98 protein-coding genes and 1 pseudogene (1 of these 99 cut by a window edge) are annotated in these 114,985 nt (G+C 68.1%); 49 read left to right on the plus strand and 50 right to left on the minus strand.

What is annotated here, in order from left to right; all coding sequences use genetic code 11:
* Positions 1–154: 154 nt before the first annotated feature.
* The 6 genes from FPV16_RS09195 to FPV16_RS09220 all read left to right on the plus strand — a co-directional run bounded on the left by FPV16_RS09195 (position 155) and on the right by FPV16_RS09220 (position 9,719).
* Complete coding sequence (locus FPV16_RS09195) at positions 155–2,695, plus strand: cellulose biosynthesis cyclic di-GMP-binding regulatory protein BcsB (RefSeq protein WP_227437907.1); 2,541 nt, start codon at positions 155–157, stop codon at positions 2,693–2,695.
* A complete protein-coding gene (locus FPV16_RS09200) occupies positions 2,692–3,873 on the plus strand; it encodes a glycosyl hydrolase family 8 (protein WP_227437908.1) in 1,182 nt (393 codons plus the stop codon). Before FPV16_RS09195 ends, FPV16_RS09200 begins: the two co-directional genes overlap by 4 nt.
* A complete protein-coding gene (locus FPV16_RS09205; RefSeq protein WP_227437909.1) occupies positions 3,858–5,894 on the plus strand; it encodes a hypothetical protein in 2,037 nt (678 codons plus the stop codon). Before FPV16_RS09200 ends, FPV16_RS09205 begins: the two co-directional genes overlap by 16 nt.
* A gap of 65 nt (positions 5,895–5,959) precedes the next feature.
* The gene (bcsN, locus tag FPV16_RS09210; protein ID WP_227437910.1) at positions 5,960–6,895 is read left to right on the plus strand and encodes a cellulose biosynthesis protein BcsN; all 936 of its coding nucleotides are present in this window, start codon (positions 5,960–5,962) and stop codon (positions 6,893–6,895) included.
* A gap of 1,103 nt (positions 6,896–7,998) precedes the next feature.
* Positions 7,999–9,042, plus strand: a complete 1,044-nt coding sequence (locus FPV16_RS09215) for an LLM class flavin-dependent oxidoreductase (protein WP_227437911.1) — start codon at positions 7,999–8,001, stop codon at positions 9,040–9,042.
* A 119-nt stretch (positions 9,043–9,161) separates the two neighbouring features.
* Complete coding sequence (locus FPV16_RS09220) at positions 9,162–9,719, plus strand: TetR/AcrR family transcriptional regulator (protein ID WP_227437912.1); 558 nt, start codon at positions 9,162–9,164, stop codon at positions 9,717–9,719.
* 11 nt (positions 9,720–9,730) lie between these two features.
* Here FPV16_RS09220 and FPV16_RS09225 read toward each other — a convergent pair whose 3' ends face one another.
* Complete coding sequence (locus FPV16_RS09225) at positions 9,731–10,894, minus strand: dimethylmenaquinone methyltransferase (protein ID WP_227437913.1); 1,164 nt, start codon at positions 10,892–10,894, stop codon at positions 9,731–9,733.
* A 480-nt stretch (positions 10,895–11,374) separates the two neighbouring features.
* Between FPV16_RS09225 and FPV16_RS09230 the strand changes: the two genes are divergently transcribed.
* Entirely contained in the window at positions 11,375–11,680 is a 306-nt protein-coding gene (locus tag FPV16_RS09230; protein ID WP_227437914.1) for a NepR family anti-sigma factor, read from the plus strand.
* Complete coding sequence (locus FPV16_RS09235) at positions 11,680–12,255, plus strand: sigma-70 family RNA polymerase sigma factor (RefSeq protein WP_227438002.1); 576 nt, start codon at positions 11,680–11,682, stop codon at positions 12,253–12,255. Before FPV16_RS09230 ends, FPV16_RS09235 begins: the two co-directional genes overlap by 1 nt.
* 57 nt (positions 12,256–12,312) lie before the next feature.
* Here the strand turns inward: FPV16_RS09235 and FPV16_RS09240 are convergent, their stop codons facing one another.
* The 3 genes from FPV16_RS09240 to argH all read right to left on the minus strand — a co-directional run bounded on the left by FPV16_RS09240 (position 12,313) and on the right by argH (position 15,073).
* Positions 12,313–12,978 carry an invasion associated locus b family protein gene (locus FPV16_RS09240; RefSeq protein ID WP_227437915.1) on the minus strand — a complete coding sequence of 222 codons (666 nt, stop codon included), beginning with the start codon at positions 12,976–12,978 and terminating at the stop codon, positions 12,313–12,315.
* Positions 12,979–13,185: 207 nt separating this feature from the next.
* On the minus strand, positions 13,186–13,527 hold the full coding sequence (locus FPV16_RS09245) for a hypothetical protein (protein WP_227437916.1): 342 nt from the start codon (positions 13,525–13,527) through the stop codon (positions 13,186–13,188).
* 148 nt (positions 13,528–13,675) lie between these two features.
* On the minus strand, positions 13,676–15,073 hold the full coding sequence (argH, locus tag FPV16_RS09250) for an argininosuccinate lyase (protein WP_227437917.1): 1,398 nt from the start codon (positions 15,071–15,073) through the stop codon (positions 13,676–13,678).
* A gap of 54 nt (positions 15,074–15,127) precedes the next feature.
* Here argH and tlpA point away from each other — a divergent pair, with 54 nt between their 5' ends.
* The 3 genes from tlpA (at position 15,128) to FPV16_RS09265 (ending at position 17,717) form a co-directional block, all read left to right on the plus strand.
* Positions 15,128–15,769 (plus strand): thiol:disulfide interchange protein TlpA, encoded by a 642-nt coding sequence (tlpA, locus tag FPV16_RS09255; RefSeq protein WP_227438003.1) that lies wholly within the window; start codon positions 15,128–15,130, stop codon positions 15,767–15,769.
* A gap of 43 nt (positions 15,770–15,812) precedes the next feature.
* Complete coding sequence (locus FPV16_RS09260; RefSeq protein WP_227437918.1) at positions 15,813–16,997, plus strand: YncE family protein; 1,185 nt, start codon at positions 15,813–15,815, stop codon at positions 16,995–16,997.
* Positions 16,998–17,486: 489 nt separating this feature from the next.
* Entirely contained in the window at positions 17,487–17,717 is a 231-nt protein-coding gene (locus FPV16_RS09265; protein ID WP_227437919.1) for a hypothetical protein, read from the plus strand.
* 10 nt (positions 17,718–17,727) lie between these two features.
* Here FPV16_RS09265 and murJ read toward each other — a convergent pair whose 3' ends face one another.
* Both murJ and FPV16_RS09275 read right to left on the minus strand, forming a co-directional pair.
* Entirely contained in the window at positions 17,728–19,257 is a 1,530-nt protein-coding gene (gene murJ / locus FPV16_RS09270; RefSeq protein ID WP_227437920.1) for a murein biosynthesis integral membrane protein MurJ, read from the minus strand.
* A gap of 174 nt (positions 19,258–19,431) precedes the next feature.
* Positions 19,432–20,031 carry a superoxide dismutase gene (locus FPV16_RS09275; protein ID WP_227437921.1) on the minus strand — a complete coding sequence of 200 codons (600 nt, stop codon included), beginning with the start codon at positions 20,029–20,031 and terminating at the stop codon, positions 19,432–19,434.
* A gap of 236 nt (positions 20,032–20,267) precedes the next feature.
* Between FPV16_RS09275 and FPV16_RS09280 the strand changes: the two genes are divergently transcribed.
* A complete protein-coding gene (locus FPV16_RS09280; protein WP_227437922.1) occupies positions 20,268–21,212 on the plus strand; it encodes a hypothetical protein in 945 nt (314 codons plus the stop codon).
* A 7-nt stretch (positions 21,213–21,219) separates the two neighbouring features.
* Here the strand turns inward: FPV16_RS09280 and FPV16_RS09285 are convergent, their stop codons facing one another.
* The 7 genes from FPV16_RS09285 to FPV16_RS09315 all read right to left on the minus strand — a co-directional run bounded on the left by FPV16_RS09285 (position 21,220) and on the right by FPV16_RS09315 (position 29,947).
* The gene (locus tag FPV16_RS09285) at positions 21,220–22,950 is read right to left on the minus strand and encodes an HWE histidine kinase domain-containing protein (protein WP_227437923.1); all 1,731 of its coding nucleotides are present in this window, start codon (positions 22,948–22,950) and stop codon (positions 21,220–21,222) included.
* A gap of 181 nt (positions 22,951–23,131) precedes the next feature.
* Positions 23,132–23,869 carry a tRNA (guanine(46)-N(7))-methyltransferase TrmB gene (gene trmB / locus FPV16_RS09290; protein ID WP_227437924.1) on the minus strand — a complete coding sequence of 246 codons (738 nt, stop codon included), beginning with the start codon at positions 23,867–23,869 and terminating at the stop codon, positions 23,132–23,134.
* Between the two features lie 3 nt (positions 23,870–23,872).
* Complete coding sequence (gene metK / locus FPV16_RS09295) at positions 23,873–25,051, minus strand: methionine adenosyltransferase (protein WP_227437925.1); 1,179 nt, start codon at positions 25,049–25,051, stop codon at positions 23,873–23,875.
* Positions 25,052–25,189: 138 nt separating this feature from the next.
* On the minus strand, positions 25,190–25,612 hold the full coding sequence (locus FPV16_RS09300) for a helix-turn-helix domain-containing protein (protein ID WP_227437926.1): 423 nt from the start codon (positions 25,610–25,612) through the stop codon (positions 25,190–25,192).
* A gap of 596 nt (positions 25,613–26,208) precedes the next feature.
* Positions 26,209–27,393 (minus strand): GNAT family N-acetyltransferase, encoded by a 1,185-nt coding sequence (locus FPV16_RS09305; protein WP_227437927.1) that lies wholly within the window; start codon positions 27,391–27,393, stop codon positions 26,209–26,211.
* A gap of 103 nt (positions 27,394–27,496) precedes the next feature.
* On the minus strand, positions 27,497–28,789 hold the full coding sequence (locus tag FPV16_RS09310) for a hypothetical protein (RefSeq protein WP_227437928.1): 1,293 nt from the start codon (positions 28,787–28,789) through the stop codon (positions 27,497–27,499).
* 6 nt (positions 28,790–28,795) lie between these two features.
* A complete protein-coding gene (locus tag FPV16_RS09315; protein ID WP_227437929.1) occupies positions 28,796–29,947 on the minus strand; it encodes a glycosyltransferase in 1,152 nt (383 codons plus the stop codon).
* A 167-nt stretch (positions 29,948–30,114) separates the two neighbouring features.
* On the opposite strand from FPV16_RS09315, the gene FPV16_RS09320 reads away from it, so the two are divergent.
* Positions 30,115–31,374, plus strand: a complete 1,260-nt coding sequence (locus FPV16_RS09320; protein WP_227437930.1) for a DUF1972 domain-containing protein — start codon at positions 30,115–30,117, stop codon at positions 31,372–31,374.
* 41 nt (positions 31,375–31,415) lie between these two features.
* Entirely contained in the window at positions 31,416–32,627 is a 1,212-nt protein-coding gene (locus FPV16_RS09325; RefSeq protein WP_227438004.1) for a glycoside hydrolase family 5 protein, read from the plus strand.
* On the opposite strand, the gene FPV16_RS09330 is transcribed toward FPV16_RS09325, so the two are convergent.
* Both FPV16_RS09330 and FPV16_RS09335 read right to left on the minus strand, forming a co-directional pair.
* Positions 32,587–33,822, minus strand: a complete 1,236-nt coding sequence (locus FPV16_RS09330) for a VpsF family polysaccharide biosynthesis protein (RefSeq protein WP_227437931.1) — start codon at positions 33,820–33,822, stop codon at positions 32,587–32,589. The two genes, FPV16_RS09325 and FPV16_RS09330, sit on opposite strands and share 41 nt — an antisense overlap.
* A gap of 76 nt (positions 33,823–33,898) precedes the next feature.
* Entirely contained in the window at positions 33,899–36,019 is a 2,121-nt protein-coding gene (locus tag FPV16_RS09335) for a GumC family protein (RefSeq protein WP_227437932.1), read from the minus strand.
* 297 nt (positions 36,020–36,316) lie between these two features.
* Between FPV16_RS09335 and FPV16_RS09340 the strand changes: the two genes are divergently transcribed.
* Positions 36,317–37,828, plus strand: a complete 1,512-nt coding sequence (locus FPV16_RS09340) for a formyl transferase (protein ID WP_227437933.1) — start codon at positions 36,317–36,319, stop codon at positions 37,826–37,828.
* Between the two features lie 6 nt (positions 37,829–37,834).
* On the opposite strand, the gene FPV16_RS09345 is transcribed toward FPV16_RS09340, so the two are convergent.
* The 3 genes from FPV16_RS09345 to FPV16_RS09355 form a co-directional block, all read right to left on the minus strand.
* Positions 37,835–39,022, minus strand: a complete 1,188-nt coding sequence (locus FPV16_RS09345; protein WP_227437934.1) for an FAD-dependent oxidoreductase — start codon at positions 39,020–39,022, stop codon at positions 37,835–37,837.
* 208 nt (positions 39,023–39,230) lie between these two features.
* Positions 39,231–40,631 (minus strand): sensor histidine kinase, encoded by a 1,401-nt coding sequence (locus tag FPV16_RS09350; protein WP_227437935.1) that lies wholly within the window; start codon positions 40,629–40,631, stop codon positions 39,231–39,233.
* A complete protein-coding gene (locus FPV16_RS09355; RefSeq protein WP_227437936.1) occupies positions 40,628–41,296 on the minus strand; it encodes a response regulator transcription factor in 669 nt (222 codons plus the stop codon). Before FPV16_RS09355 ends, FPV16_RS09350 begins: the two co-directional genes overlap by 4 nt.
* A 163-nt stretch (positions 41,297–41,459) precedes the next feature.
* On the opposite strand from FPV16_RS09355, the gene FPV16_RS09360 reads away from it, so the two are divergent.
* The 9 genes and pseudogenes from FPV16_RS09360 (at position 41,460) to FPV16_RS09405 (ending at position 50,676) form a co-directional block, all read left to right on the plus strand.
* A complete protein-coding gene (locus tag FPV16_RS09360) occupies positions 41,460–42,116 on the plus strand; it encodes a DNA-binding protein (RefSeq protein ID WP_227437937.1) in 657 nt (218 codons plus the stop codon).
* A gap of 74 nt (positions 42,117–42,190) precedes the next feature.
* A complete protein-coding gene (locus tag FPV16_RS09365) occupies positions 42,191–42,613 on the plus strand; it encodes a hypothetical protein (protein WP_227437938.1) in 423 nt (140 codons plus the stop codon).
* A gap of 206 nt (positions 42,614–42,819) precedes the next feature.
* Positions 42,820–44,118: an MFS transporter gene (locus FPV16_RS09370; protein WP_227437939.1), complete on the plus strand. Its 1,299-nt coding sequence runs from the start codon at positions 42,820–42,822 to the stop codon at positions 44,116–44,118.
* Between the two features lie 101 nt (positions 44,119–44,219).
* Entirely contained in the window at positions 44,220–45,347 is a 1,128-nt protein-coding gene (locus FPV16_RS09375; RefSeq protein WP_227437940.1) for a metallophosphoesterase, read from the plus strand.
* Positions 45,348–45,390: 43 nt separating this feature from the next.
* Complete coding sequence (locus FPV16_RS09380; RefSeq protein WP_227437941.1) at positions 45,391–46,659, plus strand: arsenic transporter; 1,269 nt, start codon at positions 45,391–45,393, stop codon at positions 46,657–46,659.
* A 47-nt stretch (positions 46,660–46,706) separates the two neighbouring features.
* Positions 46,707–47,640: pseudogene (locus tag FPV16_RS26270) on the plus strand (DMT family transporter).
* A gap of 307 nt (positions 47,641–47,947) precedes the next feature.
* On the plus strand, positions 47,948–48,178 hold the full coding sequence (locus tag FPV16_RS09395; RefSeq protein WP_027171025.1) for a hypothetical protein: 231 nt from the start codon (positions 47,948–47,950) through the stop codon (positions 48,176–48,178).
* A gap of 29 nt (positions 48,179–48,207) precedes the next feature.
* Complete coding sequence (locus tag FPV16_RS09400; RefSeq protein WP_207412983.1) at positions 48,208–48,462, plus strand: BrnA antitoxin family protein; 255 nt, start codon at positions 48,208–48,210, stop codon at positions 48,460–48,462.
* A gap of 774 nt (positions 48,463–49,236) precedes the next feature.
* Positions 49,237–50,676 (plus strand): TIGR03808 family TAT-translocated repetitive protein, encoded by a 1,440-nt coding sequence (locus FPV16_RS09405; RefSeq protein ID WP_227437943.1) that lies wholly within the window; start codon positions 49,237–49,239, stop codon positions 50,674–50,676.
* Between the two features lie 31 nt (positions 50,677–50,707).
* Here FPV16_RS09405 and FPV16_RS09410 read toward each other — a convergent pair whose 3' ends face one another.
* Positions 50,708–52,900: a transglycosylase domain-containing protein gene (locus FPV16_RS09410; RefSeq protein ID WP_227437944.1), complete on the minus strand. Its 2,193-nt coding sequence runs from the start codon at positions 52,898–52,900 to the stop codon at positions 50,708–50,710.
* 426 nt (positions 52,901–53,326) lie between these two features.
* Here FPV16_RS09410 and FPV16_RS09415 point away from each other — a divergent pair, with 426 nt between their 5' ends.
* Positions 53,327–54,265 carry a pirin family protein gene (locus FPV16_RS09415; RefSeq protein WP_227437945.1) on the plus strand — a complete coding sequence of 313 codons (939 nt, stop codon included), beginning with the start codon at positions 53,327–53,329 and terminating at the stop codon, positions 54,263–54,265.
* 69 nt (positions 54,266–54,334) lie between these two features.
* On the plus strand, positions 54,335–56,086 hold the full coding sequence (locus FPV16_RS09420; protein WP_227437946.1) for a monovalent cation:proton antiporter-2 (CPA2) family protein: 1,752 nt from the start codon (positions 54,335–54,337) through the stop codon (positions 56,084–56,086).
* 20 nt (positions 56,087–56,106) lie between these two features.
* Here the strand turns inward: FPV16_RS09420 and mnhG are convergent, their stop codons facing one another.
* The 10 genes from mnhG to gntA all read right to left on the minus strand — a co-directional run bounded on the left by mnhG (position 56,107) and on the right by gntA (position 65,025).
* Positions 56,107–56,448, minus strand: a complete 342-nt coding sequence (gene mnhG, locus FPV16_RS09425; RefSeq protein WP_227437947.1) for a monovalent cation/H(+) antiporter subunit G — start codon at positions 56,446–56,448, stop codon at positions 56,107–56,109.
* Positions 56,445–56,729: a K+/H+ antiporter subunit F gene (locus tag FPV16_RS09430; RefSeq protein WP_027171019.1), complete on the minus strand. Its 285-nt coding sequence runs from the start codon at positions 56,727–56,729 to the stop codon at positions 56,445–56,447. The genes mnhG and FPV16_RS09430 overlap by 4 nt, the downstream gene beginning before the upstream one ends.
* Before the next feature lie 27 nt (positions 56,730–56,756).
* Positions 56,757–57,248 carry a Na+/H+ antiporter subunit E gene (locus FPV16_RS09435; protein ID WP_227437948.1) on the minus strand — a complete coding sequence of 164 codons (492 nt, stop codon included), beginning with the start codon at positions 57,246–57,248 and terminating at the stop codon, positions 56,757–56,759.
* Positions 57,245–58,852, minus strand: a complete 1,608-nt coding sequence (locus tag FPV16_RS09440) for a monovalent cation/H+ antiporter subunit D (RefSeq protein WP_227437949.1) — start codon at positions 58,850–58,852, stop codon at positions 57,245–57,247. The genes FPV16_RS09435 and FPV16_RS09440 overlap by 4 nt, the downstream gene beginning before the upstream one ends.
* Entirely contained in the window at positions 58,849–59,217 is a 369-nt protein-coding gene (locus FPV16_RS09445; RefSeq protein WP_027171016.1) for a Na+/H+ antiporter subunit C, read from the minus strand. Before FPV16_RS09445 ends, FPV16_RS09440 begins: the two co-directional genes overlap by 4 nt.
* A complete protein-coding gene (locus FPV16_RS09450; RefSeq protein ID WP_227437950.1) occupies positions 59,217–62,147 on the minus strand; it encodes a monovalent cation/H+ antiporter subunit A in 2,931 nt (976 codons plus the stop codon). The genes FPV16_RS09445 and FPV16_RS09450 overlap by 1 nt, the downstream gene beginning before the upstream one ends.
* A 196-nt stretch (positions 62,148–62,343) precedes the next feature.
* A complete protein-coding gene (locus tag FPV16_RS09455; protein WP_227437951.1) occupies positions 62,344–62,907 on the minus strand; it encodes a DNA-3-methyladenine glycosylase in 564 nt (187 codons plus the stop codon).
* Positions 62,904–63,623, minus strand: a complete 720-nt coding sequence (rnhA, locus tag FPV16_RS09460) for a ribonuclease HI (RefSeq protein ID WP_227437952.1) — start codon at positions 63,621–63,623, stop codon at positions 62,904–62,906. The genes FPV16_RS09455 and rnhA overlap by 4 nt, the downstream gene beginning before the upstream one ends.
* Before the next feature lie 51 nt (positions 63,624–63,674).
* Positions 63,675–64,322, minus strand: coding sequence for a DUF1989 domain-containing protein (locus FPV16_RS09465; protein ID WP_227437953.1), 648 nt, complete (start codon positions 64,320–64,322; stop codon positions 63,675–63,677).
* Positions 64,303–65,025 carry a guanitoxin biosynthesis heme-dependent pre-guanitoxin N-hydroxylase GntA gene (gene gntA, locus FPV16_RS09470; RefSeq protein ID WP_227437954.1) on the minus strand — a complete coding sequence of 241 codons (723 nt, stop codon included), beginning with the start codon at positions 65,023–65,025 and terminating at the stop codon, positions 64,303–64,305. The genes FPV16_RS09465 and gntA overlap by 20 nt, the downstream gene beginning before the upstream one ends.
* Positions 65,026–65,561: 536 nt before the next feature.
* Between gntA and FPV16_RS09475 the strand changes: the two genes are divergently transcribed.
* Together FPV16_RS09475 and FPV16_RS09480 are read left to right on the plus strand one after the other, a co-directional pair.
* Positions 65,562–66,206, plus strand: a complete 645-nt coding sequence (locus tag FPV16_RS09475; protein WP_227437955.1) for a flavodoxin family protein — start codon at positions 65,562–65,564, stop codon at positions 66,204–66,206.
* 7 nt (positions 66,207–66,213) lie between these two features.
* Positions 66,214–67,083, plus strand: coding sequence for a sigma-70 family RNA polymerase sigma factor (locus FPV16_RS09480; RefSeq protein WP_227437956.1), 870 nt, complete (start codon positions 66,214–66,216; stop codon positions 67,081–67,083).
* Positions 67,084–67,312: 229 nt separating this feature from the next.
* Here FPV16_RS09480 and FPV16_RS09485 read toward each other — a convergent pair whose 3' ends face one another.
* Positions 67,313–68,773 (minus strand): PLP-dependent aminotransferase family protein, encoded by a 1,461-nt coding sequence (locus FPV16_RS09485; RefSeq protein WP_227437957.1) that lies wholly within the window; start codon positions 68,771–68,773, stop codon positions 67,313–67,315.
* Between the two features lie 355 nt (positions 68,774–69,128).
* Here FPV16_RS09485 and FPV16_RS09490 point away from each other — a divergent pair, with 355 nt between their 5' ends.
* The 8 genes from FPV16_RS09490 to FPV16_RS09525 all read left to right on the plus strand — a co-directional run bounded on the left by FPV16_RS09490 (position 69,129) and on the right by FPV16_RS09525 (position 76,166).
* The gene (locus FPV16_RS09490) at positions 69,129–69,611 is read left to right on the plus strand and encodes an MSMEG_0572/Sll0783 family nitrogen starvation response protein (RefSeq protein WP_018041839.1); all 483 of its coding nucleotides are present in this window, start codon (positions 69,129–69,131) and stop codon (positions 69,609–69,611) included.
* A 127-nt stretch (positions 69,612–69,738) separates the two neighbouring features.
* The gene (locus tag FPV16_RS09495; RefSeq protein WP_227438005.1) at positions 69,739–70,830 is read left to right on the plus strand and encodes a Nit6803 family nitrilase; all 1,092 of its coding nucleotides are present in this window, start codon (positions 69,739–69,741) and stop codon (positions 70,828–70,830) included.
* On the plus strand, positions 70,775–71,863 hold the full coding sequence (locus tag FPV16_RS09500; RefSeq protein WP_227438006.1) for an MSMEG_0568 family radical SAM protein: 1,089 nt from the start codon (positions 70,775–70,777) through the stop codon (positions 71,861–71,863). The genes FPV16_RS09495 and FPV16_RS09500 overlap by 56 nt, the downstream gene beginning before the upstream one ends.
* An 8-nt stretch (positions 71,864–71,871) precedes the next feature.
* Positions 71,872–72,417, plus strand: coding sequence for an MSMEG_0567/Sll0786 family nitrogen starvation N-acetyltransferase (locus FPV16_RS09505; protein WP_227437958.1), 546 nt, complete (start codon positions 71,872–71,874; stop codon positions 72,415–72,417).
* A 2-nt stretch (positions 72,418–72,419) separates the two neighbouring features.
* Entirely contained in the window at positions 72,420–73,394 is a 975-nt protein-coding gene (locus FPV16_RS09510) for a sll0787 family AIR synthase-like protein (RefSeq protein ID WP_227437959.1), read from the plus strand.
* A gap of 5 nt (positions 73,395–73,399) precedes the next feature.
* Positions 73,400–74,578, plus strand: coding sequence for an MSMEG_0565 family glycosyltransferase (locus FPV16_RS09515; protein ID WP_227437960.1), 1,179 nt, complete (start codon positions 73,400–73,402; stop codon positions 74,576–74,578).
* On the plus strand, positions 74,571–74,858 hold the full coding sequence (locus FPV16_RS09520; protein WP_227437961.1) for an MSMEG_0570 family nitrogen starvation response protein: 288 nt from the start codon (positions 74,571–74,573) through the stop codon (positions 74,856–74,858). Before FPV16_RS09515 ends, FPV16_RS09520 begins: the two co-directional genes overlap by 8 nt.
* A 24-nt stretch (positions 74,859–74,882) precedes the next feature.
* Positions 74,883–76,166, plus strand: a complete 1,284-nt coding sequence (locus FPV16_RS09525) for an MSMEG_0569 family flavin-dependent oxidoreductase (RefSeq protein ID WP_227437962.1) — start codon at positions 74,883–74,885, stop codon at positions 76,164–76,166.
* An 85-nt stretch (positions 76,167–76,251) separates the two neighbouring features.
* Here FPV16_RS09525 and FPV16_RS09530 read toward each other — a convergent pair whose 3' ends face one another.
* From FPV16_RS09530 to FPV16_RS09545, 4 genes are all read right to left on the minus strand, one after another.
* The gene (locus FPV16_RS09530) at positions 76,252–78,507 is read right to left on the minus strand and encodes a xanthine dehydrogenase family protein molybdopterin-binding subunit (RefSeq protein WP_227437963.1); all 2,256 of its coding nucleotides are present in this window, start codon (positions 78,505–78,507) and stop codon (positions 76,252–76,254) included.
* A gap of 14 nt (positions 78,508–78,521) precedes the next feature.
* Positions 78,522–79,535: an FAD binding domain-containing protein gene (locus FPV16_RS09535; RefSeq protein WP_227437964.1), complete on the minus strand. Its 1,014-nt coding sequence runs from the start codon at positions 79,533–79,535 to the stop codon at positions 78,522–78,524.
* Positions 79,532–80,050 carry a (2Fe-2S)-binding protein gene (locus FPV16_RS09540; protein WP_227437965.1) on the minus strand — a complete coding sequence of 173 codons (519 nt, stop codon included), beginning with the start codon at positions 80,048–80,050 and terminating at the stop codon, positions 79,532–79,534. The genes FPV16_RS09535 and FPV16_RS09540 overlap by 4 nt, the downstream gene beginning before the upstream one ends.
* Before the next feature lie 258 nt (positions 80,051–80,308).
* Positions 80,309–81,274, minus strand: a complete 966-nt coding sequence (locus FPV16_RS09545; RefSeq protein WP_227437966.1) for a GlxA family transcriptional regulator — start codon at positions 81,272–81,274, stop codon at positions 80,309–80,311.
* A gap of 118 nt (positions 81,275–81,392) precedes the next feature.
* Here FPV16_RS09545 and FPV16_RS09550 point away from each other — a divergent pair, with 118 nt between their 5' ends.
* Both FPV16_RS09550 and FPV16_RS09555 read left to right on the plus strand, forming a co-directional pair.
* Positions 81,393–82,070, plus strand: coding sequence for an HD domain-containing protein (locus FPV16_RS09550; protein WP_227437967.1), 678 nt, complete (start codon positions 81,393–81,395; stop codon positions 82,068–82,070).
* A gap of 301 nt (positions 82,071–82,371) precedes the next feature.
* Positions 82,372–83,757, plus strand: a complete 1,386-nt coding sequence (locus tag FPV16_RS09555) for a dipeptidase (protein ID WP_227437968.1) — start codon at positions 82,372–82,374, stop codon at positions 83,755–83,757.
* Between the two features lie 286 nt (positions 83,758–84,043).
* Here FPV16_RS09555 and FPV16_RS09560 read toward each other — a convergent pair whose 3' ends face one another.
* The 6 genes from FPV16_RS09560 to FPV16_RS09585 form a co-directional block, all read right to left on the minus strand.
* Positions 84,044–84,724 (minus strand): AAA family ATPase, encoded by a 681-nt coding sequence (locus FPV16_RS09560; protein WP_227437969.1) that lies wholly within the window; start codon positions 84,722–84,724, stop codon positions 84,044–84,046.
* Positions 84,725–84,951: 227 nt separating this feature from the next.
* Entirely contained in the window at positions 84,952–85,359 is a 408-nt protein-coding gene (locus FPV16_RS09565) for a DoxX family protein (protein WP_227437970.1), read from the minus strand.
* Between the two features lie 168 nt (positions 85,360–85,527).
* Positions 85,528–86,016, minus strand: a complete 489-nt coding sequence (gene cynS / locus FPV16_RS09570) for a cyanase (protein ID WP_056248285.1) — start codon at positions 86,014–86,016, stop codon at positions 85,528–85,530.
* A gap of 46 nt (positions 86,017–86,062) precedes the next feature.
* Positions 86,063–87,025, minus strand: coding sequence for an ABC transporter ATP-binding protein (locus tag FPV16_RS09575; RefSeq protein WP_227437971.1), 963 nt, complete (start codon positions 87,023–87,025; stop codon positions 86,063–86,065).
* Positions 87,026–87,034: 9 nt separating this feature from the next.
* The gene (ntrB, locus tag FPV16_RS09580; RefSeq protein ID WP_227437972.1) at positions 87,035–87,874 is read right to left on the minus strand and encodes a nitrate ABC transporter permease; all 840 of its coding nucleotides are present in this window, start codon (positions 87,872–87,874) and stop codon (positions 87,035–87,037) included.
* A gap of 3 nt (positions 87,875–87,877) precedes the next feature.
* Positions 87,878–89,239, minus strand: a complete 1,362-nt coding sequence (locus FPV16_RS09585) for a CmpA/NrtA family ABC transporter substrate-binding protein (RefSeq protein ID WP_227437973.1) — start codon at positions 89,237–89,239, stop codon at positions 87,878–87,880.
* A 160-nt stretch (positions 89,240–89,399) separates the two neighbouring features.
* Between FPV16_RS09585 and FPV16_RS09590 the strand changes: the two genes are divergently transcribed.
* Together FPV16_RS09590 and FPV16_RS09595 are read left to right on the plus strand one after the other, a co-directional pair.
* A complete protein-coding gene (locus FPV16_RS09590; protein ID WP_227437974.1) occupies positions 89,400–91,316 on the plus strand; it encodes a sigma 54-interacting transcriptional regulator in 1,917 nt (638 codons plus the stop codon).
* A gap of 138 nt (positions 91,317–91,454) precedes the next feature.
* Entirely contained in the window at positions 91,455–92,033 is a 579-nt protein-coding gene (locus tag FPV16_RS09595) for a PilZ domain-containing protein (RefSeq protein WP_227437975.1), read from the plus strand.
* An 8-nt stretch (positions 92,034–92,041) separates the two neighbouring features.
* Here the strand turns inward: FPV16_RS09595 and FPV16_RS09600 are convergent, their stop codons facing one another.
* Entirely contained in the window at positions 92,042–92,968 is a 927-nt protein-coding gene (locus tag FPV16_RS09600; protein WP_227437976.1) for a LysR family transcriptional regulator, read from the minus strand.
* 129 nt (positions 92,969–93,097) lie between these two features.
* Between FPV16_RS09600 and FPV16_RS09605 the strand changes: the two genes are divergently transcribed.
* Together FPV16_RS09605 and FPV16_RS09610 are read left to right on the plus strand one after the other, a co-directional pair.
* Entirely contained in the window at positions 93,098–94,030 is a 933-nt protein-coding gene (locus FPV16_RS09605; RefSeq protein WP_227437977.1) for a ring-cleaving dioxygenase, read from the plus strand.
* A 56-nt stretch (positions 94,031–94,086) separates the two neighbouring features.
* The gene (locus FPV16_RS09610) at positions 94,087–94,734 is read left to right on the plus strand and encodes an alpha/beta hydrolase (RefSeq protein WP_227437978.1); all 648 of its coding nucleotides are present in this window, start codon (positions 94,087–94,089) and stop codon (positions 94,732–94,734) included.
* Here FPV16_RS09610 and FPV16_RS09615 read toward each other — a convergent pair.
* Together FPV16_RS09615 and FPV16_RS09620 are read right to left on the minus strand one after the other, a co-directional pair.
* Positions 94,674–95,921: a glycosyltransferase family 4 protein gene (locus tag FPV16_RS09615; RefSeq protein WP_227437979.1), complete on the minus strand. Its 1,248-nt coding sequence runs from the start codon at positions 95,919–95,921 to the stop codon at positions 94,674–94,676. The two genes, FPV16_RS09610 and FPV16_RS09615, sit on opposite strands and share 61 nt — an antisense overlap.
* A 23-nt stretch (positions 95,922–95,944) precedes the next feature.
* Positions 95,945–96,718 (minus strand): class I SAM-dependent methyltransferase, encoded by a 774-nt coding sequence (locus tag FPV16_RS09620; RefSeq protein WP_227437980.1) that lies wholly within the window; start codon positions 96,716–96,718, stop codon positions 95,945–95,947.
* A 368-nt stretch (positions 96,719–97,086) separates the two neighbouring features.
* On the opposite strand from FPV16_RS09620, the gene FPV16_RS09625 reads away from it, so the two are divergent.
* Positions 97,087–98,178: an adenylate/guanylate cyclase domain-containing protein gene (locus tag FPV16_RS09625; protein WP_227437981.1), complete on the plus strand. Its 1,092-nt coding sequence runs from the start codon at positions 97,087–97,089 to the stop codon at positions 98,176–98,178.
* Positions 98,175–98,657: a YaiI/YqxD family protein gene (locus FPV16_RS09630; protein WP_227437982.1), complete on the plus strand. Its 483-nt coding sequence runs from the start codon at positions 98,175–98,177 to the stop codon at positions 98,655–98,657. Before FPV16_RS09625 ends, FPV16_RS09630 begins: the two co-directional genes overlap by 4 nt.
* A gap of 45 nt (positions 98,658–98,702) precedes the next feature.
* Here FPV16_RS09630 and FPV16_RS09635 read toward each other — a convergent pair whose 3' ends face one another.
* Both FPV16_RS09635 and FPV16_RS09640 read right to left on the minus strand, forming a co-directional pair.
* Positions 98,703–99,761, minus strand: a complete 1,059-nt coding sequence (locus FPV16_RS09635) for an HD-GYP domain-containing protein (protein WP_227437983.1) — start codon at positions 99,759–99,761, stop codon at positions 98,703–98,705.
* A gap of 125 nt (positions 99,762–99,886) precedes the next feature.
* Positions 99,887–101,218 carry a flavin monoamine oxidase family protein gene (locus FPV16_RS09640; protein WP_227437984.1) on the minus strand — a complete coding sequence of 444 codons (1,332 nt, stop codon included), beginning with the start codon at positions 101,216–101,218 and terminating at the stop codon, positions 99,887–99,889.
* Positions 101,219–101,487: 269 nt separating this feature from the next.
* Between FPV16_RS09640 and FPV16_RS09645 the strand changes: the two genes are divergently transcribed.
* The gene (locus FPV16_RS09645) at positions 101,488–102,204 is read left to right on the plus strand and encodes a sulfate transporter family protein (protein WP_227437985.1); all 717 of its coding nucleotides are present in this window, start codon (positions 101,488–101,490) and stop codon (positions 102,202–102,204) included.
* Between the two features lie 97 nt (positions 102,205–102,301).
* Here the strand turns inward: FPV16_RS09645 and FPV16_RS09650 are convergent, their stop codons facing one another.
* Positions 102,302–103,519: an MFS transporter gene (locus FPV16_RS09650; protein WP_227437986.1), complete on the minus strand. Its 1,218-nt coding sequence runs from the start codon at positions 103,517–103,519 to the stop codon at positions 102,302–102,304.
* Positions 103,520–103,627: 108 nt separating this feature from the next.
* On the opposite strand from FPV16_RS09650, the gene FPV16_RS09655 reads away from it, so the two are divergent.
* On the plus strand, positions 103,628–103,990 hold the full coding sequence (locus FPV16_RS09655) for an ArsR/SmtB family transcription factor (RefSeq protein WP_227437987.1): 363 nt from the start codon (positions 103,628–103,630) through the stop codon (positions 103,988–103,990).
* A gap of 448 nt (positions 103,991–104,438) precedes the next feature.
* On the opposite strand, the gene FPV16_RS09660 is transcribed toward FPV16_RS09655, so the two are convergent.
* On the minus strand, positions 104,439–105,596 hold the full coding sequence (locus FPV16_RS09660) for a complex I NDUFA9 subunit family protein (protein WP_227437988.1): 1,158 nt from the start codon (positions 105,594–105,596) through the stop codon (positions 104,439–104,441).
* Between the two features lie 539 nt (positions 105,597–106,135).
* Between FPV16_RS09660 and sfnG the strand changes: the two genes are divergently transcribed.
* From sfnG to gltX, 3 genes are all read left to right on the plus strand, one after another.
* The gene (sfnG, locus tag FPV16_RS09665; protein ID WP_227437989.1) at positions 106,136–107,245 is read left to right on the plus strand and encodes a dimethylsulfone monooxygenase SfnG; all 1,110 of its coding nucleotides are present in this window, start codon (positions 106,136–106,138) and stop codon (positions 107,243–107,245) included.
* 304 nt (positions 107,246–107,549) lie between these two features.
* A complete protein-coding gene (locus tag FPV16_RS09675; protein ID WP_227437990.1) occupies positions 107,550–108,800 on the plus strand; it encodes an SfnB family sulfur acquisition oxidoreductase in 1,251 nt (416 codons plus the stop codon).
* A gap of 74 nt (positions 108,801–108,874) precedes the next feature.
* Complete coding sequence (gene gltX, locus FPV16_RS09680; protein WP_227437991.1) at positions 108,875–110,221, plus strand: glutamate--tRNA ligase; 1,347 nt, start codon at positions 108,875–108,877, stop codon at positions 110,219–110,221.
* A 156-nt stretch (positions 110,222–110,377) separates the two neighbouring features.
* Here the strand turns inward: gltX and FPV16_RS09685 are convergent, their stop codons facing one another.
* From FPV16_RS09685 to FPV16_RS09695, 3 genes are all read right to left on the minus strand, one after another.
* Positions 110,378–112,075, minus strand: coding sequence for a methyl-accepting chemotaxis protein (locus FPV16_RS09685; RefSeq protein WP_227437992.1), 1,698 nt, complete (start codon positions 112,073–112,075; stop codon positions 110,378–110,380).
* A 450-nt stretch (positions 112,076–112,525) separates the two neighbouring features.
* Entirely contained in the window at positions 112,526–113,797 is a 1,272-nt protein-coding gene (locus FPV16_RS09690; RefSeq protein WP_227437993.1) for a hemolysin family protein, read from the minus strand.
* Between the two features lie 155 nt (positions 113,798–113,952).
* Positions 113,953–114,985, minus strand: the 3' portion of a protein-coding gene (locus FPV16_RS09695) for an MFS transporter (RefSeq protein WP_227437994.1). It continues 197 nt past the right edge of the window; 1,033 of the gene's 1,230 nt are visible here — the last part of the coding sequence; its start codon lies beyond the right edge, outside the window; it ends in the stop codon at positions 113,953–113,955.

The raw sequence follows: 114,985 nt of genomic DNA on the forward strand, positions 1-114,985 counted from the left end.
GTCAGGGAGCGAGCCGCATTCCCGGCAGCGAGGCCGCCACGGACTGGGTCCGGCTGATGCTGGAATTCGAGAACGACCGCCTTCTCGAAGGATCCGGAAAACCGGCGAACCGTGGGGCCAACGATCCATTGGTGCGGACGTGAGGGAGATCGCCATGCAGTCCGTCCGCGTCCTCGCCTGCCTCACTGCCCTCGGTCTCGTCGTGCCGACGCCGGCGAGCCAGGCCCAGAGCTTTCTCGGATCGGGGCCGACCGAGCGTTTCTCGGTTCCTCCCGTCGGCGATGCCATGCGCCGGCCCGATGCCCCACCGCCGCCGCCGCCCCGCGCCAGCGCCCCGCCGGAGGAGGCCCGGCGTGACGCGCCCGCCGCCAGGATCGCCCCGGCGCGGCGTCTGGCGGCCACCACCGACGGGTTCCGGATGGAGGGCGAGGAGGCGACGCTGCGCTTCCCCGTCTATCTGACGGAAGCGCAGACGCGGGGCCGCCCGCGCCTGCGCATCTCCTACCTGTCGGCGATCTCGGTGGCACCGGAAGCCTCGGAACTGAGCGTGAGCGTCAACGGCGCGGTGGTCGGCCGCACCAGCATCCAGGCGCCGGGCGCGGTGAAGGTGGTGGAGTTCGAGGTCCCCGAGGGGAGCCTCAAGCTCGGCTACAATTCCGTCTCCCTGCAGGCGAGCCAGCGCCACCGGGTCGATTGCTCGCTCAACGCCACCTACGAACTCTGGACGCAGATCGACCCGTCGCGCTCCGGGCTCGTGATCGCGCCGGTCGCGGCCGCCAGCCTCGAACTCAAGGATCTTCCCGCCCTCGAACCCGACGACAGCGGTGCCCTGCCGGTCCGGGTGGTGGCGAACGACAAGCCGAACCTGCCCCGTCTCGAGCGCATGATCCACGCCGTGGAAGCGGTGGGCCTCATCGGCCGCATCGCTCGCCCCGTGGTCGAGTTCGGCCCGCCCATGACCGGCCGGGCCGGCCTCAACCTCATCGTCGGGACGGCGGCGGAACTGCGGGAGATGCCCGATCTCGAATCGATCGGCGCCACCGGCGGGCCGAGGCTGGTGGTCCTGCCGCCGCGCCCGGACCGGGCGCCGACCCTCGTCGTCAGCGGCACTAGCTATGCCGAGATCGAGGAGGCCATCGCATCCCTGGCGCGGGGAGGCGAAGTCTACGGCACCCCCGCCGGCCTGAAGGCCGCGTCCCTGGCGCGCGGCACGGTCATGGAGGGGGACGAGACGGTCTCGCTGCAGAGCCTCGGCGTCTCGACCCGCGAATTCTCGGGGCGGCTCCTGCGCACCGCCTTCGACGTCTACCTGCCGGCGGATTTCCTGCCCGCCGACTACGGCAAGGTCATGCTGGATCTGGCAGGCGCCTACGCGTCCGGCCTGACCTCGGAAGCCCGCATCCTCGTGGATCTCAACGGCAGCAATGCCGCCAGCGTGCCCCTGGCCCAGACCCGTGGCGAGGTGTTCGAAAACAACACGATCCCGCTGCCCCTCGCGAGATGGCGTCCGGGCCTCAACCGGGTCGCGATCATGGCCCAGGTTCCCACCCCGGCGGACGAGACCTGCGGACTCAACGCCACGGATTCGAAGCGGGAGCGCTTCCTGATCCTCGACCGCGCGAGCCTGTCGATCCCCACTCTGGCGCGTGCGGCCAGGATCCCGGACCTTGCCGCGACGACGAGCGGAGCCCTGGCCTTCGTCAAGTCCGAGCGGCGCCCGCGCCTCGTCCTGCCGACCCTCGATAAGGACACGGTGGCCGCCGCCGCGACCCTCGCCGCCAGGCTGGCGGGCGCCGCCGGGCGGATGATCGATTTCGAGCTCGCCGGTGACCTGCAGGGCGGCTCCTCCGGGCCGACCCTGGTCGTCGGCCCAGTGCGCTCCCTGTCTCCCTCGACCCTGTCGGGGCTCGGCCTCGACCCGGAGCAGATCAAGTCGATCTGGCAGGCGCGGGCGGAGACGGCGCGGGCGCCCGGTCAATCGGGCTCGGTGCCGGCGCCGACTCTGGACCGGCTTCGCCGCAACCTGCCGCCGCGCTGCAGCCTGCCCGAACTGATCCTGCGCGCGGCGCCGGTCTCGATCCCCTCCGCGGCCCCTCCCGCCGAGACGCGGCGCACCCCCCAGGCCAGGCTGTCGGACGGTGATCTCGTGACCAAGTGGGACGAGACCCTGCGCACGCGCCATCCCATCCTCGAGGCGGCGGACGGCATGGTCGAGCGGGCCGGCGCCTTGGTCGGCACCCTCGTCGGCGATCCCCGCGCGTTGTTCAGCGCGGCGCCATCGACGCCGGCCACCGTCACCGTCCCCCCCGGCGCCAGCCTGCTCATGGCCCAGGGCTTTCCCTCGAAGGCGGCGGTGCAGAGCGGCTTCGACGGGTCGGTGACGGTGGTCACCGCCCCCAACGCCCTCCTGCTCAAGGCCTCGACGGCCTGCCTCGTGGATCCCGAGGTCTGGTCGCGGATCGACGGGCGCTTCGCGTTCCTCGATGCGTCCGACGGCTCCCTCGAGACGGTGGGGCCACGGAACGTCGATCTCATCGAGACGAAGACCCGCTCCCTCTCTAACATCCGCCTCGTCACCGCCGGCTGGCTCTCGATGAACCCGGCGATCTACGTGGCTCTCACCCTCGGCCTCGCCCTGGTCCTCGGCCTGGCGACGACATCGCTGGTGCGCAATATCGGCCGGAAGAACGGATGACCCGCACCATGCTTCCCATCCTCGGCCTGGTGCTCGGCGCCGCTCTGGCCGCCGCGGGCCCCTGGATCGGTCCCGCGAGGGCGCAGGACGGCGCCTCGCCGGTCCCGCCCGCCACCGCGATCCCCGGCGCCCCCAGCGCGAAAGGCGATGCCATGCCCGGAGCCTCCAGGGCGACGGCCCTCGTCGACTCCCTGAAGAACCCCGATGTCTGGCGCTCCTACCGGTCCCGCTTCATCACCGAGGCCGGCCGGGTGGTGGACACCGCCAACGGCATGATCAGCCACAGCGAAGGGCAGGGCTACGGCATGCTCCTCGCCGTGGCCGCCAATGACCGGGTCACTTTCGAACGGCTGTGGGGATGGACCCGCGCCAACCTGATGGTCCGCTCCGACGAGCTGATGGCCTGGCGCTGGGAGCCCGGCAAACGGCCGGCCGTGGCCGATCTGAACAATGCCTCCGATGGCGATGTCCTCGTCGCCTGGGCGCTCACGGAGGCGGCCGAGGCCTGGGACGAGCCCTCGTACCGGGTGGCCGCGCGGCGCATGGCCGTGGAGGTGGCGCGCAAGACCATCCTGTTCAAGGATAAGAATGGGGCCCTGCTGTTGCCGGCGGTCTCCGGCTTCTCCGCCGCGGAGCGCGCGGACGGGCCGCTGATCAACCTCTCCTACTGGGTGTTCCCGGCCTTCGCCCGTCTCCCCATCGTGGCCCCCGAATTCGACTGGACGGCCCTGACCGCCAGCGGCCTCAACCTGATCCGCCGCTCCCGCTTCGGCACGGCGAAACTGCCAACCGAGTGGATTTCCCTCAAAGGAGAAGAACCGCGTCCGGCGGACGGCTTCCCGCCGCTGTTTTCTTACAACGCCATCCGCATCCCGCTCTACATGGTCTGGGCGGGGGTCGGGCGCCCGGCCGATTACGAGCCTTTCGTCGCCCTCTGGTCGGGGCCCGACCGCGAGCGTCTGCCCATCGTCGATACCGCCGACGGCCGGACGGTCGAGTCCTTGAGCGAGAGCGGCTACACTGCTCTCTCGGCGCTGCTCCTGTGCGACCGGAAGGGCACGCCTCTGCCCGACGGGTTCGGACGGCCACAGGCCGGCGAGAACTATTACCCGACGACGCTGCACCTCCTGTCGATGGTGGCACTGCAGATGAGGAACCTGTCATGTCCGGCACGGTGATCCGCGTGAGGGAACGGCCGGCCACCGCCTCTGCGACGGGGCGCGCGCGACGGCTGGCGCTGCTGTGCGGCGCCTCTCTCGCCGGTTTGTGTCTCGTCACTCCGGTGGCGGCGCAGACCGAGAACCCGGACGAGGCGGCGCGGGCGCCCGCGATCATCGCCGCGCCCGGCAGTTCCGGCGCCGCCGGCATGGTCGACGAGAGCGCTCTGCGCTACTACGCATCGCAGAAGCAGACGGCACGGATGAAGGCCGAGGCCGCCCGGCTGAAACAGCTCTATCCCGGCTGGGTCGAGCCCACCGACCTCGACACCCTTCAGCCGAGCCCGCCGGAAGAGGCGCCGCTCTGGGACCTGTTCACCGCCGGGCGTTTCGACGACCTCGATGCGGCGATCGCGGCCCGGCGCGCGGCGGACCCGAACTGGCGCCCGTCCGACGAACTGTCGCGCAAGCTCCTGCGGGCCAGCTTCCGCAGCCGCCTGAAGGCCCTGACCTCCGCGCGCAAGACGGCGGACATCGTGGCCCTCTACCGGGCCGACCCCTCCGCCCTCGATCCCAGCGACGTGGAGAGCTACTGGACGACGGCGGAGGCCCTGGCCTCCGAGGGGGGCACCGCCGAGGCCTTGGCCCTCTACAAGTCCGTGCTCGACACCAGCAACGACACCGGCGTGCGTCTCGCGACCATCCAGAAGGCGATGTCGACCCTGCCGATGGCCATGGCGGAGAAGCTCGTCGCCATGGGGCGCAGCGATGCCGAGGGAGGTTCCGAGTTCAAGGCGATTGCCAACGACATCACCCGCGCCCGCATCGTCGCCGATCTCCACGGCGCTCCGGCCCAGGAGCCGAGCCCGGCGGACATGGCCGCGTTCCAGACCTATGCCCGCGCCTCCGGCGATTCGAGCCAGACCGGATTGCTCGGCTGGTACACCTACAACCACCGTCAGTTCCGGGCGGCCCTCGACTGGTTCAAGCTCGCGATCAGCCGTGGCGGCGATGCCATGATCGCCCACGGCCTCGCCCATACCCTGCGCGAACTCGGGATGCTGCGCGAGGCCGAAGAGGTCGCCTATGCGTGGCGGGACAAGTATGTCGGCAACAGCATCCTGTTCATCGACCTGATGGGCCGCAAGCTTACCCAGGCCAATCCGAGCTTCATCGACCTCGACCGGATCAACCGCTACGCCAAGGTGACCCTGGCCACGGCATCGGGGGAGGGGGCCGAGGCGCTGGGCTGGTACGCCTACAATTCCTGCCAGTTCGAGGCCGCCCTGGAGTGGTTTCAGCACGCGGTGGCCTGGCTCCCGAGCGAATCCGCCGTGACCGGCTACGCCCTGTCGCTGCAGCGCCTCAAGCGGAAGCCTGACTACCTGACCCTCGTCAACCGCTATGACGGCCTGTTCCCGAAGGTGGTGGACCTGCTGTTCCGCGAGGGACCGGCCGGACCGCCCCTGGCTTGCGCGGCCACCGCGGACGCCTCCCCGCCCCAGGGCGCGCGCCCGGCACCGGGCGCTGCTCCCGCCTCCGCCCCGGCCCCGGCTGCCCGGAACACCGCCGCCTATGGCCGGGTGCCCAAACCGGATTCGTCGGGGGACGGCCAGGCCAAGCCCCTGCCGGTCCAGCGCAGCGAGTTCCCCCTCGCTGTGCCGGCGGAGAATCCCCTGCGCTACGCTCCCCCGTCCCTGGCGCGGGTGGTCGCCGATCGGCAGGACGGGGCCTTCTTGGCCGAGCCGCCCGCATCGAAGACCATGCCGCTGGTGGCGCGCCGGGTCTCCGGAGCGGGGCCGATGCCCTATGAGAGCTATGGCTTCAACCTGATGCCGGGCTATGACGGTTCCGAGCGGCCCTCCACCCTGTCGGAGCCGGGCGAGGGCACCCTATGGCGAGCGCAGCAGGCCGCGCGAACCCGTGCCCCTCAGGAACGGGCGGCGTCGGAGACGGACCGCTTCACCTTGCCGAATTCGCAGGCCGTCAACCGCGGCTACGATAACCCCGACACCGCGCCGAGCTCGATGCAACGTCCATGATCCGCTCCAATCGGTCCGCAGCCGCCCCGCGATCCGGCGTTTTCGCCGCCATGATCTTGCTGCCGTTGGCATTCACGACGCAGGCGGCCCAGGCGGAGTCCGTGGTCGAGATCCCCGGCGCGGGCCGCGTCGCGGATGTGGCGCAGACCGCGTTTCGCGATGGCTACGCCCAGCGCGTCACCTATGCCGGGGGGGCGCGCAACTACGCCGAGATCAGCGTTCGCAACGGCACCGATACGGGCGCTCGCTTCGGCCCGACCCTCTCCATGGGAAAGCCGACCCGTCTCGGTATCGCCGCGGAACTCCTGGCGCGATTCCCCGGGGAAAGCATGCGCGTCTCCACCGTGCCGAAGCGGAACGCCTACGGCCCCGTCGGCCTCGCGGTGGGCAGCAACTGCCTCTACGCTTGGCAATGGATCGACCTCGGTCCACGCTCCGGTGGGCGATCGGCTCCCGACAGCCTGTTCGGCGGCAGTACCGAGCGCGCGGCCTCCCTCCGGGTCAGCCTGTGCCGGACGGCCACCGCGACCCTGGCGGATCTCGTCTCCGGCATCGAACGCATGCACCTCTCCATCGGCGCCGGACGTGATGGCGGCGGCGCGCGCGTGTCGACGCGTCCAGCACCGAAGACGCGGCGCGAGCGGCCCTCGGCCCAGGCCGCGAAGGGGGTCGAGAAACCGGCGAAGGCGGATCCGCAGCCCCCGGGATCCATGGAGCGGCCGAGCGCGCGAACCCAGAAGGCCGAGGACAACCGGCGCGCGCCACTCTCGCCGAGCCTGGAGCGCAGCGTCCCGACTGTTCCACAGCCCGCCGCCGGCACCGCCACCGTGCCCCTGCCGGCCGGTCCCGCCTCCGGGGCACCGCGGTACATTACTGATACCGCGCCTGCCCTCGCGCCTACGGTTCCCGTCGCCGCACCCAAACCTGCGCCCAGAAGCGTGGAGACGGAAGACCGTCTGTCCCCCGACCTGCCTCTGCGAGCCTATCGTCCGCCGCCGTAATAGTCATTGCGGCCCTCGGATTGTTCCGCGCCCCGTATCCACGGGCAATGCCATCCCGACGACCTCTCGCTGCGTGATATCGGCGGGCCTGAACCGATGGTTCTCCATTCGAAGTGCGCGCGAATACATTTTTGGCAGATCGCTTCGTCCTGGTAATGGCGTTCGGTCGGCCGCTTGCTGTGCCGGTCGTGTTTATAGTGATAAAGTGAGTATTAAATATTTGTGCTATATGTTTGTTTATGAACAAATGATCGCGTGTAACCGGTAAAGGTCTCGTGGTGCCGGTGGTGATCCGATGATAAGAGTGGTGAATTAGCTTCATTCTGAGGGGTCGCTATACACCTTCACAGTGCATAATGTTTGTATTCAACCTCGCCGCGCAGCATCGCCGGACCTTTAAAAGGTTATGGAATGGTATATGAATTGCTGACATTTAGTCGGTAATTTAGCGTCGGGGCGATATTGGCCATGCAGCATTTTGACAAGGGACATTTGCCCGAGCCGGGCCGTCATTATGTCGATCACTTGGCCAACCAGCTCGTCTTGATCTGTCGAATCGTCATGGAAGCCGTTTTGATCGGAGCAATAGTGTTTGGAATTCTGTCTTTTGTTTGAGTGAAGCCCGATTATTGATATATATTATTATAATGCGATGATTTTTCATTGCTGTAAGAGATGTGATACTTGTCCGCATGTTGATCGCATTCTGATTGATCGTTGGGCGACTGTTGTACTTCTTGTGAAGAGCAGGAGGCGTCGCTGGCCCGCGGGCGAGGGCTGGGGAAACATTCGTCCGCAAAAGCACTGAAATTCAAAAAACTGTTTCCTTGCGAACTCGCAACTCATCTCGCTAAGACATGGCACATCCACGTGATCCCTCAATCGACGGGTTGATGATCCGCAGTCGAGACCAAGCTTTTGTCCTGGCCTGAGCTGGGTGTCGTTCCGCGCCGGACTGCTTTTCCCGATCTGGAGACGATGATGACCGACGTCACGCCGCGCGCCGGGCCGCGCGCCGATTGGCCGCCGCCGGTCCACGCCTTCGTCCGCTGGTGCGACCGGCGTTCAACGACCTCGCCGGTCGAACGGGTGAGGCGAGGCCGATGAGTGACGCACCCCGCTTCGGGATCTGGGCGGCCGTCCACGGCTCGCGCGCGTCCCACCACGATCCGGACGAGCCGGACGATGCCAGCTGGACCCGCAACCGGGCCCTGGTGCTGGAGGCCGAGGCGCTCGGCTTCGACGCGGTCCTGGTGGCCCAGCACACGGCGAACCCTTACGACGACGAGCGCGACCAGCTGGAAGCCTGGACGGCCTCCGCTGCGCTCGCCGCCCTGACCCGTCGCATCGAGATCATCGCGGCGATCAAGCCAGGGCTCTACCATCCGGTCGTGCTCGCCAAGATGGCCTTGCAGATCGAGCATGTGAGCGAGGGCCGCTTCGCCCTCAACCTCGTGAATGCCTGGAACAAGGCCGAGTTCGAGCGGGCGGGCCTGCCCTTCCCGGCCCATGACGAACGCTACGCCTATGGCCAGGAATGGATCGGCCTCGTCGACCGCCTGATGCGCGGCGAGCGCGTCACCCATGCGGGCCGGCATTTCCAGGTCGAGGATTACCAGTTGCGCCCGACTGGGACCTTCCGACCGCGGCCGACGATCTATCTCGGCGGCGAATCCGAGCCGGCCCGCGCCCTGGCGGCGGAGCGGGCGGATGTGTGGTTTATCAACGGACAGCCCCTCGACGACGTCAAAGCCCTGATCGCGGACGTCGCGCGCCGGCCCGCCGCCAACGCGCCGCTGCGCTACGGCCTCTCGGCCTTCGTGATCGCCCGCGGGACGGATGCCGAGGCGCAGGCCGAGCATACCCGGCTCCTGGCCCTGGCCCGGCGCGACGAGGGGCTACGGAATGCCACGAGAGCCCGGACCGACGCGGCGAGCGTGATGTTCGCCAAGACCGATGCGGCGGCGACCCACCATGTTGGAACCAATGGCGGCACGGCGGCCGGGCTCGTGGGCAGCTACGAGACCGTCGCCGCGCGCATCCGCGCCTTCCATGACGCCGGCATCGACCTGTTCATGCTGCAGTTCCAGCCGTTCGAGGCCGAGATGCGGCGCTTCGCCGAGCAGATCCTGCCCCGCGTGCGGTAAGTCCGGGGGACGGCGGGTGAGGTCGACTCTCATCGTCCGCCCCGGGGGGGTGTCACGATGTCTCTTTTGCATGAGGCCGATCATCTATATATCGGGAGGTCAAGCAGGAGGATCTCACGATGCCGAAGGTGTCACAGGCGCAGGCCAAGCTGAACCGGGAGCGGGTCGTCGAGGTCGCCGCTGCTCTGTTCCGCGAGCGCGGACTGCACGGCGTCGGCGTCGCCGATATTATGGCCTCGGCGGGTCTGACGCATGGCGGCTTCTACGGCCAGTTCGCCAGCAAGGAGGCGCTGGCGGTCGAGGCGTTCGACCTCGCCGCCAACCAGAACTGGCGCCCCGACGATCTCGACGGGTGGATGGCCCAATACCTGACCCTCGGGCACGTTCGAAATCCAGGCGTCGGCTGTCCGCTGGCGGCGCTGGTCAATGACGTGTCGCGCGAAGCACCCGGTTCTCCGCTGCGGGTGCGGTTCCTCCACGGTGCCCGCGACCTGATCGAGCGCATGACCGGCCTGCTTCCCACGGCCCTGGCGAAGCGGCGGCGGCAGCGAGCGCTGGCGAGCCTGTCGCTCATGATCGGAGCTGTCGCCCTGGCCCGCGCCATCGACGACGACGAGCTCAGCGAGGACGTGCTGGCGGCGGCCCGCGGCGTCCTCACCACGGGCAAGGTCGGCTGACGAGGCGCGGTTCAGCCCTTCCAGGCCTTGAGCGCCGCGAAGGGGCTGGAAGCCGGATCGGGCTGCGGCGGGTTGAGCACCGGCTCGACCTGGGAGACGGCATCGGCCAGGGAGAAGGCTGATCCGGCATTCAGCTTGCCGCCGGCCGCATCCTTGTGGCCGCCGCCGCGGAACTTGCGGGCACCGTCCAGCGCCGTCTCGTTGTTCGAGCGGAACGACAGCGAGCCCGTGCGCTGGACATTGACCACGCGGGTCGCCCTGCCCCCCTCCATCACGAGGTCGGAGACGCGCTGGAACATGCCGGAATCGAGGCCGAAGGACAGCATCGTCCCATCCGAGAGCCGGTGGAACAGGGCATCCGACCGGGCCAGCGCCCGGGCCATCCGCATGCGGGTGGAGAGGGCTGGGTCGTCCTGGGGCTCGTCGACCAGGAGCGCATCCACGAGACGCCGCCGGGTCGCGGCGATCTCGGCCTCGACGCGGGCCGGCGATGCGCCCTCGCGCAACAGGGCGGAGACCGCCTGCAGCAACGCGCTGATGAAGCGGTCATGCCAGGGATGGCCCACGGGGATCAGGGTCGCGACGTTGTCCCAGAAGATCTCGTCCAGGGCGAGGCCGCCCCGGAAGGTCGGGCGCTCCTTCTTCCACAGGTCGAGGGCGTCGACGGCGGCCACCAGGGTCTCGAGTTCCTCGGTCGTCTCGCCCTCCACCTCACGCGAGGCGTAGAGTTCGCGATGCTCGTAGGCGAGGCGGGTGGCGCAGCGGTCCTCGTCGATGAGGACGACCACGTTCGGGTCGGAGAGTTCGACCTTGGTGAGGCCGGGTCTCTCCGGCACGAGCGCAAGGGTGAGGCCCTGCTCGCGCAGCTGATCGAGGGACGAGGCATGGTGGTCGAGCACGATCAGCCGGTGCCGCGTAGCCTCGTCGCGACGCAGGTTCATGGCCGCGAACCGGGTGATGAACGTGACGGCGACGGCCTCCAGGCCGAGATCCGTCATGATCAGGCATTCGGGCGCCTGGGCGCGCGAGAGCCGCTTCAGTTCCGCATCGACCACCGGGCCGACATCGGCATAGCGCGGGATATGGACGATCCGCGACACGTCGAGGAAGGCACCGACGATGGTCGAGGCTCCGTAGCCGTCGAGGTCGTGGTGGGTCAGCTGGGTGACGGTCAAGATTCGTCCTCGTGGCTCGGGTCGTCTCCTCGCCTTATGGGGCAGACGGACGGCCTCGGCGAGCCATACCACCGGCGATCGGGTGAAATTCCCCGGCGGCAGGTTACGCCGCGCGACGCGGTCTCTGCGTTTCCTGCCGGGTGAGCGCCTGTCTGGCTTGGCAAGCGGCTGGAGCATGCAGGCGCGGACTTCGCGGGCTTTCGCGCTCACGCTTCGAGGACAACGCGATCCAGCCAGTTGTCCTCTTCACATTACACGCAGGGGGTACCGTCTTCGTTCAGCCGCTGTCCAGCTTCGCAAATGTAATGTCGATCAACGGCTCAGCTTGTCCGCGCATGACATGTGAAAAGAACCTCGATCGACGATGCGATTTCGAGGAGCGACGCTGCTTTTGCAAGCTTAAAGGTTTCTGAATACATTTTTCAGAACGCGTTAAAGCGCTCGTCACTAGGACCGAAACCGACATAACGGTGGAGAGCCATGACGATCGACGCCAGCGATATCCACAGCCCTTTCGAGGTGCTGGACGCGGGGAAGCGGGTCTCCGGCTCCCACGCCGCCGGCGGCGAAGCCTCGTCTCCCGAAACGGGAGACTTGGTCTGCCCCGCCGCGACCGGGGGACGAGCCGGCATGGACCGAGTCGGCATGGACACGGAGTCCCGCCGCCGGATCGGCCGGAACCTCCGCCTTCTCTACGGCGACGTCCTCAATCTGCCGCTGCCCGACCGGTTCGAGGCCCTCCTCACCGAACTCTCGGCCAAGCCTGCTTCGCGGGAGACCTCATGATGACCAGCTTCCTCCATCCTGTCGGAACGCCCGCCGGCGCCGATTCCGAGATGCGCGATCTGCTGCTCGGCGCGATCCCGGCCCTCAGGGCTTTCGCCTATTCGCTGACCTACGATCTCGACCGCAGCGACGACCTAGTTCAGGACACGCTGGTGCGGGCCTGGACCAAGGCGGACAGCTTCGCTCGCGGCACGAACCTTACGGCGTGGCTGTTCACCATCCTGCGCAATCTGTTCTATTCCGAGCAGCGCAAGCGGAAGCGCGAGGTCGAGGATGCCGACGGGGCCCATGCGGCGCGGCTGACCAGCCTGCCCGAGCAGGAGATCCGGGTGGAGATGCGCGAGTTCCAGGCCGCCCTCGACCTCCTGCCGCTCAGCCAGCGCGAGGCCCTCGTTCTCGTGGGCGCGCAGAGCTTCACCTACGAGGAGGCCGCCGAGATCTGCGGCGTCGCCGTGGGGACGATGAAGAGCCGTGTCAGCCGCGCCCGTGGCCGGCTGATCGAGACCCTGGGCATGAACGGCACCGAGGATATCGGGGCCGATGCGCTCACGCGGGCGGCGCTGGGCGGCCCCTGACGCCGTCGCTTCGGCTTCACCTGAAGGCGACCGCTCCGGATCGCGGAGTGGTCGCCTTTACTTGCACTCCTCGCGGGCGCGCTTCATCGCGTCACCGAATCCCGCCAGCGCGTAGTCGTCGCTGGTGGAGGTGCCGCGCATGGACACCGTCTTGACCTGGACCTTGGCCAGCTTGGCCATCTCGCCCACGAGGCGGGCCTCCTCGGATGGGTTCTGCAGCCAGGCGTTCTCGTCCTTCACCACCAAGCCGTATTGCGAGCTGCCGAGGCTCAGGGTCGGATCGGAGGCGGCGGTGGCGTTGGCCTTCGCCTGGCTGGCGGCGGGCTTGGGCGGGAAGCCGAACATCACCGCGACCTCGTTCTGGACGTTGTCGCCCTTGCGGATGGTCACGAACAGGTAGGCGGTATCGCGCTTGAGGGTTTTCGGCGTGCGGGCCTGGGGCTGGGCGATGGCATAGCAGGTGCGCGACTTGCCCTGTCCGTTGGCGAAGACGTTCCAGTCCCCGAAGATCGCCACCGGAGTCGCCTGCTGCATGCCCGGAGCGCTCACCGCCTTCCTCTTCTCCCGTCCGCGTCCCCGGGATTTCGCCGGAGCCTCGGTCTCGGCGACGGCCTCCTGCTGCGCCATGGCCGGCGAGGGGCCGGCGAGATGGGCTGGGCTGAGGATCGGCAGGACAGCCGCCGTGGCGCTGACGACGAGAAGGCGGCGGAGGGGATGCAGCATCGTGTTCAGGTTCTCGAATACGAAAGAAAGGCCGCCGGCAGCGCGCGCGGCGGACCTGCGTCGTCAGCGGCGGACCAGCGGCGTTCGTCGTGGTATCGACACATGCCGTAAAATTGTGCGGAATTGCGGCGGGATCCCATCATGCGCATCCCGTCGAGCCGGATCGAGCATCGGGTCCGCTCGATGAGCCCCGCATGCCCGGACGGTTCAGGCCGGGTGCGCCTCCGGTCCGAAGGTTGATCCGGCGAGGATGGCACCCATCGCCACCTCTACCTGCGGCGGCTCGGCGATTGCCACGCCAGCCGTCGACAGATCGGCGATGGAGGCGGCCACATGCGGTGCGGTGGCGGTGGCTTCCATCACGTCACGGACGGGCAGGGCGCGGGGCTTCGGGTCGTTGTAAGGCGTGTTGTAGCATTTGCGGATCGATGCCCAGAACGCCGCCCGGTCGGCCTCCGGCAGGCGGGCGAGAACGGAATCGATCACGGTGGTGGCTTGCGCCGCGAGGGCGGCGGTCTCTTCGGGGTTCATCCAACTCTCGACGGGCATCGACATCTCCGGCGTGCTTGGTCCGAGTTCTCAGCAGGTTTAGCAAAAGTGGTCACCGGCTTCGCGTCCTCAAACCTGTTTAGGCAGGATCACATAGCTCGACCGTGAACGCATCCGCTCCGGCCGAGCTTTTTTGTCGCCCTGTGAATCACGCTGCTGCGGAGGGCGCGTCGAGCAGTGTCAGCCAGCGCGTGGCCTGAGCCCTGACGTTGTCCGGCGCGGTGCCGCCATAGCTGGTGCGGCTGGAGACGGAGTTCTCCACGCCCAGCACCGCGTAGACCGCGTCGGTGATCCTGGGCTCCGCCTCCTGCATCTCGGAGAGGGACAGTTCCTCCAGCCCGATCCCCTTGGCGGAGGCGGCGCCGACGAGGCGGCCGGTGACGTGGTGCGCTTCGCGGAACGGCAGGCCGAGTTCGCGCACCAGCCAGTCGGCGAGGTCCGTGGCGGTGGCATAGCCGGAGCCGGCGGCGCGGGCGAGCACGTCGGCATTGGGCTCCAGATCGCGCACCATGCCGGTCATGGCGGCAAGACACAGGGAGAGCGCCTGGAGCGCGTCGAACGTGCCCTCCTTGTCCTCCTGCATGTCCTTCGAATAGGCCAGCGGCAGGCCCTTCATCACGATGAGCAGGCCGGTGAGCGCGCCGATGACGCGGCCGGATTTGGCGCGCACGAGCTCGGCCGCATCCGGGTTGCGCTTCTGCGGCATGATCGACGAGCCGGTGGTGTAGCCGTCCGACAGGCGCACGAAGTTGAACTGGGCCGAGGTCCAGACCACGAGTTCCTCGGCGAAGCGCGACAGGTGCACGGCGCAGATCGAGGCGGCGGCGAGCGATTCCAGGGCGAAGTCGCGGTCGGCCACCGAGTCGAGGGAGTTGGCGGTGGGCCGGTCGAACCCGAGGGCCGCTGCCGTGGCGTGACGATCGATGGGGAAGGAGGTGCCGGCGAGTGCCGCGGCTCCGAGCGGGCATTCGTTGAGCCGCGCGCGGGCATCGCGGAACCGGCCACGGTCGCGGGCCAGCATTTCGACATAGGCGAGGCAATGGTGCCCGAAGGTGACGGGCTGGGCCGATTGCAGATGGGTGAAGCCCGGCATCACGGTTGCTGCATGGGCGAGTGCCTTCTCGGCCAGGGCCCGCTGCAGGCCGGCGGCCTGCTCGTCGAGGCTGTCGATGGTGTCGCGCACCCAGAGCTTCATGTCGGTGGCGACCTGGTCGTTGCGCGAACGGGCCGTGTGCAGGCGCCCGGCGGTGGGGCCGACGATCTCGGTGAGCCGGCTCTCGACGGACATGTGGATGTCCTCGAGCTCGCGCTTGAACACGAAGCCGCCGCCCTCGATTTCCGCGCGCACGGCCTTGAGACCGTCCTCGATCGCCGCCACATCGGCCGATGGCAGGATGCCTGACTTGCCCAGCATCGCCACATGCGCCAGCGAGCCGCGGATGTCCTGGGGTGCGAGGCGCTTGTCGAATCCGATGGAGGCGTTGATCTCCTCCATGATCTCGGCGGGGCCGCTCGCGAAGCGCCCGCCCCACATCCGGTTGCTCATGTCGACACTGTTCCTCTCGGCCGCCCCATCCACCCGTCGGGCGACGCAACGATGATGCCCGGAGCCAAGGCGACCCTGGCTGCGGGAGCCGTCGTCGCCGTCCTGATCGCGGGCGGTCTCGCCGTATACGGGACGCGTCCGACCGGCGGCAACAGCGAGACGGTGGCCGAACCGTGCCGTGGCGCTGTCGAGACGATCGCCCGCATCGCCCCCCAGGCAAGCGGCGAGGTGGCGGCCATGGAAGTCTCCAAGGTTCCGCGCGCCGCACCGGACCTCGTGTTCAAGGGGCCGGACGGCGCCGACCGGACCCTCGCCCAGTTGCAGGGGCGGCTCGCGCTGGTGAACCTGTGGGCGACATGGTGCGCCCCCTGCAAGGCCGAGATGCCGGCCCTCGACCGGCTCGAGCAGACGCTGGGGGGGACGGACTTCACCGTCGCCGCGATCAACGTCGATACGCGCAATCTCGAGAAGCCGCCGCAATGGCTGAAGGAGAATGGGATCACGAACCTCGCCTATTATTCCGATCCCGGCGGGCGGGTGCTGCCGGCCATGCAGAAGGCGACCGGTTCGCTCGGCCTGCCCACGACGATGCTGGTGGACGCCAAGGGCTGTATCCTCGGCGTCATGAAGGGACCGGCGGATTGGGGCAGCGAGGATGCGAAACGGCTGATACGCAGGGCCCTCGGCCGTGACTGAACCCGGCATTTCAACGCGCGACCGCCGGCTGGGAGGAAGAACCATGCGCCTGTTCGGATGTCTTCTGGCGGGGCTGCTCGGCCTGGCGCCCGCCTGCGCCGCCGAGGCCCCGGCCTATCTCCTGGTCGGGCTCGACGGAAAGACCTTCTTCCTGCCCGAGGGCGGCCGGAACGGCCCCAATGGCCGCGATGCGCTGGCCATCGTCGATGTGAGCGACGAGGCCCGCCCCCGCCTCGCCCATGTCCTGCCGCTCGACAATGGCTTGCCCCTCGACAATTCGGTCTATGGGCCACCTACCAACCTGCAGATCACCCCGGACGGACGGCTCGGACTGGTGGCGAGCTCCGTGCTCATGCGGCAGGAGGGCGAGGCCTGGTACGCCCAGGCGGACGACCGGCTCCACGTGATCGATCTCCTCGCCGATCCTCCGCGTCTGGTGGAGACGATCCGCGTCGGGCGCCAGCCCTCGGGCCTCGCCATCGCGCGGACGGGAAATGTCGCCCTCGTCGCCAACCGTGAGGGCCGCAGCGTCACAATCCTGTCGATCACGGGGACGAGCGTGCGCGCGGTGTCCACTGTGGATGTGGGCGACGAGGCGGCGGCGGTGGCCATCGCTCCGGACGGACGCCGCGCGTTCGTCGCCAAGAACAAGGCCGCCAAGGTGGGTGTCCTCGCCCTCGACGGCACCCAGGCCAGCTACGATCCGACCCTCGACCTTCCCGTCGGCCCCGGCATCTATGGGTTGGAGGTCACGCCCGACGGGCGTTTGGCGCTGACTGCCAATACCGGGCCTGAGCCCAGCGACGGCCATGCCGACAGCGTCAGCGTGATCCGGGCCGATGCGCCGCGCCCGGTGGTGATCGACCATCTTGGCATCGGCGACACGCCCGAAACCCTGGCGATTTCGCCCGATGGCCGGCATGCGGCGGTGGCCGTGGTGCGCGGATCGAGCGCTCCGGCGAGCGGCCCCGGCTATACTCCCACCGGAACGATGACGCTGCTTACCATCGATCCGTCGGGGCTCGTTCGGCCCACGGGACAGTCCGAGGCGGGGGCGGTGACGCAGGGCATCGCCTTCAGTCCCTCGGGCGCGCACGTCTATATCGGCAATTACGTGGACCGGACCATCGGCGTCTACCGCATCGAGGGAGACGCGGTTCACGATACGGGGTTCAGGCTGAGCCTGCCGGGCCAGCCAGCCTCGATGCGGGGGCGGGCAGGGCAGTAACGTCGAGGGCCAGTGGGCTCGAGTTTCTCAGCGGATGCTCATGCCAACGTCGCTCATCCGCCAAAGTCGATCATCCCAGCAGACCGCCTCATCCTGGAGGTGCCCTTTGCTTGAGCAAAGGCCTTTGACGGAGCGCTCCAGACACCAGAGCGATCCCTGGAAGCCTCCTTCGAGGCCGCTACGCGGCGCCTCACGATGAGGAAAACGCTTTGGGACAACAACGCAAACAGGATCAAAGACTAGCGCAGCCGGACCACCTTGCCGGCCTGAACTGATCCGGCAGACCAGTGGATCGGACGAGATTAATCCCTGTATCGATGGCAATTTAATTCTGGAACTTCCGCGATTTAACGCCGGTTTCGGGTTTCGATGCCAGGTGAGGCACGCAAGCTGGAATCACAGGCCATGCGAGCGTGCCGGCGATACGATGCGGAGAGGATGATGCAGGGACGATACAAGGGTTCGGCGCGAACAGGACGCACTCTTCGGGTGCTTGCCGCCATTCTCGGCCTGTCGTTCCTTATCCTGCCCGAGGCTCGGGCCGCCGTCACCGGAACGGGGGGCGGACCTGAGACCACCGTCACGGCGCCTCATACGTCGACCACGGGCCAGACCGTTCCGCCGGGTGCGGCCGGCGCCCCCATCGTCGATCCCAATGAACGGACCGAGCGGCAGAAGCGGCTGGACCGCGTCCTGAACGGGATCTGCCAGGGCTGCTGATCCGAGAGGATCAAGCCCGGCGCAAGCGCAGGCCGAAGGCCCGCAGGGTCCCCAGCAGCAGGGCGGCGTAGACGAGGGCCCCGACGATCCCGAGAAGCCCGAGCACCACGATCTCGCGGAAATGCGGCAGGGCCGGCACCGAGCGCTCCACGATCGGAAGGCCGTAGATCGCCGTTGCGGCGAGAGCGGCGCAGGCGACGACCACGCCGATGACGGTGATGCCAAGGCCCCGGCTCGGTGCCGTCCAGCCCCGGCGCCACGCGAGCCCCACGAGCAGCGCAAGGTTGAGCCACTGGCCGATGGCAGTGGCCAGCGCCAGGCCGGTCACGCCGTAAGGCCCGGTGAGCACGATCTTGAGCGCAACGTTGAGGGCGATGGAGGCGAGTGATGCGATGAGCGGCGTCATCGTGTCCTGGCGCGCATAGAAGCTCGCCACCGCGCTGCGCACCAGCACCACCGCGGGCAAAGCGAGGCCGTAGGCGGCGAGCACCGAGGCGGCGCGGGCGGCATCCTCGGCGCCGAAGGCGCCGCGCTGGAACAGGGCCGTCATCATCAGGCCGGGCAGGGTGAGGAAGGCGATGGTGAAGGGGGCCGACAGGGCGAGCGAGAAGCCCGCCGCCCGGTTCTGCGCCGCATGCGCACCCACGACATCACCCTTGGCGATCCGCCGGCTCATCTCGGGGAGCAGCACCGTCCCCGCCGCGATGGCAATGACGCCGAAGGGCAGCTGGTAGAGCCGGTCGGCGTAGTAGAGGGCCGAGACCGCGCCGGTGGGCAGGAAGCTCGCGATGATCGTGTCGGCAAAGGAGGCGATCTGGAACCCGGCCGCGCCGATCACCGCCGGACCGAGCACCTTGAAGAACCGCGTCATTGCCGGATCACGCAGGGTCGGCGCGCCGAGCGCCGGCGCGATGTCCGCGCGCCGGCAGGCGAGCCAGACGAGGCCGAATTGCAGCACGCCGGAGACCGAAACGCCCCAGGCGGCGGCGTAGGCGGCGTTCGGGAAGAACCCCGCCAGCGCCAGGGCCACCAGCATCGAGAGGTTGAGGAGGACCGGGGCGCCGGCCGCCACGGCGAAGCGGCGGTGGGCATTGAGGATGCCCGACAGCAACGTCACCAGGGTGATGAAGAGGAGGTAGGGAAAGGTGATCCGCGTCAGCGCGACGGCGAGATCGAAGCGGAGGGGATCGTCCGAGAAGCCGGGCGCCAGGGCACGCACCACCCACGGCATCGCCGACCAGGCGAGGGCCAGCAGGACGATCTGCGTCAGCAGCAGCAGGGTGAAGACGCGGGTGGCAAAACGCCGGGCCGCGCCCGCCTCGCCGGTCTCGGACAGGCCGGCATAGGCTGGTACGAAGGCGGTGTTGAACGCCCCCTCGCCGAAGATCGCCCGGAAATGGTTTGGCAGCCGGAAGGCGACGACGAAGGCATCGGCCACCGGCCCCGCCCCGAGCACGGCCGCCATCACCACGTCGCGAGCAAAGCCGGTGACGCGGGAGACCAGCGTCCAGCCGCCGACGGAGAGGATGCTGCGGATCATGCGAATCGATCGGAGAGAGGGAAACGGAAGGCTTCGTCGATATGCGTTCCCCCTCCCCACAAGGAGGGAGGAGAGCCGCGCTGCGACGGTCTCGTCAGGCCCCGATGGATGCCGGCGGCTCCGCACGACAACGCCGCGAGTCGCGAGACCCGCGGCGCGACAGGAACCGAGACGTTACTTCGAGGCTTCGCCGTAGAGCTTCTCGACGTATTCCCAGTTCACCAAGTTCTCGATGAACGCCTTGAGGTAGTCGGGGCGGCGGTTGCGGTAGTCGATGTAGTAGGAGTGCTCCCACACGTCGACGCCGAGGATCGGCTTGGCACCGTGCACCAGTGGGTTCTCACCGTTGGGGGTCTTCAGGATCGCGAGCTTGCCGTCCTTGACCGCGAGCCAGGCCCAGCCCGAGCCGAACTGGCCGACGCCCGCCTGGATGAAATCCGCCTTGAATTTGTCTAAGCCGCCGAGATCCTCGTCGATCTTCGCGGCCAGGGCCGCCGGGGCCGCACCGCCGCCGTTGGGCTTCATCCAGTTCCAGAAGTGGAGGTGGTTGAAGTGCTGGCCGGCATTGTTGAACAGCGGCTGGTTGGTGCCGTAGGACGCCGTGACGATCTCCTCGACGGTCTTGCCTTCGAGACCCGTGCCTTCGAGCAGCTTGTTGCCGGTATCGACATAGGCCTTGTGGTGCTTGTCGTGGTGGAACTCGAGGGTCTCCTTCGACATGTAGGGGCCGAGCGCGTCGTAGGCGTAGGGCAGTTCGGGCAGGGTGAAGGTCATAGGCAGGTCTCCCGGGTCTGATGGCGCAGGGGTGAGGCTCGCTCCGAGGGATGCGAGGGGCTCACCGTCCGCTCTCCAACGCGTTCGTACCTAAGTCGGTCCTCCTCCAAGGGCAACGGGAGTCCGGCATCGAAGGGCGTGGGGGGATTTTCCTGGAGGTCGATTTTGCAAAACCCGGACCGGGCCTTACTGTGCGCGCCGCACTTCTGATGTGCGGGCGTTGGTTAGAGAGTTCCATGATCCTCGCGCTGTTCGCGCTCGCCGTCGTCATGATCGTCGGTGGCATCGCCTCCGTCGTCCAGGGCTTTCCCTATGTCAGGCTGGAAAGCGGTTGGACGATGACCATCGCGGGCGCCGCCACGGCGTCGTCCGGCGCGCTCCTCCTCGGTCTGGCCGTGGTGGCCACCTACCTGAAGCGCCTGGAGCGGGTCCTGCTGGAGCAGGGAGCTGGGCTCGGCGTCGATCCGTCGGTATTCGAGGCACGGGGGCGGATCGAGCCGCCGGGGCTCGACACGGCCGATGCGGCGGAGGAGCCGGTCTCCCCCGGGCGGCAGCGCCCGAGCGCGGTCGGGCTCGCCGAACCGAGGCTCGCGTCGCCGCCGCATTTTGCCGACGAGGCCCCGCTCGGCAGCGACCCGGCATCGCCGCTTCTGCCGGATCTCCTGCCCGAACCGCCGCCTCCCCCCGTCGAGGACGCCCGGCAGAATCAGCTCCGCGCAGTCGAGCCCGATGCCGAGGCCGCACCGGCGCGCCGGATCAAGCCGAACAAGCCGCCTCGGGCGGTCAAGCCGACGGCCATGGTCGATACGGTCATCCCGGCACCCGAGCCCGTCCCCCCGGTCGTGGAGGCACCCCCCGCGCCTGTCGCGCTGCCCCCGGCGCCGCCTCGCGAGGCCGATCGCGAAGAGCCCCTGGGACTGAGATCGTCGGTCGTCGATGAGCCGGAGACTGTGCCGAGCCCGGCACCGCCCGAGGAAGCCGATCCTGCTGCGAGCCTCCTTAAGGGCGGTCTTGCCGTGGTGGGCACCTACGCGTCCGGGGGCAACACCTACGTGATGTACTCGAACGGCTCCATCGAGGCGGATACGCCGCGCGGTCAGTTCACCTTCGATTCCCTCGATGAGCTCAAGGCCTTCGTCGAGGCGGGCGGCGAGGAGGGCGCCGCCCGCGGAGCGGCGTGAAGCTCCGTCAGGCCAGCGGGTTCAGTCCTTCGGTCCGGGCGGGAAGCGGCGCCGTCATGGTCAGGCGAAACCCTTCGGGGGGATAGCTCGCCGCGATGTCGGCGCTGACCTGCGCCGTGAGCACCCGCTGCAGCAGGCGTGAGCCGAAGCCCTGACGCGTCGGCGGTCGCACCGGCGGCCCATCGGATTCCGACCAGGCGAGATGCAGGGTTTTCCCGGCCGCATCCTCGGTGACGTTCCAGACGATGGCGACCCGGCCCTCCTGCGTCGAGAGCGCGCCGTGCTTTGCCGCGTTGGTGGTCAGTTCGTGGATCGCCATGCCGATGGGAACCGCGATTTCGGAAGTGAGATCCACCGGCGGCCCGTCGAGGACGATCCGCCTCGCCCCCGGACCGTCCGACGCGCCGTCGCCATAGGGTCTGAGCTCGTTCTCGAGGAGGTTGCGCAGGGACGCGGTCTGCCAGGTATCCTCGGTGAGGACCGAATGGGTGTGGGCGAGCGACATGATCCGCCCGACGAAGGCCTCGTAGAAACTCTCGATGCTGGACGCCGTCCGGGCCGTGGAGCCGACGATGGCCTGGACGGTGGCCAGAGTGTTCTTCACCCGGTGGTGCAACTCGCGGATCAGCAGGGCCTGCCGTTCCTCGGCGATCCTGCGTTCGGTCACGTCGGCGACGACGCCGATGAGCCTGCGGGGGAGACGATCGGGGGCGTCGCTTTCGAAGCGCCCGGCCATGTCGATGATGCGCCACGCGCCGTCATGCGCGCGCTGGATGCGGCCGCTGGCCTGCAGGGTGGAATCTTCGCGCAAGGCCGTCGAGATCGCCCGGCGGAACGCGGGGCGGTCGTCGGGATGGAGGACGGTGCTGAGGAACTCGCGCTTGCCGAGAGCCCCCTCTTCGGAACGACGCCCGAAGATCGCGAACATGCGCTCGTTCTCCCAGACGGCCTGATCGTCGAGCATATGCCATTCGAAGATGCCGAGTTCGGCCAGCGACGTGGCGATGCGCAGGCGCTCCTCGCTCTCGCGCAGGGCGTCGCGCGCCTCCACCCGCGTCGTCACGTCCTGCAGCACACCCACCACGATTCCGGATCGGTCGCCCACGGCACCGATCGCCTGCCCCCTCGCGCTGATCCGGATCTCGATGTCGTCGCCCGCGCGACGCAGGCGGGCCTCGATGGCGAAGGGGGTGCCGTCGCGCATCGCCGCACGAGCGGTCGCCTTCACCCTCTCCACCTCGGGCGCCTCCATCAGGCCGGCGACCTGCGGCCAGGTCAGTAACGTACCGGGAGGGAAACCGAGGATATGGGCTGCCCGCCGCGACACCCTGAGGAGCCCGTCCGCGAGATCGATCCGCCATTCTCCGAGCCCGGCGGCGGTGAGGGCGGCGCGGTTCTCCTCCGAGCGCACGATGTCGTCGGCATCGGCCCGTTCGACCACCAAGGTGCGGAGGGCGCCGGTATCGGATGAGGGCGATGTCCGGATGCGGACGTCGACGGGGCTCCCGCTCGCGGTGCCCCAGCTCCGGATGCCAGCGGAGAGCAGGTCGGGACCGTCTCCGAGCACCGTCACGGGCCGCCCCGTCAGGCTCCCCGCCTCGTATCCGAGGAGGTTTGTCAGGAACGGGTTGGCGTCGAGGATGCGCTCCGTGCCGCAATCGAGGATGACGAGTCCGATTCCGGCCTCATCGAAGCTGCGCCGATAGGGGTCGGCCTGGGGACGCGCATCCCCCAGCACTGGCGATCCTGGATCAGATCCGCTGCCCACTCCGCAACCTCATTCGGCGGCGCCCCGGACTCGTATGGGGCATCATCGCTCGACCCGGTAGCCCCGGATGCTCATTGCCCCGGCATCTGAGGTCGCAACGCTCTGCGCCGCAAGGGCTTACGACGAAAAAGCCGTGCCGGAACGCACCCGCTCAGCCCAGCCGGCGGAACTCCAGGTAGGTCGGGCCACGGCCGGCCGCGATCGCCTTGGCCTCGTAGCGGGTGCCCGGCCATTCCGGGAAGGGGCGCTTCCAGTCGGTGACGGCTTCGGCAGTCCAGCTGAGGGCGTCGCATCGCGCGGCCCGCACCAGGGTCCAGCCGGCATAATCGTCGATGTCGCTGGCAAAGCGGAAGACGCCGCCGGGCCTCAGGACCCGGGCGATCTCAGACAGCGTCTCGTCCGAGACGAATCGCCGCTTGCGCTGGCGGCGCTTGGGCCAGGGATCGGGATAGAGCAGGTAGACGCGGGCGAGGCTCGCATCGGGAATGGCGGCGAGGAGCTGGGTGGCGTCCTCGTCCCAGATCCGGACATTGTCGAGGTCGCCGTCATCGACGGCCCACAGCAGCTTGACGACGCCGTTGACGAAAGGCTCCGCGCCGATGATGCCGACCTGCGGGTGACGCGTGGCCTGGGCGGCGAGATGCTCGCCGCCGCCGAACCCGATCTCGAGCCAGACCTCGTCCACCGGATTCGGGAAAAGTCCGGGCAGGTCGAGCCGCGCCCCCTCGGTCGGCAGCGCGACGCGCAGGAGCGGCAACAGGTCGGCCAGCCGCTGTTCCTGTCCGGCCCGCAGGCGTTTGCCCTTGCGCCGGCCGTAGAAGGCACGGTCCGCGCCCTCGATTGCCGTCCCGCCCTCGTTGGGCGGGAGATCATCCCGCCCGTTCTCCACGGGTCAGGACAGGGCCGACTTGAGGGTGTCGGCGAGATCGATGCGCTCCCACGAGAAGCCGCCGTCATCCTCGGGCTTGCGGCCGAAATGGCCGTAGGCGGAGGTGCGGGCGTAGATCGGCTTGTTGAGGCCAAGGGCGATGCGGATGCCGCGGGGTGAGAGGTCGAGGGCATCCATCAGCACGGTTTCGAGCTTGGCCTCGTCGACGGTCCCGGTGCCGTGCAGGTCCACGTAGATCGAGAGCGGCTTGGCGACGCCGATGGCGTAGGCGAGCTGGATCGTCGCGCGGGTGGCGAGGCCGGCGGCCACGACGTTCTTGGCGAGGTAGCGCGCGGCGTAGGCCGCCGAGCGGTCGACCTTGGTCGGATCCTTGCCGGAGAATGCGCCGCCGCCGTGCGGTGCCGCGCCGCCATAAGTGTCGACGATGATCTTGCGGCCGGTCAGGCCGGCATCCCCGTCCGGCCCGCCGATGACGAACTTCCCGGTGGGGTTGACGTGCCAGACGGTCTCCTCGCCGACCCAGCCCTGGGGCAGGGCCGCCAGGATGTAGGGCTCGACGATGGCGCGCACGTCGGCGGAATCGAGGGTTTCGTCGATGTGCTGGGTGGAGAGCACGATCTGGGTGATGCCGACCGGGCGGCCGTTCTCGTAGCGGACGGTGACCTGGCTCTTGGCGTCGGGGCCGAGCTTGGCCGCATCGCCCTGCTTCGCCTTGCGGGCGTCGGCCAGATCCTTGAGAATCTTGTGGGCGTAGTAGATCGGCGCCGGCATCAGCTCCGGCGTCTCGTCCGAGGCGTAGCCGAACATGATGCCCTGGTCGCCGGCACCCTCGTCCTTGTTGCCGGAAGAATCCACGCCCTGCGCGATATCGGCGGACTGGGCGTGCAGGTGGATGGCGATGTCGTTGTTCTTCCAGTGGAAGCCCGACTGCTCGTAGCCGATGTCCTTCACCGCTTCGCGGGTGAGGTGCTCCAGGTGCTCGAAGGTGACGGAATCCGGGCCGCGCACCTCGCCCGCGATGACGATGCGGTTGGTGGTGGCCAGGGTCTCGACCCCGAGGCGGGCTTCCGGCATCGCGGCGATATAGGCATCGACGATGGTGTCCGAGATCCGGTCACAGACCTTGTCCGGATGGCCTTCGGAGACCGACTCGCTGGTGAACAGGTAGTTGGAACGCGGCATCTGAGGCCCCCCGTTTCGGGTTCGCCTCGGCAGCGTTCGACCCGGTCTTCGGAACGGAGAGCTTCTGGCACTCCCTCCCCAGGCGGTCAAGATGACAAACCGAACGTATCCGCTAAAACGAACGAATCATACTTTAGATCATCCGTTCAGCTTTTCGTCCAGGGCATGGATGGCGGCTGCGAACTCGCGGCGGTTGGCGTCCGAGAAATGCTCTGTCACGTGCTTGGCGACGACATCGACGAGACCGCTCCACGGAGCCAGCGCTCCGTCCTGGGGCACGAAGGTCTGCTGGGGCGGCTCGCTCAGACCACGGAGCGGGGCGTCGTCGCTACGGTCCATGCCATCGAAGAAGTAATCGATCGGCATCCCGGTCATGCGACTCAGAATCTCGAGATGGATCGCGCTGATGCGGTTGATGCCCTTCTCGTACTTCTGAAGTTGTGCCGCAGACATGCCGAAACTCTGGGCGACACGTTTCTGGGTCAGGGCCGATCTCTTCCTTTGCTCGGCGATGCGCATGCCGACATGGACATCGCGTGCATCGGTCTTTTGCCCAGCCATGTCAGATCCCGTCCAGTCTCATGAGCCTTGTCGCGCACCTTGCCCTTGGACAGATCCTCGACGCTCATGGCTCTTATGGTTGCTGTTTCTTCCACGTTCCCCTGCTCAACCCAACCCGAAAAAGACGGCACGGCCGTACTATTCCACGCCCTTGCCGGGCACGGAGCCCGGGGAAGGGACGATCGGTCGAGGATGGGGTGGTGGTGGCGTCCCCGGCAGGTCTCGAACCTGCGACCCCAGGTTTCATCCCACTTCGGCTTCCGCCGCCGCCCCGTGCCGGAGCGTTCGTGGTCTGGACTATCCCTTCGCCATGGATCGGTGGGGAATGACCCTTCGCGATCTTTAGGCGCCGCCCGTCTAGTCTCTACACCTTCCCCGGATGGCTCCGGGGCTTGGCTCGGGATCGGCCGGGCCAGCGCGCATGCGGGCCGTGGGCGTTCCCCGAATTTGAGCGGATCCGCCGCGTGGTTTCCCCTCGCGACGCCCAATTGAAGTTTAGGAAACCTGTGCTCTGTCCAGCTGAGCTACGGAGACTCACCAAGCACGTCCCTAGCATCATCGGGCGGGGAGGCCAACCGGCGCTTCGAGCGGCGATTTCAGGCCACCTTGCGCCGGAGCCATCGGCGCGCCTTCTGTGCGCGGGCGAACCATTCCGGATGGCTGCGCAGCCAGATCTTGGCCGCCTCGGCTGCCGTGATCGTGTGCTTCACCATGTGCCCGCGAAGGGTCACCACCTCCGCGAGCTCGCTCAGGTCCCGGGTCTGGACGCCGAAATCGGATTTGTAGGGCATCACGCCGACGGTGAAATCGAAGTAGCCGAGCCCCGCGGCACGAGCCCAGCGCAGGGTTTCGGCGACGATGTGCAGGCCTGGCGAGGTGTTGCGCCAGGTTTCTCCCGCCATCGTCAGCAGGAGGCCATGGAAGGTCCCGCCATGGACGAGGCCGTAGGCGCAGGCGATCCATTCCCCGTCCACCGCCAATCCGAACAGGCGGACCGGTCCGCCGGCGAGGCCCCGATGGGCGCCTTCACGGTAGAACGCTTCCACATCGGGGCGTGAGAGCAGGTTGAAGCGGCCGATCTCGGCAAAGCGCGAGCGGCGCTGTTCCACCAGCGCATCGAAGATCCGGTCGATCTCCTCGGCGCTCCTCGCCTCGACGAAGGTGACGGTGCCCGCCCGTTCCAGCCGGCGGCGCAGCTTGGCCATGTCCTTGAGGGTGCTGGGACGGCACAGGCGCGCGAGCAAAGTCTCGGCGTCGCCCTCGATGGCGACGCCCGAGGCCTGCATGTCCATCCGGCGGCAGCCGGGCAGGGTGGCGAAGGGGTTGGGCCGGCCGCCCACATCGTCGGGGATCCGGCTGATCTGGATCAGGTCGGCCCGAGGAAGCACGCCCCGGATCGCGGTCCAGGCCAGGGCTATCTCGTCGGCCGAGAGGTCGATACCGGGGGCGAGAATCGGCGCCGCATAGTCGCAGACCCCGAGATCGAGCCAGGTGATCGTCCGGAAGCCGCGATGGCGCAGGCGCGCCAGGGGCACCAGCATGACCGAACGCCCGGTGGCGTCGATCACCTCGACGATGACCGGCTCGGCCTTGGAGGCGGCGCCCAGGCGCTCGATGACGGCCGTCGCCCAGTCGAGGCGCTGATAGGCCGTGGCGGTCCCGTCGGATTCGAGCCTGCTCCAGAGGTGGGCGACCGTCGCCATCGTGGTGTGGAGGCGTGCGTCGTACCGGCGGACGGAGGCGGGGCGCGTCGGTGCGGGGACGTCTTGGATCACGCTCATGACTGGGATGTCCTGGCTATCGCCACGCAGCGAGACACATCCGCGCGCGCATCCGACGTGTCGGGATGGATGGTGCGAGAAGTCTCGCGGAGGGTAAAAAGGGTCATCGGCCGGTCCCCGCCTCGATATCGCGGCCGAGGTCGGGCTGCATCACGGGCATGGCGGCGCGCCAGGGCTTCAGCATCCAGAGGCAGCCCGCCAGCACCACCACTTCGGAGATCAGGACGCCGAAGAGCGACCAAGCCGGCTGGGCCATCAGCAGCAGGCCGATCACGGCGACGGCGCCGATTCCCACGCTCACGCCCGCGATGACCGAGAGGGGACGGAAGTCCTGCATCGTCTCCATCAGAATACGCATCGGTGCGTGGATGAGCGAGACCGTGACGATGGCCCAGGCCGCCACCGCGATCAGCATCATCGGCGCTCCCGAGAACTGGCCGGCGAACAGCTTGTGCTCGATGAGTTCGAGCACCGAGAGGATGATGGCGCCGTAGGCGATGCAGCCGAGCCCGAGGAGGCCGGAGCAGATGAGGGCGAAGCGTCGGGCGAGGGTGAAGTTGCCCCGGGCGAGATGGCCCGCCACCTCGGGCTGGACCATGTTGATCAGGGCCGATGCCGAGAGCCGCAGGGGCGAGAACAGCACGAAGGTGGCGGCCATCGGCGCATAGGCGGCCGGCCCCGCCATGGCGGCCACGAGAAGGCTCTGCCCCTGGCCCTGGACGTTGGCGGTGGTGACGTTGACCAGGGACCAGGACAGGGTCGGGATCATCGCCCCGTAGCGGCGGCGCACCGAGCGGCCGAGGCTCAGTCGGATGGGTTCCCGCAACAGGGCGAGCGAGGCGACGATGCCGAGGCCGTTGGCGCAGGCCAGGGCGAACAGCGTCTCGTCGAGGCCGGGTGCGCCCTGAAAATGGATCATTGCCACGGTGAAGGCGGTGCCCGAGAGGGCGAAGACCACGTCTCCCATCCCCGAAATCGCCGGCCGGTGCTTGGCGAAGAGTGCGAGGCGCAGGTAGCTGCGCAGCGACCAGAGGCCGACGAAGAGGCTGCCGGCTAGGGCGTTGATGTCGGAGGTCGCCATCAGCGCCGCGCAGACTCCGGCCGCGATCGTCGCGGAGAGGATGACCGCCACCGTACCGAAGGTCACGTCGAACCCGCGCGCCGCGCGTCGTCCGGCGCGCGGCGGAATCGTGATGGTGGCCGGCACTCCGGCAAGCGACCGGATGTAGGTAAGCGCCAGCCCACCCACGAGGAAGAGGATGGCGAAGCGCCCGTAATCGTGTGGGCTTAGGCTTCGCGCCAGGACGATGTTGATCCCGAAATGGAAGGCGCTCTGGGTGACTTCGCCCCCCAGCATGAGGATGAAGCGGCGCACGAGGCGGCTCAGACCGTTCATGGCGCTTCAGCCCGCCACGACGGTGCTGGCATCGGCGCCGGCGCGGCCGCCGATGCGGGCATTGACCATCGCGACCAGCCCCTCCGCCGCGGCGGCTTCTCCGAACAGAGCCGCGTAGCGGGCACGGGCTGCGGCCGGGAAGCCGTGCCAGGAGGCCGGATCGGTGACGATCCGCTCCAGGGCGGAGGCGAGGCTGCGGGCATCATCGGGCGCAACGACCCAGCCGCTCGACCCGTCCTCGACCACTTCCGTCAGCCCGCCGATGCGGGAGACGACGGGGGGGCGGCCATAGGCCATGGCCTCGATCGCCACCCGGCCGAGGGATTCCGGCAGGCGCGACGGCACCGTGACCACGTCCGCCCAGCGATAGAGATCGGACGGGTCATCGACGAAGGGGGACAGGCGGATGATGGAGCCGAGCCCCGCATCGGCGATCTGACGGCCGAGCGCCTCTTCGCGTGCCGTATCCTCGAAGGCGCTGCCGACGATGCGCACGTCGAGCCGCGCGCGCACCTCCGGCGGCAGCGAGCGGATCGCCTCGACCAGGATTTCCTGGCCCTTGATGCGGCTGATCCGGCCCAGCATCAGCAGGCGCAAGGGGCGCGCGCCATCATAGGTCGAGGGTGGCGGCGTCTCCGGTCCCGCAATGCCGTTATAGACCACCCGCATGGCGACCTTGGAGGTCAGCGAGAAGGCGCTCGCCGTGGCGCGGGAATTGAACACGATGTCGGCCCCGCTCCAGCGGATCAGCCCCCTGAGCAGCTTCAGGGTGGCCCCTTGCGGAATCTCGTGGACATGCACGATGGCGCGGCCGGGACAGAGCCGGGCGGCCAGGAGGTAATCCGCCACCACGGAGGTGTTGATGTAGACGAGGTTGCTCGCGCGCAACCGCCGCCAGGCGCGCAGCATCGCCACCGGCAGCGTCAGCAGACCGAGGGTCGCGAGGCGCGGCAGGTCGCGCCGCCGGAGAATCCAGAGCGGCTCGAACACGATCCGCGAGGCGACCCCTTCGAGGGCACCCACGATCGGGCCGGTCCGGGGCAGGACCACATCGATGACGGCGCCGGGATAGGCCGCGCGGAAGATCCGCACGCTTTCGACAAAGCTGCGGTCGGAACCGTAGAGTTCGTATCCCTGGTGGACGCAGGTGATGCGCATGCCAATTCGACCTCGATCCCAGTCTTAACTGCCCCAAGATGACATGCCGCCCTATTTTCATTCGTTACCGAGCAAGAACCTCACGCGGTGTAATCACGCCGCATGGTTGCCTAGAGATGTTTCTCGTGTCCCGTCTCGGGATCATAGGGGGCTACAAGGAGACTCGGATGTCGTCGCACAAGCCCTCGCTTCTGATCCTGGGGACTCGCGGCATTCCCGCATGCCATGGCGGGTTTGAGACCTTCGCCGAGAAGCTCGCGCTTTTCCTCGTGAATCGCGGCTGGCATGTGGGAGTCTATTGCCAGGACGAGGTCGAGGCGGTGAGCGAGCGCTTCCGCACGACGACCTGGAGGGGCGTCGAGCTCATCCATGTGGCCGTGTCCACCAGCGGACCGCGGGCGACCCTGGATTTCGACTGGCATTGCGTGCGCGACGCGGCCAAGCGGGGCGGCGTCAGCCTCGTCCTCGGCTATAACGGGGCGATCTTCCTGCCGTATCTGCGTCTCGCCGGCGCGAAGATCATCACCAACATGGACGGCATCGAGTGGAAGCGGCCGAAATGGTCGATGGCGGTGCGGGCCTGGTTCTGGACCAACGAGTGGATCGCCGCCTGGGCTTCCCACCGCCTCGTGGCGGACCACCCGGCCATCGCCGATCACGTCGCCACGCGCCGTCCGAGATCCGCCATCGCGACCATCCCGTATGGCGGCGACCCGATCTCGGCTGCACCGACCGCCCCCATCGAAGCCCTCGGCCTGAAACCGGGGCGGTACATGACCTCGATCGCCCGCATCGAGCCCGACAACAACATCCTCACGATGGTCGATGCCTTCTCGCGCAAGGTGCGGGGGATGCGGCTCGTGGTTCTCGGCACGCTCTCCGACGGCAACCCCTATCACCGCGCGGTGAGGGAGGCGGCCAGCGACGAGGTCCTGTTCCCCGGCGCCATCTACGAGGCGGAGACGATCCGATCCCTGCGCTTCCATGCGCGGGCGTACCTGCACGGGCATACGGTCGGGGGGACCAACCCCTCCCTCGTAGAGGCCCTGTGGGCCGGCAACCCGGTCGTCGCCCACGACAATCCGTTCAACCGCGGCACGGCGGGCGAGGAGCAGTTCTACTTCGCCGATGCGGATGCCTGCGAGCGGCACATCGAAACCCTGATCGCCGACGACGGCGCCGCGAGGAAGGCGGGTGTCGCCTCGGTCGCCCGTGCCGCCGACCGTTTCGAATGGTCGGAGATCCTGAAGCAGTACGAGGCCGAGGCGATGGCGCTCGGGGGCTTCGCGGCACCGGCGGGCCAGGAATCGAACCACCCCGCCACCTCGTCCGTCCATGTCCCCCCGGCTCATGTCTCTCAGGCGCATGCCTCTCAGGCTCATGCCTCGATGGCGATCGGAGGACGGGGCCGGGATCGCGCTTCGTGAGGCCGCCGCCCACACGTAGGGCGATCCTGGCGGCTGCGGCGGTGACGGCGGGATTGGTGCCGGCTGCCGCCGCCGCCCCGCCGCCGCTCCGCCTGACGCGCGGCGTCAACACCTGGCCCTGGTTCTCCCTGACGCGGGAGTTCCCGGCGCCGCGCACGGATTACGGGACGCCGCCGTTCCAGGAGGGCCGGCCCGTCCCGACCGAGCGCGACCTCGCCCGCCTGCGCGCGGCCGGGTTCGACTTCCTGCGCCTGCCCGTCGATCCCGGCCCCTTCGCCGCCGCCGGGCCGGAGGAGCGCGGGCGCCTCATGGCCGACCTCAGGGCCGCGGTGGAGGCGGCGTTGCGCGCGGATCTCGCGGTCCTGGTCAACGTGCAGGCCAATGGCGCGACGCATCACTGGAACCCGCAGAATTTCTACGGCGATCCCGGCGCGCCGCTGTTTCCCGCCTATCGCCACGTCGTCTCAGACCTCGCCCGCCTGCTGGAGGGGATCGCCCCGGAGCGGCTGGCGCTGGAGCCCGTCAATGAGCCGCCGCAGGGATGCGGCGCGGCATCGTGGCTGACGATCCAGGACGACCTCCTTGGCGAGGCCCGACGGGTCGCCCCACGCCTGACCCTCGTGGCCTGTGGCGCCTGCGGCAGCATGATCACCGGGCTCACCGCCCTCGACCCCGCGCCGCTGGCCCGCTCCGCCCCGCTGCTGTTCACGTTCCACTATTACGAGCCCTACCTGTTCAGCCACCAGGGGGCGCCCTGGATGCGGGAGCCGGTCTACCGCGCCCTCAACGCGGTGCCCTGGCCCGCCTCCGCCGGCAGTCTCGAGACGACGCTCGCCGCCGTGCGGGCCAGGATGGCCGGCGACACCGTCCTGTCGGCGGAGGCCAAGCGCGAGGCCTATGCGCTGACCGAGGCCAAGCTCGCCGAGTACTTCGCCGCCCAGCCCGATAAGGGCTACCTCGCCCGCCACCTCGCCATCGTGGGCGAATGGGGTCGCCGCCACGGCATCGCGCCGCGGAACATCGTGCTCGGGGAGTTCGGTGCCCTGCGCAGCGATGCGCGCTACGTCGCCTCCCATGCGGAGGATCGGGCGCGCTACGTCCGCGACGTGCGCGAGGCGGCCGAGGCCGAGGGCTTCCCCTGGGCGTTCTGGAACCTGTTCGACGGGATGGGCCTGATGGACGATGCCACCCGGCGCTTCGATCCGGCCATCGTCACCGCCCTCGGTCTGCGCGTCCCGGCGGACGATCGCTGACCGCGTGGAACAGGCCGAGAAGCAGGATGGCGAACTTGGCGAGCAGCGTGGTCTTGGCGCCGATCCCCTCGAACGTGTTCACCAGGATGACGAAGGCGATGACGGGCAGGAACGTGCCGCTGCGGCAATGGCGGACCAGCTCGATCATGTAGAGCGTCACCGCGACGGTGAGCAGCACCGTCATGAAGATGCCCTGATAGACGAGGGTCCGGACGATGGGGTTCTCGATGCCCCATTCGAGTCCGCTGACGCGCCGTAGCGAATCCACCAGGCTCATATCCGGGCCGACCAGCAATTCGCGGAAGGGGATGCTGGCGACGAGGTCGAGCATCTCCACGCGGGCATTGGCGCTGCCGCCATCGGCCATGAAGCGGCTCAGCAGCGCGTCGAAGAACCCGCCGGCCGCGAGTCCTCCGATGCCGAGGGGCACGAGGGTGAACAGGAAGATCCCCGCCGCCGCCGCCAGGAGCGGGATCCGGCCCGCACTCAACACCTTGTGCAGGGCGAAGAGGCCGTAGCCGCCGCCGAAGATCAGCGTCACCACCATGGCCGAGCGCCCGCCGAAGGCGACGAGGGCGGCGAGTTGCAGCCCGATCATCGCGAGGCGCTGCGGAACCGTCATGCGCCCGCCGCCGCCGATGAGGGCGAGGACGTAGCAGGCCGTGAGGGTGGCGTTGCCGAGGGGGTGTCCCTGAAGTGCGGCCGAACGCGTATCCGTGGCGAAGACCTGCCCGTCGAGCCGGTAGGGAAAGAATAGGGTCTTCGTCGCGAATTCCGTGAGGCCGAGCAGGGCGTTGACCAGCAGCACCGCATGAACCGTCAGTTCGAGGCGCCTCCAGGTCAGCGCGTCGCGGTCGGCCAGCAGGACGACGAAGAGGCCCGGCAGCAGGAACGTGTCCAGCGCCCCCGCCATGCCGGGGCCGCTGCGCAGGACGATGTGCAGGAACAGCCCGATGCTGCATGCGGCCAGCAGCATCCCCGCCGGCCGCACCTGCACGGCATAAACGAGATACCCCGCCGGGTTGCCGGACCTGAGGGCGGCCCAGCCGAACAGGACGATGACCAGATAGGTCGAGGGATGGATTTTCTGCGGCGCCGCGCCGGTGAGCCCGTCGTAATTGATGCCGACATTCCACAGCATGCCGCCCGATACGCCGAGGATCAGCACGGTGAGGGCGATCAGGCCGAACGGCATCGGGCTTCGCGACGCCGCTCCGACCTCGTTCCGTCGTTGGGCCGGGGAGTGGACCGCGCTCCTCATGGCCCGCCCGTCACGCCGCCGCCGCGTAGCGATCGACGAAGAGGCTGCCCGAGACCGGGCGGCCGAGCACTTCCGAGATGTCGAGGATGTCGAGGAGGTCGCGCTGGCGCGTGGCGCCGTTCTTCGCGACGATCAGGAGCCTGTCGCTGGCTGAGGCGAGGGGCCCGATCCGCAGGTTGCCGGTGAGGACGCCGCCATCGATGAGGATGAGGTCGAAGCTCGATTTGCCGGCCGCGAGGAACTGCTCGATATTGGCCCGGCTCAGGGCCTCGCGCGAGGCCTTGGCGATATCGCCGATGCCGATCCGCGCGGCACCGCTCTCCGAATCCGCCTTGGCCGCCGCGGCCATCCCGACCTCGCCGCGCAGGACCTCGATGAGGCCGGGGCCGGAGGCGTCCTGCTCCGGCGTGGCCTCGAGGTCCGCCTCAACCACGAGCACGCGCTCGCCGCGCGCCGTCGCCACCGCCGCGAGCAGGTGGATCGTCGAGCGCCGGTCCGCCGCATCCGAGGCCGCCGAGGTGACGAGCACGCTCAAGGCCTGGCCCGGCGGGTGGATCTGGCCGCGCACGCTCGCCAGCCGGTCGAGGGTCAGGCTCGCGGCGACGCTGGCCGGACGCTCGCTTCCCGCCTTGAACTCCGGATAGGTGGCGACCACGGAGGTGTGCGAGAGCCGCTCCATCTGGCGTCGCGACAGGACGGTGGGGTCGAGATATTCGCGCACGAAGGCGAGGCCGGCCCCGAGGCCGAGGCCGCTGACGAGGCCACCGGCGAACAGCAGGAGGCGCAGGGGCCAGCTCCGCTCGGCGGGCGGACGGGCCCAGCTGATGACGCGGGCGTTGGTGGTGTCGATGCCCGTCTGTTCCTGGATCTCGCGCGAGCGGTTGAGGAAGTTGCTGTAGACGGCCCGGCTGGTATCCACCTCGCGGTCGAGCTCACGCAGGCGGACCGAGGCCTCGCCGGTGACGATGGAGCCCCGTTTCAGCTCGTCGAGGTTCGAGGTCAGCGCCTTCTCGTTGGCGGCGGCGCGCTGGTAATCCGTCTCCGCCGAGCGGGAGATGCGGGCCAGCTCCACCTCGGTCAGGCGTTTCACGTCCTGCATCTGGGTCCGCACCGCCTCGATATAGGGGTGGCGGTTGCCGAGCTGGGTCCGCAGATCCGCTTCCTTGCTCGCAAGCTCCGCATATTGGCTGCGCAGCCGCTCGATTACCGCGGACTGGATCGCCTCCGGGGCCGAATCCGGTCCGAAGGCGGTGCCGCGCGCGTCCTTGATCTGCTGCAGCCGGGTGCGCGCTTCCGCCGTGCGGGCGCGGGCGGCTACGATCCGGTTGTTGCTCTCGGCCAGTTGCTGCTCGCTGATGAGCTGACCGCTCGCCGTGATCAACCCGTTCTCGGCCTTGAATTTCTCGACCTTGTTCTCGGCGACGTTGACGCGCTTGCGCAGGTCGTCGAGGCGCGAGGCCATCTCGGCCGAGGCCCGCGAGGCCGCGTCCGCGCGGGCGGTGGTCTGGTCCTTGAGGTAGGCGCTGGCGATGGCGTTGACGATCCGGGCCGCCTTGTCCGGGTTGCCGGCGGTGACGACGACATCCACCACGAAGACCTTGTCGGCGCGCTTCACCGCGAGCCTGCGCCGCAGGGCGCGGACAGCCCGGCCCTCGGCGGCGGCGTCCGTGCTCGGGGCGGAGCCTTCGCCCTGGAGGGTACGCAGGGTCCAGCTGAGGAAGCCGGTGCCGACGCCGCCGAAATCCGGATCGTCGAGCAAACCGGCATCGCGGGCGGCCCGGGTCAGGACGGAATCGGATTCGATCACCCGCGCCTGGCTTTCGACCTGGATCACGCCGCCATCCGGCGCCATGGCGACGGGATTGACGTCGTTGGTGACGATCTGCTTGTCGCGTGGGTCGATGAGGATCTGGGCGGTGGCCGCGTAGAGCGGCGGTGCGAGGAACCCGTAGGCCACCCCGATGAAGGTGAGCAGCGCGGCGGTTCCGAGCACCCAGGCCCGGCGCACGGTGAGGATGCGCCAGAGATCGCCGATCTCGGCGCTCTTGTCGGGCTCGGAGGAGGGCGGCCGGTCGATGCTGGATCGACCGATCCAATCCGCCGCCGCGATGTGTCTGTCGATCTGTGCCATCGGATGCTCGGGCCGTGGCCGGGATACAGCCCGTCCTTCGGATACAGGCATGATCCGACTTTACTGACGATTCACCAACACCCGGGGATTTGCGCGATCTCGGCCCCCTTCGTGCGGAGCATGGTTAGCGAAACGTTAAGATCGGCCTGCCGCCGACGCTCGGTGCCAGGAGCGGTGAAGGGTTTCTCAATCGTGATGCTGTAACCGACACACGTAGAGGGGACGTCCCGCGTCGGACCGATCTCAACAGCCCGCGGCTTTCGGCCTCGGCTTTCGACTATTCGGGGACCGACGACGATGCGCCTGCGACTGAGGCTGGATGGACGCGCCCCCCGCCGCTGGCATCTGCGTCTTCTGGAACGACTCGCAGCACTTCCCGGGCTCGAGGTGGAGGTCGACCGCTCGCCGGGGCCGGGCGGCCTGCCCGACAACGCCGTACTGCTGTTCCGCCTCGAAGCCCTGCTGAACCGTCTGTCCCTCGGCGGTCTGTCCGCTCCCGTGCCGGTGAGCGCTCTCGCTTCCTATCCCGAGCCAACGGCGGCCGCGTGCTGCATCCTCGATCTCTGCGGCGATGCCGAGGGCGGCCCGGACCTGCCGGTCTGGCGTCTCGGCTTCGACGGGGTGGCGGGCGAGGGCGCGCTTCTCGCCGCGCTTCTCGCCGGCCGCTCCCCCGTGGCGGCCCTCTCCACGGAGGGCAGGATCATCGCCTCCGGGCGGTTCGGCGCCGAGGATCGCGGGACCATGCTCCTCGCGTTCGAGGATGGGCTGATCCGCAGCATGACGCTCATCGTCGGCGCGCTGTCGGGCGCCCGGCCGCTTCTTCGGGATGGCGTCCTCGCATCACCCGAAGCGCCGGCCCTGTCCGTGAAGACGATCGGCACCCGCGCCGCGAAGATGGCGGCGCGCCTCGTCGTCCGGCGCCTCTACTACCTCTGCTATCGCGCGCCCCATTGGCGCGTCGGCTGGCGCCGGTTGGCCGGCCCCGATCTCGTCGACCTGCGCGCGCATCCCTCGTCCGGCTGGCACGACCTGGCGGATGACGGTCTCCGCTTCTACGCCGATCCGTTCGGGATCGAGCACGAGGGCCGCACCATCCTCTTCGTCGAGGATTTCCCGCACGCGACGGGCAAGGCGCTGATCTCCGCTGTTGCCTTCGATGCGAACGGCCCGATCGGGACGCCGGTCCCGGTGCTGGAGGAGCCGTATCACCTGTCCTACCCGTTCGTGTTCGAGCGCGACGGTTCGTTCTGGATGATCCCGGAGAGCTGCGCCAACGGCACGGTCGACCTCTACCGCGCGACCGCTTTTCCGGGCGGCTGGGTTAGGGAAGCGACGCTGCTCAGCGACGTCACCGCCAGCGATCCGACCCTGCTGGAGCGGGACGGCCGCTGGTGGATGTTCGCGACGGTCCGCGATCAGGCCGCCGATGTCGGCGGAGGGACGGTGCTCGGCTCCTACCACGACAGCCTGCATCTCTGGTCGGCCCCGGATTTCCGCGGCCCCTGGACGCCGCATGCGCGCAATCCGGTGCTCATCGACATCGCCTCCGCGCGGCCGGCGGGACGCATCGTGGAGCGGGACGGCGCCCTGATCCGTCCGGTCCAGGATTGCCGCCTGGGTTACGGCGAAGCGCTGGCGCTGGCGCGGATCGACCGCCTCGACGACGAGGGCTACGCCCAGACCGTCGAGACGATCCTGCGCTCGGGTCCGCTCTTTCCCGGGACCCGTCTCCACACCCTCAACCGGACCTCGGCCTTCGAATTCATCGACGGCTCGGCCCGCTCCCCCCGCTGGCGCAGGGGGCGATAGCCCGGCTCAGACGGTCTTGGTTTCCCCGATGGCCGGACGGCGCGGCTTGGCGATCGTCGTCCGCAGCCGATGGAGGGCGTGCAGGCCGTAGCGGCCGATGCGGTTGCGCAGGCGCCGCAGGGTCCACACGGCGCCACTGCCGACCGTGATGTCGCGGGCATAGAGGCTGGCCCGGAGGCATTGCTGATCGGAGGCTTGCTTGATTGGGTCGGCGTAGAATGCGGCGATCTTGTCCTTGCCCATTCCCGGGGTGGCGAACCAGCGCGGCAGGTGCTCGGAGCAGAGCCGGTCGACGTCGGTGAGAACCTTGCCGATCCCGGTTCCGGGGATCGGGCAGGGGGTCAGGAAGGCGTCGCCGAGGAGGACGACCCCGTCGCGCTCCGCATCGGCCGCATGGACGATATCGATAGGCCGCATCTCTACCGGCCCCGTCACGGTGAGATCCGGGCAGAGGCGGGCGAGGCCGGGCATGGCCTGCCGCATGAGTGCCTCGGGGGATTTGCGGAATTCCTTCACCCACGGATCGGAGGGCGCACGGTAGACGAAGAGATTGACCCGCATGGTCGCGCCGATGGGAAACAGCGTGACATAGGCCACCGCGCTCTCCGCGCTTTCCCCGTAATAGGTCAGGGATTCGAAGCCGAAGGACGAGGGCGGGGCCGCCATGTCGAACCCGAAGCACAGGGAGTGCTTCTCACTGATCATGGTCCTGCCGATGCCGACCTTGCGCCGAAGCAGGTCACCGAGGCCGGTGGCCAGAAGCACCAGCCGCGCGGTGCGCACGCTGCCATCGGCGAGGGTGACCCGCTGCCGGTCCGGTCCGGTCTCGATCTCCGCCACGCGCCCGACCACTAGGGGCGAGGAGGCAGGCAGGGCGCCGCGCAGGTCGTTGATGAGGGGCGTATAGTGGACGCCGTATTCGCGCACGGCATGGCGTGAGAACAGATGGCCGAAGCGCGTGACGCAGACCTCGTCCACCGGCGTCGTCACGGCCCGCGCAAGGTCCCCGAAACCGAGCTTCTCGAACAGGTCCATCTGCGGCACGCCGAGCTTCTCCGCCCGAAAATCAGGGGGATAGACCGCGTGGGTGTCGATGATGGCCGTGTCGTAACCGGCCCTGGCGAGGGCGATGGTCGCGGTGGTCCCGGCGAGGCCTGCCCCGATGACGATGACGTCGTGGTCGATCTCAGACATCCAGAACCTCCCGCCCGAGCCCGAATGAGCCGTCTCTCCTCCGCCTTGTGCCCCCATCGTGCCATCTTGGGACGAATGCGCGGCCTGAGCGGATCGGGAGGACCCTTCGCAGCAGGGCATATGCCGCCCGCTCCGTCCCGATCAAGGTGCGCCGCCTGTCTAAAGAATTCGTGCGGTTAACGCTGCCATGTCGAGTCGGGCCGGCAAGTTAAGCCGGCAAGTCGAGCCGCGCGCGAAGACCATGGAAGCTTCCGCGGTCGAGGCGGAGCGAGCCGCCATAGAGTTCGGCCAGTTCCGTGGTGATCGACAAGCCAAATCCGTGGCCGGGCACGGTCTCGTCCAGGCGTTTGCCGCGTCCGAGAACTCCGGCGGCCGCATCCCCGTCGAGGCCCGGCCCGTCATCCTCCACGGTGACGGTGACGCCCCGTTCCGAGAGGGCGGCGGCGATCCGGACCCGCGCCCGGCACCAGCGGCAGGCATTGTCGATGAGGTTGCCGAGCATCTCGTCCACATCTTGGCCGTCGCAGGCCACCGCGATGCCGTCCGGCACCTCGACGGTGAAGGCGATGCCCTTCTCGGCGTAGAGCCGCGCGAAAGTGGAGCGGAGATCGGCCACGGGCGCCTCCAGCGCCGTCCTCTCGCGGGTGGCGCCGTCCAGTGCCGCCGTGCGGGCGCGGCGCAGATGGTGGCGGATCTGCCCGTCCATGCCCGAGACGAGGGTTGCCAGCCGGCCGTCGGGGTCGCGCTCCCCGTCCTGCAGCGCCATGGTCAGGGTCGCGAGCGGCGTCTTCAACCCGTGGGCGAGGTTGGCCACATGGGTGCGCGCCCGTTCGAGATTCGCCGCGTTTTCGCTTAGCAGCGCGTTCACCTCGCGCACCAAGGGGCGGATTTCCGCCGGCTGCTTCTCCGGCACCTGTGCGCGCTGGCCCGCGCGAACCTCGGCGAGGTCCCGGCGCAGGCGTTCCAACGGTCGGAGGCCGAGGCGCACCTGTACCACGAGGCCGGCGAGGAGGCAGAGGCCGAGCACGGCGAGGATCAGCGCCAGGGTGAGGCTGGCCTCGCGGACGGGGCCGTGCAGGGCCGCCATGGGCGCGGAGGCGACGATCGTCGCCGGGCCGGCTCCTCCTTCGTTCGGCAGGGCGAGGATGCGCAGGATCACCGGGTTGCCCCAGGGATCGACCCCGTCCGCCGGGCGGGGACGGTCGCGGTGGCGGCCCCCGTCATCCCGCCTGTCGTCTTCGGGAACGCTGAGGTCGCGGCCTTCCAGGGAGCCGGAGCGGAGGACCGCGTCGCCCTGCCGGACCTGCCAGGACCAGCCCGACCGGTCGCGGTCGAAGGGAGGCCCGTCGAGGTTGCGCCCAAGAGCGAGGCGGCCGTCGCGGCCCCGTTCGAGGCTCGCGGCGATAGCGACGATCTGGCTGTCGAGGCGGCTGTCGAGCTGGCCGCGCACGAAGCGGTGCAGGATGAAGCCGATGGCGACCCCCGCCACCACGAGGGCGACGGTGACGAGGACGACAGCAGCGAGGATCAGGCGCCGCTGCAGGGAGCCGCGATGCGCATGAGCCGGTCCGCGGGGAGTCGGTCCGTGGGGAGGATGTGGCGGGGTCATGGCGCCTCCCCCGGCACCAGTTGGTAGCCGTGGCCGCGCACGCCCTCGATCCGGGCCGGGGCGATCTTGCGGCGCAGGCGCGTGATGATGACCTCCACCGAGTTCGAATCGACCTCCGCGTCGCCGTCATAGACCCGCTCGATCAGCTGGCCACGGGGCACCACCCCGTCCTTGCGCAGGATCAGGCAGGAGAGCACCCGCCATTCGAGCCCGGTCAGCTTAAGCGGCAAGCCATCCCGCTCGAACGTACCGAGGCCGGCATCGTAGGTGAGAGGCCCGCAGACGATCCGGTTGGCCCCGTGCGCCGAGGCGCGGCGCACCAAAGCGCGCAGGCGGATGACGAGCTCCTCCACCCGGAACGGTTTGACGAGATAATCGTCCGCCCCCGCCTTGAAGCCCGCGACCTTGTCGCTCCAGCCATCCCGCGCGGTGAGGATCAGCACCGGCATGGTCCGCTCGGCGGCCCGCCAGGCCTGGAGCACCGAGACGCCGTCTCGCTTGGGCAGGCCGAGATCGAGCACCACGGCGTCGTAGGTCTCCGTCTCGCCAAGATGCTGGCCGTCCTCGCCGTTGACCGCGTGGTCGAGGGCGAAGTTCTCGGCGCGCAGGGCCTTGGCGATTTCGGCGGCGAGCGCCGCATCGTCCTCCACCAGAAGGAGCTTCATCGGAATCGGGATCCTTGGGGCGGAGGGGTGGCACGTGGAGCCCCGGCGCCTACGCGCCGCGCTTTAACCGGGGCTGAACCGCGCGGTTCAGATCGGGTTGGAGGGGCGAGCCTAGAACGGCGTCAACCCGAGAGGGGATACGCTTTTCCAGGACATCGACACCATGACGACCGAGAAGACCATCGACGGAACCGCCACCGAGATGCCGCGTCCCGCCGCCCCGCGCCGCTCGCGCCGCGGCTGGATCGTCGGCACCATTGCCGCTCCCCTGGCCTTCGGGGCCGTCGGCCTCTCTCTGGCGCAGACTTCCGGCGTGACCCTGACCCCCGTCGCGCCGGTCACCATCGCGCAGCTCTCTCCTTCGGCCGCCATTGCCGCCAAGGGTGACGTCGCCGAGATCTTCGGCAACAAGTTCATCCTGCAGGACGGGTCCGGCCGTGCCCTGGTCGAGACCGGCAAGCAGGGCGAGGGCGGAACCCTCTTCACCAAGGGCGAGGCGGTCACGGTGCAGGGCCGCTTCGAGAACGGCTTCCTCCACGCCACCCTCCTCACCCGGGCCGATGGCAAGACGGTGGTGCTCGGTCCGGCGCGCGGTCCGAAGCCGGGAGGCCTTGACTGGGCGAAGGACAAGGTCGGCCTTGGCCCCGCCATTGATGCGCCGGCCCTGACCGCGAAGGTCGAGGCGGCCGGTTACTCCGACATCCGCGTCACTGGACGCGGACCGCGCCATCTCGACATGGCGGCCAAGGGCCAGGACGGGCGCGAGCGCCTGCTCCATGTCGGGTTCGACGGCGACATCCGCGAGAAGCGCAGCTTCTGACGATGACGATTCCCTCCCTCGGACCTCCGGGGGAGGGGAATGACCGGCCTTCTCACTCATCGGGATCAACGACAATGCCAAAGACCGCGACCGCTACCGGAATCGTCTGGGCCGTGTTCGGCCATCGCCTCGCGCTGGAGGGGAACGGCACGAGGAGCCTTGCCGATCTCGGTCCGAAAATCGCGACGGAAGAGATGCCCACGGTCGGAGAGACCGTCACCGTCGAGGGCGAACTGACACTCTGCGAGATCAAGGTGTCCCGCCTCGTCCTCGCCGACGGTACGGTCCGTATCATCGCGCGGCCGGAGAAGGGGCACGGCAAGGGCGATCCGGATGCGGCGGCGCGCCTCGTCCGGGATGCCGGCTACCGCGTCGAAGGACCGCCGATCCGCAAGCCCAGGCATTTCGAGATTCGCGGCATCCGCGACGGAGCCACCTTCGAAGTCCATGTCCATGACGACGGTGGGATCCGGAAAGAGAAGCGGATCGCAGCCTAGAGGATTAGTATTCCACATACGGAATACACTGCTGATCTTGTCGGCCGTGCCCGGGCTTCGATGCTCACGCAGAATTTAATCCCCGCCGAGGAACCTTCATTTCGGGCCGGGGTTTGCCGCTCCGATCGACCCGAGGCCCTGGCTCGTCGAGCCAGTGAAACGCGCCGATCGGTCCCCTTCATGACATGCTTCGAAAGATCGATCGGATGACGAGCGTCGCCGCCGCCGGCCAGGATCGGAGTCGTGCCCCGTCGCAGCGGACGCTGCGCGGGCTCGACGCCCTCAACTTCTTCCTCGCCGACGTCCGCGACGGGCTCGGCCCCTACCTCGCCATCTACCTCATCGCCGTACGCGGTCCCGACCAGGGCTGGAACGAGGCGACGACGGGGATGATCATGACGATTGCCGGCATTGCCGGGCTGATCGCGCAGACGCCGGCCGGGGCCCTGATCGACCGGACCAACCACAAGCGCGCCATCGTCATTGCCGGGGCGCTGGCGGTCACCGCGAGCTGCCTGCTCTTGCCCTTCGTCACCAATTTCTACCTGGTGGCCGCGACCCAGTCCGTCGCCGGCATCGCCGGGGCGGTGTTCCCGCCGGCGCTCGCCGCGATCACCCTCGGCGTGGTCGGGCCGAAGATGTTCTCCAAGCGCATCGGCCGCAACGAAGGCTTCAACCATGCGGGCAACGCCGTCTCGGCGGCCATCGCCGGGTCGACGGCCTATTTCTTCGGACCCATCGTGGTGTTCTGGCTGATGGCCGTCCTGGCGGTGCTGAGCGTCGGGGCCATGCTGATGGTGCCGGCCAAGGATATCGACGACGACCTCGCCCGCGGTCTCGACGAGACGGCGGGGGAGGGCGGCGAACAGGCCTCCGGGATCAAGGCCCTGCTGCAGAACCGCACCCTGATGCTGTTCGCCCTGCTGGCCGCGATCTTCCACCTCTCCAATGCGGCGATGCTCACGTCGGTGGGCCAGTTGCTAACTAAGCTGTCCGGCAAGGAGAGCGCGACCTCCCTCATCTCGGTCTGCATCGTGGCCGCGCAGTTCGTCATGGTGCCGGTGGCGGTCTTTGTCGGCGCCAAGGCCGATGCGATCGGGCGCAAGCCGATCTTCCTCGTGGCCTTCGGCGTGCTCGCCATCCGGGGCGTGCTCTACACCTTCTCGGACAACCCCTTCTACCTCGTCGCCGTGCAACTCCTCGACGGGATCGGCGCCGGAATCTACGGCGCGCTCTTCCCCATCGTCGTCGCCGATCTCACCCGTGGCACCGGACGGTTCAACGTCTCGCAGGGGGCGGTTGCGACGACGCAGGGGCTCGGTGCTTCGTTCTCGGCGACCCTGGCCGGTCTCATCATCGTGTCGGCGGGCTATTCGACGGCGTTCCTGGTTCTCGCCGGGATCGCGGCGGCGGGGTTCGTCCTCTACCTCGTGGCCATGCCGGAAACCTACGGGTTCGAGCCACCGAAAACGGCCTCGAAGCCGATGGCCCCCGCCATCGCCTGACGAAGCCTCCGTACAGCACCCTGAAACATCCGGTTCCTTCCGACGCCCCGCCGGCACTAGGCAGGGCGGCCCTGGAGACCTGCCATGACACGTGCCAAGCCATGACACACGCCACGAGCGGACGGGACGACATCCTCGCCTTCGCCCATATCGGTGACCTGCACCTCACCGAGGCGCACCTCGACAACGCCCGCGATTTCCTCGCCATCGTCGCGCAACTCGGCGCGGTCGAGGGTCTCGATTTCGCCTACCTGCCCGGCGACAACGCCGAGAACGGCCTGCCCGAGCAATATGCCCTCGTCCGCCAGGGCCTGGCCGGCCTTTCGCTTCCCGTCCATGTCGTCACGGGAGACCACGACATGGAGGGTGGCAGCCTCGACGCGTTCCATGCCGGCCTCGGCGCACCGCGACTTCCCTACGCCACCGACATCTCCGGAATCCGCTGTCTCTTCCTCGATATGTGTGGGCCGGGAACCGGTGGTCCGGATTTCCGCCTGGGCGACGCACAGCTCGCCTGGCTCGAAGGCGAAATCCAGTCGGCCGAGCGCGACGGCCTCGACTGCGCGCTGTTCATGCACAGCTACCCCGCCGACCTGAAAGGCGACGGCGAGGCCGCCCGCGTCGCCCATCTCGTCTCGCGGTCACGTGTGCGCCTCGTGGAGATGGGCCACACCCATTACAACGAACTCGCCAATGACGGTCGCACCATCTTCGCGGCCACGCGCTCCACCGGGCAGATCGAGGAGGGGCCGGTCGGCTATGCCATCGCCGCCATCGATGGCGGCGTCGTCAGCTGGCGCTTCAAGGAGCTGGCCGAGCCCTGGCCCTTCGTTCTCGTCACCGCCCCCGCCGATCGGCGCCTCGCCCATGACGACGGCCACCGCGTGCGCGACAGGGTGGAGGTGCGGGCGATCGTCCTCGGTGCCTCTCCCGTCACCGCCTGCGAGGTCAGCGTCGATGGCGGGCCGTGGCAGGCGATGACCCGCGCCGACGGCGACCGGCGCTACCGCGCGTCGATCCCCTGGGACGCGGCGGCGCGCCGCCTCACCGTGCGGGCCTCGGATGCGGCCGGAGGTACGGGGCAGGACGTGGTGGAGCCGGCCACCGACCGGTCCCGCCTGCCGGTCTCGAAGGGGACCGGCAGCGACGCGGATTCCGTCGGCGCCTGGCCCGAGAAGGGCCTCCTCGGTACGCAGCTCGGACCCAACCGAAACGGCCGGCACTGGTAGCCGTCGCGTCGCTTCTCCGCCCCTGACAGGATTTCGTCCTCCCATGTTCGCACTCCCCGTGACGCCGCATCTGGCGACCTGGATCATCGCCGGACTGGCCACAATCGGGGTCATCACCCGGCCTTTCGCCTGGCCGGAGGCGGTCTGGGCCGTGCTCGGCGCCGGGGCGCTGCTGGTGCTGGGCCTGATTTCGCCGGAGGCGGCCTGGGACGGCGTGCGCAAGGGGACGGATGTCTACCTGTTCCTCGTCGGCATGATGCTGCTTGCCGAGATCGCCAGGAAGGAGGGTCTGTTCGACTGGCTCGCCGGCATCGCCGTGCGCCAGGCGAAGGGGTCGGCGACGCGCCTGTTCCTGCTGGTCTATCTCGTCGGCACCGTGGTCACGGTGTTCCTCTCCAACGATGCCTGCGCCGTGGTGCTGACGCCGGCGGTCTATGCCGCGGCCAAGGCGGCGGAGGCCGAGCCGCTGCCCTACCTCTTCATCTGCGCCTTCATCGCCAACGCGGCGAGCTTCGTGCTGCCGATCTCGAATCCGGCCAACCTCGTCGTCTATGCCGCCCACATGCCGCCGCTCACCGAATGGCTCGCGCGGTTCGCGCTGCCCTCGGTCCTGGCCATCGTCGCCACCTACATCGTCCTGCGCCTGACCCAGAACTCCGTCCTGCGCCAGCAATTGCTCGCCAGAGACGTCGAGGCGACGCCGCTCTCGGGCACCGGTAAGGTCGCCGGTCTCGGCATCGTCGCCACCGCCGGGGCCCTCATCACCGCCTCGGCCTATGATCTCGAACTCGGCCTGCCGACCTTCATCGCGGGCCTCGCCACCACGCTCCTCGTCCTCGCGATCAAGCGCGGCGGTGCGGTGGAGGTGGTCAAGGACGTGTCCTGGGGCGTTCTGCCCCTGGTGGCCGGCCTGTTCGTGCTGGTGGAGGCCCTGGAGAAGACCGGTGTCCTGACCCTGCTCGCCGATCACCTCAAGCGGGCGGCGCAAGCCTCGCCCGATGCCGCGGCCTGGGGCGGCGGAACCCTGGTGGCGGTGGCCTCCAACCTCGTCAACAACCTGCCGGCCGGCCTGATCGCGGGGGCGGCCGTGCAGCAGGCCGATGTCTCCGAAAAGGTCGCCGGGGCGATCCTCATCGGCATCGATCTCGGCCCCAACCTGTCGGTGACCGGATCCCTCGCCACCATCCTGTGGCTCACCGCCATCCGCCGCGAAGGCGAGGATGTCGGCTTCTGGCGCTTCCTCAAGCTCGGCCTGCTGGTGATGCCGCCGGCCCTGATCCTCGCCCTGGCCGGCCTGCTCCTTCCGCCCTGATCCCTTTCCATCCTGACTCCCACCGCCATTCCGAGGACGAACCCGACATGAACGCGGCCCTGCTCTATCCCTTCATCCTGGTCGCCGGCGCGCTCCAGGCGGCGGGCAATTCCATGAACGCGCGTCTGCGCGTGGCCCTCGTCAATCCGTGGCTCGCGGCCTCCGTCTCGTTCTCGCTCATCGTCTTCGTCTTCGTCACGCTGTTCGTGGTGATGCCGACGCCGCTGCCCAGCCTGGAACAGCTTGGCAGCATGCCGTGGTGGGCGCCGTTGGGCGGGCTCGCCGGAGCGGTGGCGGTGTTCGGCGGCCTCGCCTTTGTCGATAAGGTCGGGGCCGGGCCGTTCAACGGGCTGCTCATCACCGCCAACATCCTGACGTCGTTGGCCATCGATCATTTCGGCTGGCTCGGCATGCAGGCGAACTCGCAGGGGCTGCTGCACCTCCTCGGCGGCGGCCTGATGGTGGCCGGCATCGTCTTGATCGCCCGGTTCTGAACCTGGCCGGCCCACCGCATCGACGAGAGATCCCACGCTCATGACCGGTCCCCTGTTCTATCCCTTCATCCTCGTCGCCGGCGCCCTGCAGGCGATCGGCGTCACCATGAATGCGGCGCTTCGCGGCGCGCTCGTTAATCCGTGGCTCGCGGCGGCGGTCTCGTTCCTGCCCATCGTCTTCGTCTTCGTCGCGATGCTGGCGATCCGTCCGGTCCCGCTCCCGACCCGCGACGATCTCGCAGGCATGCCGTGGTGGGCGCCTCTCGGCGGCATCGCCGGGGCGGTGGCGGTGTTCGGCGGCCTGCTCTTCGTCGACAAGGTGGGGGCCGGCGCCTTCAACGGGATGCTCATCACCGCCAATCTGCTGACGTCGCTGGCCATCGATCATTTCGGTTGGCTCGGGATGCCGAAGCACCGCGCCGGCAAGGCACGGATCGCGGGTGCCGGGCTGATGGTGGCCGGAATCGTCCTCATCGCGGCGTTTTGACGGGAACATCCACCGGGATTTGCCCGCACAATCACCGCGAGTCCTTGCCAGGGTTCGCTTTTTGGTCCCCGGACGTGCTATGTCCCGGCGATCCCGCCCGAAGCCGGTCCCGTGCGAAGGGTGTGTGGATCACCCTTCCTCGCCGCCGATCGCGGATTTTCAGGTCCGCCGGCACTCGTCTCGATCGTTGACATTAGGCGCCGCGCGAGCGGGCACGGGCGGTTCATCCGCCGCTGCCGCGTCCGCCAGGGCGAATGATGCGATCGATGCGTGGGCGGCGGGACGAGGGGAGCCAGGAAGGACGACGATGAGCGACGAAACCGACGCCAGGACCCGGTCCGAAGAGCGCGCCGAGCGCGCCGAGCGGATGGCCAAGGAAGGCGCGCAGGCGATGGCGGAGCATTTGCAATCGGTCAAGGAGATCGACGAGCGCACCGTGAAGCTGCGCGCCCTTCGCCTCGCCAAGGAAGCCGCCGATGCCGCGGAGAAGGCTGCCGCTCCCGCGCCGGCCCCCAAACGCAAGCGCTCCGCGAGCTGAGCCAGACAGCCTTACCAGGAAACCGACCCATGGCATTCGATCGGACCCGTCGCGCCAGCGACCCCCGCCAGGCGGCGGAAGCCGCCTTCAAGGCCGCCACCACCAAGGCGCCCGACGCCCCCAAACCCGCCGAACGCGCTCCCGCCGCGCCGCTCAGCCCGCCCGGCGCCCGCGAAATGGTGTCCCTGCGCCTCGACCGCGCCGTGCTGGAGCATTTCCAGAAGGACGGCCCCGGCTGGCAGGACCGGATCAACGCGGCGCTGAAGGGCATCGCCGGGATTTGATCTGGCATTCTCTTCATCATTGCGGGAGGTCGGAATCGTGCGGCCTCCGAGTGATGCCCGTGCCCGGTATCCAACGTCACCGACCGGATTTCGGATGAGTCGCGCCGCGGTCGACCTAAGGTCACGTCTGTGGTCGTTCGACGTGGGATGAGGCGTGCAGACCTCGTGCGAGGACGGAGATCCGCGGCGCGTATGACCGTCATCGCGAGATCGAACGCCACAGCACGCTGATGCGCGAAGACAAATAGGAAGATAATCTTTCTATGATGCAGGCGAGCGGGATTGGTCATCCTTGGACGTCCTGCGTGAGCTGGTAAGATAGATCGTCTGTACGAGCTCTCGATCGGCGGGGCCTGCGGGAGCCGTAGGCATGCGAGAGATCGTTGTTCAACCAAGCGGCCGCGGTGACCGACCCCGGGAAACGAGCGGTTGCTGTACGGGACGCCGGGGATGCCGAACACGCGTATAGGATAAGCGTTGTCAGCAACGATCTCCGAAAATGCCTCTTTCCAAGAAGGCGGTGCCCTGGCGAGCCGGGCGTGCATTGGCCTTCCGTCCGGGTCGGCACAGGGGAGGGCCCGCGGGGCAACAAGTGCCCGCAATATTCCCGGTAGAGTGAAACGTCCCCCCTTATCCGAGAGCGATACAAGCATGGGGCCGCACGAGGCACGGCATGTGTCCTCGAATTTTCGTGACTTTTGTCCTAAAACAATCTATATTCCTACTTCCTGATCGAAGATCGGGAGACCGTGGATCATAGCAGGGCTCAGCTCAATGCCGAAGATCGAAATCCAAAACGATTTGATCGTATATTCGACGGCTGCAGGCACCGACACTCTGCAGGCAGCAATCAATCAAGCAATTGCCTCCCAAAAACCTCTCTATATAGGGCCTGGTTCATACAGTGTCACAAGTCTGAGGATCGACGATAAGATCAAAATTTTCGCTATGAAAGGCTCCGTGACAATCAACTCGTCGGGCGCAAACTGCTTCTATATTACCGTTCAGTCAGGAGTTTCGGGCGCCCGGATTTCCGATGTTACCATCGAAGGTCTTGTTCTCGACGGGGAGAACAAGCCTTTTGCGACTGGTATTGCGCGGCCAGGTCTTATCCGATGTGTCAACGCTGACAGGCTGATGATCAAGGACTGCTTTATCAGCCGTTCGGACAGGGCCGGCGTGGATCTTATCCAATCGGCTGGGACGATCAGTGGCAATGAGTTCTACGGCTGTAGGACTTCAATATATTCCAATAAATCGCTGGGCCTTGATATTTCGGAAAACTATATCCGAGATAGTAAGGATAATGGAATTGTAATTTGGCGGGCTGATCAAGCTTTCGATGGAACTAGCATCGGTGGAAATCGTATTTACGGTGTTCAGAATGATACGGGTGGATCTGGTGAGTTCGGCAACGGCGTTTTTGTGTATCAAAGCAATAGCGTCACGTCCTTCAGCAACGTCATTTCGGGATGTAATTATTCGGCTCTGCGTTACAGTCAAAGTTCAAATGCCATAATTTCAAGTAATCAGATCAGCTCAACGAGAGAAACTGCTATCTTTGTCGAGGCTCCTGATGATAATGCGGCTCCTTACGAGGGCATAGTTGTCTCGAGTAACGCTATTTTTGATGCTGGCGACGGTATCAAAATCGTCAATCCAAACCTCGGAAGTCGTCGATCAACAATTTCTTCCAACGTTCTCAAAAACATTAGCCAGAAGACATTTGTCCAATGGGCGTCGCCCTCTAGGGATCCCGCAACACAATACACAGTGACAACGCCGGGCAATGGCATAACTGTGAGTAGCGATGCCGTCGTACATGCAAACACGATCGAAAGTTGCGGGTTTGCAGGAATTGCTTTGACTATCGCTGGAACCTACAACGCGACGACCGGTGTCGGAAGGGATCAAAATACAATTGCGGTGCTGGTAAATGACAACATCGTAAAAAACTGCCCCGTGGGAGTCGGGTATTCCGACGATGATCCGAGAGGATATGCTGAAGTCAGTGAAAATATGATCGTTGGTGCGAGTAACGCTGCAATTACCAGAGTAAGCGTCACTAATTTGCCGAATGTTCCTAATAATCCCAACAATGGTTTTGGCCCCCTGGTCCGCCGGCCTGGCGCGCCGGATGTCGGCGGGAACGCCGATCCGATCACGACCCGTTTCTCGTTCTTCAGAAACAAGGTCATTCCCAAGACGGTTTGATAGACGAATGGGGGAGTAGGCGATCCAGCGCCTATTCCCCTACCCCGAACAGCTTTTCCAGGAAATTCCGGTCGTCCTGGCTCGGCCCGCGGGCGCGCTGGTTGGCGGCGACGCGGGGCGGCGGGGCTGCGGATTGCGGCTCGCCGAGGAGGGCGCCGATCAGGCCCCCCGGTGCGGTGCCGGTGGTGGCGGGAACCTCCGCCGGGGCGCGGTTGCGCCAATGGTTCGCGCCGGGCAGCATCGTCGGAGTCTGGCCCTTGAGGGCCACGGTCATGTAGGTCTTCCAGATCTCGCCGGGCAGGTTGCCGCCGGAGACCTTCTTGGTGGATTCCCCGTCGTCGTTGCCGAGCCAGACGCCGGTGACGAGGGTCGCCGAGTAGCCGATGAACCAAGCATCGCGGAAATCCTGGCTGGTGCCGGTCTTGCCGGCGAGGTCCCAGCCCGGAACCTCGGCCTTCTTCGCGGTGCCTGAGACGAAGGTCTCGTGCATCATCGCGTTCATCATCGAATCCGTCTCGGCGCTCATCACCCGTCCGAGATTGGTGTCCTTGCGCTGGTAGAGCGCCTTGCCCGTCGTGCTCTTCACGTTGGCGATGACATAGGGGTTCACCCCCGTGCCGCCATTGGCGAAGGCAGCGTAGGCGCCCACCATCTCCAGCGGTGTCACTTCCGAGGTGCCGAGCGCCAGGGAGCCGTTGGCCTGCAGCGGCGACGAGATGCCGAGGCGCTGGGCCGCCTGGACCACCGCCTTCGGGCCGACTTCCTGGCCGAGGCGCACGGCCACCGTGTTGAGCGAGAGCGCCAGCGCCTCGCGCAACGGGACCGGCCCGCGATAGTCGCGCGAGTAGTTCTCCGGGTTCCAGCCCTTGATGCTGATCGGCGCGTCGTCGCGCACGGTGTCCGGGGTCAGGCCGCGCTCCACGGCGGCGAGGTAGACGAAGGGCTTGAACGAGGAGCCCGGCTGGCGCTTGGCGGTGGTGGCCCGGTTGAACTGGCTCTGGGCGTAGTCGCGCCCGCCGATGAGCGCCCGGATCGCCCCGTCCGGCCGCATCGAGACCACGGCCCCCTGGGCGACGTTGTAGCGCGCGCCCTTCTGGTTCAGCTCGTCCACCAGCGCCTTCTCGGCCGCGCCCTGGAGGCGGGTATCGACGGTGGTGGTGACGACGATGTCGGCGTCGAATTTCGGCAGGAAGTCGTCGAGGACGTCCATGACGAGATCGGCCACGTAATTGGCCGAACCGCCGCCGCGGCTGCTCGCCGGCCGTGCAGGCGTCGCGAGTGCGAGCTTCACGTCGGCGGGCTTGGCGAAACCGAGTTCCTCCATCGCCGCGAGGACCTGGGCCGCCCGCGCCTGGGCAGCGGGCAGGTTGCGGTTGGGGGCGAGACGCGAGGGCGCCTGGACGAGGCCGCCGAGCATGGCGGCTTCGGCCAGCGTCACCGCCTTGGCGGGCTTGCCGAAATAGCGCTGGGCGGCGGCCTCGATGCCATAGGCGCCGGCGCCGAAATAGACCCGGTTCAGGTAGAGTTCGAGGATCTCGTCCTTGGTGTAGCGGTGCTCCAGCCACAGGGCGAGGATCGCCTCCTGGATTTTTCGCGATGCGGAGCGCTCGGGCGTCAGGAACAGGTTCTTGGCGAGCTGCTGCGTCAGGGTCGATCCGCCCTGCGAGACGCCGCGGCGGGTGATGTTCTGGGCGACGGCGCGGGCGATGCCTACCGGGTCGACGCCGAAATGGCTGTAGAAGCGCCGGTCCTCGATCGCCACGAAGGCACGCGGCAGATAGGGCGGCAACTCGCCGATGCTCACCACCCGTCCGCCGGTCTCGCCGCGATTGGCCAGAAGCGAGCCGTCGCTGGCGAGGATGGCGATGTTGGGCGGACGCTTCGGGACGGCGAGCTGGTCGATCGGCGGCAGCTGCGAGGCATGGTAGGCCACCAGCCCCGCGACGGCGATGACGCCCCACAGGCCGAGTACGAGGGTGCCGTAGAAGAGACCGCCCAGGAACGAGCGCCGGCGCGGCTTGCGGGCCGCCGCCTTGGCCCGCGCCGGGGCGCGCCGGGGGCCATCGTCCTGGCCGTTGCTGCTCGTCGCGCGTCTGCCCACACCGCCTCCGGCGCGATCGTCGCCGTTGAGCCGCAGGTTGAGGTCGCCGCGACCACCGATGCGCCCTTCGGGCACGTCGAAGTTCGGCTCCTCCCGCCCGCGTCCCTTGCGTCCGTTCGCCATGCGTTTCGTCTGAACCTGTGAGCGTCCCGCGATCCGGGAGGCTCAGGTACCGCACGGTAAATACGGCGGGTTTAAGGGTTCCTAACCCGCTTCTTTTTAAGGTTCTGACGGACCAACGGAATGTTAACCCGTGGGCCGGGTATCCGGCCAAGCGATATTCATGCGCCCCGCGCCACATGAAGACGATAAGGCGAGGGAGTGCTCTTGGAAACGATCGGTTTCCATCGTTTCTATTTCATCGCGGTCAGCGATGCCCGATAACCCGGTCGAGGCGGACATGCCGGGTTTCTTCAAGACTTGGCGCCGGGCACAGGCGTATCTCCCCGGCTGATCACGGGGGCCGTGGGAACGATTCCGCGGATCGGAAAGCCTGCCTCGCAAACCGCAAGAGAACGTCAATCGGACCGAGCAGAAGGGAAACGGGCGATGAGCTGGCACAGTGCGGACGACCCGGTTCCGGGCGATCACTTTTCCTGCGACGCGATCAAGACCCTGATCGTCCCGCGCTCGCGGGATCTTGGCTCGTTCTCCGTCCGTCGCGCCCTGCCGTCGACGGAGTGCCGGATGGTCGGCCCGTTCATCTTCTTCGACCAGATGGGGCCCTCCGAGTTCCTGCTCGGCCAGGGCATGGACGTGCGGCCCCACCCGCATATCGGCCTCTCTACCGTGACCTACCTGTTCGATGGCGAGATCATGCACCGGGACAGCCTGGGTACCGAATTGCCGATCCGCCCGGGCGAGCTCAACTGGATGACGGCCGGTCGCGGCATCACCCATTCGGAGCGGACCGGCGCCGGGCTGCGCCGGACCGGCTCGAAACTGTTTGGCATCCAGAGCTGGGTCGCGCTCAGCGGCAAGGACGAGGAGGCCGCCCCCGCCTTCGAGCATTACGAGGCGGACGCGCTGCCGGTCCTCACCGGCGAGGGCAAAACCGTTCGGCTGATCGCCGGCGAGGCCTTCGGCGCCAGATCGCCGGTGCGAACGTCGAGCCCGATGGTCTATGCCGACGTGATGCTGGAGGCCGGCGCCGTGCTGCCCCTCGACCCGACCTATGACGAGCGCGCGATCTACACCGTCTCCGGCGCCATCGACATTGCCGGGGACGGGTTCGGCCCCGGCCAGCTCCTCGTGTTCAATCCCGGCGACCGCATCAGTGTGCGGGCGACCGGGGCCGCGCGCTTCATGGTGCTGGGCGGCGAGCCGATGGACGGGCCGCGCCATCTCTGGTGGAATTTCGTCTCCTCGCGCCCCGAGCGGATCGAGCAGGCCAAGGAGGATTGGCGCCAGGCCCGCTTCGACACCGTGCCCGGCGAATCCGAGTTCATTCCGTTGCCGGAATCACCCCCGCCCGTGCGCTACCCCTGATGTGTGAGACCGGGGCGAGGCCGATGGAGCGTCGCCCGCGAATCCCCTTCAAGAGGAGATGTCGAGATCATGGCTGTTGAAGCATCCGGTGCCGCGAGCGAACTCGTCCAGGTCGTGGCCCTGCTCGCCGCCGGCGTCGTCGCGGTGCCGGTGTTCAAGCGGATCGGCCTCGGCTCCGTCCTCGGCTACCTCGTGGCGGGGCTCGCCATCGGCCCGTTCGGCCTCGGCCTGTTCTCGGATGCCCACGCCATCTTGCATGTGGCGGAACTCGGCGTGGTGATGTTCCTGTTCATCATCGGGCTGGAGATGGAGCCGTCCCGGCTCTGGGGCATGCGGCGCGAGATTTTCGGGCTCGGCCTCGCCCAGGTCGGCGTCTGCATCGCGGCGCTGATGCTCGTCGGCATCGCCATGGGGTTCTCGCCGGCGATCTCGTTCGTCGCCGGCACCGGCTTCGTCCTCACCTCCACCGCCATCGTGATGCAGCTTCTCGAGGAGCGTGGGTCGATCTCGACGCCGAAGGGCCAGCGCATCGTGGCGATCCTCCTGCTGGAGGATCTCGCCATCGTGCCGCTCCTCGCCATCGTCGCGCTGCTGGCCCCTGGTGGGCAGGCGACCGGCACGATGGAGCGCCTCTCCAGCATCGGCATCGCCCTCGGGTCCGTGGCTGCCCTGGTGGCGGCGGGGCGCTGGCTGCTCAACCCGCTGTTCCGCCTGCTGGCCGCGGCCAAGGCCCGCGAGGTGATGACGGCGGCCGACCTCCTCGTCGTGCTCGGCTCGGCCCTGGCCATGCAGCTCGGCGGGTTGTCCATGGCCATGGGCGCGTTCCTGGCGGGCGTCCTCCTCTCGGAATCGAGCTTTCGGCACCAGCTGGAAGCCGATATCGAGCCGTTCCGGGGCATCCTGCTCGGCCTGTTCTTCCTCGGCGTGGGCATGTCCCTCGACCTGACGGTCATCGCCGCGAACGGGGCGCTCATCCTGACGGGCGTCGCCGCTTACATGGTGGTGAAAAGCATCGTCATCTACGCCATCGCCCGTCTCCTGCGCGCCTCGCATCCCGAGGCAATGGAGCGCGCGGCCCTGATGGCGCAGGGCGGCGAGTTCGCCTTCGTGCTCTATGCCGCCGCCGCAAGCGCGGGCATCATCGACAGCACCACCAACGCCATCCTGACGGCGACGATCATCCTCTCCATGGCCGTCACGCCGCTGATGGTCATTGCCTTCGACCGCCTCGGCCCCAAGGCCTCGGTCTCGACGGAGGGCGTCGAGGTGCCGGAGAACCTCGTGGGCAGCGCCCTCATCATCGGCTTCGGCCGCTTCGGGCAGGTGGTGAGCCAGCCGCTGATCTCGCGCGGCTGCTCGGTGTCGATCATCGACACCAACCCCGCCTATATCCGCGTCGCCGAACAATTCGGCTTCAAGATCTATTACGGCGACGGCACGCGCCTCGACATCCTGCACGCGGCCGGGGCCGCCACGGCACGGGCGATCCTGATCTGCATCGACGACCGCGAGGCCGCCCGGCGCATCGCCGAACTGGCCAAGGCCGAGTTCCCCCTGGTGCCCGTCCTCGCCCGCGCCCGCGACCGTGAGCACGCGATCGAGCTCATCCATGCCGGCGTCGCCTACCAGCTCCGGGAGACACTGGAATCGGCCCTGGCCTTCGGCGAGCAGGCGCTCCTGGCCATCGGCGACGAGCCGGATGCCGCCAGCGCGGTCATGGCCGAAGTCCGCCGCCGCGATGCCGAGCGGCTCGAGATGGAGACCGTGGGCGGGATCTATGCCGGGCGCGACCTGATCCGGGGGAATGCGGCGGAGGCCTGAGGAGCGGCGCCTGCCGTGCCTCAGACGTCCGGCGGAGCGTCGGGATTGCCCTCGTGGCGGTCGCGTTGCGCCGCCGCGCGGGCGAGGAGGAGGAGCGTCACCGGCGTCGTCACGGTGAGGAACACGCCGATCAGGGCGTCGCGCAGGACGAGGCGGCCCTCGATCAGGGAGAGGAGCAGCATCGAGCTCATGAGGATCAGGGCCATGCCCAGGGTCGCGCCCAGCGTGGGGGCATGGACGCGCTCGTAGAACGTCCGGAGGCGGATGAGGCCGAAGGCGCCAGTGAGCGAGAAACCCGCGCCGACGATGGCGAACACCACCACCAACCACGCGGCCCAGACGGGCAGCTCGGTACTGTTCACTGAATCACCTCGCCCTGCATCAGGAACTTCGCCAGCGCCACCGTGGCGGTGAAGCCGATCATGCCGAGGATCAGCGCGGCCTCGAAATAGAGGCCGCTGCCGGTGCGCATGCCGTGCACCACCACCGCCAGCATGCCGTTGAGATAGAGGGTGTCGAGGCCGAGGATCCGGTCCTGGGCGCGGGGACCGCGCAGCATCCGCCATGCGGCGAGCGCCATGGCCAGAACCAGCATCCCCTGGGCGAAGCCGAGCCCCCAATCGAGAACGGTGGTGGCGCTCATGGAATGAACCTCATCGGCCGAAGAAAATCATGGGGCAAAAATCTGCATCAGCGGGCGCTCGTAGCGGTCCTTCACCCGCCGCACCCATTCCTCCCCATCTGTGTAGTCGAGCACGTGGATGAGCAGGCAGCCCGTGTTGGAATCGTACTGGACCCAGAGGGTGCCGGGCGTGCCGGTGAGGATGATCGACAGGATCGCGATGCCGAACGGCTCGCGCAGGTCGAGGGGGATCGTGACGAAACCGGTCCGCCGCTCGCCCCGGCGCAACCCGAGGATGATGCGGGCCACATCGATGTTCGAGCGCACCATGTCGTAGAGGACGATCACGGCGAGCCGGGCGAGGGTGCCGGGCGCGTGCACGCGCACCGCCTGAGGCCTCAGCGCCAGCATGACGGTGGGAACCGTGAGGCCGATCGACAACGCCAGCAGGACGTTGCCCGGTGAGAGCGGCGCGTTCAGCAAGAGCCAGGTCGAGGCGAGGCAGGCCGACAGGATGGGGTAGGGCAGGAGGCGTCTCACGATCCACCGCCTTCCCGGATCGGCCCGAGGACGGCGCGAACATAATCCTGCGGCTGCGCCAGCCAGCGCACGGTCTCGTCGGCATAGGCGAGGGCCGGGCCGCCCCAGAGCGCCAGCGCTAGGCAGGCGGCGAGCAGGCCGGCGAGAGCGGTGAATTCCGAGAGGCGCAGGACGGGGGGCGGGTCGTCGCTCGGAACCCAGAGGTTCTTGATCCCGAGCCGCACCATCGGCATCAGCGTGGCGAAGCTCGAGAGCGTCAGCGCGGCGATGAGCCACCAGGCGGACGCGGTCATCGTACCCGTGGTGAGCCCCGTGAAGATCGCGAGCTTTCCGACGAAACCCGAGAGCGGCGGAACTCCCGCCAGCATCAGCGTACAGACGAGGAAGCCGCTCCCGAGGAGCGCCACCGCGGCGGGGATCGCCCGGCCGATCTCCGTGGCGTCGGCATCGTCGAAGGGGTCGCGGTACTCGTCGGCGAAGACGGCCTGTGCGGCCTCCAGCGGGTCGCGCCCGCGCTGCAGGATTTCGGCCAGCAGGAACAGGGCGCCTGCCGCGAGGGTGGAGCCGAGGAGGTAGTACAAGGCGCCGGAGAGCGCCCCGTCGTTGCCGCTCCCCAAAGCCGCCAGCACCGTGCCCGACGAGATCATCACCGCATAGCCCGCCGCCCGCGTGAGGTCGCGCGCGGCGAGGATACCGATGGCGCCGTAGGCCATCGTCGCGAGACCGGCGGCGAGGATCCAGGTCTGTCCGAACCCCTCCGACAATCCCGCCCCGAACAGCAGCAGGCTCAGGCGCACCACCACGTAGACGCCGACCTTGCTGAGAATCGCGAGGATCGCGGCCGCGGGCGCGCTCGCCGCCGCGTAGGTGGTGGGCAGCCAGAACCCGAGCGGCCAGGCGCTGCACTTGATGAGGAAGGCGATGCCGAGGATGGCGCAGCCGATCTCGAACAGGGCGAGCTCCCCCGCCTCCGGCGCCGCGAGCCGCCGGGCGAGGTCGGCCATGTTGAGGGTCCCCATCGTGCCGTAGATGAGGCTGACGCCGACGAGGAAGAACAGCGAGGCGACGAGATTGACCGCGATGTAGCCGAGGCCGGCCCGGATCCGCGTCTCGCCCGATCCGTGCAGGACGAGACCGTAGGAGGCGGCCAGCATCACCTCGAAGAACACGAACAGGTTGAACAGGTCTCCGGTGAGGAAGGCGCCGTTCACGCCCATCAGGAGCAGGAGGAACAGGCCGTGGAAGCGCGGCCCCGCCCGGCCCCAGCGGGCGAAGGAGAAGACCAGGGCGCACAGGCCCAGCACGCTGCCGAGCGCCAGCATCAGGGCCGAGAGCCGGTCGGCCACCAGTACGATCCCGTAGGGCGCGGCCCAGTTGCCGAGGCGGTAGATCTGCGCCGCCTCGCTCGCGCGCCAGACGAGGACGAGGGATATGCCGAGGAGGGCGAGCACCGTGGCGAGGCTCAGCGCCCCTTTCAGCCGACTCCGGCGCTCGTCCATGAGGAACATCGCCCCGGCCACCGCGATCGGCAGAACGATGGGCAGGACGACGAGATGGTCGGTCCAGCCACTGACGAGGGGGGCATTCAGAACCGTGGCGTTCATGGATGCGGGTTCTCTGGATTCGGCTCCGCCTGGTGCGGCTCGCGGCCGTCCACATGGTCGCTGCCGGTGATGCCACGGGCGGCGAGCAGCACGACGAGGAAGAGCGCGGTGAGGGCAAAGCCGATCACCAGGGCGGTGAGGACCAGGGCCTGCGGCACCGGATCGTCCACGGAGACGATGTCGGCCCCGGCCCCGAGCACCGGCGGCGCGCCCACCGTCAGGCGGCCCATGGCGAAGATGAACAGGTTGACGGCGTAGCTCAGCAGCGAGATGCCCAGCACCACCTGGAAGGTGCGGGGACGCAGCATCAGCCAGATGCCCGAGGCGGCGAAGACGCCGATCCCCAGGGACAGCACGATCTCCATCAGGCGGGTTCCTTCTCGGCGGCCCGCTCCACCCCCGCCTCGGCGGGGCGGGTGCGCCGCAGGGATTGGTGCGCCAGGGCGACGAGCATCAGCGCGCTCGCGCCCACCACCAGCACCATGATCCCGAGATCGAACAGCAGCGCGCTCGCCACCGGGACCTTGCCCAGGAGGCGCGGCTCCCAATAGGCGAAATAGGCGGTGAGGAACGGACGCCCGAACAGCCAGGAGCCGGCGCCGACCAGGACGGAGACCAGCAGGCCGATGCCGATCCATGAGATCGGCTGGATCCGCAGTCGTTCTTCGACCCACTGCGCGCCCTGCGCCAAGTATTGCAGCATGAAGGCGATGGTGAGCGCGATGCCGGCCGCGAAGCCGCCGCCCGGCAGGTCGTGGCCGCGCAGGAACAGGTGCAGGGCGAGGAGAACGATGAAGGGGAACAGCCACGTCATCACCACGCGGGGGACGAGGAGGGCATCGGCCGCGGTGTCGCCGAGCTCGCGGCCCTCACGGGCATCGTCATAGGCGTCGTGGTTCACCTGCTGCTTCGGAGGCCCGAGACTGTCGGAGGCGGGGCGGAAGCGCCGAAGGAGGGCGAACACCGTCAGGCCGACGATGCCCAGCACGCAGATTTCGCCGAGCGTGTCGAAGGCCCGGAAATCCACCAGCAGCACGTTGACGACGTTACGCCCGCCCGCCAGCGAGTAGGCCTCCTCGATGAACCAGCGGGCGATGCCGTCGACGGCGGGCCGGGTCATCACGGCATAGGCCAGCCCGGCGAGCCCGAGGCCGGCAAAGGCGGCGAGGCCGAGATCGATCATCCGTCGGCGGCGGGACCGCGCCTTCTCCCAAGCCGGCGCCGGAATCGCCGCGTCGCGCTTGGGCAGCCAGCGCAGGCCGAGGAGGAGGAGCACGGTGGTGACGATCTCCACCAGGATCTGTGTCACCGCGAGGTCCGGGGCGGAAAGCCAGAGGAAGGTGAGGCTGCTCACGAGGCCCGCCCCGCCGACGAAGATGGCGGCGGACAGGCGGTGGTACTTCGCCCGCTCCGCCGCGCCGATGGCGCAGGCCGCGCCGACGAGCCACATCAGTGCGAAGGCGGGGTCGAACTCGGTAGTCTTGCCCGGCGCGAACAGATCGAGCCCCCGTGCGGCCCCCGTCACTAATGCGGCCAGGAGCACGGTGAGGAAGAGAATGCGCAATTGCGCCTGGAGGCGCTCGGCACCGAGCCCGGCTTCCAGCCGGCGCGCACCGTTCACCAGGCCAGTCATCGTCCGCTCGAACAGCCAGCCACCGTCGATCCGGTCCATCAGCCAGGGGCCGCCGCGGGGGTTGGTGTTGATCCGCCGCCCGAACGCCAAATAGAGCGCGATGCCGCCCAGCAGCGCCACGACGCTGAGCGCCAGCGGCGCGTTGAAGCCGTGCCAGATGGCGAGGTCGTAATCCGGTGTCCGTTCGCCGAGGACTGCCCGGACCGCGCCTGCGAGGAGGGGGCCGATCGTGAGATTCGGCACGAGGCCGATGGCGACGCAGACGAGGACGAGCAACTCGATCGGGATCCGCATCCAGCGGACCGGCTCGTGGGGCGCGTGCGGCAGGTCGTGCGGGGCGGGTCCGAAGAAGGCCTGCCGGATGAAGCGCACGGAGTAGAGCATGGTGAAGGCGCTCGCCAACGTCGCCAGCACCGGCAAGGCGAGGTTGAGCAGGTGGCCGTCCGCATTGTCGACCGCCTCCGCCAGGAACATCTCCTTCGACAGGAAGCCGTTGAGGAGCGGCACGCCCGCCATCGCGGCGGCGGCCACCATCGCCAGGGTGGCGGTATAAGGCATCGCCCGCCACAGGCCGCTGAGACGGCGCATATCGCGCGTCCCGGTCTCGTGGTCGATGATGCCCACCGCCATGAACAGCGAGGCCTTGAACGTCGCGTGGTTCACGGTGTGGAAGATCGCCGCCACGACGGCCAGGGGTGAATCGAGGCCGAGGAGCAGGGTGATCAGCCCGAGATGGCTGATGGTGGAATAGGCGAGCAGGCCCTTGAGGTCGTGCTGGAAGATCGCGCTCCAGGCGCCCACCAGCATCGTGATCATGCCGGCGGTGCCGACGATCCAGTACCAGGCCTCGGTATCGGCCAGCACCGGCCAGAACCGGATCATCAGGAAGATGCCTGCCTTCACCATGGTGGCCGAATGCAGATAGGCGCTGATCGGCGTCGGTGCCGCCATGGCGCGCGGCAGCCAGATGTGGAACGGGAACTGCGCCGATTTGGTGAGCGCACCGGCCAGGACCAGGACCAGGGCCGGCAGGTAGAGCGGGCTGTTGCGGATCGCGTCGCCCGAGGCAAGCACCACCGAGAGGTCGTAGCTGCCGACGATCTGCCCAATGAGCACCAGACCGACGAACAGGCAGAGGCCCCCCGCCGCCGTGATGGTGAGAGCCATCCGCGCGCCGTCCCGGGCGGAGGCGTTGTCGGACCAGTAGCCGATGAGCAGGAACGAGACGATGCTCGTCAATTCCCAGAAGACGAAGAGCTGAATCAGGTTGCCCGAGAGCACGATGCCAAGCATCGCGCCGACGAAGGCGAGGAAATACGAGAACAGGCGCGGCACCGGGTCCGCTTCCGCCATGTAATAGCGCGCATAGAGCACCACGAGCGCGCCGATCCCGAGCACTAGGACGGCGAACAGCCAGGACAGGCCGTCGAGCCGCAGCACGAACCGGACGCCGAGCGTCGGCAGCCAGTCCACCGCCCAGATGACAGGGTCCGGGCCGGCGACGGCAGGGTAGAGGAACCCGATGCAGGCGAGGCAGGTCACCATCACGAAACCGGCGACGATCGCGGCGGCGTTGCGTGCGTGGCCCGGCAGGCAGATCGCTACGACGCTGCCGAGGAAGGGCAGGATGGCGGCGGTGGCGAGGAGCAGGTGAGGCGGCATCGGCTCGGGCAAGACCCTCGTTGGGCGGGACCGCCATCCATCGGGCGCGAAGGGGAGTCCAGCGAAGCGAAGAGCGGAGCGCTCGCGCGGATAAGCTGCGGTATAGGCTGCAACATCAGGCGTGGCGAGGGTGGAGAGCCGCGAGAATCCGGGAATTTCCGCGACATCGAAGGCACTTCCGTCTTCTTTGGCCGGCTTATTCCCGTCGGCGCGACACCGGCTTGCTGAGATAGGCCGAGCCGGCGAGGAGGAAGCGCCAGGGGGTATCCGCCCCGCGCGTGATGCCGATGCGGCGGTCGGCCACGATCTCCGGCGTCGCTTGTCCTCGCTCCAGTTCGAAGGGCGGCCGGTCGAGGGGGAGGCCGTCATGCAGGCTCGTCACCGCCAGGGCCTGACACAGGCGCCCCGGTCCCGCGCAGAGGAGGCGCAGGGCGTCGAGCCCGCGCCGCTTCCGCATGGTCTCGATTCCCTGCCCCGGCTCGATCGCGCGGATCAGCACCGCGCTCCCCGGTTCGCAGACGAGGTTGAGGCACCAGTGCATGCCGTAGGACCGATAGACATAGGCATGGCCCGGCGGTCCGAACATGCTGGCATTGCGCCGGGTCGGGCCGTTGAAACTATGGGAGGCCGGGTCGCCCCGGTCATAGGCTTCCGTCTCAACGATGAGGCCGCCGATCCCGGAGACGAGGAGGCGGCAGCCGATCAACTCGGCGGCGACGCTCGCCGCCGGCCGCGCGTAGAAATCCGCGCCGAGGCTCACGGCTTGGCGGAACCGCCATCCAGCACCCGGGCGATGCCGTCCGGCCCGAGTTTCAGCGCCACGCGGATCGCGCGTTCGACGAAGGCCTGGGGCGTGAGGCCGGCGAGCTTGGCGCCACGCGACACGTCGAGGCCGAGGCCGAGATCGATCGCCACCTGCGTCGTGCGGGGAGCAGGAGCCGGCGGTTCCGCCGCCACGCCCGGCGTCGGCACCACCGCCGGGACGGCGGGAGCCGCCGGCACGGGCTCACTGGCCGGAGCCAGTCCGAGGGCCTGCCGTCGGCCCTGCGCCGCCAACCGGTCGGCGCGCTCGTTGCCGACATTGCCGGTATGGCCCCGCACCCAGGTCCATTTCACGTCGCGAGCGGCGTTGAGGGCGTCGAGCTCCTGCATCAACTCGACGTTCTTCACCGGCCCGGTGCTGGTGCGCCAGCCCTTCGCCTTCCAGCCGCGCATCCACTCGGTCACCGACTTGATGACGTACTGGCTGTCGCAGCGCATCTCGATCGCGGACCCGGCGGGAAAATGCGACAGGGCCTTGATCGCCGCCGTCAGCTCCATCCGGTTATTGGTGGTGGCGCGGTCGCCACCGCAGAGCTCCACCTTGCCCTCCGAACCCTCGATCACCACGCCCCAGCCTCCCGGGCCGGGATTCGGATCACAGCCGCCATCGGCATAGGCGACGGCGCGGGCGAGGGCGGGCTTCGTGGTCGTCATGACGCTGATCTCGTGTCCGGGGCAGCGGGGCCCCTAGCACGAGCCGCCGGGTCAGGGCGATTGCGGCGCCGCACCTGCGGGCCGGATCTCGTACTGGATCGGCTTGAAGGCATTGTTGTTCGATTGCAGGGCCGAGCAGGCGGTGAGCCCGATGATGAGGTCGGTCTCCGCCTCGAACGTCACGTGATCGCCAGCCCGACTCAGGGGCGGCTCGACCTTCAATTCCCCTGTCTCGCCGTTCACCACGACGTTCATGAACACGTTGAAGGCCACCGGGATACGGTCAGGCTCGATGCCGTAGGGAGCGAGTGCGGCGGCGAGGTTGCCGAAGCAACCCCGGTGCGGATGCGCGTCGCCATAGATGATGCGGAACGTATCGGCCGAGCACGGGGTGAGGAGGAAATCGTGCCGGCCCACCGTATCCTCGACGATGCGAAGGAGGACATTGGAGCGGTTGGAATAGATCGGGTCGCCCGTCGTCAGGTAGATGCGGCTGGCGTAATCGAGGGTACGACCCGACGAGATCACCTCGTCACGGTCCGCGCGCGAGAAAGCGAGGAGATCGGCCACCTGCTCGCCCTTCGGATCGATGATGGTGAGGCGGTCGCCCTTGGCCAGCTCGAAGGCGACGCCGCTGCGGGGCGCGATCTCGTGGCGGCGGAGCGGGGGAAAAGCGGTCTCAGGCTGCATCGCGGCCATCCTCTGCGACGCGATCATTGTCGCCCTTCGCCCGACCCTGGAACGGACACACCCAGTCGCCGCCGACGGCGCGTCCACTATACTGGCGCGCTTCCGAGGCATCGCCGTGCCGGGCCAGCATCGGGTTGATCGATCCAGCCAGCGCCTCGTCGCGGGCGAGGATCGCCGACCGCAGTCCCTCGTAACGCCCCTCCTCGCGCAGCTGCTCGAACTGGGCGCGCACATTAAAGACGAGGACGGGATGCGAGAAGCGCCGGGCCGGCCGGCTCGCGCCGGGATGCATCCCGACGAGGAAAAACGCCTCGCCGCCGAAGGACAGGGCGAAATGCGGATCGTCCGGGTCGGCCTGCACGCGCTTGTCGTAACGCTGGCCGAGGAAGGCGTCCTTGTCGGACAGGGACTGTACTCGGTCCCACAGGTGCCCCTCGAACCGCTCTTCGGAGAGGAGTGAAGCGTCCTCGAACACCACGGCAAAGCTCTGAAACAGCTTCGGGTTCGCCCTGTAGCGACAGATGAAGGCGAGGAGTGCCGGATAGATCCGCGTGTCGTCCCAGCCCGAGGCGACGTCGCGCGCGACCAACACCTTCAGCTGCCCCTTGGCGAGGGCCGATTTCGCGCCGACGCAGGGAAAGGGCTGATCCTTGATGAAGGCATGGAATTTGAGCGCCAGGGGATGCGCCGAATCGTCGGTGGGAAACAGCATGAGGCTCCGGATCGTCGTCGGTCGAGGCTGGCTCGTGAGGCTGGCCCTGAGGAGGACATGGCAAACCGATCGCCGCCGGGGAGGTTCCGCGCCGTGCAGGGACAGGACGTCGCTATCCACAGCTTTGCAGGAGGTCGGTCAAGGTAAGGGCGGATCCGTCGCGGACTCTCATGTGGATCGATTAGTCTTGTTTCGTACATTGTGGCGAGCTGACGGAGCTATCCACCCGGCACATCTTGAGCTCGACTTCCAGCGGATTCGACGAGACCCCGCTTCGGCTGGCGGTCGGAATCTGACGGGGTCGGTTTCGACCCTTTGTCACCTTTCCGATAATCGTCAGGTCTTCCCCGAATCGGACATTCGGACAGCCACAAAGGATGGCGTTTTTCCATCTCCGCATGGCCATTTCGGGAATGGGGAATCGGGAACAGATTTTGGGAAAGGGGTGCCGCCTAAGTTACGTTACCTCTGTCTGCGATGTCACACTAAGCCATGCTGACTTGTCATGCCTCCCGACTGCATTTGAACAGGAGGGCATGATGCACATCACGGAAGAATACGGTCGGCATGACACGCAGACGGAGGACGGTATCTGCGTCGCGATCGTCTACCATAGCGGCTATGGACACACCGCCCGGCAGGCCGAGGCGGTGGCGGAGGGCGTGCGGCAGGCCGGTGGTTCCCGCCCTCTGCTCCTTCCCGTCGAAGAAGCGCAGCAGCGCTGGGATGATCTTCATGCCGCGCACGCGATCATTTTCGGCGCGCCGACCTACATGGGTGCGGCCTCGGCGTCGTTCAAAGCCTTTCAGGAAGCGACCTCACACGTGATGATGGCTGGGGGCTACCTATGGAAGGATAAGATCGCCGCCGGTTTCACCAATTCCGGAACGCGGGCCGGCGACAAACTGTCGACGCTGGTTCAAATGGTTCTGTTCGCCGCGCAACACGGCATGCATTGGGTCAGCCTCGATCTGCCACCCGCCAACAACTCGACGTCCGGCTCGGAAACGGACATGAACCGGCTGGGCTTCTGGATCGGCGCTGCGGCACAATCGAACACCGACGAAGGCCCGGACAGGGCGCCCCCGGAAGCTGATCTCGCCACCGCTCGGCATCTCGGGGCACGGGTCGCACGGGTCACGCGCGCCTTCGTTCGTGGCCGGGACCTGACAGGCGCGTAGTTCGGGTATGACCGGCGTTTCCGATCCCTATCTGCAAGAGCTTCGCCCGCGCCTGACCCGGCTTGCCTACCGGATGCTGGGATCGGTCGCAGACGCGGAGGACGTGGTGCAAGACGCCTATTCACGCTGGCTGGCGCTGGACCCCGCGTCGGTGCATGAGCCGGCCGCGTTTCTGCGTGTCGTCGTCACGCGCCTCTGCCTCAATCAGTTGAAGTCGGCCCGCCGTCGGCGCGAAACCTATATCGGCCCGTGGCTGCCGGAACCGATCTTCGATCCCGATGATACCGATCCAGCCGACGACATCACCCTGCCGTTGATGATCGCGCTGGAACGGCTGTCGCCGTTGGAGCGCGCCGCCTTCCTGCTGCACGACGTGTTCGGCATGGATTTCCCGGAGGTGGCACAAGCCATCGACCGGACTCCCGCGGCCTGCCGTCAGCTCGCCAGCCGGGCGCGGACGCATCTTCGGCAGGAGCGCCCGCGCTTTGTCGTGACCAAAGAGCACGGCCTCAAGATTGCCGCCGCATTCTTCGCGGCCTCACGCAACGGTGACCTGAGCGCTCTCCGCGCCATGCTGACGGAGGATGTGATCGCCTGCGCCGACGGTGGCGGCAAGGTTCCGGCAACACCGACGCCGCTCATCGGCATCGACGCGGTGCTGGGGCGCCATGCGGAAATGGCGGGCGATTTCGCACGCTCCCCGTCGCAACTCCTGCGTTATGCGATCATCGATGGTTTGCCGGGGTTCCTCACCGTGGAGACGGGCGGCATCGTGCAGGTGACGGCGCTGCATATTCAAGACGATCGGATCGTCGCCATCTATGTCACGCGCAATCCCGGCAAGCTGAAGCGGGTGCCGGCCGATCTTCTCCGTTAGAGGCTTGCCCGGAGGACGTCGTGATCTTGTCACGGTCTTGCAAACGCCGATTAAGATGGAACGGCGAGGGTATCGGTAGGAGGTCCGACTCTCGAAACTCGATAATTTTTATAAAAGCGGCAAAGCACTGCCGAGGGCAGGTTTTCGCATTGCTCTCCCGGAAGCTGACGGGCCGCATACCACCCATCACGGACACCCCAAGTGGGCACGAAGCGTCCGATGTGATCCGCTAGATATAGGCCGAAGCCAGCGCGGGCGAGTGCGACAGGACGTGGGCCAGAATTTCCAGCGATTGCGCGATCTCCGCGCGGCTGGCGAGGCCGCCGAGGCAGATCCGCACGGCTTCCGGGGCTTCGCCGGCGGCGAGGAAGGCGTCGCTGGCGACCGCGCCGATTCCCGCCGCGCGGGCCTGGCTGGCGAAGGCCGAACGCGTCCAGCCCTCGGGTAGCGAGAGCCAGAGATGGAAGCCGGCCGGGTCGGCGGTCACGCTGTGCCGCCCCAGCATCCCGGCGGCGATTGCCTGCCGCGCCCGGGATTCCGAGCGGACGAAGGCGAGGATCGCCTCGGCGGTGCCGTCGCCGATCCAGCGTGTGGCGAGGGCCGTGGTGATCGGCGAGGCCATCACCGTGGAGGCGCGCAGGGCCGCCGTCAGCTGCAGCGCCGCCCGCGCGCTGGGTGCCAGCATGTAGGCGAGCCGCAGGCCGGCGCCGAGGCATTTGGCGAGGCCGGCCACGTGATAGGTGATCTCCGGCGCCAATCGGTAGAACTGCGCCGGTGGCGTCACCGGCACGAAGCCGTAGGCGTCGTCCTCGATGATCGCCACGTTGTAGCGTCGCGCCACGGTGACGATGGCCTCGCGGCGGGCCGCCGAGACGGTGATCGTGGTCGGGTTCTGCAGGGTCGGGTTGAGGTAGAGCGCCTTCGGCGCATGCCGGGTGCAGGTGGCCGCGAAGGCGGCGGCGTCGATGCCCTCTCCATCCATCGGCAACCCGACCAGGCGCAGGCCGAGATGGGCCGCGAGCGCCCGCGCGCCGGGATAGGTCAGCGCCTCGCAGCAGATCGTGTCGCCCGGTTGCGCCACGAGACTCATCACGGCGCCGAGGGCGGCATGGGCGCCGGGGCAGATCAGCAGGCGGTCGCGCGGCGCTTCGAGGCCGCGACGACGCAGCCACGCGATCGCCGCGTCCTTGTCCTCGGGCGTCCCGCCGAAGCCCTGGTAGCGCAGCAGGTTCGGCAGATCCTCCGAGACCGCCGCGAGGCCGCCCTGCATCCGCGCGAGCAGAGCGGGGTCGTCGGGTTCCGGCGGCAGGTTCATGGTGAAGTCGACGGGGCCGTGCCGGCGCGGGGCCACGGTCCTGGGCTGGGGCATCGGCTTCACGAGACCGGCCACGAACGTGCCCTGGCCGACCCTCGCCTCCACGAGGCCACGACGCCGCGCCTCGACGTAGCCGCGCGCCACAGTGGTGAAGTTCAGGTCCAGCTGCTCGGCGAGCGCCCGCTGGGGCGGCAGGCGTTCGGCGACGGCGAGTCGTCCGGTGCGGATATCGTCGGCGATGGCTTCGGCGATGGCGAGGTAATGCGGCTTGCCCCAGCGCCCGAGATCCGGCGTCCAGCCGTCCGGCGGCGGGGATGGGCTCGTCGGCGGCCCCGTGTGGCGGCCCGGCTTCCTCGATCTCTGTCCGGTGATCATCGCAAAACCAGTCAATGTCGATCCTATGTTGGATTGTATGGATAGCAAACGTCGTGCCGCCGCATCGCGGCGCCAGGCAGAGTGACGATTTCCGGTCAATACAGTCAAATAAGCCGCCAGTATCTGAATGCATATGTCGAGTATCTATGCATCGTATGCTCGGTTTTTAGGCGCCATCGCGGCTGCTGGAGGTGGTGCGCCTCGCTGCGCATTGACTGGACGATTGCATGTATTCCCCAGCGTGGAATTGGCTGGATCGCACTGTCTCCGACGCTGGCACACGGATTGCCATCCCCTGATAGGCCGTCGCCAGCAATGATCGCGGCGGACATCGCGATATCAGGGAGTGTTTCCGATGCCAGCCGTCAGTGCCGAGCACCATAAGAAGGGCGATTACTTCGTCGATTACGAAGAGAAGGTCTTCGAGGACGTGAAGGCCGAGCCGGGCCAGAAGGCCCTCGTCACCTTCCACACCGTGGCCTTCGAGGGCTCCATCGGTTTCGTGAACCTGCTCCAGGCGACGCGCCTGCTGCGAAAGGGCTTCGAGACCTCGGTGCTGCTCTACGGCCCCGGCGTGACCCTCGGCGTCCAGCGCGGCTTCCCGACCCTCGGCGACGAGGCTTTCCCCGGCCACATGAACATGAACAACCAGATCGTGAAGTTCCTCTCCGAAGGCGGCAAGGTCTATGCCTGCCGGTTCGCGCTCCAGGCCCTCTATGGCCACGGCGAGCCCTCGCTGATCGAGGGCATCCGCCCCATCGCCCCCACCGACGTCCTCGACCTCGTCCTCCTGCACAAGCGCGACAACGCCGTGGTGATCGACACCTGGACGGTGTGAGGCGCGCCTGACCCCTCTCCCCGCAGGCGGGGAGAGGGGGTGCTGCGCTGAGAGTCCTGCCTGCCGGTCCCTGCGGCGGCATGGCAACCACTGATCCCCAAGGAACGGACCCATGTCCGAATCACGCTTGTCCGAGCCACGCATCGTGCGCGCTGCCGCCGTTCAGATCTCACCCGATCTGGAGCGGCCGGGCGGGACGCTGGAGAGAGTGCTCGCCGCCATCGACGAAGCGGCGGGCAAGGGAGCGCGGTTCATCGTGTTCCCCGAGACCTTCGTGCCGTACTACCCGTACTTCTCCTTCATCGCCCCGCCGGCGGCGCAGGGGCCGGAGCACCTGAGGCTCTACGAGGGCGCGGTGACGGTGCCGGGGCCGGTGACGCAGGCGGTCTCAGCGGCCGCCCGCCGGCACGGCGCGGTGATCGTGCTCGGCATCAACGAGCGTGACCACGGCTCGCTCTACAACGCGCAGCTGATCTTCGACGCCGACGGGACGCTCCTCCTCAAGCGCCGCAAGATCACGCCGACCTATCACGAGCGCATGATCTGGGGGCAGGGCGACGGCGCCGGGCTGAAGGTGGTCGAAACCGCGGTGGGCCGCGTCGGCGCCCTGGCGTGCTGGGAGCATTACAACCCGCTCGCCCGCTACGCCCTGATGGCGCAGCACGAGGAGATCCACGCGGCCCAGTTCCCGGGCTCCATGGTTGGTCAGATCTTCGCCGACCAGATGGAGGTGACGATCCGGCACCATGCGCTGGAGGCGGCCGCCTTCGTCGTCAACGCCACCGGCTGGCTCACCGAGGCGCAGATCGCCACAATCTCTCCCGACGAGCGGATGCGCGGGGCCCTGCGCGGCGGCAATTGCACCGCCATCGTCTCGCCGGAAGGCAAGCACCTCGTCCCGCCGATGACGGAGGGCGAGGGTATCCTCGTCGCCGACATGGACATGGCGCTGGTCACAAAGCGCAAGCGGATGATGGATTCGGTCGGCCATTACGCCCGTCCCGAACTCCTCAGCCTCAACCACGACGCGCGTCCCGCCCGCACGGTGGTGACCACGCCCGTATCGGACATCCCGCATCCCCGGAGCACCGACCATGAGCGACTCTCCGCTGCTGACCTCCCCGGCCGCTTCCTCGCCGGCGCCGTCCCCGGTCTACCAGGGGATGCCGACGGAGCATCTGATCAACGCCCTGCAATCCTACGGAGTCAGGCTGGCTGACACCCGCGCCGGGGTCGCCAGCCGCCGGGGCGGGGCGGGACCCTCCGACCACAAGGCGATGACCATCGCCGGCCGCACGGTGATGGTGCCGGTCCATACGGCGGGCGCCTTCGATTCGCCCTATCTCGTGCGCCGGCCGGATGCCGACGGGTCGAGCGTGATCGAGCATGACGGCACCGTGATCGGCCGGGTGACGTTTCCGGGCAAGCCGCGCTTCTACGGGCTCCAGACCCTCGACGGGGTGCCCTATTCGAAGATCGCGGTGCTGCACGGGCGTGACGTGCTGGCAACGACCGTGCTGCAGACCTGCATCCGCTACCAGAGCCGCACCAAGACCTGCCAGTTCTGCTCCATCGGCCAGTCGCTCGCGGCGGGACGCACCGTCCCCCACAAGACGCCGCAGCAACTCGCCGAGGTGGCCCGCGCCGCCGTTCTCCTCGACGGCGTCAAGCACATGGTGATGACGACGGGCACCCCCAACGCCACCGACAGGGGGGCGGCCGTGCTCTGCGAGAGCGCCTTCGCGGTGAAGGCGGCCGTCGACCTGCCGATCCAGGCCCAATGCGAGCCGCCGGACGACGACCGCTGGTTCGCCCGGCTGAAAGCGTCGGGCGTCGATGCGCTGGGCATGCATCTCGAGGCGGTGACCCCGGAGGTGCGCGCCGCGATCATGCCCGGCAAGGCGAGCGTACCGCTGGAACGCTATTTTGAGGCGTTCGCCGCCGCCGTGCCGATCTTCGGCAAGGGCCAAGTCTCGACCTACATCCTCGCCGGTCTCGGCGACACGGCGGGGGCCATCCTGGCGATGTCCGAGCGCCTCATCGGCATGGGCGTCTACCCCTTCGTGGTGCCGTTCGTGCCGATCTCCGGTACGCCGCTGGAGGACCATCCCGCCCCCTCTCCGGATTTCATGCATTCCGTGCTCCAGCCGCTCGCGGCGATGCTGGCGGGGGCGGGGTTGCGCTCCACCGACATCAAGGCCGGATGCGGCCGCTGCGGCGCCTGCTCGGCGCTCTCGACCTATGAGCGGTGAGCGGAACCATGTTCGAGCCCGTTCCCGCCTACCGGTCGAGCCATTTCCGGATCAAGTTCGCCACCGCGCCCTGGGAGAGGGCCGGCACGGCGTCCCTGCGCCGGCAGGTCTTCTGCGCCGAGCAGGCGATCTTCGAGCCCGATGATCGCGATGCCATCGACGCGGTGGCGATCCCGATCTGTGCCCTCTCGACCCTCGGCGGCGCTCCGGACGCCGTGGTCGGCACCGTGCGCATCCACGAGATCGCCGACCGGCCCGGCGAATGGTGGGGCTCGCGTCTCGCGGTGGCCCGCGACTACCGCCGGGTCGGGGCGCTCGGCGCCGGCCTGATCCATGTGGCGGTGGCCTCGGCGCATGCGCGGGGCTGCACCCGCTTCCTCGCCCATGTGCAGAGCCCCAACGCGCCCCTGTTCCAGGCGCTGCACTGGACGAGCCTCACCGAGGTCGACCTGCACGGCCGCGCCCATCACCTGATGCAGGCCGATCTCACGCATTACCCGCCCATGGCCGACCCGGAGCGCGGCCTCGTCACGCTCCTCCGGCGGGCGGCCTGACCATGACCCTGCCCCCCTCCCTCGCCGAGATCGCGCACGGAATCCGCCATGGGCGCGGCCTCGCCCACAAGCGGGACATCAACGCCGTAATCGGCCGGCTCGGCCTCGGCGGGCACGCCGCCGCCGTGCCGCTCGGCGACGATTGCGCCGCCATTCCCGATGGCGACGGCTACCTGCTCCTGGCCATCGAGGGGTTCATGGACGGGTTCGTGGCCGCCGATCCGTATTTCGCCGGGTTCTGCGGGGTGATGGTCAATGTCAGCGACATCGCCGCCATGGGCGGCCGCCCCCTCGCGGTGGTCGATGCCCTGTGGTGCCGCGACCAGGCCCATGCCGATCCGGTCCTGGCCGGTTTGAGGGCGGGGGCCGAGACCTTCGGCGTGCCGGTTGTCGGCGGGCACAGCAACACCCGCAACGCGGGCGAACACCTCGCCGTCGCCATCCTCGGCCGGGCAAAGCGCCTCCTCACCAGCTTCGACGCCATGCCCGGCGACAGCCTCGTCGCGGCGATCGACCTGCGCGGCGGCTTTCGCGATCCGCACCCCTATTGGGATGCGGCCACCGGCGCCCCGGCGGAGCGCCTCCGCGGTGACGTGGCGATCCTCGCCGGCATCGCCGAGGACGGCCTCGCCAAGGCCGCCAAAGACATCAGCATGGCCGGCCTCGTCGGCACGGCGCTGATGCTGCTCGAATGCTCCCGCGTCGGCGCCGCGATCCGCCTCGACCGCATCCCCCGGCCGGAGGGCGTCGCCCTCACCCGCTGGCTCACCGCCTTCCCGAGCTTCGGCTACCTCCTCAGCGTGCCCCCCTCGAACGTCGAGCCGGTCCTCCGGCGCTTCACGGATCGCGGCATCGCCGCCTCCGTTATCGGCGGCGTCGATGCGGGCCGCATCGCGACGGTGTCGGACGGGACGGAGGAGGCCGTGGTCTGGGACTTCGCCGGGAGCCCCCTCATCGGCTGCGGACAGGAAACGTGACGAGAATGACCGGTCCTCTCCGCATCGCGATCCTCGCGCATTCCACCCATCCGCGCGGCGGGGTGGTCCATGCCCTGGCGCTGGGCGAAGCGCTCGCCGCCCTCGGCCACCGGGCCGTGGTCCATGCGCCGGACCCGTCCGGCAGCGGCTTCTTCCGCAAGGCCTCCTGTCCGGTGATCTCGGTGGCGGCGCGGCCGGTCTCGGGATCGACGGTGGATCTCGTCCGCACCCGCATCGAGGATTACCTGCGCCATTTCGCGTCGCCGGCGGCCTGCGATTACGACGTCTTCCATGCCCAGGACGCGATCAGCGGCAACGCGCTCGCCACCCTCACCCGCCGCCGCCTGATCCCCGGCTTCGTGCGCACAGTCCACCACGTCGACCTCTTCTCCGATCCGCAACTCGCCTACTGGCACGACCGGGCGATCTTCGACGCCACCGCGCTCCTCTGCGTCAGCAGCCTGTGGCAGGGCGCGCTCACGCGGGATTACGGGCTTACCGCCCTCAATGTGGGTAATGGTGTCGATACCGGCGCCTTCGGACCCGAGCCGGGGGAGGGGGACGCCGCCTTGCGTCGCGAGTGGGGCCTCGGCAAGGGGCCGATCCTCCTCAGCGTCGGCGGGTTCGAGGAGCGCAAGAACAGCCTCGCCATCATCGAGGCCTTCGCCCGGCTGAGGCAGGAACGGCCGGATGCGCAGCTCCTCGTCGTCGGCGGCGCCTCGCTCCTCGACCATTCCGGCTACCAGGCCCGCTGCCGCGCGGCCCTCGACCGCAACGGCCTCGATGTCGGCCCCGGCTGTCCGGTGGTGCGGACGGGACCGGTGCCCCAGGCCGCGATGCCGGCCCTCTACCGCCTCGCCGACGCCCTGGTCTTTCCCTCCCTCAGAGAGGGATTCGGCCTCTGCGTGCTCGAGGCGATGGCGAGCGGCACGCCGACCCTCGTCTCCGACCGGGCTCCCTTCACCGAATATCTCACGGCCGCGGAGACGGTGTTCGTCGACCCGGAGGACGAGGGATCGGTCCTCGACGGCATACGCGCCGCCCTCCGGCCTTCCGCCAGGGAGCTTTTGGCCAAAGCGGGCCTCACCGTCGCCGAGGCGCATTCCTGGCGCGCCTGCGCCGAGAAGCATCGGCCGACCTACGCGTCCCTCGCCGCCCGCAGACAGGAGATGTCGGATGCCTGAAATGCACTTTCACGTGCGCTGGCCCGATGGCCGGCGCGAGGCCTGCTACTCGCCCTCCCTCGTGATCAAGGAGCATTTCGGGGTCGGCGAGACCTACGCCGTCGCCGATTTCGTCGCCCGCAGTCGGGCGGCGCTGACCATCGCCAGCCAGCGGGTGGAGGCCCGTTACGGCTTTCCCTGCAGCCTCGCTTTGGGACAGCTCGCCCGGATCGAGGCGCGCGCGACGGCGCTCTCCGCCACGCCCGATGCCTGCGTCACCGTCGAAGCCTTCGAGGAATAGCGGCCCGAGCCGGAAGGACGCCCCATGGACCAGACCCCGACGCCCCCCTCGCACCATTCGGTCATCGTCGTCGGCGGCGGCCAGGCCGGCCTGTCGATGAGCTACCAGCTCCGCCGGCACGGCATCGACCACATCGTGTTCGAGAAAAACACCATCGCCCATGCCTGGAAGACCCAGCGCTGGGACAGCTTCTGCCTGGTGACCCCGAACTGGCAGTGCCAGCTGCCGGGCTTCCCCTATCCGGGTGAGGAGCCCCACGGCTTCATGCCCAGGGACGAGATCGTCGGCTACATTGAGGCCTATGCCCGGCTGATCGAGGCGCCCGTGGTGGAGGGCGTGGCGGTGACCGCGATCCGGCGCAGGCCCGAGGGCGGCTTCACCGTCGCGACGAGCAGGGGCGAACACACCGCCGATCAGGTGGTGATGGCGATCAGCGGCTATCACGTGCCCGCGATCCCGGCCTTCGCCGCACGCCTGCCGGCAGACCTCACGCAGATTCATTCCTCGGCCTACCGCAAGGCCGGCCTGATGCCGGACGGCGCGGTGCTGGTGGTGGGGTCCGGCCAGTCCGGCTGCCAGATCGCCGAGGATCTTCATCTGGCGGGCCGCAAGGTCCATCTCGTGGTAGGCTCGGCCCCGCGCTGCCCACGCGTCCATCGCGGGCGCGACGCCGTCGATTGGCTCGCCGAGATGGGCCAGTACGACCTCGCCGTGGAGGACCACCCGCTCAAGGAGGATGTGCGGCGCAAGGCCAATCACTACCTCACCGGCCGCGATGGTGGCCGCGACATCGACCTGCGCCGCTTCGCCCTGGAAGGCATGAGCCTCCATGGCCGCCTCACGTCCATCGACGGGCCGGTGCTGCGTTTCGCCGACGATCTGGGCCGGAACCTCGACAACGCGGATGCGGTCTATACCGGCATCCAGGGCGCCATCGACAGGCACATCGCCGCCAAGGGCATCGCCGCTCCCGAACAGGCGCATTACACCCCGCTCTGGGCGCCGGGACCATACGAGCCGAGCCTCGATACCAAAGCAGCCGGCATCGGCAGCGTGATCTGGGCGACGGGTTTCCGCGCCGATTTCAGCTTCATCGACGCCCCCGCCTTCGACGGGCGCGGCCTGCCGATCCACAGACGCGGCGTGACCCCGGTGGACGGCCTGTATTTCGTCGGCCTGCCCTGGCTCCACACCTGGGGCTCGGGCCGCTTCTCTGGGATCGCGCGGGATACGGAGCATTTGGCCGAAAGGATCATCGATATGCGCTCAAGCCGATCCGTCCGAGAACCGTTGCCACTGGCGAGCTGAGGTATCGGACATTGCCGTAGACGAACGACCCGGACCATCGCGGATGGCCCGGATCGTTTGATAGACTTTCGTCTCGACTATTCGATCACCCAATGATCTTGTCGATGGTAATTGGCAGGTCGCGGATGCGCTTGCCGGTGGCGTGGAACACTGCGTTGGCGATGGCCGCCGCCGTGCCGACGATGCCGATCTCGCCCAGCCCCTTGACGCCCATCGGATTGGCCTTGTCGTCCTCCTCCACGAAGATCACATCGATGTCGTGGATGTCGGCATTCACCGGCACATGGTACTCGCCGAAATTGTGGTTCATGAACCGGCCGACCGTGTGGTCGAGCATGGATTCTTCCTCCAGCGCCGAGCCGATCCCCATCACCACGCCGCCGAGGATCTGGCTGCGCGCGGTCTTGAGGTTGATGATCCGGCCCGCCGCGATCGCCGAGACGATCCGGGTCAGGCGGACCTGGCCCAACTCCTCGTCGATCTTCACTTCCGCGAACACGGCGGAGTGGGTGTAGGAGGCGAACTCCTTCATGTGGCCCGCATCCGGACCGGCGCTCTCGGTCGCCTCGACCTTGTCGACGCCGGCCGCCTTCATGGCGTCCACCAGCGAGACGCTGCGGGACGGGTCCCCCGCCATCTCGATCCGGCCGCCGGTGAAGACGACGCGCTCGAGATCGACATTGGCCAGCGGCGAGTCGTCCATGGCGCGGGCCATGGCGAAGACGTCCGCCGCGATCTTGCGGCAGGCCTTCATCACCGCCGTGCCGGACGAGGCCGCCGTCCACGAGCCGCCAGCCACGGGCGCCTCGGCGAGGTCGGTGTCGCCAAGCTTCGTCGTCACGTCCTCCATCGGCAGGCCGAGGGTATCGGCGGCGATCTGGGTGAGGATCGTGTAGGTGCCGGTGCCGATATCGCCGGTGGAATTGCCGACCACCAGCTTGCCGTCCGCGGTGAGCGTCGCCTGGGCCGCCGATTTCTGCATCAGCGCTTCCCACACGCCGGTGGCCATGCCCCAGCCGACGAGCTCCTTGCCGTCGCGCATGGAGCGCGGTTCGGGATTGCGCTCCGACCAGCCGAAGCGCTCCGCACCCTGCTCGTAACAGACGCGCAGGGCCTTCGAGCCGAACGGCTTGTCCTCGGTGGGGTCGCGGTCGGTATAGTTCTTGAGTCGCACCGCGATCGGGTCCTGGCCGGTGGCGTAGGCCAGTTCGTCCATGGCGATCTCGAGGGCGAAGACACCCGTCACCGCCCCCGGCGCCCGCATGTCGGCGGGGGTGTAGGTGTCGATCTGCGTCAGCTTGTAGTCGAGGGAGACGTTCTCGCAGGCCCCGTAGAGGATGGCCGACCAGTTGACCACGACCTCCTGGTAATCCTCGAACCGCGAGGTGCCCGACAGGGCATTGTGCTTGATCGACCGGAGCTTGCCCCCCTCGTCCGCGCCGAGGGAGATGGTCTGGCGCACGTCGGGGCGGTAGCCGAAGGTGAACATCTGGTCGCGGGTGAGGGTCACCCGCACCGAGCGTTCCAGCTCGCGCGCGGCCATGACCGCGAGGAAGAGCTGGTATTGCGGACGCAGGCCGAGGCCGAAGCCGCCGCCGAGATACGGGTTGAGCACCCGCACCTTGTCCTTCTCCATCCCGAACACGCCCGCGATATAGCCCTGGCTGTTCGAGACGCCCTGGATCTTGTCGTAGACGGTGATCGCGCCGTCGCCGTCCCAGACCACCGTGGAGGCGTGCGGCTCCATCGGGTTATGGTGCTCCACGGCGAGGGTGTAGTCGCCGCTGAGCTGGATCGGGGCCGAGGCGAAGGCACCGTCGGCATCGCCCCAGGGCTTGGGCGGCGGCTTGATGCCGGCCCGCTTCTTCGGCGGCTCGTAGCCGAATTCGCGCTGGCGCTCGACATCGGTGAGCGGCTCCTCGGCCTCGTAGGAGACCTTCACCAGGGACGCGGCATAGCGGGCGGTGCCGAAATCCTCGGCCACCACCAGGGCTACCGGCTGGCCGCTGTAATGGATCTTGTCGTCGTAGAGGGCGCGGAACGGCGAGCCGGGGGGCGCCACGGCGTCCTGGTAATTGTAAGCGAGCCAAGCCGTGCGCGGCCGGTTCTCGTGGGTGAAGACCTTGAGGACACCGGGCACGGCTTCCGCCGCCGCACTGTCGATGGCGGTGATGCGGCCCTTGGCGATGCCGCCGGAGACGACGTAGCCGTGGGCGAGATCGATGGCGGTGAACTCGCCGGCGTATTTCGCCTGGCCCGTGACCTTAGCGGGGCCGTCGACGCGGCTACGCGCGGTGCCGACGAAGCTGTCCGTGCCGGTGGAGGAGATGCTGTTGGCCATGTCTGGACGGGTCCTCAGGCGATGCGCTTGTCGGATTGCGACTGGGGCGTGCCGGCAGCGGCCTGGGTCAGGCCGCGGATGATGGCGCGCCGGGCGAGTTCGACCTTGAAGCCGTTCTCGGATTGGGGCTTGGCCTCCCGCATCACGATTTCCGCGGCGGCCTCGAAACTCTCGCGGGTGGCGGGCTTGCCCGTGAGGAAGGCCTCGGCCTCGGCATTGCGCCAGGGCTTGTGGGCGACGCCGCCGAGGGCAAAGCGAGCCTCGCCGATCGTGTCCCCGTCGACACGCACCAAGGCGGCCACCGAGACCAGGGCGAAGGCGTAGGAGAGCCTGTCGCGCAGCTTCAGATAGGTGTGGTGGCCGGTAAAATCCTCGTCCGGCAGGTCGACGGAGAGGACGATCTCGTCCGCCTTCAGGGTGGTGTCGTATTGCGGCGTGTCCCCCGGCAGGCGGTGGAACTCGGCGAAGGGGATGCGACGCTCACCGCCCGGCCCGGTGACGCGGACCTCAGCTTCGAGGGCCGCCAGCGCCACGCACATGTCGGACGGGTGGGTGGCGATGCATGTCTCGCTGGTGCCGAAGATGGCGTGGATGCGGTTGACGCCGCCGATCGCCTGACAGCCCGAGCCGGGCTCGCGCTTGTTGCAGGGCGTCGCCTCGTCGTAGAAATAATAGCAGCGGGTGCGCTGGTTGAGGTTGCCGCCGGTGGTGGCGGCATTGCGCAGCTGGCCCGAGGCACCGGCCAGGATCGCGCTCGACAGGAGCGGGTAGCGGCTCTCGACGCGCTCGTCGTAGGCGACGGTGGAATTGGTGACGAGGGCGCCGATGCGTAGGCCCCCCTCATGCTCCTCGATGGCTTCGAGGGGCAGGCGGGTGATGTCGACGAGGCGCTCGGGCCGCTCGACATTGTACTTCATCAGGTCGACGAGGTTGGTGCCGCCGGCGATGAAGCGGGCATTCGCGGTGGAGCCGATGGCTCGCACCGCCTCCTCCACCGTGGTCGGGCGAACATAATCGAAGCGGTTCATCGGGCGGCTCCCGCGTGCATCACGTCTTCGATGGCATCGACGATGTTGGTGTAGGCACCGCAGCGGCAGATGTTGCCGCTCATGGCCTCGCGGATTTCTTCGCGCGACGTGGCGTGACCTTCCGCAATCATCCCGGCGGCCGAGCAGAGCTGGCCAGGGGTGCAGTATCCGCACTGAAAGGCGTCGCGCTCCACGAAAGCGGCCTGGAGCGGGTGCATCGCGCCGTCCTGGCCGCCGTGCTTGGCGAGCCCCTCGACGGTGACGATCTCGGCGCCGTCCTTCATCACGGCGAGCGCAAGGCAGGAATTGATGCGCTTGCCGTCCACCAGCACGGTGCAGGCGCCGCACTGGCCATGGTCGCAGCCCTTCTTGGTGCCGGTGAGGTCGAGATCCTCGCGCAGCAGGTCGAGGAGGGTGGTCCACGGCGCCACCTGAAGCTCACGGACCTCGCCGTTGATGGTCAGGCTGATGCCGATGGTGGCCGGAGCGCCGGGCGATCCGCTGTCGATGAGCATGGGCGTGTCCTGAAAGCTCAGGGGCCGGGCAGGGCACCGGCCGCGTTTCTCGAATGGGCGGAGACGCGAGGGGAAGAAACGTCCACGCCCCGCGCCGCTCCACTCGATAACCGTTCCAATCTGTGCCTGTTCCCCGGTGAGTGGTTTCCACTTGCGGGAAGGAGGCCGGGCGCTCACCGGGGCCTGCTGCCGGATGGGCGCCGATTCAGCTGGACCTGAAAGATCGAGCGGGCGTGCAGGCTCGGTTGTGCCGTCGGCTCAGCGATGCAGATGCCGTCGCCGATACTCCGCAGGCGTCGTCCCGACGCGCCGCATGAAGGCCCGCCGGAGGGTATCGGCGTCGAGGAACCCACAAGCGCTCGCCACCTGCTTGAGAACGATCTCGTCCGTTTCCAGAAGGCGTCGGACAGCCTCGATCCGGACGTTCTCCACGTAGGCGGCCGGTGTCAGTCCTGTCTCGGTCCTGAACAGACGCGCGAAATGGCGCGGACTCATCCCCGCGCGCCCCGCGAGCTTCTCGACCGCGTGATCCTCTGCGGGATGCGCGGCCACCCAGCGCTGCACCTCCTGCAGGGCCGAGCGGCCGGCCGGTGCACTGAGCCCGCGGCGGCTGAACTGCATCTGCCCGCCGCCGCGTCGAAAGAACATCACGAGTTGGCTGGCGACTCGGCGCGCGATCTCCGGGCCGAGATCCTCCTCGACGAGGGCCAGCGCGAGGTCCAGTCCCGCGGTGACCCCGGCCGCCGTCCTCAGCGGGCCGTCGAAGAGGCAGATCGCATCGGCCTCGACCGACGCCTCCGGGTAGCGCGCCGCGAGCACCTCCGCCACGGCCCAATGCGTCGTCACCCTCCGGCCGTCCAGCAGGCCGGCCTGACCGAGCAGGAAGGCCCCGCTGCAGACCGAACCGTAGCGCCGGCACTGCCTCGCAACCGTCACGAGCCAATCCACGAGACCGCCGTCGAGGTCCGTCTCGTGCATGCGCGGCGCTCCGGCGACCAGCAGCGTGTCGAAGCTCATCGGAGCGGAACCGGGAGCCACGAGATCGGCGACGAGGCGCCGTCCCGACGATGTGAGGATCGTATCGGCGCCCGTTCCGACGATGGCGAGATCGTAGACCTCCTCGCCGCTCTGGACGTTGGCCTCGGCGAAGACGTCGAGCGGGCCGGCCACATCGAGCAATTGGACCCCCGGAAGGGCGAGGATGGCGACGGAGCGGGGCGCCATCGAAGCTCCATGGCTGAGGATGCAGGAACGATGGCAGAAAACGCCGTTAGACGACGATTGATGCCAATGATGGAGTCTCGTAGCCCGGTGGGAGGCTCAGCGCAAAGGAAACCCGATCATGAGCATTCCCACCTTGGCCACCGTTCCGGACAGCAAACTGGCCCGTGCCGTCACCGAGTTCGTCCGGGACACCGAAACCGAACTCCTCTTCCATCATTCGAGCCGGGTCTACCAATTCGGCGCCCTGGCCGGCATCCACCGCGGCCTGACCTTCGACCGCGACCTTCTCTATGCGGGAGCAATGTTCCACGATGTCGGCCTGATGCCGGACCACAGCAGCGCGGAAGAGCGCTTCGAGGTCGACGGCGCCAATGCGGCCCGCGACTTCCTGAAGGCGCACGGGGTGCCGGAGGCGGACGTCTATACGGTCTGGACCGCCATCGCGCTGCACACGACGCCCGGCATCCCGGTCCACATGCATCCGGTGGTGGCGCTCGTCACGGCCGGCGTCGAGATGGACGTGCTCGGCCTGACCTACGGAGAATACTCCGACGCCGAGCGTGAGGCGGTGGTATCCGCCTTCCCGCGGACGCCCGACTTCAAGGAGGACATCATCCAGGCCTTCTACGACGGCATCCGACACAAGCCGGATACGACGTTCGGCAACGTCAAGGCGGACGTCATCGCCGACAAGGAACCGAGCTTCCGCAGGGGCAATTTCTGCGCCTTGATCCGCCACTCGCGCTGGTCCACCGGCGCCCATTCCGCAGGATGCGGCTGCGCTCACCACGCGTGAAGCGCGGGCCCTCTCGGCGAGTGGGTACATCCTCGTCCAGCGCCGCGCCCGACGGCTTCATAGCCGTGCGGGACGGTGCGGGCGCAGGGTCGGCGCCCTGGAATCAGATGCCGCCTACGCGCGGCCGAACACGGCTCGATGCCCCCGGAATCACGGTTCCGGGGGCATCGCCCCCTAAACTCTTCCTATCGAACGTCTTTCCGCCGGGTTTGCAGCCCTGAACGGCCATATCCTCGGTTTGCGCCCGCCCATCCCCTCGGCTAACCCTGTCGCCATCCCCCGCTTGCCAGAAAGACGCGCGATGGCCGCCCTCGACCCGGTTCTCAACGACATCGACCGCGACCTCGACAATGCCCTGGAACGGCTGTTCGCCTTCCTGCGGATTCCGTCGATTTCCACCGATCCGGCCTATGCCGGTCATTGCCGCGAGGCGGCGCAGTGGCTCACCGGCACCCTGACGGCGCTCGGCTTCGACACCGCCATCCACGAGACCTCGCTGCATCCGGTGGTGCTGGCGCATGCGCCCAAGCCGGGCAAGCCGCACGTGCTGTTCTACGGCCATTACGACGTGCAGCCGGTGGACCCGCTGAACCTGTGGGAGACGCCGCCCTTCGAGCCGCGCCTATCGCTGAACGCCAAGGGCGAGCAACAGATCGTGGCGCGCGGTGCCTCCGACGACAAGGGTCAGGTGATGACCTTCGTCGAGGCCTGCCGCGCCTTCATCGCCATGGAGGGGGAGTTGCCCTGCGGCGTCACCCTCCTGATCGAGGGCGCCGAGGAGAACGGCTCGCAAGGGCTGCCCGAATGGGTCGCGGCGAACCGCGACAAGCTCGCGGCCGACATCGTCCTCGTCTGCGACACCAGCATGTGGAACTCCGCCACGCCGGCTATCACCACCTCCCTGCGGGGTCTCGCCTATTTCGAGGTGAAGGTGACCTGCGCCGACCGCGACCTGCATTCGGGCTTTTTCGGTGGTGCTGCGCGCAACCCGATCCACGTCCTGTCCAGGATCATCGCCGACCTGCACGACGCGGACGGGAAGGTGACCTTGCCGGGCTTCTACGACGGCGTGCGCGAGACGCCCCCGGAGATCCTGGAGCAGTGGCGCGGGCTCGACTTCACGGCGGACAAATTTCTGGGCCCCATCGGCCTATCGGAGCCGGCCGGCGAGCGCGGGCGCATGCTCATCGAGCTGATCCAGTCGCGCCCGGCCTGCGACGTCAACGGTATCATCGGCGGCTATACCGGCGAGGGCACCAAGACCGTTATCGCGGGAGAGGCCAGCGCCAAGGTCTCGTTCCGTCTCGTGGACGACCAGGACCCGGAACAGCTCGCCAGGACTTTCGAGGCCTTCGTGCGTGAGCGCATTCCGGCAGACTGTTCGGTGGAGGTGATCTGCTACAAGGGCAGCCGCGCCATCAGCCTGCCCTTCGACATGCCCGAACTGGATACCGCGAGGGGTGCGCTCGCCGAGGAATGGGGCGTGCCAGCCGTGACCATCGGCGCGGGCGGCTCGATCCCCATCGTCGGGGACTTCAAGCGGCTCCTCGACCGCAACACGCTCCTCATCGGCTTCGGTCTCGACGACGACCGCATCCATTCGCCCAACGAGAAGTACGATCTCCGGAGCTTCCACAAGGGCACCCGCTCCTGGGCGCGCATCCTGAAGGCGTTCGGGGAGCGCTGAGCAGGGCTTGCGTCCTCAAACCCGAGGCACCGGCAGAGCCTGTTTGAGGTGTTTTTCCAAGGCTTTACCTCATCCTGAGGTGCCGCGTCGCGGCCTCGAAGGAGGCTTCCAGGGATCGCAAGACGACTGGAGGCCTCCTTCGAGGCCTCCGCTACGCTCCGGCGCCTCAGGATGAGGAGGTCTGCTTGGATGATCGACTCTGCCATGAGTATCCGACGCGAGCCGATCAGGCGGGCTTCAAAAAATCAAGGCGACGTAAAGGATCGGTTCTCCGATACGAACCCGCTCAGGATGCTTCCGCGCCCGATCGGCTCATCTTCGCGTCGAGCCAGCCCCACAGGGCGCGGATCTCCTCGGCGGCCCGGCCCCGGGGCGCGTACTCGGTGACGCCGAGGCCGGAGGCCACGGCGTCCTGATGATCCACCCGGTGCACGATGCTGGGTTCGGCCAGCACGCCCAGCGAGCGCAACTGCGCCGCATAGGCATCCGTGCGCGGGGAGGGCGGGGGCGGGCACTGGTTGAGGACGAGGGCGAGCCGGTTCCGCATCCCGAGGCCGACGAGGGTCTGAAGTGTCGGCCTCGCGGCCACGAGGTCGAGCCGCGATGGGCGCACCGGCACGACCACGAGGTCGGCCGTGCGCAGGGCCGGGGCCAGACCCGTGGCGGTGCCGGCGGTGTCGATGACGACAAGGGTGGTTCCGTTCTCCCGGCAGCCTTCCAGGATCTCGGGCATCTGCCCGATCTCCCAGGCCTGGATTCGCTCGACGGTCACTCCGTCCTTCCGGCGCAGGGCGCCCCAGCCGGCCAGCGACCCCTGCGGATCGAGGTCGAAGGCGATCACGCGTTCGCCGTCCTCCGCCGCCGCCACGGACAGGGAGGCGGCGAGGCTGGTCTTGCCGGTGCCGCCCTTCTGCACGGCCACGGCGACGACGCGGATGCGCCGGCCGTCGGCAGGCTCCTCCGTCATCACGCCGTCCCGCCGACGCGCGGCCCCGGGGGTTCGTCAGGCGCCATGCGACCCGCCTCCGTCACCTCGACAACCGGGCATCGGCTGCGACCGGCACGCGCGTGGAGGCGACACGCCCGCCGGCTTCAGGGGACACCGTACGGCAGGGATCGTCTCTGGATCGGACGGAGCGCGGCCCCTCCGGTCAATCCGGCCGGGCATCGCTGGCGGAAGCCCCGAGCCCCGGCTCAGAACCGCCCGCGGCGCTGCGCGTCGAGGCTCCACGGACCCGCGCCGGCAGCGGCGAGGTAGAGAAAGAGGAAGCAGAACAGGATGGCCGCGTCGCCGCCGTTGAGGGCCGGGAACGGGCTCTTGGGCGCATGAGCGATGAAATAGGCGAAGGCCATCTGGCCGGAGAGGATGAACGCCACCGGCCGCGTGAATAGGCCGAGGATGATCAGCGCGCCGCCCACGATCTCGAGGACGGCCGCGAACCAGAAGAGTGTGAACAGCGCCGGTGCCGCCCCGCCGCCCATGCGCACGGGGAACCCGAACAGCTTCTGCGTTCCGTGCTCCAAGAACAGGACGCCGGCGACGATGCGCAGGAGGCTGAGAAGCCGGGGGGCCCAGATGGACGAGATCGCGTTGAGGTTCATGCGGAAACAATCTCCGAGGGGGAGGGCCGTGCGTGCGGCCAAGCCTCCGCAATCAGCACGAAACCCCCTCCGCCGTCGACTCGCCGCGCGTGAGAAAAGTCACCGCGGCCTCCTTCGAAGCCGCGGTGCCGCTACAGTCTAGAACGCTATCGAAGCATGGCTCCAGATTTACGGCTCCTTGAAGCCGTAATCCGGCACACCTTCTTCGTTGTCATAATATTTATACGGCAAAAACTTGCCCGAAAGGTTCATCTTAACCCGGTCGCCCTTGTTGTTTGGCTCCCGTTCCATGGTCATGTTGAAATCGATCGCCGACATGATGCCGTCACCGAAATCCTCTTGAATCAGTTCTTTCCAGGTGGTGCCGTAGACCATCACCAACTCGTAGAACCGGTAGATCAGCGGGTCGGTGGGCGGCATCTGCGGGATCGAGCCGCGATACGGCGCCTCGTTCAGCATCCGCTCTTCGGATTCGGACAGGCCGAACAGCTCCGCCGCCTTCTTGGCCTGGGCCTTCGGCAGCTTCATCTGCCCCATGCAGGCGGCGGTGATGAGGATCGGCGAGAGTCCGCCGATCTCGGCCTGGATGTGCTTCCAGGTCCAGCCCTTCTCGCGCTTGATGTCGAGGAGCTTTTCCGTGAGGTCTTCGCGCTTCATGTGAGGTCTCCGATGAAGGAACGTGGGTGAGAGGCGGCACTCGGGTTTACGAGGCGGCGGGGATGGGGATCGGCTCCGGCTCGTCGGAGCCCGGCCGCACCACCGGTGGGTGGCGCTGGTCGTAGCCGGCGGGCATGGCGTCCCGCAGGGTCTTCGAGCGGCTGACGAGGAAGTCCATCAGGTGATTGCGCAGGGCGTAATAGCCCGGAGCGTGGTGGAGCTCGGCGCGGTCGCGACTCTTCGGCAGCGGGTTCTCGACGATCTCGGCCACCTTGGCCTCGGGGCCGTTGGTCATCAGCACGATGCGGTCGGCGAGGTAGATCGACTCGTCGACGTCGTGGGTAATCATGAAGACGGTCTGGCCGGTCTCGATGCAGATGCGGCGCACTTCGTCCTGAAGGGTGCCCCGCGTGAGCGCGTCGAGGGCCGAGAACGGCTCGTCCATGAGCAGGATCTTGGGCTCGATGGCGAGCGCCCTCGCGATGCCGACGCGCTGCTTCATGCCGCCGGAGAGTTCCGAGGGGCGCTTATGCTCGGAGCCGGCGAGGCCCACCGTGGCGATGGCTTTGCGGGCGCGCTCCTCCACCTCGGCGCGGGAGGCCTTGCGCCAGCGCGAGGAGACCGCATAGGCGACGTTGCCGAGCACCGTGCGCCAGGGCAGCAAGGCATGCCCCTGGAAGATCACCGCGCGGTCGAGGCTCGTTCCCTCGATCGCCTGCCCGTCGACGATGACGACGCCTTCACTCGGCGCCTCCAGCCCGGCCAGGATGTTGAGCACCGTGGTCTTGCCGCAGCCGGAATGGCCGATCATGCAGACGAACTCGCCCCGCCGCATGGGCAGCCACAGGTTCTCGAACACGGTGTTCTGCTTGCCGCCGGGGGCGGGATAGCGCCGGGCGATCCCCTCGATGGAGATGAACTTCTCAGACGACGACATGCGGCTGGTCCCGGCGGCGGGGTCGGGAGCGGCGCTCGCGGAGCGCCGCGCGAAGGGAAGGAGTTGGCTCATGGCGCGGCCTCACTCGGGGAAGGTGACGAGACGCTGCGCGCGCGCCAGCAACTGGTCGAGGATCATGCCCACGAGGCCGATGACCAGGATCGAGACGATCACATTGGTGATCGAGAGGTTGTTCCACTCGTTCCAGACGAAGTAGCCGATGCCGGTTCCGCCCACGAGCATCTCGGCCGCCACGATGACGAGCCAGGCGATGCCGACGGAGATGCGCATGCCGGTGAGGATCGTGGGCGCGGCAGCCGGCAGGATGACTGTGAAAGCACGCCGGATCGGCCCGACCTCCAGGGTCCGGGCCACGTTCAGCCATTCCTTGCGCGTTCCGGCTACGCCGAAGGCGGTGTTGATCAGCATCGGCCAGAGCGAGCAGATGAAGATCACGAAGATCGCCGACAGGCTCGAATCCTTGATCGTGTAGAGGGCGAGCGGCATCCAGGCGAGGGGCGAGACCGGCTTCAGGAGCTGGATGAAGGGGTCGAGCGCCCGGCCCATCAGCGGCGACATGCCGATGAGGAAGCCGATGGGGATGGCCACCAGCACCGCGAGACCGTAGCCGAGCGCCACCCGGCCAATGGAATAGGCGAGCTGGATGCCGAGCCCCTTGTCGTTCGGCCCGCGGTCGTAGAACGGGTCCTTGAGGTGCTTCCAGGCGGTGGCGGCGACGTCGAGGGGCCCCGGCATCGCCGACTTACCGGTGGTGGCGCTCGCACCCATGAGGGCCGCGTATTCCGGGTCCATCGCCTCGGTTTTGGCGATCCCGCCCACCGCCAGCTGCCAGAGCAGCAGGAAGGCGGCGAGGACGGCCAGGGAGACGATGCCGGCCCGGAGCGGGAGGGAAGCCTTCATGGCTCAGCCCGCCCGCTTGATGGCGAAGGAATTCAGGTACTCCTCGGGTTTGGCCGGATCGAAGACCTTGCCCATCACCGAGAAGGATTTCGAGGTGGCTGTCGGCGGGGTGAGGCCGGCCTCCTTCATCAGCCGGGCGGCGTCGGTGGCGAGATAGACCTTCTCGGCCACCGCCTTGTAATCGACATCGCCCTTGATCTGACCCCAGCGCTTCATCTGCGTCATGATCCAGACGGCGAAGGACGACCACGGGAAGGCGTCGAAATCGACGCGGTCCGGCACTTTGCGGACGTTGCCGAGGCCGTCGGCGAAGGTTCCGGTGAGCACCTGCTCCACCACCGTCACCGGCTGGTTGAGGTAGTTGGCCGGAGCGATCTGCGCGGCGATCTCCTTGCGGTTCTCGATCTTCGAGGCATAGACCGTCGCCTCGATAACGGCGCGGAGCAGAGCGGCGTAGGTGTTCGGGGTCTGGGTGACGAAATCCTGCGAGGCCGCGAAGGCGCAGCACGGGTGCCTGTCCCAGATCTCCTTCGACAGGATGTGGATGAAGCCGACGCCGTCATAGACCGCCCGCTGGTTCACCGGGTCGGGGGCGAGAAACCCGTCGATATTGTCGGCGCGCAGGTTGGCGACCATGTCCGGCGGCGGGACGGCGCGGATCTGCACGTCGGTATCGGGGTCGATCCCGGCTTCCGCGAGGTAGTAGCGCAGCAGGTAATTGTGCATCGAATAGTCGAAGGGCACCGCGAGCTTGAAGCCCTTCCAGCTCTTCGGGTCGCGCCTGTCCTTGTGCTTCATCGCCAGGGTGATCGCCTGACCGTTGACGTTCTCCACCGCCGGCATCGTGTAGGGGACGGGGTTCGATCCGACCCCGAGCGAGATCGCGATGGGCATCGGCGCCAGCATGTGGGCGGCGTCGTATTCCTTGTTCAGGGTCTTGTCGCGGATCACGGCCCAGCCGGCGGTCTTCACCACCTCCACGTTCAGCCCCTGCTTCTCGTAGAAGCCCATGGGTTTCGCCATGATGATCGGCGTGGCGCAGGTGATCGGGATGAAGCCGACCTTGAGATCGGTCTTTTCGGGCTTCGCCCCTTGCGCGAAAGCCTCGGCCACGAATTTCGTCGGGAAGAACTGGCTCACGGCGGCCAGCGCCGTCGCCGCGCCGACGCTCCTGAGGAAGGCGCGCCGCTGCGCATCTTCGGGGAACAGGGCCCGCATCACCGCGCCTTCGACGGCCCGCGTGACCGCGGCGTCGCCGGACGGAGCTTCGGCATCGTGCGCAGCTTGATCGCGATGGTTTCCGCAGGAGCAGCTCCCGCGCTTCAAGGTCAGCCGGGCGTTGAACGGATCGTCGAAGAGCGCCATGTCGCGGACCTTTCTGCAGAGACGCCTCCCTCATGGCAAACGCTGTGCCAGCCGTGATGTCAGGGAAAAATACAGCTATAACAATGCCTTAATATCCGAGCGAAGATTACGAAATATCGTCGATTACGGTTTTTCGTGACACGTGTTACGAGATATCGTGATGGAAAGATCAGTCGTGCCGCCCGCCTCGCCCTATGGCCCCGCCTTCGACAGGGCGGCGGAGGCGATGCTGGTGCTCGATCCGGTGGCCGACGAGATCCGCGACGCCAACCCGGCCGCGGCGCGGCTGCTCGGCTACGATCCCGATGTCCTGCGGGGCATGCGCGTCACTGGCCTTCATCCGGATCAGGTGCCGACGCTGATCGTCTTCACCCAGGCCGTTCAGGCGCGAGGACGCGACTGGACTCACGCCCTGTCGCCGAGGCACGCGGAGGGGCATGGTCTCCATGTGGAGTATAGTGGGACGATCCTGCCGGGCGAGCCGGCGCTTCTCCTCGTCAGCCTGTTCGACCTCGACGAGCGCCGCCGCCGCCTCGTGGATACGGAGGCCGATGCGCATATGCGCGCCGGCCTGTCCGAGTGGCAGCGGATGGAGCGGATCTTCCGCGATATCGAGCGCGAGAACCAGCTGATCCTGCGCGCGGCCGGCGAGGGCATCTACGGGGTCAATGCCGAGGGCATCACCACCTTCATCAACCCGGCGGCCGAGCGGATGCTGGGCTGGGACGCGGCCGACCTCGTCGGGCGCGACATGCATGCCACCGTCCATCACAGTCACCCGGATGGCTGCCATTACCCGCACCAGGATTGCCCGATCTACGCCGCCTTCCGCGACGGGGCCGTGCATCAGGTGGATACCGAGGTGTTCTGGCGCCGGGACGGCACGGCGATTTTCGTGGAATACACCTCGACGCCGATCCGCGACCGGGGCCGGCTCCTCGGCGCGGTCATCGTGTTCCGCGACATCAGCCAGCGGCGCGAAGCCGACGAGCGCCTGCGCCAGGCCCTGGCGGAGGTCGATTCCCTGCGCCAGCGCCTGGAGCTCGAGAACGCCTATCTGCGCGAGGAAATTCGCGAGGGCGGGCATCACCAGGGCATCATCGGCCGCTCGCCGGCCATCGAGGCGACCCTTCGGCAGATCGACCTCGTCGCCGGCACCGACGCCACCGTCCTCGTCACCGGCGAATCCGGCACCGGCAAGGAACTCATCGCCCGCGCCATCCACGAGGCGAGCCGGCGTCGTGACCGGCCCCTGATCCGGGTGAATTGCGCGGCGATCCCGCGCGAGCTGTTCGAGAGCGAGTTCTTCGGCCATGCCAGGGGCGCCTTCACCGGCGCCCTGCGCGACCGGGTCGGGCGGTTCGAACTCGCCGATGGCGGCACCCTGTTTCTCGACGAGGTCGGGGAAATCCCCATCGACCTGCAGGGCAAGCTCCTGCGCGTCCTGCAGGAACGGCAATTCGAGCGGGTCGGCGAGGAACGGACCCGCCTCGTCGATGTCCGCCTCGTGGCCGCCACCAACCGCGACCTCAAGGCCGAGGTGAAGCGGGGGCGCTTTCGCGAGGATCTCTATTTCCGCCTCAACGTCTTTCCCATCGCGGCCGTGCCCCTGCGCGAGCGGCCGGAGGATATTCCCCTCATCGCCCAGCACTTCCTCAAGGGCGTGGCCCGACGCCTCGCGATGCCCGACCTGCGGCTCACGGAAGGCGATGTCCGCCGCCTTGTGCGCTACGACTGGCCCGGCAATGTCCGCGAGCTGGAGAACATCGTCGAGCGGGCGGCGATCCTCGCCGTGCGCGGGCGGCTGCGGTTCGACCTGCCCGAGGCCGAGAGCATAGGTCCCGTCGAGGGGCGGCGCCCGCAGGGCGAGGTCTCAGCCGGCGCCACCCCCGCCACCGAAGCCGAGCGAAGGACGCGCGACCGGGCCGACATCTCGGCCGCCCTCGCCTTGAGCAAGGGCCGCGTCTTCGGGGCCGGAGGGGCGGCCGAACTGCTGGGCGTGAAGCCGACGACGCTCGCCTCCCGCATCAAAGTGCATGGCCTGACGGGGGTCGGCCGGCCCGGCGGCAAGGCCTGATCCAATCCGTCGAACGCGCTCTACGTGTAATGGCCGAGGGCCGGGTTGTTGATGCAGGATATTGAATCGAATTTTCTCGATCGTGAGAGCTTCGCCTGAAGGTTTGCCGGCATAGGAAGGCTCAGCACAACAAGGACCATGATGAGCGACAGGCGGTCGGAGGCGCGATACAAGGTCATCCTGCCGGCTCTCTGCTGGGGGCGGCATCGGCCAAATTTCTATGCGATCACCGACGATCTTTCCTCGGACGGAATTCGCTTCAAGTCTTCCATCGTTCCCGCCGTCGATGAACGACTGACCTGCAGTATCCGCCATGCCGGATCCGTCGAGGCCATCGTCGTGCGAACGGAGGCGTCAGCCTTCGCCATCCGTGTGCTTAGTGCGGACCATCCCCTCGGCCTCGTGGTCCAGAGCCTCCTCAGCCACGCCAGATCGCAGAATCCGCCGCCCCTGGTGACGCGCACCTTTCCGCGGATCGTGCCGGAGAGTCAGGACGTGCTGGTCACCACCGAGGCCGGATCGATGCGGCCGGGCCGCGTCATCAACATCTCGGCATCGGGCGTGGCCGTCTCCATGGAAGAGCCCCTCGACGTCGGCACGCTGATCGTCATCGGCAGCACCAGGGCCAAGGTCGCCCGCCGCTTCGACAACGGCATCGGCGCGGCCTTCCTGTCGCCGCTCCACGAAGACGCGGTCGGCCCGCATGTGGTGCTCTGAGCGCGGCCTCACGCCTGTGCGGAGGGGCCGTTCGACCAGGGTGCCGCCGCGAACCGGGCCGCCAGGAAGGCGATGAGCGCGAGGACACGGGCCGGGCGCGGGTCCCCCGGCGGCGTGACCAGATGCAGGGCGATGGGCGGCAGCTCCCATCCATGCAGCACCCGTTCGAGCCGCCCCGCCCGAAGATCCTCCCAGACCATGAAATCCGGCTGGACGGCGAGGCCGAGTCCGGCGCGAAGGGCGGGGGTGAGGGCGTCGGCATTGTTGGCGCGCATCGGCCCGGCGGGGACGATCGCCGCCTCCTCGCCCTCCCGGCTGGTGAAGATCCAGCGGTCCGGGCTCGGCAGATAGGCGTAGCCGAGGCAGGCATGGCGAGCGAGGTCGCGCGGATGCTCCGGTCGGCCATGCCGGTCGAGATAATCCGGCGTGGCCACCAGCGCGCGGTTCACCAGGCAGAGGCGCCGCGCCCGCAGGGAGGAATCGGCGAGCGCGGCGATGCGCAGCCCGATATCGAAGCCCCCGCCCACGAGATCGACGAGGGCATCGCTGAGATGGAGATCCACCGAGACTTCCGGGTACTGGCTCAGGAAATCCGGAAGGATCGGGGCGACGTGGAGGATTCCGAACGACATGGGGGCGGCGAGCCTCACCATGCCGCGCGGAACCGATGACGAGGCGGTGGCCTGCGCCTCCGCCGCCTCGCCCTCCGCGAGGATGCGCGCGGCCCCCTCCCGCGCCGCATGGCCAAGTTCCGTGAGGGCGATCTTGCGCGAGGTCCGATGGAACAGGCGACCGCCGATCCGGGCTTCGAGGCGGGTGATCGCCTTCGAGACCGTGGCCTTGGACAGGCCGAGTTCGTCCGCCGTCCGCCCGAACGCACCCGTCTCGGCGACTTTGGCGAAGATCGCCCAGGCTTCGAAATCCGGCAGTTTCATCGGCGCGTTTCCAGAAACGATAGGTTTCCATCGTTTCTGTTTTCATGCGGCATGCCAAGCCCCAGATTGTCGTCATCACGAAGCGGCGCGGTGGTCATCCACCGGCCAGCGCGTCCGGGAGACACGATCATGTCCACTAACGGCCTGCACCACGTCACCGCCTATGCCGGCGACATCCAGCGCAACCTCGATTTCTACCGGCGCGTCCTCGGCCTGCGCCTGGTCAAAAAGACCGTCAATTTCGACGATCCCTCGACCTATCACCTTTACTACGGTGACGAGGCCGGCCGCCCCGGCACGATCCTGACCTTCTTTCCCGTCGCCCATGCCGCGCGGGGGCGGATCGGGATCGGTGAGACGCAGGAGACCGCCTTCCGCGTTCCCCGCGCCTCCATCGGCTGGTGGACACACCGGCTGATCGAGAAGGGCGTCGACCACGACGCCCTGGTCCAGCTCTTCGGCGAGCCGGTTCTGCGCCTGCGCGATCCCGACGGGATGGTGCTGGCCCTGGTCGGGGTCGACGAGGCCGCCGAGGCAGCGCCTGCCTGGACCGGGGCCGAGGTTCCGGCCGAACACGCCATCCGGGGCTTCCACGGCGTGACCCTGCTCCTCAACGAGGCGGAGCCGACGGCGCGGATCCTCACCGGGGTGTTCGGCTTCTCCGAGGCCGGCCGCGACGGGGCCATGATCCGCTACGCCAATGGCGGCACTCTCGGCGGGTTCGTCACCCTCCGGGCGGTGGGCGAGTTCCTGCGCGGCCGGCCCGGTGCGGGCTCGGTCCATCACATCGCCTTCCGGGCGAAGGACGATGCCGAGCAGGCGTCCATGGTGGCCGATCTCAGCGGCACCCACGGCCTCCAGGTGACCGAGCAGCGGGACCGCGCCTATTTCCGCTCGGTCTACTTCCGGGAGCCCGGCGGCGTGCTGTTCGAGATCGCCACCGACATCCCGGGCTTTGCCGTCGACGAGCCGGCCGAGGCCCTGGGTGAGGCGCTCAAGCTCCCCGCCTTCCTCGAAGCGCACCGCGCGCGGATCGAGGAGGTTCTCCCCACCATCGCCTGACAAGGCCGCCCCTCCGCGAGGAGGGGCGGTTCCCACGCACTCTTCGCGAGGCCGTCATGACCAAGCTGTCCTTCCCTCACCGCTTCGAGCCCGCCGCCGTGGCCGGCTCGCCTCCGCTCCTGCTGCTGCACGGCACCGGCGGCGACGAGAGCGACCTGCTGCCCCTGGGCCGGGCCGTGGCCCCGGGCGCCGCCCTGCTGTCGCCCCGCGGGTCTGTCCTGGAGAACGGCATGCCGCGCTTCTTCCGCCGTCTCGCCGAGGGTGTCTTCGACGAGGCCGATCTGCGGCGTCGTGCGCAGGATCTCGCGGCCTTCGTCGCGGAGGCGCGTGAGGCCTACGGCCTCGCCGCACCCGTGGCGCTCGGCTTCTCCAACGGCGCCAACATCGCCGCCGCCCTTCTCCTGCTCCATCCGGGCGTGCTCGCCGGAGCGGCGCTGCTCCGGCCGATGATGCCGCTCGCGGAGCCGCCCGTTCCCGACCTGACCGGGACGCCCGTGCTGATGCTGTCGGGCATGGCCGATCCGATCGTGCCGGCCGAGAACGCCGCGCGTCTCGCGAGCGTCCTTGCCCGCGCAGGGGCGGATGTCACGCATGATATCCAGCCGGCGGGGCACGGGCTCGGCCAGGCCGATGTCACGGCGGTTCAGGCGTGGATGGCCCGGATGGTCGAGGGGGAGCGCGCGGAGGCGAGGCTGGTTCGGTAGACCGCCTCGATGCCGTCGAGATGGCGGTCGAGGGTCAGCGGATTGGCCCAGAACAGGTCGTAAGCCGCATCCGACATCCGGCGCGCCTCGGCGTCGTCGGACAGGCGGCGAAGGGCGGCGGCGAGGGAATCCGGTTTGCCGGACGCGAACCAGAGACCGTTGACGCCGTCCTCCACCGCCTCGCGCCCGGCGCAGATGTCGCTGACGATGACTGGCGTCCCCGCCGCCAGGGATTCGAGCACGGTGAGGGGTTGGCCCTCGTACCAGACCGAGGGGAAGACGAGGGCGCGGGCCGCGCGCATCAGCGCCTTGACCTCGGCCGGGTTCTTCCAGCCGAGGAAGCGGGCCTCCGGATAATCCGCTTCCAACTGCGCCCGCTGCGGGCCGTCGCCGATGAAGACCGCCGTCTGCCCGGCGAGGCGGGCGGCTTCGGCGAAGACATTCGCCCCCTTCTCCGGCGAGACCCGCCCCACGAAGACGATGTCGCCGAGGGGCCGATCCGGCTTTCGGCCGAGGGGCTCCGCATCCACCGGGTTCGAGACCTCGAAATAGCGTGTCCGTTTCGGCAGGTAGGGGGCGAGAACGGTCTTCTGGAGCCGGCTGATGGTGATGACATTTGCAGCGCTGCCGACCAGCCCCGACCCCCGCATCAGCGCGTGGCGGCCGACCCGCATCAGCTTGCGGGCATAGCTCCGGGAATCGCAATTGTAGGCGATGCAGGCGGGCGAGAGCGGGGTGCGGTGGCAGGCGGCCGAGATCGGGTAATCGTAGAATCCGCCATTGGGGCAGGCGAGGTAGTATTCGTGCATGGTGAACACCACCGGCACCCTCGTCGCCTTCAGCACCGGTCCGATGGAGGGCGACAGGGCCTTGGCCCAGCCATGGACGTGGACGACGCTCTCGCTCGGATCGTAGCCGGCGAGGAGGGCTTCGAGACGGAGCGCCGCCGGCCGGTTCCAGAGCCATTGCACGCCGAAACTGGCGAGCGAGGTCGTGAGCGCCACGTCGGTCTGGCCGAGGACGATCACCGCGATGCCGGCTTGCGCCAGACGCGGATCGGCCGGGCCGACGGCTGCGAAGAACACGACCCGGTTGCCGCGCCCGGCGAGGCCCAGGGCGCTCTCGATGGCGACTTTCGCCTGCCCGCCGTTGATGAAGGCGTGATCAGCGACGATGATGATGGTCATGACCGCATCCGACCGGGTGTTGGTCATCTACGGGCGATGACGAAGGCGAAGCTCGTGAACGTCCGCCAGTCCCGGCTCCGGGCGAGGCGGGTGAACGCATCGTCGATCTGGCGCAGGCCGGGCAGCTTGTGGAAGTAGCTGTAGCCATAGAACGGCAGCACCACGATCTCGCGAAAGCCGATCTCTTTCAGGAGCGGTACGATCGCCGCCTCGCTGCCCCGGCAATAATTGTAATGCGCCGGGAATTTCGGATTGTCGCCGTCGTCCCTGCGGTCCGGGAACAGGGTGTGAAGCACCGCGCGCGACAGGGCTTCCGGCATGAGTTGGTTGGCGACGAAGGGCGGAGCGAACAGGGTGGGAAAGAAGCTCAACGCCGCGCCGCCCGGCGCGAGGAGGCCATGGATGTTGCGCCACATCTGCGCCACGTCCGGCACGTGCTCCATCACCATCGAGCAATAGGCGAAGTCGAAACGGTTCGAGCCGATGGCGTCGAGGGTGGATGGCGAGGCGATGTCGCAGCAGAGCTTGGCGAATTCCGGCGGCGCGAGATCGAGCTCCTTCTGCGAGATGTCGTTGATCGTCACCCTGATCCCGTGCCGGACCAGTTCCGGCGGCTGGAAGACCGGGTCGCGCCCGCCGCCGATCTCGAGATGGTCGCGAAGGCCGTACTCGTTGGTGAGGGCGACGATCGTGTTCTTGTAGTTCTCCCAGCTCCAGTTCCAGTCGGGGGAATAGCCGAGGTCGCGCGCGATCGCGCGGATGTCGCGCGGGGCGACCAGCGGGCGTGTGGCCGGCATCCCGGGAGAGGTCGGGCCGGGAGAGGTCGGATCTGGGTTCGCACTCGTTATGCTCATCGCGATGTGCGCCTTGTAAAGCGGCCGGGCCGCGTTGCAGCGATCGACGCTGCCTGACTGCCAACGAGCCTAAAGCCTGCCCGGTTACGGAGATCTCACGGTCTTCCGGGCGGACAATGAATTTCCACGGCAGCCTTAACGGCCATGGCCTTAATCGCGCCATCATGGACCGTTGTTCAGGGTGGGCCGGTCGTCGCGGCGCGGTTCCTCGTCCGCGCCTTCCGACGATGGCCTTCCGAAGGATGCCACGCCTTGCTTCTCCCCGCGCGACGCCATCGTCTTCGTGACGAGCCTGACCGGGGTGATGCCTGATGCTGCCGCCGCACCGCTGGTTCTGGATCCTCATCCTCGTCGCCTGCAGCGGCGCCGGGCTCCTCTACGACCTTCTGTTCGCCAACGGCGCCTCGCCGCTGGCCGGGGTGATCTATGGCCTCGCGGTGGGGGCGACGACCCTCGCCTTCGACCGCGGCCTGATCCTGGGCGGACTTCAGGCGCGCCTGCGCCTGTTGCCGGCGAAGATCTACGTCCTCACGGCCGAGCTCGCCTATGTCCTGATGATCGCCAGTGGCATTGCGCTGGGTGGCCTCGTCGTCTGGGCCCTCGGCCTGACCGGCGATGCGCTCAAGGACGCCATCAAGATCACGCCACGGGTCCTCGCCTATTCGCTGGCGGTGTCGGCGATGCTCGTCTTCGTCATCCGCATGCGCGATCTCATCGGCGGCGAGGTGTTCGTGAACTTCCTCGTCGGGCGCTATCACCGGCCGGTGCGCGAGGATCGCATCTTCCTGTTCCTCGATGTCGTCGGCTCCACCGCCTTCGCCGAGACCCATGGTGATCTCAAGGCCCAGGCCTATCTCGGCGCGGTCTTCGCCGCCCTCGCCGAGCCCGTGCGCCGCAACCACGGCTCCACCGACGATTACATCGGCGACATGGCCATGATCACCTGGCCGATGGAGCGGGGCCTCAAGGACGCCCGCTGCGTCGCCTGCGTGTTCGACGTCCTCGACAGGATCGAGGCCGAGGCGACGGCCTGGCAAGCCCGTTTCGGTGTGGTGCCCCGCCTGCGGGCGGCGCTGCATGGCGGCTCCATCGTCACGGCGGAAGTCGGGGTCGACCGGCACAAGATCGCGTATTTCGGCGACACGGTGAACGTGACCTCGCGGATCGAGGCCCTGTGCCGGCCCTTGGGCACCGAGATCCTGATCTCGGACGATCTCCTCGCACGCCTGCCGCGCCTGCCCGAGGGTATTCGTGCCCGCTCGCTCGGCGCCCACGCCCTGCGCGGCCGGGGCCAGCCCCTCGCGGTCTCGACCCTCGAACGTGCGACCACGGCGATCGAGGAGGCCGAGGGGGCACGAAACGTGGTCGCGCCCTTGGCCGCGTCCTTGGCGGCGTCCGCATGAGCGAGCCGGCCGCCGACCGTTCGATCGTCGTCTACATCGACGCCGATGCCTGCCCGGTGAAGGACGAGACCTACCGGGTCGCCGCCCGCTACGGCCTGCATGTCTACGTGGTGGCCAACAGCTTCATCACCCTGCCGCGCGAGCCCTGGATCGAGCGCGTCGTCGTGAGCGATGGGTTCGACGCCGCCGACGATTGGATCGCGGAACGAGCGAGGCCGGGGGCTGTCGTCGTCACCTCGGACGTGCCTCTGGCGAGCCGATGCGTGAAGGCGGGCGCCGAGGTCCTCGCACCCAACGGGAAACCTTTCAGCGAGAGCGGGATCGGTCTCGCTCTGGCCACCCGCAACCTGATGCAGGATCTGCGCGAGGCGGGCACGGTCACGGGCGGCCCGCGACCGTTCTCGGCCCGGGACCGCTCCGCCTATCTCGGCGCGCTCGACCGGACCGTGATGCGGCTCAAGCGGGGCGGCTTCGGCTGACGTTCGCCCTGTCCCGAGCCGTGTCCGGGATCCGTTTCGGCTTCGTCACGAGCCGTTCCCCATGGCCTCGCCGAAGGACTGGACCAGCCTGTCCTCCAGCCGACCCTTCATGTCCGAGAGGATCGCCATGGCGACGGAGTTCGGCATGGCCGGCTTGTAGGCGCGTTTCTCGGTCAGCGCCGAGTAGATGTCGCAGATCGTCATCAGCCGCACGGTATCGCCGATGGAGTCCCCGCTGAGGCGGTCGGGATAGCCCGAACCGTCGAGCATCTCGTGGTGATGCCGAACGGCGCCGAGGGTGAGGGCATCGCAGCCGGCATCCTTCAGCTTCTCGTAGCCGATGACCGGATGGGTGCGCATGATCGCCATCTCGGCATCGTCGAGCCGGCCAGGCTTGTTGAGGATCTCCAGCGGAATCCGGGCTTTCCCCAGGTCGTGGAGCAAGGCGGCGCGGACGAAGTGATGGCGGTCGTCGGCCGAAAAGCCGAGGTGAAGCGAGAACTTGGCGGCCACGCCCGCCACCAGCAGGCAATGCTGATAGGTGGCGTCATCATGCGTCCAGACCCGGTCGAGCCAACGGGTCAACCCACCTTCGCGAACCGCCGCGATGATCGGTTCGAGGCTGGCATCGACCCGCGTCAGGGAGACCGGATCGTTCGACCGCGCCCCGTCGAACAGGCGGGTCAGGACTTCGGTGGCCCGAGCCACGCCGCGCTCGATGCTCCGAGCCGGCCTCTCGGCCCGGTCCTGGATCACCTGCGTCATCATCGTGCGGGCGACCATGGCGGGGTTCGTCAGAGCCGAGAGGCAGCAGGTCGCACCGAGATTCCTGGCATTGCGCATGCCGATCTCGCTCATGTTCCGAAGAAGGCAGATGACGGGAACGTCCGCGATCCTCAGCCGCGCGAAGGCCCGGCGCATGGCGGAGGCGGCGTCGCGCCGGTCCAGGGTGACATCCGACACCGCCCCGATGGGCACCGGCTTCAAGTCCATTGCCGCATCGAATCTTATGACCTTGCAGTCCGCGACGAGGCTCAGCTCGTGGCGCAGGAGTTCACTGCTGTCGGGCCGGTCCGTAATGAGAATGACTGTCCCATCTAGCATTCGCGCAAAGCCCGAAATCCCACCGATACCCGCAGAGACAACATATGTTGCAAAAGTGGAGAGAAAATTAATTGCATCCTCTAGTGTAAATTCAAGAGTACAAATGAACCTGTTGGTAAGAAAACCTACATTTCTATCAGAAGGCGATCTGAAAAAATTTGAGTTGCAACCTCTGTGCCCGCTCTCATGCCTTCTTGATAGGCTCCGCCGGCGGTTCCCCATTGCAGGCGGGACAGCGCCTCTCCGGCGAACCAGATCTTGTCGGCCAGCGGGGCCTGAAGTTGTCCGCGTGCCGGAGCGTGTCCGGGCGGGACCACGGCCCATGAACCAAGCGACCAGGGGTCGTGGCGCCATTCGCTGATCGCCGGAATGGCAAGATCGTGCAGGGCGCGGTGACCGAGATGCTCCGCCAGGACGGCGCGGACCAGGCGGCGGGTGGTATCCGGGTGCCGGTCCCGTGCGTCGAGGGCCCGGATCATCGGCGTGTCGAGCTCGAACAGGTGGAACGGCGTCCCGTCCACCCGGGTGAGCAGTCCGGGGGGCTTGTGGCGTCCGCCGACCAGGGCGGCGAGGCGGTCGCGACCGAGGAAGGGCGCGGACGGCCAGTGCAGCACGGCGTGTTCGTAGATCCCGCTGGAGAATCCGTCGATGGCTGCGCGCGTCTCGGGCGGCAGGGAAGGGGTGAAGAGCGGCGCGGCGCGCAGCACCATCATCGGGATCGTGACGATCACCGCCTTGGCCCGCCGCACCGATCCGTCCGCCGTCTCGACGGTGACGCCCGTCCCCGACCAGTCGATGCGGGTTACCGGCGTGTTCAGCGCAATGGGCAGCCCCTGCGCCAGCCGGGTGAGATAGCTACCGAAGCCGCCCGCGATGAAGCGGTTGTCGCCGTATTCCATGCTGGGAAAATCATGGAGGGAGACCTCCGTCAGGGGCCGCCCGGAGACGAGGCCGTGGACGAGGGCGATGCGCTCGGCCCAGGGGCCGAGGCCGGGCGGGAGCGCGCTCGAGGCGGGGCGGTCGGGACCGCCGAACCCGGCCTGGGTGGTCAGGGCGCGATCGGCCACGGAGAAGGCGCGGGCATGGGCGGCGGCCTCGGCCGGGCGCCCCTTCCGGCCCAAAACCAGCAAGTGCCCGTCCTGCGCCGCGATCCGCAGGGGTTCGCCCCGAATCTCGCCCAGTCGCACCAGCGGGTTGATCGGGCCGGCATGGAGCCAGTGTCCGCCGAGATCCACCGGATGGCCGCGCAGCATCGTGGTGATCAGCCGCCCGCCGACCCTGTCGCGCGCCTCCAGCACGGCCACCGAGACGCCGCGCTCCGTGAGGGTCCGCGCCGCGGCGATCCCGGCGGCACCCGCGCCGATGACGATCACGTCTGCGTGTTCCGGCAGGGGGGCGAGGCGTGGGGCGATGCTCGGCCGGAAATGCGCGTGGGCGGGACGGGGTGTCGGGATCATGCGGAGGAATGTTTCCGAAGGAATGTCCGTGATCGGCCAAGCGTGGGAGAGTGCGGGGTGATTCTCTACCAGCCGTTACGGTGGGAGACCATTACACGGACTCGTGCGTGGTCCGCCCGTCATGTCGCATCGTCGGAGGGATGGTGCCGGGTCGGGAACGACCGGCCGGGGGGTTGCGCCGCAGCGCCGACGACGCCAGAACCCGGCGCTGACGGCCGGGCCTGTGCGGGCACCCGTCCTCTCTCGTGCGGAACAAGGATTCGGGCGCCATGCTCATTCAGGCGGCCTACGCTGCGGTCAAGCAGGTGCTCTCGCCGCCCCTGCGCGCGATCCTGTGGAAGTCGCTGGCCCTGACCCTCGGGCTCCTCGTCCTGATCTGGGCCGGCCTCACCAAGGCGATCGACTGGTTTCTGGCGAACCATCACCTGTCGGCGAGCTATCCGTTCCTCGATACCCTGGCGGTGTTCTTCGCCGGTGCGGGCCTGTTCATCGGCCTCGCCTACGTCATGCCGGCGGTCTCGATCCTGGTGGCGGGTTATTTCCTTGACGATGCCGCGGCCATCGTGGAGCGCACCGACTTTCCCGGAGACACGCCGGGCACGGCTCTGCCGATCGGCTCGGCGATGCTCTACGCCCTGCGCTTTGCGGGCCTCGCCCTCCTGGTCAACCTCGTGGCGCTGATCCTGTTCTTCGTGCCCGGCGTGAACCTCGTGGCGTTCTTCCTCGCCAATACCTACCTGCTCGGGCGCGAATATTTCGAACTCGCCGCCGGGCGCTTCCGGCCGATGGCGGAAGCCGGCGCCATGCGCCGGCATTTCAGCCTCACCACCATGAGCGCCGGCGCCATGCTGGCGGGCCTGATGGTGGTCCCCGTCCTCAACCTGCTGACGCCGCTCTTCGGCATCGCCCTGATGGTCCATGTCCATAAGGGGCTCAGTCGGAAAGCGGCCCTGGCCGCCCCGGATATGCGCAAGCGGTTGGGGTGAGGTGAGAGAGCTTCGCGGGACGCTTCTGCCGAGCCGATCGATGTCTTGACGATCCGACGGCCTGTTTCCCCCGCACGAGCGGGACGAAACACCTCGCTCATCGGTCCTCCGCGAGTCTGCGAAAAACCATCGCTCCGCCGGTCGCGGCGATGACGATCAGCACCGCCGCGAACGATATCGCCCCGAACGAAAGCCCGACCTCGTCGATGACGAACCCCGTTGCGACCGGCATCAGTCCGGCGGGGACGTAGCCGCCGATGTTGAGAACCGCATTGGCTTCGGCGCGGTGATTGCCCGGTACGTGCAGGCCGATCAGGGTCAGGCCACCGAGTTGGCCAAGTCCCTGTCCGCTGCCGGCGAGAACAGCCGCGACGACGAGGGCGACGGGATTGGAGGACGTTGCCGCCAGGGCAATGCCCATCATGGACAGGATCGTCGCCGTTGCACCGCACAGGAAGATCGTCCGCACGGACAGCCGGCGGGCGGCGAACTGAACGCCGGTCGCGGTCAGGAACATTACGCAGGCCATGCCGCCCGCCATCAGCGGGCTCGAGACGCCGAGAAGGTGCGCCAGCAGGGAGGGGCCGAGCGCCAGCACGAAGGATGTCGCCGTGATGCCCGGCCCGAAGATCGCGATCCCGAACAGAAGATGGCGATGGTTGGTTCGTGGCACCTTCGGCAGGTGCAGGCGCCATCCAGGATCGGCGTTCGTGCCATGACGCTGTAATGGCAGGATAAGAATCGCCGTCAGCGCCGTCAGCAGGACTCCAAACTCGACGGCGAAGATCGGAATGACCGGCTCGGCAAGCGAGAGGGCGATGCCGCCGGCAAGCAGCGGTCCGAGGCCCGCTCCGAGAACCATGGAGACCGACGCGATCAGGGAGGCTTGCCGCCTTCGGTCAGGTCCACCGAGGTCGACCACCGCCGCCATGCCCGCCGTCACCACGACGCCGACGGCGACGCCCGACAGGAAACGCGCGGCGATCAGCATGGTCACCGTATGGGCGCCGGCGAAGAGCAGGCAGGCGACAAGCGCCGCCGCGAGGCCGGGGAGCAACACGGGCCTGCGTCCATAGCGGTCGGAAAGCTGCCCCGCGACAAGCAGAGTCATCAGCAAACCGACGATATAGGCCGCGAAGATGACGGTCAGCGTGGCCGAAGAAAAGCCGATCGCGGTCTGCCAGCGCACATAGAGGGGCGTGGCCGAGTTCGAGAGAATGAACACGGCGGTGACGATCCAGGCCGCAATCCACATTCGCCATGGCGGATGGGCGACCGTGGGGTAACCCACATGAGAGGCGCTGGTCGATGACACAGGCAGGTTCCTCCGGGAAGTACGATTCGAGTCGTACTTAGCACTGTTCGATAAATCTCGTACCGCTATGTTCGACAGAACTCGTACTGATGTGCTACGAGGGCGATCATGGCCTGCTCGCCCAGCACCCCGGACGACATCCTGCCGCCGCCGTTGCCTGAGCCGGCGCCAGAAGATCTGCGTCTCGACGTCATCATGGGAGCGCTCGCCGACCCCTTGCGCCTCACCATCATCCGCAAGCTGCTGCTGGAGTCGGAAGCCTATGACCACACCTGCGGATGGTTCGGCTTCGACCGGCCGAAATCCTCGCTGACCCATCATTTCAAGGCGCTGCGCGAGGCGGGGCTGATCCGGCAGCGGCAATATGGGCTCGAACGCCGGAGCCGCGTGCGCACGGAAGACGTGGACGAGCGCTTTCCTGGACTTCTAGACCTTGTCAGAGCGTGGGACGCATCGCCGACACGTCGTTGAGCTGCGAGCCGGGATGGTTACGCTCTTGGCCGGAAACCCGCTCGAGGCTTCAGGGGTACGACCGAGACGGCCTCCAACATTCCGACAGCAACCGGAAAGCAGGGTCTGGACTCGATCATCACCAGAGGGCGGCGACGCCTGGGGCGTGGTTGCGGGGCAGCCTGTCGGATCGGATGGCGATGCGCCCGCATAGCGGCGATGTCGAGGGCACCGACATGGACGGCCCGATTACCGCCCATTGTTCATCCGAGAGCCGGAACGGCACCGCCATTGCAGCCGCCGTCTCATCAAACGGCGGCTCTGGCCCACAAAATCATCGGCTAAGCGACGCCTGGGTCCGGTTCACTCGCCAAGCAGGTTCAGCAAAAGTGGTCACCGCTTTTCTGTCCTGATACCGGCGACGCTTCAAAGGCCCGAGCATCCCGGATCGGATGTCCAATCCGCCACCCTACCCCCGCGTCCCCCATCGTACGCCCATTCGGCTCGGGGCCGTCGCGTCGGGGCCGATCGGAGGGCCGCTCGGCCGGGTGACCGGCGGGGAGGATGGCTCCGCGGCCTCCTCCTCGGAGGCCGTGATCGTCTCCTTGGCAAACTGGCCGGCCTTGCGGAAGGTCCAGAGATAGCCCGGCACGACGGCCGCCATGGCGGTGGGCAGGATGCCGAGGCTGTCGAGGGTCCGCCCCTCGGCCTTGGCCGCGTCCGAGACCACGTTGTCGGTCTGGAGCAGGGTGACCTGGTCGCGCGTGAGCTTTAGGCTATCCGGCAGCAGGCCGAGGCTCAGGGTGTCCACGGTCTCGATCAGGCGGGCCTGCAGCATGGCGAGGGGCTTGGGCAGGTCGACCACGAGGCGTTTGCGCATGGTGGTCTTGAGCATGTAGCGGACGAGGGCGTCGAGGGTTTCGATCTCGGGGCCGCCGAGCTCGAAGACCCGGCCCGCCTCGGCCTGCCCGTCCACCGCACGGGCGACCGCCTCGGCCACGTCGCCGACGAAGACCGGCTGGAAGCGCGTCCCGGCTCCGGCCAGGGGCAGGACCGGGAGCACGCGGGCGAGGGACGCGAAGCGGTTGAAGAAGCTATCGCCGGGGCCGAAGACCAGGGAGGGGCGCAGGATCACCGCCCGAGGCTGGGCCGCCAGGACGTTCGCCTCGCCCAAGGCCTTGGAGCGGGCGTACTCGGACCCGGACCTCTCGTCCGCCCCGATCGCCGAGACATGGACGACCGGCGCGCCGACGCCAGCGGCCGCCCGCGCGATCTCGCCCGCCCCCTCCGCCTGGAGGTGCAGGAAGCTCTGCTTGCCGCTCTCCTGCAGGATGCCCACGAGGTTCACCACCACGTCGGCGCCCTCCACCGCACGGGCGATGGAATCGGGATAGCGCAGGTTCGCCTGGACGGCGACGATCTGCCCGACTTTGCCCAGCGGCTGCAGGAAGAGCGCAAGGTCGGGACGGCGCACGGCGACGCGGATGCGATAGCCGCGCTTGGCCAGCGCGCGCACCACGTGGCGCCCGAGGAAGCCGGAGCCGCCGAAAACGGTGACAAGCTGCGATGACGGACGCGGCAAGGACGGTCCGGCGAAAGGAGAGGTCGAAGCGTCGAAGCCGGTCATCGCCTGGGTTCCCACCTGTCATCAGAGAAACCCAGCCATGCCCTGTCCGGGGCGGGGCCGAGCCCGTGTCCGTCACCATCGAGCGTCTCTCACACAACTCCCGCTGCGCAATCGTGCTCCGCGCGAGAACCGACCGTGACCGGGAGTTTGAGAGGCACTCTGAGTGCGGGGATTACCATCGCTCGCGCATCGATAGCTAGGGGCGTCTGCCGCCGTGCGGGAGGCTCCGGCGACCGGAAACGCGGTCGCCCGGGGAAACCTCACGGACCGGCCGTCGCGAGCGGCCTCGCCGGCGTCGATGCCGGTCCTGCCGGAACACGATCGTGTCGTGCGGGGCCTGTTTGCCGGAAGATTGTCCCGGCATGACCCAAGAAAAAGTATTTCTCTTCCTTTGACTATGCCCCGTCTTCGTCAGACATTCAGCGCACAAAAGCTACAACGCAAGCAAGACTTCGTTGTGTGCTTGATGTCATAATGTATTCACTTGCGGTCTCAGCATCGATTGGGCCGCACGATGTCTCGAATTCGCGGATAGATGCATGACTCTCCCGAACCATCTCGCCCAGGAGCCGATCCGTTTCGCCTATTGGGTGCCCAACGTGTCCGGCGGCCTCGTCATCAGCAAGATCGAGCAGCGCACCAGCTGGGATGCCGACTACAACCGCAAGCTTGCCCAGATCGCGGAGGAGGCCGGGTTCGACTACGCCCTGACGCAGATTCGTTTCACCGCCGGCTACGGCGCCGAGTTCCAGCACGAATCGGTGGCGTTCAGCCACGCCCTGCTGGCGGTGACCACGAAGCTCAAGGTCATCGCCGCGCTCCTGCCCGGCCCGTGGAACCCGACCATCGCGGCCAAGCAGATCGCCACGATCAGCCAGCTCACCAACGGGCGTATCGCCATCAACGTCGTGTCGGGCTGGTTCTCCGGCGAGTTTCGCGCCATCGGCGAACCCTGGCTCGACCATGACGAGCGTTATCGCCGTTCGGAAGAGTTCATCCGCGCGCTTCGCGGAATCTGGACGCAGGACGACTTCACCTTCCGCGGCGATTTCTACCGCTACACCAACTATACCCTGAAGCCGAAGCCGGCCGACCCGCAGCCCGAGATCTTCCAGGGCGGGTCGTCGCGCGCCGCCCGTGACATGGCCGCCCGCGTCTCCGACTGGTACTTCACCAACGGCAACACGCCGGAGGGCATCCGGGCGCAGGTGGACGACATCCAGGCCAAGGCCTCGGCCAACGGGCATTCGGTCAAGGTCGGCGTCAACGCCTTCGTCATCGCCCGCGACACGGAAGGTGAGGCCCGCGCCGTCCTCCAGGAGATCATCGACAACGCCGACCCGGACGCCGTGAAAGCCTTCGGCCACGAGGTGAAGAACGCCGGCAAGGCCTCCCCGGAAGGGGAGGGCAACTGGGCGAAATCGAGCTTCGAGGACCTCGTTCAGTACAATGACGGCTTCAAGACCAACCTGATCGGCACACCCGATCAGATCGCCGAGCGCATCGTCGCCCTGAAGGATGCCGGTGTCGACCTCGCGCTCCTCGCCTTCCTGCATTTCCAGGAGGACGTCGCTTATTTCGGCGCCCACATCATCCCGAAAGTGAGGGCGCTCGAGGCCGCACGCGAGCATCGGGCCGAGGCCGCTTGAGCGGCCTCTTTCAACGCCCGCTGACGAGAGCCCCGCATTCCCCTCTCCCCGCGTGCGGGGAGAGGGCCGCGACGACCCGGTCGTCGGCGCGGCGAGGCGGCAGCCGACGGTGAGGAGGCTTAGCCGAAGGAGCCTCTTTCGGACGCGCCCCCTCACCCTCGCTTCGGCTTCGCCTCCGCTTGCCTCGCCCCCGACAAGGGGGGCTCGGCCCTCTCCCCGCAGGCGGGGAGAGGGGGATCCGGCGGAGGTCTTCAAACGCCCGTTCAAGCCAGCCCATCGTTTGCCCGGTACCCTGGAGCTACTCATGAACATCGCCGTCAGTGCCCAGTCGCTCGAAACCGCCCGGGGCGCGCCGCCGGTTCCCCGTCCGGCATCCCCCGCCCATGTCATCCGTGACGATGCCGAGGCGATCCGGGTCGCCCATGCCCTCGCCGGGGAGTTCCGCGAGGGCGCGTCCGAGCGCGACCAGACCAACCGGCGGCCCTATGCCGAGCTCGACGCGTTCTCGCAGAGCGGGCTGTGGTCGATCAACGTGCCCAAGGTCTTCGGCGGGCCGGAGGTGTCCTACAAGACTCTGGCGCAGGTCGTCGCCATCATCTCGGCCGCCGATCCCTCGATCGGCCAGATCTCCCAGAACCATCTGGGCATCGTCGCGGCGATCCGCACGGTGTCGGACCCGGAGCAGCAGGCGCTGCTGTTCGGCGAAGTCCTGAAGGGCACCCGCTTCGGCAACGCTTTCTCCGAGATCGGTACCCCGCGCGCCACCGACTTCAAGACCCATTTCGTCGATGACGGCGACCACGTCATCGTGCGTGGCAAGAAGTTCTATGCGACGGGCGCGCTCCTCGCCCATCTCGTCCCCATCGTCGCCCTCGATGGCGAGGGGCGCGCCTGGTACGCCATCGCCGACAGGGGCGCGCCCGGCCTCACCGTCATCGACGACTGGTCCGCTTTCGGCCAGCGGACCACGGCGAGCGGCACCGTCCTCATCGACGACGTCCGGGTGCCCAAGACCCATCTCGTCCCGGCCTGGAAGGGCTACGAGCAGCCGCGCTCCGACGGCGCCGTGTTCCAGATCATCCAGGCGGCGGTGGATGCCGGCATCGCCCGCGAGGCCATCGACGACACCATCGCCTTCGTCCGTACCAAGACCCGCCCCTGGGTCGATAGCGGCCAGGACCGCGCCTCCGACGACCCCTACACGATCCAGGCGATCGGCGAGCTGACGATCCGGCTCCATGCGGCCGAGGCCATCCTCGACCGGGCCGGCCTCGCGTTGGACGAGGCGGTGGCCAACCCGAGCGCGGAGACGGTCGCGGCGGCCCAGCTCGCGGTCGCCGAATCGAAGGTGCTCACCACGGAGATCGCGGTGCTGGCGAGCAGCAAGCTGTTCGAGCTCGCCGGCACGCGCTCGACGCTCGCCGAGAGCAACCTCGACCGGCACTGGCGCAACGCCCGCACCCACACCCTCCACGACCCGGTACGCTGGAAATACGCGATCATCGGCAACCACGCCCTCAACGGGGTCCATCCGCCGTTCCACGCCTGGAGCTGACGGGTCGTTCCGAATCGATGGTCCCCTCGGGGCCGACAGTCCCCAGACGCTCGAAAATCGGCTAGAGGGCGGGCATGACATCCGCCCCCCTCGTCCGCTTCGCACCGTCGCCCACGGGCTTCCTCCATATCGGCAACGCCCGCCCGGCGCTGCTGAATGCCCTGTTCGCGCGGGCGCGCGGCGGGCGTTTCCTGCTGCGCCTCGACGACACCGATCGGGAGCGCTCCACGGAGGAATTCGCGAGCGCCATCGCGGAGGATCTGGCCTGGCTCGGGATCGTCCCCGATCTCTTCATCCGCCAGTCGGACCGCTCCGCCATCCACGACGCGGCGGCCGAGCGGCTGAAGGCGGCGGGCCGGCTCTATCCCTGCTACGAGACCCAGGACGAACTGGAGCGCCGCCGGCGGCGCCAGCTCGGACGGGGCCAGCCACCGATCTACGACCGCGCCGCGCTCGGCCTCCGCGATGACGAGCGCGCGGCTTTGGAGGCCGAGGGGCGCACGCCGCATTGGCGCTTCAAGCTCGATGCCCGCACCGTCGCCTGGGACGATCTCGTGCGCGGGCCGGCGCATGTGGATTGCGCCTCCCTCTCGGACCCGGTGCTGATCCGCGCCGATGGCAGCTACCTCTACACGCTGCCCTCGGTGGTGGACGATGCCGAGATGGGGATCACCCATGTCATCCGCGGCGAGGACCACGTCACCAATACCGGCGTGCAGGTGCAGATCTTCGAGGCCCTGGACCAGCCGGCGCCGATCTTCGGCCACCACAACCTGCTCACCACCGCCGACGGCGAAGGCCTGTCGAAGCGTCTCGGCCACCTGTCGCTCCGGGGCCTGCGCGCGGCGGGTTACGAGCCCGGCGCGGTGCGCTCGCTTGCCGTGCTCACCGGCTCGGCCGAGGCAGTGCGCGCGGTCCCGGACCTCGACGAACTCGCCGCCCTGGTCGACCTCTCCCATATCTCGCGGGCCCCGGCGAAGTTCGACCCGCAGGAGCTCGACGGGCTCAATGCCCGCCTGATCCATGCCATGCCCTATGAGGAGGCGCGCGAACGCCTTCTCGCGATGGGCATCCCGGAGGAACGCGCGCAGGCGTTCTGGACGGTGATCCAGCCCAACCTCACCAAGGTCGCGGACGCCGCCGAATGGTGGCGGATCGTAGCAGGAGAGGTGACGCCGATCATCGCGGATGCGGGCTTCGCCGCCGCCGCCCTGGACGTGCTGCCGCCCGAGCCCTGGGACGGCCAGACCTGGAAGGCCTGGACCAATGCGGTGAAGGAGCGGACCGGCGCCAAGGGCAAGGGTCTGTTCATGCCGCTCCGCCTCGCCGTGACGGGGCTGGAACACGGGCCGGACCTGTCGGGGCTGCTGCCGCTCATCGGACGGCAGGTGGTGGTGTCCCGGCTCGGCGGTCGAGGCTAAGCAGATTTCACAAACAGTGTCGCCGGTTTTGCGTACAAAAACCTGCGACACTTCAAAAGCCTGAGCGAGATGAAGCGTTGGCTTGCCGATGCGAACCCGCTGAGGGACGTCGGCCCGAATGGCAGCACTGTGCCGTTCGGGCCGAATGTCCTTCGTTCAGGCGGCTCTGACGCTGTCGAGGAAGCGGCGGACCTCGCCGTTCAGGTGTTCGGACTGGCGCGAGAGTTCGCCTGCCGCGCCGAGAACCTGGGACGCGGCGGCCCCCGTCTCCTCGGCGGCTCCGGCGACACCGGAGATGTTGCTCGTCACCTCGCTCGTTCCGGTCGCGGCCTGGGCCACGTTGCGGACGATCTCCTGGGTCGCCGCCCCCTGCTGTTCCACCGCCGCGGCGATGGTGGTCGCCACCGAGTCGATCTCGCGGATGCGGGCCGTGATGGAGGCGATGGCCGAGACCGCCTCGCCGGTGGCACCCTGGATCTGGGCGATCTGGCTGGAGATCTCGTCGGTGGCCCGCGCCGTCTGGCTGGCCAGTTCCTTGACCTCCGTGGCCACCACGGCAAAGCCCCGGCCGGCTTCCCCCGCTCGGGCCGCCTCGATGGTGGCGTTGAGGGCGAGAAGGTTGGTCTGGGCCGCGATGTTCGAGATCAGGCCGACGACGTCGCCGACGCGGGAGGCCGCCTGGGACAGGGTCTGCACCAGGGGCGCGGTCCGGTCGGCCTCCGTCACGGCGCCCTGAGCGAGATTGGCCGATCCGCTGACCTGCCGGCCGATCTCCTGCACGGAGACGCCGAGTTCCTCGGCTGCCGCGGCGACGGTGTTGACGTTGGTGGCGGCTTCCTCGGCGGCGGCGGCCACGGTCATGGACTGGCTGGCGGTTTGCGTGGCGGTGGAGGTCATGGTCTGGGCGGTGGCTTGGAGTTCGGTCGCGGAGGCCGAGACCATCTCGATGATGCCGCCGACGGCACCCTCGAAGCTGTCGGCCATCGCGATCATCGTGCGCTTGCGTTCCACCTGGGCGGCGTCTTCGGCGATGCGCCGGATCTCGGCCTCCTCGGCGGCCTTGCGGGCGACCATGGCCTTGATCTGCTCCACCGCCTTGCCCACGGCGCCGATCTCGTCACCGCGCTTGGCTTCGGCGATCTCGGCATCGATGTCGCCCTGCGCCATCCGCTGCAGGACCGAAACGAGATGGCCCAGCGGACGGGTGATGCCGGTCGTGACGATGAGGCCGGCCAGGATCACGGTGACGGTGAGGCCGATGGCCGCGATGGCGATCAGACGCTGGATGGTGTCGGCCACTTCCGCTTCGAGCGTGTGCTTGCCGGCCTGCATCTCCTCCGTGATCCGCTGGGTACGTTCTTCGAGGAGAGCGATCAGCTTGATCCGGGCGGGCTGGCCTTCCTCCTGGACGATCTGCATGGCACGGTCATTCTCATTGCGGAGCCCCAATTCGGTCGCACGGTTCAGGATGGAGAAGTAATAAACTGCCATATGCTGAACATCCAGGGCAATTTTACGGCGCTCGGGTGTATCGGCGAGAGCAATCAGCTTATCCAGTGACGCCATGAGCGCGGTATTCAATTTGGTATACTTAAGTTTATAATCAGCCAGGCGATCTTGGCGGGTCTCCAAGATGATGTTGCGGTTGAGCAGGGTTGCGTCCACGAGGTTGTACTGCGCCCGCAGGTAATTCTCCTGCCGAACGGTCAGGACGTCGGCGACGTGCTTCGTCTGTTCGGCCACGCTGATCAGCGCGGAGCGTGCGTAAACCACCAGCCCGATCGCCATGATGCCCATCAGGGCAAGGGGAAGCGCAATTTTCAGAATGACGCTGATGTGACTGACGAACCGCATCGCTCTCTCCAAGTCCTATGAACTATTTTGCAAATTATACCCAAATAAGATTTAACGTTTATAGCTTAAAGAACGATTAATAACGGTAGCTATACAAATAATCGGTATTTAAAAATAATACTTACTTCGACTTTCCCCGGATGAAGTCAAATCGTTGGGTGTGGCGCCATTGGTGAGGATTGGGTCAGAAGACAGCATCGTATCGCGCATCGCACGCGGCGCGACGAGGTCGCCTGCACGGTGCTGTCGGCGGTCACGGAATGCGGGGTTACTATCGGGCGGACGGTTTGCCCGCCGATGATCATACCGTGTGCGGTGAGGCGATCCCCTCATCACGCACCGGGCGTCCCGGGACGGACGGGACGGATAGGGGACCGCGTCCCTGCCCGGAACATGCCGCGATACCGGGTCCGCAGCCTGTTGGTTCGAGGCCGTCGGAGGTCGCGTGGATCAGGCGATCCGCGACACCAGGATCTTGTCCACGCGGCGCCCGTCGAGATCCACCACCTCGAAGCGCCAGCCGGCGATGTCGCAGGTCTCGCCGGTCTCCGGCAGGCGCTGCAGCTTGGCGATGACGAGGCCGGCGGCGGTCTCGTAATCCCGGCTCGATTCGATCTTGATGCCGAGCTGGTCGGCCATCTCGTCCACCGGCATCCAGCCGGCGATGAGCCAGGACCCGTCCTGGCGCTGCACCGCCTCGGGCTCGGAATCCTCCGAATGGAACGCGCCGGCAATGGCGTCGAGGATGTCGGCCGGGGTCACGAGCCCGTCGAAATGGCCGTACTCGTCATGGACCAGGGCCATCGGCACCTCCGCCGCCTGGAGGGCGGTGAGGGCGTCGAGAGCGTCCAGGGTGTCGGGCAGCACCGGGGCGCTGCGGATATAGGCGCGCAGGTCGAACCGCTCGTTCTCGATGAGTGCTTTGACCAGTTCGCGCACCTGCACGACGCCGAGCATGTTGTCCGGATTGCCCTCGCCGACCGGGATGCGCGAATGCGGGCTCGACACCAGCATGGCGCGGATCTCCTCCGGCTCTTTGTCGAGGTCGATCCAGTGGACGTCGGTGCGCGGGGTCATGACACCCCGCACGGCGCGGTCGCCGAGGCGCAGCACGCCGGCGATCATCTTGCGCTCGTCGGTCTCGATCACCCCCGCCGTCTCGGCCTCCGCGACGATGGTGCGGATCTCCTCCTCGGTAACGGCGCTGGCGCTGGAGGCTTCCTGCCCGAATACCCGGAACACCGCGCGGGTGGAGGCGTCGAGAAGCCAGACCGCCGGAAGCGCGATCCGCGAGATCAGGCGCATCGGCCGGGCGACGAAACAGGCGATGCCCTCCGGGTCACGCAGGGCCACGTGTTTGGGCACGAGTTCGCCGATGATCACCGACAGATAGGTGATGATGGCGATGACGATCCCGTAGCCGAGAGGATCGGCCACCGGTTTCGACAGGCCCGCCTCGGACAGGATCTCGGTGAGGCGCTCGCCGAGGGCCGCGCCGGAGACGGCGCCGGACAGGATGCCGACGAGGGTGATGCCGATCTGGACGGCGGAGAGGAAGCGTCCCGGATCCTCCGCCAGGGTCAGCGCGGCCTGAGCGCCGGGCCGGCGCGCCTCCACCATCATCCGCAGCCGTGTCTTGCGTGACGAGACGACGGCGAGTTCGGACAGCGCGAAGGCCCCGTTGAGGGCGATCAGGGCGACGGCGACGGCGAGCTCGAACACGTTCGGTTCCGTAAGCCGGAGCCGCTTGGACCAAGCGAGCCGGACTTCCTTGGTTGGCGGCGATGACTCGCCCGTTGCTCAGTTGGCGGCGATCGCTCGCCTGTCGCTTCGGTGAGCGGCGACGAGCGACTAGATGGGCGGTCGCGGCGGGCGGGTCAACGGTCGGGGTCGGACGACGGACCCGGAACGAGGGGGGCCAGGCGTGACAGATGGAGCGCGATGGCCAGCGCGAGACCGTAGAGGCCGCCGAAGAAGGCGACGACCCCCGACCATCCCGCATGTTCGAAGAACCAGCCCCCCGCCGTGCCGAGCACCGACGAGCCCAGGTAATACAGACACAGATAGACCGAGGAGGCCTGCGCCCGGTCGCGCAGGGCCCGCCGCCCGATCCAGGAACTCGCCACCGAATGGGCGCCGAAGAAGCTGACCGTGACCACGACGATGCCGGCGATGATGAGGGGAAGGCGCTCGGACAGGGTCATCAGGATGCCGACGAGGCCGAGCAGGATCGCGAGCCACAGCACCCTGCGCCGCCCGAGCCGGCTGGCGACCTCGCCGGTCACCGCCGAGCTGAACGTGCCGGCCAGATAGACCACGAAGATCGCGCCGATGGCCGATTGGCTGAGGTTGTAGGGCGGGTCGAGCAGGCGGAAGCCGACATAATTGTAGACGCTGACGAAGCCGCCCATGAGCAGGAACGCTTCAGCGAAGAGCCAGGGCAGGCCCGGATCGCGGAAATGCTGGCCGAACGTGCCCGGAACCTGGCGCCAGCGCATCCGGTTCGCGAGGAAGCGCCGCGATGGCGGCAGGCCGCGCCAGAACAGGATGGCGGCAAAAAGGGCCAGAACCCCGATGGTCCCAAGACCCACCCGCCACGAGGCATGGTCGGTGATGATGCCGGCGATCAGTCGCCCGACCATGCCGCCCATGGCGTTGCCGCCGATGAGGAGCCCCATGGACAGGCCGATGGCGCGGGAATCCATTTCCTCGCTGAGATAGGCCATCGCGACCGCCGGCAGGCCGCTCGCCGCGAGTCCGGTGAGCGCGCGCAGGGCCAGGAACCCGTGCCAGCTCGGCACGATCACGGCGATGAGGGTGAGGATCGCCGAGGCGAAGAGGGAGGCGACCATGATCGGCTTGCGCCCCCACACCTCGGAGAGCGGGCTGACGACGAGGAGCGCCAGGGCC

Origin of the sequence: Methylobacterium sp. W2, from assembly GCF_020662345.1 — a bacterium.
GTDB lineage: Bacteria > Pseudomonadota > Alphaproteobacteria > Rhizobiales > Beijerinckiaceae > Methylobacterium.

Bases quoted from the DNA above. Each gene is read 5' to 3' on its own strand.
- FPV16_RS09245 (WP_227437916.1), bottom strand. From the start codon at position 13,527: ATGCCCGTCGAGAGTTGGATGAACCCCGAAGAGACCGCCGCCCTCGCG.
- FPV16_RS09380 (WP_227437941.1), top strand. From the start codon at position 45,391: ATGTTCGCACTCCCCGTGACGCCGCATCTGGCGACCTGGATCATCGCC.
- FPV16_RS09640 (WP_227437984.1), bottom strand. From the start codon at position 101,218: ATGATCCCGACACCCCGTCCCGCCCACGCGCATTTCCGGCCGAGCATC.
- FPV16_RS09600 (WP_227437976.1), bottom strand. From the start codon at position 92,968: ATGAAACTGCCGGATTTCGAAGCCTGGGCGATCTTCGCCAAAGTCGCC.
- FPV16_RS09330 (WP_227437931.1), bottom strand. From the start codon at position 33,822: ATGCCGTTCGGCCTGATCGCCCTCACCGTGCTGATCCTCGGCGTATCG.
- FPV16_RS09510 (WP_227437959.1), top strand. From the start codon at position 72,420: ATGACCCTGCCCCCCTCCCTCGCCGAGATCGCGCACGGAATCCGCCAT.
- murJ (WP_227437920.1), bottom strand. From the start codon at position 19,257: ATGATCCGCAGCATCCTCTCCGTCGGCGGCTGGACGCTGGTCTCCCGC.
- FPV16_RS09360 (WP_227437937.1), top strand. From the start codon at position 41,460: ATGACGACCGAGAAGACCATCGACGGAACCGCCACCGAGATGCCGCGT.
- metK (WP_227437925.1), bottom strand. From the start codon at position 25,051: ATGCCGCGTTCCAACTACCTGTTCACCAGCGAGTCGGTCTCCGAAGGC.
- FPV16_RS09525 (WP_227437962.1), top strand. From the start codon at position 74,883: ATGGACCAGACCCCGACGCCCCCCTCGCACCATTCGGTCATCGTCGTC.
- FPV16_RS09620 (WP_227437980.1), bottom strand. From the start codon at position 96,718: ATGCCGGCCACACGCCCGCTGGTCGCCCCGCGCGACATCCGCGCGATC.
- FPV16_RS09235 (WP_227438002.1), top strand. From the start codon at position 11,680: ATGACCAGCTTCCTCCATCCTGTCGGAACGCCCGCCGGCGCCGATTCC.
- FPV16_RS09655 (WP_227437987.1), top strand. From the start codon at position 103,628: ATGGCCTGCTCGCCCAGCACCCCGGACGACATCCTGCCGCCGCCGTTG.
- FPV16_RS09490 (WP_018041839.1), top strand. From the start codon at position 69,129: ATGCCAGCCGTCAGTGCCGAGCACCATAAGAAGGGCGATTACTTCGTC.
- FPV16_RS09315 (WP_227437929.1), bottom strand. From the start codon at position 29,947: ATGCGCATCACCTGCGTCCACCAGGGATACGAACTCTACGGTTCCGAC.
- FPV16_RS09220 (WP_227437912.1), top strand. From the start codon at position 9,162: ATGCCGAAGGTGTCACAGGCGCAGGCCAAGCTGAACCGGGAGCGGGTC.
- cynS (WP_056248285.1), bottom strand. From the start codon at position 86,016: ATGAAGCGCGAAGACCTCACGGAAAAGCTCCTCGACATCAAGCGCGAG.
- FPV16_RS09685 (WP_227437992.1), bottom strand. From the start codon at position 112,075: ATGCGGTTCGTCAGTCACATCAGCGTCATTCTGAAAATTGCGCTTCCC.
- FPV16_RS09480 (WP_227437956.1), top strand. From the start codon at position 66,214: ATGACCGGCGTTTCCGATCCCTATCTGCAAGAGCTTCGCCCGCGCCTG.
- gntA (WP_227437954.1), bottom strand. From the start codon at position 65,025: ATGCTGTTTCCCACCGACGATTCGGCGCATCCCCTGGCGCTCAAATTC.
- sfnG (WP_227437989.1), top strand. From the start codon at position 106,136: ATGACTCTCCCGAACCATCTCGCCCAGGAGCCGATCCGTTTCGCCTAT.
- FPV16_RS09445 (WP_027171016.1), bottom strand. From the start codon at position 59,217: ATGGAGATCGTGCTGTCCCTGGGGATCGGCGTCTTCGCCGCCTCGGGC.
- FPV16_RS09260 (WP_227437918.1), top strand. From the start codon at position 15,813: ATGCGCCTGTTCGGATGTCTTCTGGCGGGGCTGCTCGGCCTGGCGCCC.
- FPV16_RS09485 (WP_227437957.1), bottom strand. From the start codon at position 68,773: ATGATCACCGGACAGAGATCGAGGAAGCCGGGCCGCCACACGGGGCCG.
- FPV16_RS09505 (WP_227437958.1), top strand. From the start codon at position 71,872: ATGTTCGAGCCCGTTCCCGCCTACCGGTCGAGCCATTTCCGGATCAAG.
- FPV16_RS09590 (WP_227437974.1), top strand. From the start codon at position 89,400: ATGGAAAGATCAGTCGTGCCGCCCGCCTCGCCCTATGGCCCCGCCTTC.
- FPV16_RS09420 (WP_227437946.1), top strand. From the start codon at position 54,335: ATGGCTGTTGAAGCATCCGGTGCCGCGAGCGAACTCGTCCAGGTCGTG.
- FPV16_RS09520 (WP_227437961.1), top strand. From the start codon at position 74,571: ATGCCTGAAATGCACTTTCACGTGCGCTGGCCCGATGGCCGGCGCGAG.
- FPV16_RS09365 (WP_227437938.1), top strand. From the start codon at position 42,191: ATGCCAAAGACCGCGACCGCTACCGGAATCGTCTGGGCCGTGTTCGGC.
- FPV16_RS09545 (WP_227437966.1), bottom strand. From the start codon at position 81,274: ATGGCGCCCCGCTCCGTCGCCATCCTCGCCCTTCCGGGGGTCCAATTG.
- FPV16_RS09305 (WP_227437927.1), bottom strand. From the start codon at position 27,393: ATGAGCGTGATCCAAGACGTCCCCGCACCGACGCGCCCCGCCTCCGTC.
- FPV16_RS09660 (WP_227437988.1), bottom strand. From the start codon at position 105,596: ATGACCGGCTTCGACGCTTCGACCTCTCCTTTCGCCGGACCGTCCTTG.
- FPV16_RS09310 (WP_227437928.1), bottom strand. From the start codon at position 28,789: ATGAACGGTCTGAGCCGCCTCGTGCGCCGCTTCATCCTCATGCTGGGG.
- gltX (WP_227437991.1), top strand. From the start codon at position 108,875: ATGACATCCGCCCCCCTCGTCCGCTTCGCACCGTCGCCCACGGGCTTC.
- argH (WP_227437917.1), bottom strand. From the start codon at position 15,073: ATGAGCAACCGGATGTGGGGCGGGCGCTTCGCGAGCGGCCCCGCCGAG.
- FPV16_RS09195 (WP_227437907.1), top strand. From the start codon at position 155: ATGCAGTCCGTCCGCGTCCTCGCCTGCCTCACTGCCCTCGGTCTCGTC.
- FPV16_RS09320 (WP_227437930.1), top strand. From the start codon at position 30,115: ATGTCGTCGCACAAGCCCTCGCTTCTGATCCTGGGGACTCGCGGCATT.
- FPV16_RS09615 (WP_227437979.1), bottom strand. From the start codon at position 95,921: ATGACCATCATCATCGTCGCTGATCACGCCTTCATCAACGGCGGGCAG.
- rnhA (WP_227437952.1), bottom strand. From the start codon at position 63,623: ATGACGACCACGAAGCCCGCCCTCGCCCGCGCCGTCGCCTATGCCGAT.
- FPV16_RS09375 (WP_227437940.1), top strand. From the start codon at position 44,220: ATGACACACGCCACGAGCGGACGGGACGACATCCTCGCCTTCGCCCAT.
- FPV16_RS09610 (WP_227437978.1), top strand. From the start codon at position 94,087: ATGACCAAGCTGTCCTTCCCTCACCGCTTCGAGCCCGCCGCCGTGGCC.
- FPV16_RS09370 (WP_227437939.1), top strand. From the start codon at position 42,820: ATGACGAGCGTCGCCGCCGCCGGCCAGGATCGGAGTCGTGCCCCGTCG.
- FPV16_RS09230 (WP_227437914.1), top strand. From the start codon at position 11,375: ATGACGATCGACGCCAGCGATATCCACAGCCCTTTCGAGGTGCTGGAC.
- FPV16_RS09400 (WP_207412983.1), top strand. From the start codon at position 48,208: ATGGCATTCGATCGGACCCGTCGCGCCAGCGACCCCCGCCAGGCGGCG.
- FPV16_RS09550 (WP_227437967.1), top strand. From the start codon at position 81,393: ATGAGCATTCCCACCTTGGCCACCGTTCCGGACAGCAAACTGGCCCGT.
- ntrB (WP_227437972.1), bottom strand. From the start codon at position 87,874: ATGAAGGCTTCCCTCCCGCTCCGGGCCGGCATCGTCTCCCTGGCCGTC.
- FPV16_RS09675 (WP_227437990.1), top strand. From the start codon at position 107,550: ATGAACATCGCCGTCAGTGCCCAGTCGCTCGAAACCGCCCGGGGCGCG.
- FPV16_RS09630 (WP_227437982.1), top strand. From the start codon at position 98,175: ATGAGCGAGCCGGCCGCCGACCGTTCGATCGTCGTCTACATCGACGCC.
- FPV16_RS09300 (WP_227437926.1), bottom strand. From the start codon at position 25,612: ATGGCTGGGCAAAAGACCGATGCACGCGATGTCCATGTCGGCATGCGC.
- FPV16_RS09340 (WP_227437933.1), top strand. From the start codon at position 36,317: ATGCGCCTGCGACTGAGGCTGGATGGACGCGCCCCCCGCCGCTGGCAT.
- FPV16_RS09335 (WP_227437932.1), bottom strand. From the start codon at position 36,019: ATGGCACAGATCGACAGACACATCGCGGCGGCGGATTGGATCGGTCGA.
- FPV16_RS09395 (WP_027171025.1), top strand. From the start codon at position 47,948: ATGAGCGACGAAACCGACGCCAGGACCCGGTCCGAAGAGCGCGCCGAG.
- FPV16_RS09350 (WP_227437935.1), bottom strand. From the start codon at position 40,631: ATGACCCCGCCACATCCTCCCCACGGACCGACTCCCCGCGGACCGGCT.
- FPV16_RS09625 (WP_227437981.1), top strand. From the start codon at position 97,087: ATGCTGCCGCCGCACCGCTGGTTCTGGATCCTCATCCTCGTCGCCTGC.
- FPV16_RS09440 (WP_227437949.1), bottom strand. From the start codon at position 58,852: ATGAACGCCACGGTTCTGAATGCCCCCCTCGTCAGTGGCTGGACCGAC.
- tlpA (WP_227438003.1), top strand. From the start codon at position 15,128: ATGCCCGGAGCCAAGGCGACCCTGGCTGCGGGAGCCGTCGTCGCCGTC.
- FPV16_RS09605 (WP_227437977.1), top strand. From the start codon at position 93,098: ATGTCCACTAACGGCCTGCACCACGTCACCGCCTATGCCGGCGACATC.
- FPV16_RS09205 (WP_227437909.1), top strand. From the start codon at position 3,858: ATGTCCGGCACGGTGATCCGCGTGAGGGAACGGCCGGCCACCGCCTCT.
- FPV16_RS09465 (WP_227437953.1), bottom strand. From the start codon at position 64,322: ATGGCCGCGATGCAGCCTGAGACCGCTTTTCCCCCGCTCCGCCGCCAC.
- FPV16_RS09530 (WP_227437963.1), bottom strand. From the start codon at position 78,507: ATGGCCAACAGCATCTCCTCCACCGGCACGGACAGCTTCGTCGGCACC.
- FPV16_RS09280 (WP_227437922.1), top strand. From the start codon at position 20,268: ATGATCCTCGCGCTGTTCGCGCTCGCCGTCGTCATGATCGTCGGTGGC.
- FPV16_RS09540 (WP_227437965.1), bottom strand. From the start codon at position 80,050: ATGCTCATCGACAGCGGATCGCCCGGCGCTCCGGCCACCATCGGCATC.
- FPV16_RS09275 (WP_227437921.1), bottom strand. From the start codon at position 20,031: ATGACCTTCACCCTGCCCGAACTGCCCTACGCCTACGACGCGCTCGGC.
- FPV16_RS09585 (WP_227437973.1), bottom strand. From the start codon at position 89,239: ATGGCGCTCTTCGACGATCCGTTCAACGCCCGGCTGACCTTGAAGCGC.
- FPV16_RS09240 (WP_227437915.1), bottom strand. From the start codon at position 12,978: ATGCTGCATCCCCTCCGCCGCCTTCTCGTCGTCAGCGCCACGGCGGCT.
- FPV16_RS09560 (WP_227437969.1), bottom strand. From the start codon at position 84,724: ATGACGGAGGAGCCTGCCGACGGCCGGCGCATCCGCGTCGTCGCCGTG.
- FPV16_RS09450 (WP_227437950.1), bottom strand. From the start codon at position 62,147: ATGCCGCCTCACCTGCTCCTCGCCACCGCCGCCATCCTGCCCTTCCTC.
- FPV16_RS09410 (WP_227437944.1), bottom strand. From the start codon at position 52,900: ATGGCGAACGGACGCAAGGGACGCGGGCGGGAGGAGCCGAACTTCGAC.
- FPV16_RS09200 (WP_227437908.1), top strand. From the start codon at position 2,692: ATGACCCGCACCATGCTTCCCATCCTCGGCCTGGTGCTCGGCGCCGCT.
- FPV16_RS09595 (WP_227437975.1), top strand. From the start codon at position 91,455: ATGATGAGCGACAGGCGGTCGGAGGCGCGATACAAGGTCATCCTGCCG.
- FPV16_RS09635 (WP_227437983.1), bottom strand. From the start codon at position 99,761: ATGCTAGATGGGACAGTCATTCTCATTACGGACCGGCCCGACAGCAGT.
- FPV16_RS09645 (WP_227437985.1), top strand. From the start codon at position 101,488: ATGCTCATTCAGGCGGCCTACGCTGCGGTCAAGCAGGTGCTCTCGCCG.
- FPV16_RS09565 (WP_227437970.1), bottom strand. From the start codon at position 85,359: ATGAACCTCAACGCGATCTCGTCCATCTGGGCCCCCCGGCTTCTCAGC.
- FPV16_RS09215 (WP_227437911.1), top strand. From the start codon at position 7,999: ATGAGTGACGCACCCCGCTTCGGGATCTGGGCGGCCGTCCACGGCTCG.
- FPV16_RS09430 (WP_027171019.1), bottom strand. From the start codon at position 56,729: ATGAGCGCCACCACCGTTCTCGATTGGGGGCTCGGCTTCGCCCAGGGG.
- FPV16_RS09555 (WP_227437968.1), top strand. From the start codon at position 82,372: ATGGCCGCCCTCGACCCGGTTCTCAACGACATCGACCGCGACCTCGAC.
- FPV16_RS09515 (WP_227437960.1), top strand. From the start codon at position 73,400: ATGACCGGTCCTCTCCGCATCGCGATCCTCGCGCATTCCACCCATCCG.
- FPV16_RS09535 (WP_227437964.1), bottom strand. From the start codon at position 79,535: ATGAACCGCTTCGATTATGTTCGCCCGACCACGGTGGAGGAGGCGGTG.
- FPV16_RS09415 (WP_227437945.1), top strand. From the start codon at position 53,327: ATGAGCTGGCACAGTGCGGACGACCCGGTTCCGGGCGATCACTTTTCC.
- FPV16_RS09475 (WP_227437955.1), top strand. From the start codon at position 65,562: ATGATGCACATCACGGAAGAATACGGTCGGCATGACACGCAGACGGAG.
- FPV16_RS09575 (WP_227437971.1), bottom strand. From the start codon at position 87,025: ATGAGCCAACTCCTTCCCTTCGCGCGGCGCTCCGCGAGCGCCGCTCCC.
- FPV16_RS09405 (WP_227437943.1), top strand. From the start codon at position 49,237: ATGCCGAAGATCGAAATCCAAAACGATTTGATCGTATATTCGACGGCT.
- FPV16_RS09345 (WP_227437934.1), bottom strand. From the start codon at position 39,022: ATGTCTGAGATCGACCACGACGTCATCGTCATCGGGGCAGGCCTCGCC.
- FPV16_RS09355 (WP_227437936.1), bottom strand. From the start codon at position 41,296: ATGAAGCTCCTTCTGGTGGAGGACGATGCGGCGCTCGCCGCCGAAATC.
- FPV16_RS09500 (WP_227438006.1), top strand. From the start codon at position 70,775: ATGCCGACGGAGCATCTGATCAACGCCCTGCAATCCTACGGAGTCAGG.